Below are 101,733 nucleotides of genomic sequence, written 5' to 3' on the forward strand. Positions count from 1 at the left end.
GCAACGTGGATTTGCTCATTTTGTCCATTCATTGCACATAAATCAAGTGGTACTTGATGTTCCCAACACATTAATCCACCAAGGTTACCAATTTCAGTTTCATGAACTTCCATCATGCTACCGTCACCATCACCCCATACAAGTCTTTCAGCACTAGTAACTCTCATTTTTCTATGTTTACCGATTATATCTCCATCAGAATTGAACCATAATTGAGTTAAGTATAATGATCCACCATCTAATTCACTCATTGAAGCACAAACGAATATTTTATTTCTTCTTGCAGCTTCACTAATTCTTTGTACTGAAAAACTTGGGATTTTAACAGCATTTTTATATAATTGTACATAGAATTGTTTTGCATATTCAGGACCTTGTAAAAATGCGAAGAATGGGTATCCTGGAATAAATCCTTCAGGGAATGCTATAAGTTTAGCTCCATTTTTACCTGCTTCATCTATAAAATTAACAACTTTATCTACTGTTTTTTCTAAATCTAAATAAACTGGTGCTGCTTGCACAGCTGCTACTTTAACTTTTGAATATTCTCTTTCCATAATAATTCCTCCTATGCTTTCCTATTTTCTAATTTATCTCTATCAATCTCTTTTTTTGTACTTAAGTCAATCTATAAATTATTCTTGAAATTTATTTATTTCTTCGTAAGGTATAACTGAATCTACTTTTTCACCTATTGCCTTAAGAACTTTTTTAGGTCTTCTATCGAAATTCATAGATAAGCATGGATTTGAATAATGTCCAGCTGGATCAATATAATATTTGTATTCTATGATTTTGTCTAAATCAACTTCAGCGTAAGCTATACCTTCTTTTCCTTCTGGAACTAATTCACTTATTGGTTCACCATCTGGAGCATAGATACAAGTATGACCAGGAGTAAATGTGTCAAATATTTTATGAGCTTCTTTATTTAGACATATTTTCTTTCTCATTTCATCAGTGATTAATGATGCACACATTAATACATAAGTTTGAGTTGATACTGCATAGTATCTACTTGATAATTCATCAGGGAAGAATCCTGGCCATGAAGCAACGTGAATTTGTTCATTTTGGAAGTTCATTGCACATAAATCAAGTGGTACTTGATGTTCCCAACACATTAATCCACCAAGATTACCAATTTCAGTTTCATGAACTCCCATCATGCTAGCGTCACCATCACCCCAAACAAGTCTTTCTCCGCTAGTAACTCTCATTTTTCTGTGTTTACCAATTATGTCACCCTTAGAATTGAACCATAATTGAGTTAAGTATAATGATCCACCATCTAATTCACTCATTGAAACACAAACATATATTTTATTTCTTCTTGCAGCCTCACTAATTCTTTGAACTGAGAAGCTTGGAATTTTAACAGCATTTTTATATAATTGTACATAAAATTGTTTAGCATATTCAGGTCCACCAACAAATGCGAAAAATGGATATCCAGGAATAAATCCTTCAGGGAATGCTACAAGTTTAGCTCCATTTTTACCTGCTTCATCTATGAAGTCACAAACTTTATTAACAGTTCCTTCTAAATCTAAATACACTGGTGCTGCTTGTACAGCTGCTACTTTAAATTTTGTTAATCTCTTCATAACTAATTCCTCCTAAATATATATTAAATATTTAAGATATGCATAATAAAAATTAAAGTCATTGTTATTTCATTAATTTTAATTTATATGTTTAATAATCTTTATTGAACATATCTTATGCTTTTATCATAGACCTATGGATTATAAATTTAAAATTGAAATAAATATAAATATTTAAGTGAATTAATAGGTAATTTAAAAAATAAATAAAAGAGAATACTACAGAACTTTAAATATTTGTTTAACTTATAATACAGGACTTTATAATTATTAAAAAATTTAGAAAATTTAATAAATTTTATTAGAAAATAAAAGGAACTGTCTCTACCACTAAATTGTAGTATTGAGAGACAGCTCTTTTTTGAAATATTTTTAGGTTGAAAAATTTATATTAAACTTTTTTATTTATAACTTCTATTACGTCTTTCTTTATCAGCACCATGAACTTTTCCAGTAGGAGCTTTTTCTTTATCAACTATGTCAGAAATATCTCCATTGTGAGATAAAGAAGATGGAGTATATGAAGCTGTTGAGCTTGCTATAGTGTTTCCTACAAAAGGATCTACAGCAAAATTATTTGTTATTTCTGAAGGTATATCTTGATTTGGATATGTTTTATAACTTCTGTTACGCCTTGCGTTATCAGCGCCAGAAACCATACCAGTTGGTGATTTTTCTCGACTTACTAAATTTGAAGGTGCAGTAACATTACTAGTGATATTTTCATTACGTTCTTTATTATTTTCTGTTTTGTAGCTTCTATTACGTCTTTCTCTATCAGCGCCAGAAATTCTTTTAGATCTAGTCATGTAGCACTTCCTCCTTTGTATAATCGAATTCTTGTGTTGCTATATTATTTTTTAACATAGGATCACTAGTAAAACTTTGTTTTACATCAGTTTCTATATCATATCCTTCTTTTCTTCTATCAGCATCAGCTCTCATAGCATTTGGAGCATAATCAACATCATACTTTTTTGTCATATTAGTAGTGCCATTAGTAGAATAATTAAAGCTACTATCCATGTTGCCTGTCATAGGTGTTCCTGTCATAGGTTCATATCCATCCCAGTCTTTATCTTTTTTTCTGTCATTTTTCATTTTAATCACTCCTTAAAGCAATAAAAGAATTAGTATAGATTATCATCTGAGCTATAAACCCATTTGTTAGTTTTTTTATCAGTTTGTTTTTGTGTAGAATTGTTTATAGAGTCTCTTAAAACACTATCCATAGGAACATTGTTAGAAGAATTTGTTAAGTTATTAGTGTAAGAGTTAGTAGTTCTTCCAGTGTTAGAGAATCTTCTATTTTCATAATTAGTTGCATTATCTATATCATTTCTACTAGGAACATAATCGCTAGAAGAACTACTTACATCATGAACATAAGTACTAGTAGCTCTATCAGCATTAGTGAATCCTCTATTTTCATTTCTAAGTGTATTATCTATATCACTTTTGTTATATGTATGATTTTTAGTATTTGTTAAGTTGTCAGTGTAAGAACCAGAAGTTATATCAGTATCAGAATATCCTCTAGTCATAGTATCTACATCATTTCTGCCATAAGTATTATAGTCTTTAAAAGAGTTTGAAAAGTCAGTAGAAGAAGAAATAGCACTTCTATCAGCTCTACCTATATCTTTACTACCTTGTGTATAATCTTTAGAAGAACTTGAGAAATCAGTAGAATAAGCACCAGTATTAGAAGTTCTTCTGTTAATATTATCTACATCATTTCTGCCATATGTATTGTAGTCTTTAGAAGAGCTTGATAAATTATTAGAGTAAGAATCAGTAGTTCTGTCAGTGTTAGAATATCCTTTATTTTTGTTTTTATTTTTAGTTACATCACTCATATTATTTTTCCCCTTTCACATATTTATTAAAAGAATCTGATGAAGAATCAATACTTATATTAGTATTAGAAGATTCTTTTTTTCCATATTTATTTGTATTATCTAAATCACCTGTTCTACGTGTATAGTCTTTAGAAGAATTTGAGAATTCAGTAGAATAAGAACCTGTAGTTCTACCAGTATTAGAATATCCTCTATTTTCAATAGGGCTATTATTTACATCAGTTTTGTTGGGAACATATTCTTTAGAATAAAGATTTGAATTGTTACCATAGATTTTTTTATTTTCTTCGTTTATTATGTTATTTCCCATATCGTAGTTATTATCAGTACTTCCATGTAGGTTGTTTAAATTTTTGTAGCTATTGATATTGTCATTTGTACTTTTCTTTGTAGTTGTATTTTTATCTTTCATAATCAAAACCTCCTTTACAAAAATATATTGTGTAAATAATCAAAAATATATAACATGTAAAAAAAGTCATTTGAGTGATTAATTTAAATCATTATTATAGTATAATTTAAGGATTAAAATACTATTATGTCGTAATAATATGAAAGAGTAATTAAGTTTAATATTAAGGAAATATGTAGTAAAATAAAGAAAAGATTAATTAAGGAAAAATTTTCATTAGAAAATAAATTTTAATGAATAAGCTGAAGAAATATATGAAAGGGGTATTTTAAATGAAATATAAATTGATTTGTATAGATATGGATGGAACACTTCTTAATTCAAAGCATGAAATTTCTGAATTTAATAAAGAGATGATAAAAAAGGCTATGGAAAAGGGTATAGTTGTGGCAATAACAACAGGAAGATTATATATGTCAGCATTAGTTCATTCAGAGCTTTTAGGAATAGAAACATATGTTATTTCATCAAATGGATGCTATATAAAAAATATTAAGTCAGATGAAGTGATTTATGAATCAACTTTAACCAAGGAACAGTACTATAGAATAAAAGAAATAGGGGAAAAACATAAACTAAATAGATTATATTACAACACTTTTGATACTGTTATATCAGGGGTAAAATTTCCAGAAGACTATGCTTATAAAGTATCTAATGAAATATTACCAGAAGAGAAAAGAATAAAATTCCTTGAAGAAGTAAATTTAGATGAAATATATGATGAATATGATGGAAAAATATTAAAATCAATATTTATAGAAGAAGAATATATTGATAGATTATCTAAAGCAAAGGAAGAATTAAGAACTTTTGAAGATTTAGAAGTAGTTAGTTCTTGGCCAAATAACGTAGAAATAATGCCAGCGGGAACATCTAAAGGAGAGGCAGTAAAAAGATTAGCGGAAATATTAAAAATAAAACCTGAGGAAGTAATATGCATGGGAGATAGTGAAAATGACCTATCTATGATAAAGTATGCAGGACTTGGAATAGCAATGGGAAATGCTATTGATTTAATAAAAGAAAATGCTAATTATATTACAGATACTAATGAAAATTCAGGGGTTGGAAAGGCTATAGAAAAGTTTATTTTTTCAAATTCTTAGTGGAAGAGTAGAGAATATAGAAAGAAAATAAAAAGGCTATGTCAAATTAAATTTAGAATTAACTTGATATAGCCTTAATAATTAAAATAAACTATGAAACTTCACTATAATTTAAAGTCTTCATTATTTTAGTAAAATCTCTACGTAAGGTATTAAAAGCTGGTAAAAGCATTCCAGCAAATTCATCACCTACAAAATTATCATTGGTAGTTAAATAAGTAGTTCTAGCTACAATAGCTTCTTTATCCTTATGAGAATCTAAATAATAATTAAAGAAATAAGAGTATTTATTAAGGTCATTTAATAAATTTAAAATAATATCCTTTAAATCTTCATGGGATTTGTCATCATTGCCTTTCAACTCACAAAGAACAAAGTGAATAGTATTAAAAAAACTTTCATCTAATCTAACAGTGACTACACAAGCTGAATCTTTTTCTAAGGGTTGAACAGATTGTAATATTAATTCTTTATCTGTATCTTTTAATGTCTTAAATGTATGAAGTAAGTTTAACTTTTTTAAAGCATCTAAAAAACTTTGTTTTTTCATTTCATAATTCATAAAAAGTCTCCTTAAAATATAATATAAGAACATTATACAATAATTAAAACATAAAATATACATAAATGTAAATAAATACATAATTATAGTGTACAGATACATCCTCTCTGCCTTTTATCTAGCTATATAGGTTCATCATTTGTGACCACTCACTTACGTAAAGAAGCTCTAATATTTTTTCTACAATAGTTTCTAAAATTTCCAAACTCACTTTGTTCAAACAATAGAAATTTTTTTACGAAACTATTGTTCAAAAATAAAGAGCTTCTAGTACTAGTTCAATGGTCACAGCATTTTGTACCTATATAGCTATCTCGGCAGATGAAGAAATATATTTATAAACGTAGATTTAATTCAGGTGGAATTTTGACTCCATCTGAATGCTTAGTTGTCGTTATCTAGAAGCGTGAGGCCGTTTATCTCCTACTTAAGTGACTATCTAAATCTTGATTTAGTTATAGGAACTTACTCAGCGAGCAATGCGAGTCGAGTTTTCTATAGAAGGTAGGAGTATTACAGCCTCTAGCTATCTGATAAAAGTAATATAAAATAGGGGACTGATTTGATTCAGCCCCCTATTTTATATTAGTCATCTGATTTTCCTACACCTGAAAGTACTAGGTCTTTGTTATGTTCAAGAGCCCAGCTTATTCCCCAGTCATTTTGGAAAATAAGTAAGTTTCTATCTTTAAAGTCTTTTACTTTCTTAGTATCTGATGTTAAGTTTAATGTTTCAGGATCTACATCATCATTTTCTATCCATCTGATATATCTGTAAGCTAATCTGTCCATTTTTATATCAACATTATATTCATTTTTAAGTCTGTATTCTAATACTTCAAATTGAAGAACACCAACAACTCCAACAATGATTTCTTCCATACCTATATGAAGTTCTTTGAAAGCTTGAATAGCTCCTTCTTGTGCTATTTGGCTTATTCCTTTTATGAATTGTTTTCTCTTCATTGTATCAGCAGGTCTTATTCTAGCAAAGTGTTCTGGAGCAAATGAAGGAATTCCTTCGAATTTAAATTTTTCTCCTCCAGCACAAAGAGTATCACCTATAGAGAATATGCCTGGATCGAAAACACCAATAATATCTCCAGCATAAGCTGTTTCAACAACTTCTCTATCTTGAGCTAGGAATTGTTGAGGCTGAGAAAGTTTGATTTTTTTTCCACCTTGCATATGATAAACTTCCATACCTTTTTTAAATTCACCTGAACAGATTCTCATAAAGGCAAGTCTATCTCTATGAGCTTTATTCATATTAGCTTGTATTTTAAATACAAATGCTGAAAATGGTTCAGTCATAGGGTCTATTTTACCTTTACTTGAGTTTCTTGAAAGTGGTGAAGTAGTAAGCTTTAAGAAATCTGCTAAGAATGGTTCAACACCAAAGTTTGTTAAAGCAGAACCGAAGAATACTGGTGAAAGTTCTCCTCTTTGAACTGCATCTAAATCAAATTCATCTCCAGCAATATCAAGAAGTTCAATATCTTCCATAAGTTTATTATGAAGTGGTTCTCCTAAAAGTTCCTTGATTTTATCATCATTAACATCACCAGTAATTGTTTCAACTTCACTTTGTCCGTGATTTCCACCACTAAATATAATAACTTTTGAAGAGTTTCTATCATAAACACCTTTAAAATCTTTACCTGAACCTATAGGCCAGTTCATTGGGTAAGTTTTTAAAGAAAGTTCACCTTCAATATCATCTAAAAGTTCAAATGGGTCTCTAGCTTCTCTATCCATTTTGTTTACAAAAGTAAATATAGGGATTTCTCTTAAAGAAGCAACTTGGAATAACTTTCTAGTTTGATCTTCCACCCCTTTAGCACCATCAACAACCATAACAGCTGAATCAGCAGCCATTAAAGTTCTATATGTATCTTCAGAGAAGTCTTGGTGTCCTGGAGTATCAAGTATGTTTATACAATAACCATCATAATTAAATTGCATAACAGATGAAGTAACGGAAATACCTCTTTGCTTTTCTATTTCCATCCAGTCTGATACTGCATGAGTAGAAGCTTTTCTAGCCTTAACAGAACCAGCCATTCTAATAGCTCCTCCATATAAAAGGAATTTCTCAGTTAATGTAGTTTTACCAGCATCAGGGTGAGAAATAATAGCAAAGGTTCTTCTTTTCTTTATTTCATTAATTAAATTAGACAAAATCTTATCCTCCTAAAGTTTATAAGCTCTAAATTATAAGAAATCTTAAATTTATTCTATAATTATTCCCAATGGGAGAGTAGTTAAAACAAGAATAGTAATAAAGGTAAGATTAAAATTAATAATTAGAACTTATTTATATTTAAATTAAATAATTTACTTAATTGTATATTCTCAATTTAACATTATATCATAAAGTTAAAGAGTAAATCTATGATTATAAAGGAAGTAACAAATATAGAAGAAAGTTAATTTAGATGAATTTTCAACTTTAAATTTACATTTAATAATTAAGGAAAATACTAAAAGTAAAAAGAGAAAAGGTAAATAAGTAATTATTGATTATTAAAAAAGAAGAAAAATAGAAAATTTGCAAGTTAGAAAATTATATTATTCATATTAGGGAAAAAGAGAATGTAAATACATAGAATTTCGAATTTATAAAAAAAATAATTTTTATACATAATATTTAATAAAATGGAATTAATTTAAAGAAAAATACATATTTAAAAATTGGATTTTACTATTAAATGTATCTAATATGTATAAAATATTAACTGAAATATGAATTAGTTTACAAATCATAAGATTAATGAATTAAGTGTAAATGAAAGATAATATTCTTTACACAACATTAACCCACAAATAATTAATTTGATGATATACTAAGATTGTAGCAAGGAACAAAAGCTAAAAATAATAAATTAATAAAAATTAGCTTTAAAAATTAAAATTTAATTATTGTAAAAAACGTAGTTTAAATAGAGTAACTTATAAGATAAATTAAAAAAAGGAAACAGGAGGAAGAAAGTATGATAGGAAGAAGAAGTTTAACAGGTGAAAGATGTCCAGTATCAGGAATATGGAGATCAGAAGGACATGGAAAAACAGCAGTGGTAAGAAAGCAAGGAGAAATAATGCCATCACATAGAAGTAAAGAAGTAAGTTGGAGAATGATTCAACACTTACCTAAAAAGTTAAAATAGTAGAATATTAGTATGGGGAAAAAATTTTAATAGTGATAGTAAACGTTTAAAAATAGATAAACAGGAGGAAGAAAGAATGATAGGAAAGAATATATTAACAGGAAATATTTGTCCAGTATCAGGAATATGGAGAACAGAAGAGTATGGAAAGACAGCTGTTGCAGTAATAGCTGGAGAAACTATGCCAAGCTATAGAAATAAGGAAGTAACTTGGAAGATGATTCAATACTTACCTAAAAAGTTAGGTGAAAAAAAGGCAGAAGAAAGACCAATGATAGGAAAGAAAAGTGTAACAGGAGAAAAATGTCCAGTGTCAGGAATTTGGAGATCAGAATCCTTTGGTAAAACAGCAGTTGCATTAAAACAAGGAGAGATAATGCCTACATACAGAAATAGAGATGTTTCATGGACTATGATACAACATCTCCCGAAACAATTTTAATCTAAAGGAACTATTTCGCAATACTATAATTTAGTATTGTGGGATAGTTTCTTTTATTTTATTTTTTGATAAATTAAGGTAGTTTGATATCTTTTAAATTTCTATATAATTATAGTTATTTTTATTTGAACTAGGTAAGCTAATCTAGCTGCTTAAAGGCAAAAAAAAGAGAGTCTCGAAATAAAATATAATTCTAATTCGAGATAATCTCTTAAAATTTTACAAACTAAAAGAAAAAAGTAGCTTGTCTATTTTTTTTCTTTAGTTGAACATACAGCTTCTTTTTCTTTAAGTCCAATAATAGACATGATTTGTTTAGATCTTTCCTTAGTTTCTCCAGTAAGTACAGTGTATTTAACATGTTCTGAATCTAAGAATAATTTAATAGCATCATCTATAGCTAATGCTATTTTTTCATCTTGCCATCTAACACCATCTTTTTCATAACCAAATTCTCTTGGTACGAAGAAAATGTGATCGTATTTTGGTAGATCACGTAAAGCAAGACTATAAAGGTCGTTAAGAATTTCTATTTCTTTAACAGTTCTCTTTTTATCTCCTAACATAAATCTTCCATATATATAAGGAACAAAAGTTGCATAATCAGTTAAAGCATAATCAAATGATTCTAAATCTTGTTCTAATTTAAGCTGACCTAAATATATTCCATATTGTTCGGCAATAGTTTCAATCATTCCTTTTTCTTTTAGGTAGTCAGTACTATATTCAGTTGCAGCACCGACATTAAGGCCTTTTACTTTTAAATCAACATAAAGTTGCTGTATTAAAGTTGTTTTTCCACATCTTGGACCACCAAGAATAGCAATTCTAATTGGCATGTAAGAAAACCCCCATATGTGTTTAAAATAATATTTTCGTACTTCTCAAATTTAGTACATTTAATTATATCAATTAAAATATACTTTGTCACTTGAAAGAAATGAGAGTTATTAAAATAAAAAACTTCCTTTCTCATTTTATTAGATAGTATTTTAATTCTGATAAAGTCTTTAATTTATTATAAGTTAAATTATGGAATTTGTGGTGAAGAAAAAATATAAATTCATAATTAATTCATTATTTTTCCATAGAAATATATTTAAATAGTGGTAAAATATAACTGTTCAGAAAATGAACAATAAAATTAAAAAGGTGTTTTAGGGAGAATGTTATGGATTATAAATTAAATTTATTTAAGTTAATAAATTCTAAAGATAATCTTAGTCAAAGAGAGATAGCTAACAATCTAAATGTTTCATTAGGTAAGGTAAATGCAACTATAAAACAATTAGAAGAAGAACAATATATAAAAATAGAAAAAATAAATAATAAACAATTTTATAAATTAACGGAAAAGAGTTTTAAAGAGCTAAAGGATAGTGTAAAAAATGCTAGAGAAATTCGTATTAATATTCATAGTGATGATAAATATGAAAATCCTAAAATAGCTGTAATTTTAGCTGCTGGTAAAAAAACTCAATTTGATAAACCTGTAAGTTTTTTAAGTTTAGAAGAAAATACTGTATTAGATAGAGCTATAGAAATATTAAAAAATAATGGTATTGAAAAAATAATAATTGTAGCTGGATATAAAAAGGAATTTTACGAAGAGTATGAAAAAAATCATCCAGAAATAAATTTAGTTTTTAATGAAGAGTATAAGTGGACTGGAAGTATGGCATCTTTAGCAAAGGCTAAAAAATTAATTGATGGAGATTTTATATTATTAGAAAATGATTTAGTTTTTGAAGAATATGCTATAAAGACAGTGGTGGAAAGTTCACATAGAGATTGTATTTTAATAACTAATGAAAGTGGTTCAGGGGATGAGGCATTTGTAGAAATAAGAAATAATTATTTATTTAAAATGTCAAAGGACATACATCAATTTAATAAAATAGATGGAGAAATGATAGGGATAAGTAAATTATCCTTTGAACTTTATAAGATGATGTTAGAGGAATTTCAACAAAATGTAAATCCATATATAAATTATGAATACACTATGCTTGATGTATCTAGAGAGTATAAGGTTGGTTATGAAAAGATTGTGGATTTAGTTTGGGGAGAAATAGATAATAAAAAACATTATGAAAAAATCAAAAAAGTGATTTTACCTAGAATAAAGAAGAAAGAGATAGATTATAAGTTAGATTATGTTAAAGAGGTAGTAAGTAAGTCAATTGATGTAGATATAAAAAATATAAAAGATATTAGACCTATAGGAGGAATGACTAATAAGAACTTTAAGGTAGTGGTAGATAATAATACTTATATTTCTAGAATTCCTGGAAATGGAACAGAAGGTATGATAAATAGGCATAATGAAATGGTGAATTCTGTACTAGCATCAGAAATAGGAATAGATGCTGAAATAGTTTTTTTTGATGAGTTAAGTGGAATAAAAATAGCAAAATATATAGAAGGTGCTGAAACAATAAATAGTGCAATGGCTAGAAGTAAAGATAATGCATTAAAAATAGCAAAATTACTTAAGGAGTTGCATCAATCAAATATAAATATGAAAAATGAATTTAATGTATTCAAAGAAATTTATCATTATGAAGAGCTGTTAGAAAAGGCTAATGGAGATTATTATGAAAATTATAATGAAGTAAAAAAGGATGTATTAGAAATAGAAAATATATTGAAGGATTGTGATGCTATTTTAGCACCATGTCATATTGATACAGTACCTGAAAATTTTATAAAAGATAAATGGGGAAAAATTTATCTTATAGACTGGGAATATTCAGGACTTAATGATCCTATGTGGGATATTGCAGCACATTTTATTGAATGTGAATTCACAGAGGATGAAGAAGAAATGTTTCTTAAAGCATATTTTAATAGCAAAGTTACAGAAAAGGATAAAATAAAAATATTATGCCACAAAATATGTCAGGATTTCCTATGGAGTTTGTGGACATGTGTAAAGGAAGCACAGGGAGATAATTTTGGGGACTACGGAAAAATGAGATATGAGAGAGCAATAAAAAATTTAACAAAGCTAAAGGAATGTAGGATTCTAGCTTATAACTAAAAATTTAATAAGTAAAAAATAAATAAGGGGGGTGAAATTTATGAAGTTTAAAGTGAACGGTTTTGGTCAAGGGATGTTTTCAGCTATTACTTGGGGCTTAGATACAGTATTAGGTGGAGTTTTATTAAGTTTAGTACCTTTTATAGGAACTAAGGAAGCTATTTTTTTAGCACCTTTTGTAAGTGTATTTTTACATGATTTATTTTCAAGTCTTTGGATTATGATTTATTTAACCTTTAAAGGGGAAATAGGAAGATTTTTTAAAAAGGCTATAAAAACTAAAAGTGCTAGATACGCTATGTTAGGTGGAGTTTTAGGTGGACCTGTTGGAATGACAGGATATTATTTAGCTGTTAAGTATATTGGAGCTGGACATGCTGCCACAATATCTTCATTATATCCAGCAATAGGAGCAGTTTTAGCATTTATATTTTTAAAAGAAAAAATAGGAAAAAGGGGTTGGATTGGATTAGCTTTAGCCATATTTGGTATAGGACTCTCAAGTTTTTCTGTTTCAGGAGAGGGTGTGAATTTTCTAGGGGTTGCCTTTGCTTTATTAACTGTAGTTGGATGGGGCTCAGAATGTGTAATATGTGCTTATGGTATGAAGGATGAAGAAATAACTCCAACAGAAGCTTTACAATTAAGGCAAATAAGTTCAGCCTTAGTATATTCAATATTTATTATTCCCATGATAAAGGGTTATGGATTAGTAAAATTAACTTTTACAACAAAAGAAGCTATTACTTTAATAATCTTAACAGCTCTAGCGGGAACAGTATCTTACTTATGTTATTATGGGGCAATTCATAAGCTAGGAGCAACAAAGGCTATGGGACTTAATATAACTTATGTAGTTTGGGCAATGGTATTAGACAAAATATTATTTGGAAGAGAGCTTTCACTTAAAATGCTATTATGTGGAGCTATAGTAATGATTGGTTCATTTATGGTGGCATATCAACCTGAGGATAACATTACAGAGGTTGAAATTGCTCATTAGATATAAGAAGGAGTGTTTTAGATGCGTGCAATTTTACTAGCTGCTGGAATGGGGACAAGATTAAGACCCTTAACGGAGCATACACCAAAATCTTTAATTGAGGTTAATGGGAAACCATTATTAGAAAGGCAAATTGAAGCCTTATTAGAAATAGGGATAAATGAAATAATAGTAGTAACAGGGTATTTAAAAGAGAAATTTGATTATTTAGTCGATAAATACAATGTAAAGTTAGTTCATAATGATAAATACAATTTATACAATAATATTTATACTATGTATTTAGTTAAAGATTATTTAAGAGATAGTTATGTAATAGATGCAGATGTATATATAAATAAAAATTTCTTAAAAAATGAAATGAAATATTCAACTTATTTTTCAGAATATAAAGTAGGTTTTAAGGATGAGTGGAAAATAATTTATGGTGAAGATAATGGTATAAAGGATATAGATGTAACATCAGGGGATGGTCATATACTTTGTGGAGTATCTTATTGGAATGAAGAAGATGGAGACTTTATAGTCAATAAATTAAGTGAAAAGATTAAAGATAGTAATTTTACAGACCTTTATTGGGATAATATAGTTAAAGAAAATATTAAAAACTTAAATGTAAAAATAGAAAAATTGGAACAAGATAGTATATTTGAAATAGATAATTTAGTAGAATTAGAGGATGTTAAAAAAAGGTTAGATTTAGTTAATTATCAGAAATAAAGAAAGTTAAATAAGTACATTGCTTTTGGTAATAGTTAAAAAGTTAAGATAGAAAGGTTATCTCATTAGTTAGAATAAAATTTAACTGTGAGATAACCTTTTATTTTATAAAGTAAAAAATGTAGAATAGAACTACAATATTTTCCAAAAAAATACAAAAATTATTAAGATTTATTTAAAAAAGCTATGTTTTATTTGAAATCTAATAACAAAGAATAAAATATAATTAAATAAAAATCAAATTATACGTAACTCCTATTGAAAGTATTTAGAAATATAAATATAATCAATTATAGATACAAATGCAATATTTTCAAAAAACTGAAAGAAACTCCTTCAATTATTATCGATTTATAAATTCATTATAATTAGGTTTTATTGATTTTAATATATTGCTTTAATGTATTATAATTTTACTGTTAAGCTTATTATTAAACTTAACAGTAAATAAATTAGTAATGAAAATATCACTTTGATTGAGGAGGAGATTATAAGATGTACAAGCTTATAGCTTTAGATATGGATGGAACTCTATTAAAAGAGGATAAAACCATATCTAATAGAACAAAAGAAACATTAGACAAGGCAAGAGAAAAAGGTGTTAAGGTAGTTCTTGCATCTGGGAGACCTATAGAGGGGTTAGCTAAATATTTAGAAGAATTGGATTTAGTAAGTGAAGATGATTACGTATTAAGCTATAATGGAGCTTTAGTTCAAAATGTAGGGAACAAAGAAATTGTTGCAACTAATGGATTAACGGGAAAAGATTTAGAATTACTTTATAATATAAGTAAGGAAGTTGGAGTTAATATTCATGCTTTCTCAAAGTCAGAAGGGCTTATAACTCCAAAGAATAATAAATACACAGAGCTAGAGGCAACTATAAATGGAATAAAGATAAAAGAAAAGGATTTCGACTTAGTGGGGGCTGATGAAGAAATCGTAAAAATAATGATGATAGATGAACCTGAAGTTCTAGAAGGAGCTATAGAAAAGCTTCCAAAGGACCTATATGAAAAATATACTGTTGTGAGAAGTGCACCGTACTTCTTAGAGTTCTTAAATGTTGATGGTAACAAAGGTGAGGGACTTAAAGCTTTATCAGAACATTTAGGAATAAGTGAAAAAGAGGTTATAGCTATGGGGGATGCTGGTAATGATAGACATATGATAGAATATGCAGGACTTGGAGTGGCAATGGGTAATGCCTTTCCAGAAATAAAGGAAATAGCAAATTATGTAACTATGACAAATGAAGAAGATGGGGTTGCTCATGTTATAGAAAAATTTGTGTTAAGTTAATTGAAAAATAAAATTAGTGTTTAGCTACTTATTTTAGGGGGAAGAAAATGCAAATATTAGAGAATGAAAAAAATAGGAATTTGCAAAAGGCGAGAGGAAGCAGTTTATATCTATTTATGAAGAGGTTATTTGATATAATCTGTGCTACCATAGGGTTAATAGTTTTTTCACCATTCTATATAATAATAACTATTTGGGTGAAATTAGATTCTAAAGGACCAGCTTTTTTTGGACATAAAAGAATAGGACAAGATAGAAAAGAAATTAGTGTTTATAAATTTAGGTCTATGGTTATAAATGCACAAGAAGTATTAGAAAATTTCACACCTGAACAAAAAGCAGAATTCGAAAAGAATTTTAAATTAGAAAATGACCCTAGAATCACAAAAGCTGGGGATTTCTTACGAAAGACAAGTCTAGATGAATTACCACAATTAATTAATATAATAAAAGGCGATATGAGTATTGTTGGTCCAAGACCAATAGTACAAAAGGAAATAGATAAATATGGAGAATATGCAGATAAACTTTTTTCAGTAAAACCAGGTTTAACAGGATACTGGCAAGCTAATGGAAGAAGTGACACAACTTATGAAGAAAGAGTACAAATGGATATGTACTATATAGATAATAGATCATTTTGGTTAGATATTAAAATAATATTTCAAACAGCAATATCAGTTATAAAAAAAGAAGGGGCTATGTAAATGAAAATATCTATAATATGTCCTTTGTATAATGCAAAGAGCTATTTACAGCCGTTGCATGAAAAACTCTTATCACAAGAAAAGATTAAGGATTATGAAGTTGAAATAAGGTATGTGCTTACAGAATGTAAGGATAATACAGAAGGTATATTAAAGGACTTAAAAGCTAATTACAAAAAAATAAAAAAAGAAGAATTTTCTCATAGTAAAACTAGAGAAGAAATGGCTTTTGCTAGTGATGGAGATATTATAGTATTTATATCTCAAGATGTAAAAATGAAAAATAATCAATGGTTAAAAAATTTAGTATTACCAATAATTAATGGGGAAGCAGAAGCATCATTTAGCAGACAGCTTCCGGAAAACAATACTATTGAGAAGTATGTTAGAGAAAAGAATTATCCAAAGGAAAGTAGAATTGTTTCAAAGGCTGATATAGATAGATTAGGAGTATTAACATTTTTCTATTCAGATGCATCTTCAGCTATAAAAGCTAGTGTTTATAAAAAATTAAATGGCTATGATGGAAAAAGGTTAATAATAAATGAAGATATGTATCTAGCAGAAAAATTAATAAATGCAGGATATAAAATAAAGTATTGTAGTGATTCAGAAATATATCACTCACATGTATTTACTTTAAAGGAATTATATAAAAGATATTTTGATACTGGAGTGTTTTTTAAACAAAATTCTCAGTTTTTAAATTATAAAAGTAATGAAAGTGGAGTGGCTTTAGCTAAATATGTTTTTAAAGCTGCTCTAAAAGAAAAGAATATAGGGGTATTAGTAAATATATTACCAAACTTTGGAGCAAGGTTTATAGGCAATGAATTAGGGAAGAGATATGATAAATTATCAAAGTCTTTTGTAAATAAATCTTCTCTTAGTGGAAAGGTTTATGAATAAGAATTATAGAAAAATGTTACTTAAGTTTTTAGAAAAGCTTTGTTAGTAGTTATTTAGGCAAAGAGGAGCTTAAAGAAAATAATACATAGGGGAGAATGGTGGCTATGAAAGGAATTATTTTAGCAGGGGGATCAGGAACAAGATTATATCCAGTAACAAAGGCAATGTCAAAGCAAATGACAGCTATTTATGATAAGCCAATGATTTACTATCCAATGTCAGTATTGATGTTAGCAGGGATAAAGGACATACTTATTATTTCAACAGAAAGGGATTTACCTGGTTTTAAAGAATTATTTGGGACAGGAAAAGAGCTTGGATTAAATATAAGTTATGAAGTACAATTAGCACCAAATGGGTTAGCTGAAGCTTTTATCATAGGAGAAGAATTTATTGGTGATGATAATGTAGCTATGATATTAGGGGACAATATATTTTATGGTCAAAATTTTAGTTCACATTTAAAGGAAGCTGCTAAGTTAGAAAAGGGTGCTATGGTATTTGGATATTATGTACAAGATCCTACATCTTTTGGTGTAGTTGAATTTGATAGCGAAGGTAAAGTAATTTCTCTAGAGGAAAAACCAGCAAAGCCTAAATCAAAGTATGCAGTACCAGGTTTATATTTCTATGATAATTCAGTGGTAAAAAAGGCAAAGAGTCTTAAACCATCATCTAGAGGGGAACTTGAAATAACAGATTTAAATAGAGTGTACATGGAAGAGGGGACTTTAAGGGTTGATTTATTTGGAAGAGGTATGGCATGGCTTGATACAGGAACACATTCATCAATGTTACAAGCATCAAACTTCGTAGAAGCTGTTCAAAATACTCAAGGAACATATATAGCATGTTTAGAAGAAATAGCATATAGACAAGGGTGGATAAGCGCAGATGAAGTTTTAGAGCTTGCAAAGCCATTAATGAAAACGGGCTATGGAAAATACTTAGTAGATATTGTGGAAGAAGTAGATGTAGAAGCAAAAACAATAGTTAAGTAGCAAAAGAGGTGTAGTATGGGGAATTTTAATTTTATAGAAACTAAGATAAAGGATTTATATATTATAGAACCAAAGGTTTTTGGGGACCATAGAGGTTATTTTATGGAAAGTTATAATGCTGAGCATTTTAGGGAAGCTGGGCTTACCATGACTTTTGTTCAAGATAATGAATCTAAATCATCTAAGGGTGTTTTAAGAGGGTTACATTTTCAAACTAGGTATACTCAAGGAAAACTTGTAAGGGTAACTAAAGGTGAGGTTTTTGATGTTGCAGTAGATTTAAGAAAAGGATCTCCAACCTATGGGCAATGGGAAGGTGTTATATTAAATGAAGAAAATAAAAGACAATTTTATGTTCCAGAAGGATTTGCTCATGGATTTTTAGTTTTATCAGATGAAGCTGTATTTAATTATAAATGCACAGATTTTTATCATCCAGAATATGATAGTGGTTTATTTTGGAATGATGAAGATGTAAATATACAATGGCCATTAGATAGAGTGGAAAATTTATTATTATCAGAAAAAGATAAAAATCAAAAAAGATTAAAAGAATTAGATTTACCTTTCTTATATGAATAATATCCATGATATATATTTGGGCATATCAGTTCTATGATATAGCCCTTTTTAAAAATGTAATAAAGATAAAGGAGAATTTTCTATGAAAATATTAATTACAGGGGTTAAAGGGCAACTTGGTAATGAACTTGTAGATATAATTAATTCTGGAAGTGCTGAAATAGGAAGTATTTCGGAGAAAGTAAAAAATTCAGAGTTAATAGGATTAGATATTGATGAGTTAGATATAACAAAATTAGATGACGTTAGAAATATTATAGGAAATCATAACCCTGATGTAGTAATAAATTGTGCAGCTGCAACTAATGTTGATGGATGCGAAAGTAATGAGGATTTAGCTTTTAAAATAAATGCTTTAGGTCCTAGAAATCTAGCAATGGTATCTGAGGAGGTAGGAGCAAAATTTGTTCAGGTATCTACAGATTATGTATTTTCAGGAGAAGGAAATACTCCCTTAAAAGAATATGAATTAACAGCTCCAACAAGTGTTTATGGTAAAACAAAGCTTTTAGGAGAGAAGTATGTAAGAGAATTTTCATCAAAGTATTTTATAGTAAGAACGGCTTGGCTTTATGGATATAAGGGAAAAAATTTCGTTTATACAATGATGAGACTTGGAAAAGAAAAAGAATCAATAAATGTAGTGAATGACCAAAGGGGTAATCCAACCAATGCTAATGATTTAGCTTATCACATAATTAAGTTAATAGAAACTGAGGAGTATGGAATATATCATTGTACAGGACAAGGGGAATGTACATGGTATGAATTTGCAAAGGAAATAATGAACCTGGGAGGCTTAAATTGCAAAGTTAATCCATGTACTTCTGAAGAATATAAAACTCCAGCAAAAAGACCTGCATATTCATCTTTAGATAATATGATGTTAAGAAATACTGTTGGTGATGAAATGAGACATTGGAGAGAGGCTTTAAAAAGTTTTGTGAAATAAAATACTAGTTGTCAGTTAAAAAGTTATAGGAATATTTATGAGTGTTTGGTTAATTAAAGGAGATAGATTTAGGAGGAGTAAGAGATGAAAACTTATTTAGTTACTGGAGGAGCAGGATTTATAGGCTCAAATTTTGTTTTGTATATGTTAAAAAAGTATGATGATATAAAAATAATAAATTTAGATAAATTAACTTATGCAGGAAATTTAGAAAACTTAAAATCTGTAGAAAATGATGAAAGACATATATTTATTCAAGGTGATATTTGTGACAAGGAACTTGTTTCGAAGTTATTTAAAGACTATGATATAAATTATGTTGCTCATTTTGCTGCTGAATCACATGTAGACAGAAGTATAAAAGAGCCAGAGGTTTTTGTTAAAACTAATGTTTTAGGAACTGTTAATTTATTGAACTGTGCTAAGGAAGCTTGGGAAATAGATGGACAATGGAAAGAGGGAGTAAAATTCCTTCATGTATCTACTGATGAGGTTTATGGTTCTTTAGGAGAAACAGGATATTTTATGGAAACAACACCACTTGATCCTCATAGTCCATATTCATCAAGTAAGGCTAGTTCAGATTTAATGGTTAAAGCATACCATGATACATATAAAATGCCAATGAATATAACAAGATGTTCAAATAATTATGGACCATTTCAATTCCCAGAAAAATTAATACCACTTTTAATAAATAATTGTTTAAACCATAAAGATTTACCTGTTTATGGTGATGGAATGAATATAAGAGATTGGCTATTTGTTGAAGACCATGCAAAGGCTATAGATATGGTAATTAATAATGGAAGAATTGGAGAAGTTTATAATGTTGGTGGACATAATGAAAGAACTAATATTCAAATAGTTAAAACAGTTATAAACTACTTAAATGAAAATATAGATGAAGAAATAACAGAAGAACTAATTAAATATGTAGAAGATAGAAAAGGACATGATAGAAGATATGGAATAGATCCTAGCAAAATAAAAGATGAATTAGGGTGGTATCCAGAAACAACCTTTGAAGTTGGAATAAAGAAAACAATACAGTGGTATTTGGATAATAAGGAATGGATGGAAAGAGTAACATCAGGAGAGTATCAAAGATATTATGACAATATGTATAAACAATAGAGGGGACTTCAATGAAATTAGTAGATGATTTTAAAATAAGTAATAATAAGTTAGTAAATATCCTAACATATTTACTAATTGCTTCAGTAATATTAATTCCATTTGATAATTTACCTTATTTAGGTAGGATACTTGGAGAATTGAGCTATAAGGGTGCTGTATATCCATTTATATTTATAATTATAATTCTATTTGCAATAACCATTAAGAGTAAAAAAATATATTTTAAAAAATCAAAAGAAATATATTTTCTACTTGTTTATATAGGTTGGATTATAATCAGTTTAATATTTAATATTTCTTCTATATTAAATAATACTTTAAAAGAAAGATCGGGTATATCAAAATTAATTCTTCAATTAATGGTTTTAGGGTTTATGTTATTAATATTTTACTCTACAGATATTATTATAAAATTAAAGACAATTACATTATTTGATTTAAGAAAGTATATTTTATTGTCTTTAATTCCAGTGCTTATTTATGGAACTATAGAACTATTAAATTTATCTGGAATTATAAATTTTTCAAAATTCATAGAAAAAGTTTCCTATCTTATACAGAGTTATCATAGAGGGACTGTTTATACAAAGGGAATAAGAACAGTAACTGGTGAAGTTTCATATTTTGCAATGTATGTATCATTTATATTGCCATGGATCGCAAGTTATATATTCACAGAAAAAAAGAAAAAAAATAAAATATTTTATTCAGCACTAACAGGTTACATTATTCTCTTATTAGTGTTTTCAAAGTCAAGAACAGCCTATGGAATAATGTTTATACAATTAGCTTTATTTAGTATATTTATGTTAGTTTCTAGGATCAATTTAATGAATAAGTTAATCATAATAAGAGCTATTGGAATTTCTATAGTTATGTTTTTAATATTAAATGTAACTTTATTACCTAAAATAGGTGGTGATTCTAATAGTATGACTAAATTAAGTGTAAAAAGTTTAGTAAGTTCTTTAACAGATCCTAACAATATGTCTAATGTAGCTAGATTGGGATTACAAGAATCAGCTATGAAAATAGGAAAAAGTAATCCTATTGTAGGTGTTGGAATAGGACAATATGGTTTTTATGCTCCAAAGTATCTTAGTGAAAAAGCACTAACATCACATGAGGTACAATATTGGATTGATCCTAAAATAAAAGATTCATGGCCACCTGCATTTTCGTTATATCCAAGGATATTAGCAGAACAAGGATTTATGGGAATAATGCTTTGGGTTGTATTCCTAGGATATACCCTAATTAAGGCTATAAGAGTTTTAAGAAGAAAATATAATGATGTCATTGGCATTGCATTAATAGTTAGTTTTATAGGTATACTTATATCTTGGTTTAATGCAGATAGTTTTGGACAAGTTCAATTTTGGATTTTGCTTCCTTTTATAATTAATTATAATAATGAATTAATAGGAAAGAGCTACAATTACGAATAGAGGGTAGGGGGTTATATGAAAAAGAAATTTTCACTAATAGTTGCTACCTATGGCAGGAAAAAAGAAGTAGAGTATTTCTTAAAATCAATTGAAAAATCTAAGTATGACTTAAAAAAGGTTGAAGTTATAATAGTAGATCAAAATGAGGAAATAGATTTAAAACCAATAGTAGAAAAGTTTTCTAAAAAAATATCTATAAAATATATTAAGTCAGAGAAAAAAGGTTTGTCTCTAAGTAGAAATATAGGTCTTAAAGTAGCCGTTGGAGATATTATAGCTTTTCCTGATGATGATTGTGAGTATCTAGAAGATACATTACATATTGTTAATGAAATTTTTAACTTTGATGAAGAGGTTAAGCTATTAATGGGACGAATAGTAGAAAGGGATGGAAGAGATTCACTAAGAAGTTGGTCAAAAGAGAAATCTGATGTGAATAAGAATAACTTTTATAAAAAATGTTCATCTATAACTATGTTCTTTCATAAGAATTCAGATGAATTAAAATTTAATGAAAAACTAGGTGCAGGTCAATATTTTGGTGCTTGTGAAGATAGTGATATTATTTATAAAACATTAAAAAATAAAGAAAAGGCAATATATAGACCAGATATTAGAATATATCATCCACACTATAATCCTAAAACAAATATGGATATTAATAAAATAGGTAGTTATGCTTTAGGTTTTGGTGGGTTTATAAAATCAAATTTAGATATTTATTTATTACTATTGTTTATAAAAGCAGAAGTATTCCATCTATTAAAGACACTATTTTATTTTGTAACTTTCAAATTTGAGGATTCTAAAAAAAGTAAAGAAGCATTTACTAAAAGAATAAGTGGATTTATTCAATATAAAAATTAGTGGGGGGTGTTAAAATGAATATCAAAAGGAAATTTAAGAATTCTATAAGAAATATAATGTTAAATGATTTATTCAAAGATACCGCCTTTGTTAGAAGTCTTATGAGAAAAAGACAAAATAGGATAGAAGATAACAGAAGAATAATATTTCAAAAATATTCTTTAGAAGCTATGGAAGAAATAAATAAAATATTGTCTAAGGGAAATATAGAATTTTGGTTGGATTATGGAACGTTGCTTGGAGCTATAAGAGATAATGATTTTATAGCTCATGATTTAGATTTAGATTTTGGAATGTTTTATAATGAAGATGAAGTTAAAAAAATAGAACACATATTTGAAGAAAGTAATATCAAAAAACATAGAGAATTTTTGTTAGAAGGAAAAATAGTAGAACAAACTTACAGTTATAAGGGATTATGTTTTGATATATTTTATTACTTTACAGATGAGAAGGAAATGTGGACATATGGGTTTACTTATAGAAAAAATAAATTAAAAAAAGTATCTCAAGGAAATAAAGATATATCAGAAGGTTTTGATGGAATGAGATACTTTACTAGAAAAAGAGGATTAGAAACATATAAATTTAAGGGGATGAACTGTTTAGTTCCTGAAAATCCACATGAGTATTTACGATGTAATTATGGAGAAAATTATATGACTCCAATAAAAGAATGGGATTATGTAGAAGCTCCAAGTAATAAGGAACAATTAAATAATAATGACATAAAAATGATTGAATATTTTTAAAAATATTTACAATGACTCTAAAATTAAGTTAATTAAAAGTTAACTTTAAATTTTAGAGTTTTTTATTTGCTTAATTAACTAAAGTCAAGAATAGAGAAGACGATAATTATTAACGTGGAAAAGTAATAAGAAGAGTGTGAATTGATATAAAAAAATATTTTTTATAGATTTTAATAAGGCGAAGGCTTAGGGGGAAAATATAAAATGAGAAAAAAAATGTTAGTGTTATTGATAGTAGGAGCAGTAGTTATTAATAGCTGTTCAGGCATTTCAGTTTTTGCTACAGAAATAAAAGAAGAAAATCAACAAAGTATAGAGTTAATAGAAGAAAAAGAAGGTACTTCTTTTAAAGAAGAAGTAGAAGAAAAAAAAGAGAAAAAAGTAGAGGAAGAAAAAGTAGATGAGAATAAATTAAAATTAAATACTTATGATTCTGATGAAGTAAAAACAAAGTTAGAAGGCAATTATAGAAGTTTTAAAACTCAAAATTATAATATAATGTCACAATCATTGGTGACCGTAGAAGATGCTAAAACTTGGGCAAGAAAAAGAAATGCAACAGAAGAGTTTATAGGATTAGCTGATTTATATTGGAAATATTATAAAAGTCATGGAAATGTTAATCCAGCTATAGCTTTTGCACAAGCAGCTAAAGAAACTGGTTATGGAAATTTTGGAGGAGTACTTGATGCGACTTATAAAAATCCTTGTGGTTTGAAAAAAACATCAGGGGGAAGTGACACAGATCCAGAGGCACATCAAAGATTTGAAAGTTGGGATCAAGGTGTACAAGCACATTTAGATCACTTAGCTTTATATGCTGGAGCAGAAGGTTATCCTAGAGCAGTTACTCATGATCCAAGACATTTCCCATCTATTGCAGGAGTAGCTCCTACAGTAGAAGATTTAAATGGAAGATGGGCACCAAGCCAAACTTATGGAACAGCAATAGTTGGAATGTACAATATTATGATAAGTGAAGCATACAGTGATATTAATAAATTTCAATGGAAAAAAATTGATGGAACATGGTATTACATGAATGGTAAGGGTGAGAAGAAAAAAGATTGGTTAAACTTAGATAATGAATGGTATTATCTTGATGATTCAGGAAGAATGCTTACAGGATGGCAAAGTATAAAGGGAAGCTGGTACTTCTTGAAATCCAATGGTGTTATGGCAAAGGGAATAATAAATGATGGCTATGATGATTACTTCCTTGATATTGACAAAGGAAATATGAAAACAGGATGGCAGTTATTAAATGGGAAATATTACAGCATGCAAAATAACGGAGTTATGAGAAAAGGTTGGTATCATGATGGATATGATTGGTACTTCTTAGATAGAACAACAGGAGTTATGAAAACTGGTTGGGCAGAAATAGATGGATCAATTTATTATTTTAAAGAAAATGGTGTAATGTTAACAGATTGGCAAGTTATAGATGGAAATTGGCATTATTTCTACTCATCAGGAGCTATGGCTAAAAATACTTATATAGGAAGTTATTATGTAAATGGAGATGGAATATGGAGAACAAAAAAGCTTATAGTAGTAGATCCAGGTCATAGTGCAACAGGAGATTTAGGTTCAACTTCAACAATTAAAGGGAAAAAATATATTGAGGGTGAACTAAATATGCAAGTCTCATTAAAGGTAAAAGAAGAATTAGAAAGTAGAGGATACGAAGTTAGATTAACAAGAACAGAATCAAATAAAAACAATATAAGCTTGTCAGAAAGAACGCAATTTGCAAATAATTTAAAGGCAGATGGATTTGTTAGTATACACCATGATTCAGCAGGTTCAACGGCAAAAGGGGTAACGAGTTTTTATAGTTCATATAAGCCATTGTTAAAGGATGAATATATTTTAGCACCAGGTTGGGGAGGAGAAATAAAAAAGGATATAAATCCAACGGAGGAAGCTAAGCTAGGAAAGAAAAAATCAGACCTATCAGTAGTAAATATAGCGAAAGATGGTGGATTTAATAATAGAAATTCACATGATAGAAATCTTTATGTTACTAAAAATACAACAATGCCAGCAGTATTAATAGAGTGTGGATTTTTAACTAATGAGGAAGAAGCAGTGAGGATATCAAATCCTTCAGTTCAAAGACAAACAGCTAAATCTATAGCTGATTCAGTGGAAAAAGTTATAAAGTAAATGTTTTAGTAACTTAACATAATAATTAAAGGAAAAGATGAGGGGATATTTGTGAAGGGAAAAGAAATAAAGTTAATTTTATCAGCATTATTAGTAGTAGGAATAATGGGACATAGTGAAACAGTTAAAGGATTAGAGAGAGTAGAAGTACAAGATAAAAATAATGTTATTCAGTTAGATGTAGAAAATGAGAATAGTGAATATATTTCAGAAGTAATAGAAGAATCAATAAAAGATGAAGATGTTGTAAAAAAAGAATTTAATGATATACAAAAGGAAGAAAAGAGTAAAGAGACAGAACTAAAGAGTGGTTGGAAATTAGAAAATGGAAAGTATTATTTTTATAATAAGGATGGGAGTAAGAAGACAGGTTTTTATACAGATCCTTCAGGTGATACTTACTATTTAGATGAGAATACAGGAGCAATGAAAACTGGTTGGGTTAAAATAAAAGGACTTTTTTATTCTTTCAAAAATAATGGGGTTATGCGTAAAGGTTGGTATAATGATGGCTATGACTGGTACATGCTAGATAAAGCAACTGGAATCATGAAAACTGGATGGTATAAGGATGGACATAATTGGTATATGTTAGATAAATCAACTGGAGTGATGAAGACTGGTTGGTACAATGATGGTTATGATTGGTATATGTTAAATAATAATGGCACTATGAAAACTGGATTTTATAATGATAAGTATGGAGACACTTATTACTTAAATCCTACAACTGGAGTAATGGAAAAAGGATGGGCATTAGATCAAAATAATAATTATCATTATTATAAGGATAATGGAGTAATGGTAAAAGGTTGGTTTACAGAAGATGGTGTTAAGTATTACTTGAAAGAAAATAATAATGGAATAATGGCTACTGGCATAGTTGAAATAGATTGTAAAAATTATAGATTTCAAGATAATGGTGCTTTAATAGTTGATAGGTGGTATGAAGGTGGAACTACTTATTCAGATTTAAATGGAGAGTTTAAAGTTATAGATCCAAGTGATGCAGGATCAGGTATACAATATAATATGGTTTGGTATATGGGAAGTTTAGCTAATAGAGAATCTGTTCATAATAAAGCTATAGCTCTTCATAATGGAATGTTAGAGAATAATTGTGTTTACTTTACAGCCGAATTATTGAGAAGGGTAGGTATATCTATTCCAAATTATATAGCAAATACAGTTCAATTAGAGAAACAATTGTTGAATAGAGGGTGGAAGAAACATACTAATTTAAATAATTTAAAACCTGGAGATATAGTTTTTGCAGGATATACTCATTCTTTTACATTCATGGGATGGGCTGGAGATGGTTATGCTTATGTAGTAGATAATCAAAAATCAACATTTGGTTCAGTTCTTCATAAAAGAAAAATCTTTGAAAAAGATTCTAAGTACGATACTAATAAATCTACTCACTTCTTTAGGCTATAGATAAAGAAATAAATTTAAAAAAGGGATATGTACCAATTTGGTATATATCCTCTTATTATATAAATTTATTAGATGATTAGTTATAATATTATTCAATTCTTTATGAGTTAAAGACAAACAAATATACATTCTTAGATAAGGAAAGATTAAATTTATGTATAGTAAAGCTCTACCTAAATTAAGTTTTTATTTAGATTTAACAAAGTTTTTAAAGATTAGTTAGATAGACTGTATTTTTTTTATGATATAGTAGAATATGGTTTAAATAATTAAAAATTGAAGGGAGTTAAGGAGACTAATATTATAATTCTGTCTGAATTAAGTTTTGGTTTATGTTATTTATTAAAAATAAGAGAAAGTGTATTTTAAATGATAGAGGTACAATAAATACTTGATAAGTTTAGTTATCACAATAGGGGGAAAAATGAAAAAATCAATATTTAGAAATGCAATTTTTAAGTTCATATTAAATTTATTTAATCTAGTAGTGCCTATATTAATAGGTCCGTACATACTTAGGGTTGTAGGTGTTGAGATAAATGGAACAATAAAATATTCTCAAACTATATTTGCATATTTTTTTATATTTGCTGGTTTTGGCGTTTATCAATATGGTCTTAGAGAAATAAGTAAAGTTAGAGATGATGAGAAGAAGTTGTCATCAGTTTTTACAAGTTTATTCGTATTTACTATAGCAACTAATGTTATAACAACTGGAATATATTTAATATATATAATGGCTAATTTTATGAATGATAGTAAGTTGTATGGTGCACTTGTTATTCTTACATTTAATTTACTATCTAATATATTTTATACAGAATGGGTTAATGAGGCTATGGAGAATTATGGTTTTATAACTATAAAAACTATAGTCATAAAAATTGCTTATATAATAGGTCTATTAACCTTGGTTAAATCAAGTGATAACTTAAAAGAATATATGATTCTTTTAGTACTTTCTACATTTTTAAATAATATAGTTAGCTTTATATATGTAAAGAAAAAGGTAAAGTTTGATTTTAGTTCAATAAATATAGTGAGACATATAAAGCCTATGTTTCTAGTTGTAATATTATCCAATGCTAATATATTATATACTCAATTAGATAGAACTATGATAGGTAGTGCTATAGATATAAGTAATGTTAGTTATTATGCAACAGCTCAAGATATTAGCAATATGATAAATTCATTATTGCTAACTTTAATATATGTAACAATTCCAAGGCTTACAAACTATTCAGCGAGTAGTGAAAAGAAAGATGAGTATTTAAAACTTTTAAATAAAATAAGTAAGATGTATCTTATGGTACTATTCCCAGCAGCTATAGGAATGTTCATGTTATCAGGAGAAATAATATTGCTTTATGGAGGAGCAGAATATATAGCAGCAGCACCAATATTACAGGTATTTTCAATTTATATAATAACTTTAGGTTATGAGTCAATATTAAGTAATCAAGTTATGTATGTACAGGGAAAAGAAAGAATACAAGTTGGTGTAGTATTTATAGGTGGAGCAATAAATTTAATATTAAACATACTGTTAATTTTAACAGGGAACTTTACAGAGACAACATCAATAGTTACAACAATGATAGCTAATATATTAGTAATAACAATAGAGTACATATACATAAGAAAAAAATTGCAAATACCAATAAAAATATTCAGTATGGATAAAACAAAATATTTAATATATTCATTAACATTTATACCTACTATAATGTTATTAAAGACATTAAACTTAGGAACAATTTTATTATGTTTAGCATCTATGATAAGTTGTGCCTTATTGTATTTAATAATATTGATAGTTACAAAGGATGAATTTTATTTAGATTTTTTAAAGAAAGTAAATGGAATAATAAAAAAGAAAATAACAAATTAGCTTTAGAGGATGTATCAAAATAGTTAGGTACATCCTTTATTTTTAGTTTTAGACATATAGTTGAATTTATTTTGAATAGAAAAATAACTAATCCAGTAATTTTTAATTATTTTGATAGGTTTAACATATTCTACGAAACCTATGCTTATGCTGCATTTTATTTCAGTTTAGGAATAATTTTAGTTCATAATACAAAATGAATCAATAAAAAACAAAAAATAAGTGTACTAATAATATTATTATTTATCTTAATAGGAAATAATACTTTAGGAATATATTTAATTCATATGCTATTATTATTTAAATATAAGCCAATATTTGCAGCAACAAATATAGGAAGTACTATTGGAGGGAATATAATACTTACAATAATTATATTAATTGTTTCTCTTTTAATAGCATTAATAATAAAAAGAACACCAATATTAAAGAAACTTTTAGAACTTTAAAAAATAAAGAATATAAGATTTTATTTTAATCATTAAAAATATAGTAAAATATTTCATTTAATTGTTAAAATATGTTAAAATATACAATAGAAGTAAAAATATATTGGGGGATTAAAATGAAGAAAAAATTAGTTACGTTAATATTAGGAATAGTCATGGTGGGAAGTTTTTCATCTGTAGATGCTTTGGCTAAAAATGGGGGACAAGAACCAAAAAATGCAGTAAAAGTTACAATGGAAGAAAAAGAAATCATTTCAAAAGAGACAGGAACTTTTAATAAATTAAGAGAAAGGACTACAGAATATATTAATAATGAACAAGGTACTGGTGGAGAAGAAAAAAGTGAAAGAGCACAATTAAATAGAAATTTAAATGGATGGGTTCAATCAGGTTCAGATTGGTATTATTATAATAACGGGAGAAAATATCAAAATCAATGGTTACAAAGTCACGGAGATTGGTATTATCTAGATAATAATGGGGTTATGGTAACTGGTGAAAGGTATATAAGGGGGAATTATTATTATTTTGCTACAAATGGAGTTATGAAAACAGGGTGGCAAAAAAGAAATAATAAGTGGTATTACTATTCATCTTCAGGAGCAGCACATACTGGATGGATTAAAAGCGGAAATGATTGGTACTGTACTAATTATAACGGTGAAGCTATTGTAGGAAAATGGAACGTTAATGGGAAGATATATTATTTCGATAATAATGCGATTATGAAGACAGGATGGGTTAAAATAAATGGAATATGGCATTATTATAAAAGTTCAGGAGAAGCAAGCGAAGGTTGGGTAAAATCAGGGAAAGATTGGTACTATATTAACTATGATGGAAGTGCTTCTACAAATGGACTTTATTTAATAAATTCAAGTAAATATTATTTTGATGAAAATGGAATTATGGGTACTGGATGGTACTATGATTCAAATGGAAATATATATTATTTCAATGAAGGAAGTAATAATACAGGAGCTATGGCAACAGGAACAGTATATATTGATGGAGTAAAATACACATTTAACTCTAATGGGGTATTAATAAGATAAAATTTAATAAGATAAAGTTTAATAAGATAGAGCTTTTTAGTAGAAAGTTAAATTATCAATTTGATATTTAACAGAGGAAAAGCTCTATCTTTATTAATAATTAATTTAAATATATTGTAGAATAAGAATATTATTTATGATATATTATAAAATATATGAGTAATTAGTGTAAAATAAGGTTAAAAAAGTAAGATGAAAATAAAGTTTCTCAAAAAGTTTTATGTAAGTTTAAAGAAATTCAAAAAAATTAGATTAAAGTATTAAGTAGATATAAATCATTAAAGTTGAGAAATCTTTATATTAGTAGTTTTAAGGGAAAAGTAATGAATAGGGGATAAAATATATGATAAAAAGTTCATTGATAGTTTTAAATTACAATGATTCTGCTACTACAGCAAATTTGGTTAAATCAGTAAAATCATATAATACAATTGATAAAATAATAATAGTAGATAATAATTCCTCTGATGATTCAAAAGAAAAACTAAGTACATTAGTGGATGAAAAAATAGATTTTATTCAAAGTAAAGAAAATAGAGGCTACGCTTATGGGAATAATTATGGGATAAAATATGCTGTAGAAAAATATAAGCCTACAAATATAATTATTGCAAATCCAGATGTATATATAGAGGAAGTTGTATTAGAGAAACTTATTACCTTCTTAGAGGAAAATAATGATGTTGCTATAGCTACAGCAACAATGAAAAATTTAACTAAGGAAGGTTATACTATATCACCATTGAAGGCTTGGAAAAGACCAAGTTACATATATTCTTTGTTCACAGCTTTATTTATATGCTCTAAATTTTCGGGACGATTAATAAAGTATAATGATAAATATTTTAATGGGGAGTATTCAGAGGTTTTTGCAGTGCAAGGAAGTTTTTTTGTTGTAAAGGCAGATGTCTTAAAAGAAATAAATTATCTAGATGAAGAAACATTTCTTTATTGTGAAGAAATGATTTTAGGAAGCAAAATAAGTGATAAGGGTTATAAGGAGGTTGTTTTTAATAACTTATATTATAATCACGATCATGGAGTTACAATAAATAAAAATATAAATAAGAAAATTAATAAGTACAAAATATTAAATGAAAGTTTATCTATATATATGAAGAAATATTTAAAAGTAGGTAGAATTAAATTATCTTTATTTAAAATGTGCTGTCATATTGGAATAACAGAACGAAGATTAGTCTATTTTTTTATGGACAAAATGAATTCATAGAAAATAGAATTTAAGATGACAGATTAAAGAAAAGATAGAGGGGGAACTTAAATGAAGTCTATAAATATTATAGGTGCCTTTGATAGATATAATTATGGTGATTTATTATTTCCTATAATTATAGAAGAATACATAAAAAAATATAATTATGAGCTTATAAAAAAGTATAAATTAGAGTATTATGCTTTAGTTCAGAGTGATTTAAGCAAAGTTGGTGGAAAGAAGACCAAGGCTTTAAGTGATTTATATAACAGTAAAGTTGATAAGGGGAGCTATTTAATAGTTTCTGGAGGGGATGTTCTTGCAGCTAGAATTGGAAATATGGATATAGATTTATGCAAGAGTTTCAAGGAAATGATTTATAAGAAGGTGTCAAGAAAACTAAAGGGAATAGAGAATTTTGAAAAAAAATCAAAAAGCTTATTTAATATAGATAGTTCTTTTCCTTGGGTTGTTGATGAAAAAAGCTTCAATGGAAATCTTAAAGTAATTTATAATGCTGTTGGTGGCTCAACTATTGATAAACTACCTCCAAAAGATCAAACTTTTATTATAGATGCCATGAAGAATAGCTCTTATATTTCAGTAAGAGATAATAAAAGTAAAGAAAATATAGTAAATAATCAATTTTTAAAAGGAGAAAAAGTTAATAGGGTTGATGTAGCACCAGATAGTGCAACTATAATGTCTGAAATATTTACTTTAGAATACCTAGAAGGAAAGATAAGTGATTCTACAAAAGAATTTATAAAAGAAAACAAAGAATATATAGTTATTCAAAGTAATAATGCATCACTTAAAAGTGGAAAAGATAAAGAATTAGTAGAAGCTTTAAATAGTATAGGGGCCAGACTAAAGTGTAAAATATTATTATTACCTATAGGGTTTGCTGCAAATCATGATGATAATATAGCTTTAGAAAAGGTAGGAAAACAATTAAAGATTGATTATACTCATATTAAAGAAAATAATATATATGACATAATGTATTTAATAGGAAAGGGAAAGTTTTTTGCCGGGACGAGCCTCCATGGAAATATAACAGCAATGTCCTATGGAGTGCCTCATATAGGATTAAATAAAGAAATAAAAAAATTAGACATGTATTTAAGCACATGGGATTTAAAAGAACAAAATGGATGTATAAGTTTTAATGAATTAAATGATAAAATAGATGATTTATTAAAGATAGATAAAGATACCTTATTAAGGAAAAGAGAAGAACTTATAGAAAAAGTTAAAGAAAATTTTAAAAGAATATTAGCATTAATAGAGGAAAATAATGAGTAAAGAAAAAGAACTTATAAAGAATACTTTAATTTATGCAGTAGGAAATATAGGTTCAAAACTATTAACATTCATTTTGATACCAATCTATACAAAATATCTTAAAGAGGCTGATGTTGGTTATTTTGACATAATTGTAAACACAGCGCTTCTATTATTACCAATGATAACATTTCAAATATCCGATGGAATATACAGATTCATAATAAAAACAGATGATGAAAAAGAAAGAAAAATAATAATATCTAATGGTTATATTATAATAATTCAAAATATAGCTTTATTTACTATAGGATATATTTTGATTTCAATAGGATTTAATGTAAAAAATTCAATATTAATATATTTATATATAATAACTAACCTTGTATATACAGTTAAAGGACAAGTTGTTAGAGCATTAAAGAAAACAAAAGAATTTGCTATGGCTGGATTTGTAGTAACACTGGTAAGTTTATTATTAAATATAGTTTTTATAACAAAATTTAAAATGAAAACAGAAGGATTATTAATAGCATATATAATAGCATTTTTTATAGGAAGTATATACTTAGAATGGAAAGGGAAAATTTTAAAATATTTTTCTTTTGAGGAAGCTAATATAAATGAAAAAAGAAAATTGAAAAAATTCTCTGTGCCATTAATACCTAATGTAATAAGTTGGTGGGTAATGAACTTATCAGATAGATATATGATAGCTAACTTTATAAGTAATGCAGCTAATGGAGTTTATTCTATAGCAAATAAATTTTCTTCAATAATAGTAATTGTAAATAGTTTTTTTTCTCTAGCTTGGCAAGAATCAGCAATAGTTGAGTATGATTCAAAAGATAGAGATGAGTATTATACAAGAATGTTTAATACTTATATGAAAATACAATTAGGTGGAGCTATAGTTTTAATAGCCTTTACTAAAATTGTTTTTAAGTTTTTAGTAAAGGAAAATTTTTATGTTGGATATAAGGCTATACCTATATTATATGTAGCATCAGTTTTCTCAGCATTTTCAGTATTCTACGGAACAGGCTATCAAAGTGCAAATGATACTAAAGGTTCTTTTCAAACAACTATATTAGGAGCAGTACTTAATATAACAATTAATATATTTGCTATACCTATGTGGGGAATTGAAGGAGCTGCTATATCAACACTAGTATCATATTTAGTTGTTTGGATAGTAAGAATAATTCAAACTAAAAAATATTTTTCTATAAAAATAAGTAAATTAGAGTTAATTTCTTTAATTATAATATTGTTAATATTCACAGTAATATACTATGTAAATAACATAGTAGTTGAAATAATCATGTTTATATTATCAATATTAATATTTGTGTTTTTTAATAAAGAGATATTTATCAAAGTATTAAATAAAATAATTAAAAAATAAAAAATATAACTTATGATAAGTAAAGAAAGTTTAAAGGGGGAAGAAAAATGTTGTGTGCATTGATAATGGCTGGAGGAAAAGGTGAAAGATTTTGGCCTATGTCAACTGACAAAAAACCAAAGCAATTTTTAAATTTAATAGGCGAGAATTCTATGATACAGCTAACTGTAAAAAGATTATTACCTATAATTGATATAGAAAAAATATTTATAGTTACATCAAGTGAATATAAAGATCTTATAAAAGAACATATACCTAATATTCCAAATAGGAATATCATAATAGAACCAGAAGGGAAAAATACAGCTGCATGCATAGCTCTTTCTTCTTTTGTAATTAGAGAAATTTATGGGAATGTGAATACTGTTGTGTTACCATCAGACCATTTAATTTTAGATGAAGAAAATTTCAGAAGAGATTTAGAATTAGGAAATGAATTTTTAAATAACAATAAAGATGCAGTGGTGACTATAGGTATAGAAGCAACTAGACCAGATACTGGATATGGGTATATAAAAATAGAGAATAAGAGTAAAAGTATAAACAAAGTTATTAGTTTTACAGAAAAACCAGATTATAAAAAAGCTGTATCTTATATAGAAAGTGGAAATTATCTTTGGAATTCAGGAATATTCATTTGGTCCATAGATAATATTCTTTCATTAACAAAACAATTTTTACCTAAAACTTATAATATATTAAGAGAAGTTCCTGTAAATGAAAATGGTTTTGATTATGAAATACTTAAAAATATTTATAAAAATGTAGAGAGTATATCTGTAGATTATGGAATAATGGAAAAAACAAAAAAAATATATGTAATTAAAAGTACTTTTGGTTGGGATGATTTAGGTAGTTGGAATAGCTTAGCTAGGTATAAACAAAAAGATAGTAACAATAATATTATAGATGGAAGTGTAATTGTCTTAAATAGTAAGGAAAATATAATTCAAACTAATAAAAAAACTTATGTAATGGGAGTGAAAAATCTTATTGTAATAGAAACTGATAATGAAATAATGATAGTAAATCAAAATGATGTTTCTAGAATAAAGGAGCTAAAAAAACATGGGTAAAAAAATAATTGTAAATGGTAGTATAATTCACGAAAAACCTACTGGTCTAGGGATTTATGCCATAAATATTATAAAAGAATTATCTAAAGATAAAAATATAGAAGTTTATTCTCCAGTAGATATAGATGGCGTAGATATTAAGAAAATAAGCAAATATGTAAAACCATCTTATAAAAAAATAGGTGGACTTATGAGGTTTTTATGGACTCAATTTGTTTTACCCTTTAAAGGTGAAAAGGATGACATAATATATCATCCTTTTCAGTACTTATCATTTTTTAGTAGAAAAAAACAAATAATAACTATTCACGATTTTATACCAATTTATTATCCAAATGTGGCCAAACATCAAAATATATATTACAAATATATAATGCCAGTATTAATAAAAAGAGCATATAAAATAATTTGCATATCTGAAAATACAAAAAAAGATTTAATAAGTTTATATAATATGGATGTAGATAAAGTAAAAGTTATATATAATGGCTATGATGAAAATTTATTTAATAATAAGGGAATTAATGAAGAAGTAATACAAAAATATAAATTAAATAAGCCCTATATGGTAATGGTAGGAGCAGGATATAGCCATAAAAATTTAGAAGTAGTAATTGAAGCTTTTAAAAGTTTAAAAGAAGAAAAGTTAGAGTTAGTTATAGTTGGAGGAAATTCAGATTATATAGTTAAGCTAAAAGAATTAGTGAAAAAATATCAATTAGAGAACATAATATTTACTGGATATGTTCCAGATGAAGATCTTAAGGATCTTTATGGGAATTCAGAAGCTTTTCTTTATCCAACACTATATGAAGGATTTGGACTTCCTATATTAGAAGCTCAAGCTTGCGGGACAGCAGTAATATGCTCTAATAATTCATCTCTTCCAGAGGTATATGGAAATTCAGCAATAAGCTTTAATCCTGAAGATGTTAACTCAGTTAAAGATGCAATAAAAATTTTAATAAAGGATAATGAATTAAGAGGAAAGCTTATTAAAGAGGGATACAAAAATATAAAAAGATTTTCATGGGGAAAAACAGCAAGTGAAATCAAAAAAATAATTGAATAATTGGGGGATAAAATGATATATAGAGTATTAGCTATTTTACAAATAATAATAGTGGGTTATATTTTATATAAGTCAATTAAAAAACAAGGTATAGCAATGTTTGGTGATATATTAAAGATAATGTTATTCCTTTGGCTAGGTAACATAGGTCTTTACAATTTACAATTAAGTAAGTACTATTCACCAACCATATTAATAAATTTTACTGTTCTAGCACTTTGCTTATTTATTTATATAGCAGCAAGAAAATTCGAGTTAGTGGAAGTTGATATATTAAATGTAATGAAATTTGAAGATGGATATAAATCTTATAAAATATATTCTATAATAACAACAGCAATATTTCTTGTAGCTTTAGCTTTGTTTTTAATGAACATAAATAAATATGGCTTAGCTATATTAAAGGAAGATAAAATAAATAAACAAAGAATAGATCATTATGCGGGGTATGTAATATATATGTTAGCCTTTGTGGCACAGGTGAAATATATATTATTTAGAAACAGGAAAAAAATATTTGATGGAGTATTATTTTTAGGTAGTTTAGGAATATTAGTTTTAACTTTAAATAGAGGACCTATAGCCTATGTTGTAATAACTATTTATATATATGAGCTTTTTAAATTTGTAAAAGTAAAAAAGGAAATGAGTAAAAAGAAAATTTGGGCAGTTTATGGAGGCTTTCTACTAGCAATTGTGGCATTTATAGTTTTCTTTGGATATATAGGAGATTTAAGAATGGAGCATGTGTTAGCTAGAAAAGGTATAACTATACAAGAACATTATGGTATATCTAATATGATACCAAGTAGTTTAGTTTGGATATATGTTTATTTAACAAGTCCATTGGAAAATGCCGCTTTTGCTATTGCACATCAAGGTGTTGGTATGACATTTTTTAATAACTTATTTTATCCTTTTATAAAATTGTTTGCTAATTTAATTGGTCAAGGAGATGCTTATAAGCAATGGTTATTAAGTAAGGGACAGTATACCCCTTACCTTTGGGATAAAATAGGGTTAAATGCTCCTTCATTTATACCAGATGCTATGCAGGACTTGGGGATATTTGGAGTTATTATATACTTAGGAATATATGTAGCAATAGGATGGTTAGCAATTTATGCAATTAAAAAAAGAAAACACTTTAGTTCTATTGGAGCTTTAATACTTTATGCTAATATTGTTAGTATAGTTCTTTGGAGTGTTTTTCAAAACTCTTTGAGTATACCTATATTAATATTAAATATATTAGTAGTTATAGTATTAGAATTGTTAATTAAATTTTTGCTCAATAAAGTTAAAATGATAAATTAGTTATTAAGTGATTTTTATTTTAGTGTATTGAAAATTAAATTTTATTAGGTTACATTTTTCAAGTGAGAAATGTAGCCTTTTATTATTTAATCAATTTTTAATTTTGTTTTATCTAATTTTTCCAACAAATAAAGATATATTTTTTTAAGTTACTTTAATAATTATGTAAAATAATACTATTATTACTCACTAAATGTATATTTAACTACTTTTGAATAAATAGATTTAATTTATTATATTAGATAGTAGGGAAAAAAGAAAAATATTATAGTCATAAATTTGTTTAAAATTTAATAAGATTTTAGAGAATGATATTAAATAAAAATCTATTTGATTAGGGAATAAAGGATAAAATGTATAATAGAAACTAATTATCCTATTTACGACCTAAATGTTAAAAAATAGTTAAAATGTATTTTAATGATTGAAATGATGTGGACAAGGTGGAAATATGATGGTAGAATAAGTTATGAAATCAAGAAAAAAGAAAATAAACCTAATAATTGTATCTGATTAGATATAATATATCTTGAAAATTAGGTTATAATAACATATTTTAGGGGGAAGTTTTAATGAATAAAAAGGTTATTACAGCGGCTTTAACTGGGGTTTTAACAACAGGTATGGTAGCACCAGCTATGGCAAATACAACTAAGGATGCAGCAACGATATATAGAAATGCATATGATGCAACAATGAAAGCAAAGGACTTTAAAAGTGAAGACGTTAATGAAGTTCAAACTGTTATATTAGAAGCAAGATCAGCAATAAAAGAATTAAAGGTTTTAGCTACAGAAAAAGATAATAAAGAATGGTTAGGAAATGTAAATGACTGGTCAACAATAGTTGATGGAGTACAACAACCAATATTATCAAAAATAATTAAAGTTGTTGAGCCAATGAATAAAAAATTAGAAGCTGGAGAAGCTGTTTCTCAAGAAGAAATAAACGCTGCAGTAGCTTTAATTCCAACTGATTTACCATTAGTTTGGAAAAATGATTATACTTCAATTACAGATAAAGCACAAACTAAATTAGTTGATGAAGCTTTTGCTGCTTTAAAGAAAGCTGAAACAGAAAAAACTGCTGCATTAGTTAAAGAAGCTCAAGCTAAGATTGATGTTATAAAGAAGTCAACTAAGACTGCTGTAATTAAGCAAGCAGAAGTTTTCCAAGGAAGATTAGATGCTATCAAATTATATGATTTAAATATAACAAAAGTTATTAATATAACTACAACAAGTGTAGAAGTTGAGTTCGAAGCTTTAACTGAAGAGTTAAAAGATGTAACTGTAGAAGTTAAAGATGAAAAAGGTAATTCGCATGTTGTAAAAGCTATAAAAGTAATGGATAAGGGTGATAAAACTGCTACATTCAAATTAGAAGAAGCTTTAAAAGAACTTCCAACTGGTGAGTGGACTGTTAATGAAGTTAAATATGATGCTCAAGAGCCAAGAACTGTAGAAGCAGTTAAAAAAGCAGTTTCAGAAGAAAACCAAATAAACTTAATGAAGGCTTTAAATACTAAATACTTCAAAAATGTAATAGAAGATAATGCTCCATTATATATGACTAAATTAAAGGAAGCCGATTCAAAAGATACAATAGCTGAAATTCAAAAAATAATTGAAGATGCTAATCAAAATATAGATAAAGATACATTAATAAAACCAGTTGTAGAGGCTGCTAAAAATCAAAATCAAAGTGGCGTTTTAAAAGGTTTAAAAGCTGCTGGTGTTGAGTTAGTTAATGATGCATGGATAAAAGACTATACTTCAGCTATTAAAACAATAGCAGAAGCACCTAATGCAAAAGTAACATTTAATAATGTACAAGATACAATAAATGCTAAAAATATATCAAAATTAAGTGATTTAAGTTCATACAAAAAGGGAGCAAAAGTAAATAAAGTTGAGGAAGGAATAACTACAGTTAATAATTTCTATCCAGAAAACTCAGAAGCTAACAAAAAAGCTAAAGCAGATAAAGTGAAAGAGTTGAATAAATATTCTGCAATAGTAGCAGTTGTTAGATCTGAAAGTAAAGGTGAGCTAGGTAAAAATTTAAAAGCTCTTGATGCTGTTACAACTGATAAGGAATTTAAATATAGTTCAGTAAATGAAAATATTATGAGTTCTTATGTAGAAGTTTGCGAAGTTGAAGCTAAAGAAATAACAGAAACAACTATATTAACACTTGAAGAAATTACAGGAACTAATGGTATTTTAGCAACTGGACAAGAAAAAGCAAATATTAATGTAACATTAAAGGTAAGTAAAGCTGCAAATGCAATTAATACAGCAGAAGCTACAAGTGCTAATTCAGCAACAGATAGCCAAAAGGAAGAATTTAAAAAAGCATTGATAGAATTAGCTAATACATTAAATGATAAAGATACATTAGATGCAGAGAAAGATATAGTTAGCGATAGATTAGTTAAATATGCTAATAGATTATCACAAAAAGAGGCAACTGACAATTCTGTGAAATTAGATGGATTTACAGATGCTAATGTTAATAATATAAGCTCTGCAGATGCTAGCCTTATAGCTGGAGAAGTAAAAAATTACAATAATACTTTTGCAACAGCAGAAATAACAGAAATTAAAAATGCAGCTGATGCTCCAACGATGTTAGCTAAAATGAAATCAGATGTATTAGGAATTGAAAATATAGAGGATGCAAATGCTAGTGCTTATTTTGCAGAAATAGGTTTGATTAGAGCTGATTCAAACAGTAATTATTCAACTAAAGAACTTCAAAGAGTTGTAGATTTGATAAATGCTAGAGTGAGATTAGCAAGTGCTGGAACTTTAGATAAATTTGAAGAAGAAATAATCAAAATGATGAATCTTAAAGGGATTTCAGTAAAAGGATTAAGTAAAGCACAAACTTCAGATGCAGTTTATGAAATGTTCAAGGCTAAAACAGAATCAACAGATTTATCAACTGTTAAGAAGGTAGATGATTTATTTAAAACAGCTAATACTGAAAGAAGTACTACAATTACAAGTTTAAATGAGGCTATAAGAAATAAAACAGCTTCAACAGTTGTAGGAGAATTAGAAAAAATTTCTGAAGAGTATAAAAATCATGATAATCAAGTTTTAAAATCAGATGTTGCAGCTAGAATAATAGAAAATGCTCCAATAAATTCTGATGGAACTTACAAAGGATATAATTTTGTGAATTATGCTCAAGTAAGAACACTTTTAGCAGAATATAATATAAAATAAAAAATAAACTTAAATATTTAGAGATTGAAGTAATAAGTAAAGGATAGGATTAATTAATCCTATCCTTTGTTAATATGGGGGATTAAATGAAAAAGAGTGTAATTATTACAAGTAGCATTGGTAGAAAAGTTAATGAATTTTCATTGAATTTAAATAATGTTGATGATTTTGAAGAATTACATCTGTCTATGGACCATATTATGGCCAATGGGGCAAAGGCTATAGAAAATAGAGATTATAAAAGGGCTAAGGATTATATGTTACTGGCTGATAAAATTAATGGAGATAAGCTAGATGATAGAATAATTAATTTTAAATTAAGGGTACTTCTTTTAGAAGCAATAAGTGAAATTGAAGTTTCAGAGGATATAATTGAAAAAATAAAAGTATACATAAAGTTAAAAAATATAGATAGTAGAGTTAGATTAAGTTATGATTTAAATTATGATGTTAAAGTTGAAGAAGCTTTGAGTCTAAGCTCTAGTAATTTGAAAAGGGTAGTTGAGGAAGTAAAAAATTACATAAGGAATAATGAAAGATTCAATATAGAATTTTTAGAAGCTCTTGGAGAAACAAAAATAATAAACAATGATAATGAATTGATAAAAAAGTTAGAGAATTCAAGAAAAGAGATAGAGATAAAAATTTTCAAATTAAGCAATGATAGTTTTATAGAGAGATTAGCATTTGAATTAGGAAATAAATTTGAAGATAAATTTTATAAAAGTGATGAATTTAAGGGAATATTAGATTTTAAAGATAAATTAGAAAATTATGAAGCTTTAGCACAGATGACTAATAAGCTTTATTTATTATATAAATTGAACAATAAGGAAGATATAAATCTAGATAATGATTTACATGGGCTTTTAGGATATGACTATTCCATGTTACCAGAAGTTCATAGGGCTACAGTGAAAAGAAATGTAAGAGAAAATAATTACAGAAACATAGATGAATTTAACAATGCTATAAATTCTTTAATTGAAGAAATAAGGTCTATGGAAAAAAGAAATAGTTTATTTATTTAAGACATAGGTGGTAATTATATGAATAATGGGAATTTGATTAATATAAGTTTACAGGAAAAAAGTGATAGAAGTTCTTATCTTAATAATTTATTGTTTGAGGAATTAAAAGAGATAATTTTGACGGAAGAATTATATGAGGGAGCTTTAAGCTTAGTTACAAAATATATATATGTAAATAATTATTTTATAGAGTTTGGTATTTTTATTATTAATAACTCGGAGAAAGAAATATACATTGAAAAAATACCTTTATCTATAATGGAAGATGCAAGAAAGTTAGTAGATTACAATTTAGTAATAAAGGAGAATTTTAAACCTAAAAAAGCTCATTTTCATGAATTAAAAATTCCTTTAGAAATACTAAATAAAGTAGTGGAAGAAAAATCATTAAAGCTAACTTTAGGAAATCTTAGGAACTTAAAGTATGAGGAAGTATATAATTTAGAAATAGTTGATTTAGATAAGGTAGAAAGTAAGTCTATAGCTAGAAAGCTTAAGAAATTTGTAAAAAGTACAACGGGAATAGAAAGAAATTATCTTACAATAAATAAACATTCTATAAGTAAAGATAAAGCAGGAAATGTAAATGTTGTATTATTATTTAGGAATTCATCAGATAAGGATTTAAAGTTAAAAACACTGCCTATAAATATATATACTGAAAATAATTTATTATGTTATAGACAAGTATGCTCATTAGGAGATGATTTTTTAATTCCTAAAAATAAAGGAAGTTTTTATATAATGGAAATATCTAAGGAAGAATTTCCAGTTGAAGCTGTAAGTAATTTAGAGAATTGTAGAATTGATTTTATAAGATAAAATGATAGGAGCTGTAAAAGATTAATTAGATTTTAGAGTGCTTTTGATACTTTAAAGGAAAAGAATTTTTTAAGCTCCTATTTATTATGTAGAATAAATGAAGCAATGTTAATAATAAATAAAATAAAAATGAAAATTATTGTAAATTAAGATAGTAAAATATATACTTTAAGTATAAATTATAGAAAAATACTGAATAGGATGTGTTTAATTGTGATTAAGGGGTTATTAAATCTTTTTGGAGATTATAGCAAAAATGAAATAAAAGTTATTACTTCAAAAATAGAACAGGTAGAAGCGTTAGATAGTGAATTTAGTAAGTTAACAGATGAGCAATTAAAAAATAAAACAGAAGAATTTCGAAAAAGGCTTAAAGCTGGAGAAACTTTAGATGACATACTAATTGAAGCTTTTGCAACGGTTAGAGAAGCTGCTTATAGGGTTTTAGGGATGAAACATTATAGAGTTCAAATGATAGGTGGACTTATAATACATCAAGGGAGAGTTGCTGAAATGAAAACAGGGGAAGGAAAAACATTGGTAGCAACATTACCTGCTTATTTAAATGGATTAGATGGTAAGGGAGTACATATTTTAACTTCTAATGAGTATTTAGCAAAAAGAGATTCTGATGAAATGGGAGCAGTTCATAGGTTTTTAGGATTAACAGTAAGTTGTATACTTCACGAAATGGAAATTGATGAAAGAAGAGCAGCGTATAATTGTGATATTACCTATGGAACAACAAGTGAAGTTGGTTTTGATTATTTAAAAGATAATATGGTTACTGAAAAAGAAGAGAGAGTTCAAAGAGGGCTTAACTATGTCATAATAGATGAAATAGATTCTATATTAATAGATGAAGCAAGAACCCCTCTTATAATATCTGGAGGAGAAACAGAAAGTTCAGATTATTACATAGAAATAGATGAATTTGCAAAAAAGTTAAAAAAAGATATTGATTTTGAGGTTGATGAGAAGAAAAAAGCAGTAACATTAACGCCAGAAGGAATAAAAAAAATAGAGAAATATTTTAAGATAGAAAATTATGGGGATTTAGAAAATGTAAAGTTACAACATCATTTAACTCAAGCAATGAAAGCTAATTATACTATGTCTAAAGATATTGATTATATTATAAACGACAAGGATGAAGTTTTAATAGTAGATTTATCTACGGGTAGAGTTATGGATGGAAGGAGGTTTTCTGATGGTTTACATCAAGCTATTGAAGCAAAAGAAGAAGTTGAGGTTCAAGCAGAATCAAAAACATTAGCAACAATAACACTTCAAAATCTTTTCAGAATGTATAATAAATTAAGTGGTATGAGCGGAACTGTTTTAAGTGAAGAAAAGGAATTTAGAGAAGTTTATGATGTTGATGTTATAACTATACCTACAAATAAGCCAATTCAAAGAATAGATAATGGTACGGTTGTATATAAAACACTAAGTGCTAAGTATGACGCAATAGTTAAAGATATTGAAGAAACTTATAGAAAGGGACAACCAGTCCTTGTAGGAACATCTAGTATACAAAAATCAGAAGATATATCAGCTATTTTAAAAAGAAAAGGAATACCACATAATGTGCTGAATGCGAAAAGTCATAAATTAGAGGCTGAAATAATAAAGGAAGCTGGTAAAGTTGGAAAGGTTACTATAGCAACCAATATGGCAGGAAGAGGAACTGATATAAAGTTACCTAAGGAGAGCTTAGATTTAGGTGGTCTTAAAATAATAGGAACTGAAAGGCATGATTCTGTAAGAGTAGATAATCAATTAAGAGGACGTGCTGGAAGACAAGGAGAAATAGGCGAATCATTAATTTATGTATCCTTAGAGGATGATGTAATGAAAAATTATATTTCAGAGAAGTATAAAAAGATTTTAGATAAATTAGAATTAGATGAAAAAAAAGCCATAGAGTTCTCTAAAATAAATACAGTAGTAGATAATGCTCAAAAGGCAGTAGAAGGGGATAGCTTTGCGGCAAGAAAGGATGTTATTGGATATGATGATGTTTTAGATAAACAAAGACATGTTATCTACGAGCAAAGAAATATAATCTTAGAAAAAGATTCAATAGAGGATGAAGTTTTAAAAATGATAGAATTTACAGTTAATTATTTAACAACAGAATACTATAATGGTAATCAAGATATTAAAAAGGAAACTGAGAGAAAAATAAGAGAAATATTTTTAATAGATAATAATGAGAGACTTTCATTTGCAAATAAAGAAACTTTAGCAGAAAATTTATATAAAAAAGCAAAAAGTTTTTATGATGGGCAGAAAATAAACTTAGGTTTAGAGGAATTTGATAAAAGGCAAAGAAAGGGTATTTTAGATTCTGTTGATAAATATTGGATAGAATATTTAAGTGAAGTTGATTATTTAAAATTAGGGATAGGTTTAAGGAGTATGAAACAACAAGATCCTGTTCAAGCATTTCAAATAGAAGCAAGTGATATGTTTATAAAGGCAACTGAAGTAATAAGAATTGAAAGTACCAGAGAAATATTTAAAAATTTAAAAAAGGTTACTGAAACAACAGTTAATTTAGTTTAGGAGGAAATATGGAAGTAACTAAAAAAAGGTTATTAAAAGAAAGTACTATATGGGTAGTTTTAATAATAATAACATTTATAGGAACTAATATATATAATAAAAATAAGCCAGAAAATATAATAAGTGATGCTTATCAAAAAATATATAATTATACTATAGAAGTTCAAAAATTAGAAAAAAGTGATATAACTGCAGTTCAGGAATGTTTAGATAATGGTAGGAAAGAGTTAAGCAAATTAAGGAAAAAAATAGAACTTAACGATGAAATGAATAGTCAATTTAATAGTTTATCAAGTCAATTTGATAAAACACAGGAAAGTATAATAACAGTAGCAAAAGAAAAAATTAAATTATTACAAGTAGATATTAAAGAGGGAAAAGATACTAAAGATCTTAGAGAAGAAATAAATAATATAATAAAATCATTAGAAAATGGTAATTCTAAAAGAGCAAAATCAGCAGCAGAAAACTTAAATAAAATAATGGATAATTTATAAAAAAGGAGTGTGAAATAGCATGTGGGGGGATAACTTAAAGAAAGTAATAGATGAGAAAAAAATGTACGATGAAGAAGTAAATTGAGGTGCATCTAAAGAAGAAATTGCTAGACTGATAGAAGAAGCAAACAAAAAATTAAATGTAGAAATACCTAAAGAATATTTGGACATTATATCAAAGATAAATGGAATTGAATTTAATGGATTTATTCTATATGGTGTAGATGAGTATTTATTAGAACATCAAATTAATTAAAGTATATATGGATCAGTTGATTCAAATCAAATATGGTATGAGAATGAAGAACAAAAAAAGTATTTATTCCTGGGGGAAAGCAATATTAGTTGGTATGTTTACGAATATAAAAACAAGTGTTTTAATGAACTTGATAATCCATCAGGAAGGGAAAGCAATAAATTTAATAGTTTCTATGAGATGTTTAATAAGATATTAATAGATGCAGTAATGTAATAGTTCATTGTATAATAAATAGATGATTAACTGTATAAAAAATAATAAACGTAGAATCTAGTTAAATCAATAAGAGTAGATGAATTATTGCAAAACTATTTAGGAGCAAAGGTTTTTGGAGCAGCTAATATAGCAGACGATGTAGGGAAAATCAAAGTATCGAAAAACGTGAAAGTAGCAGGAAAACTAAAAAATTCAGGTTTTATTAATAAAATAAAAAATATGAATTTACCAGTAGGTTTTAAGTATAAAGAAGCTTATGGAGTACAATATGCAGGAATTTCAGGAAGTAATATGGAATAAAAGTACCAGCGGGATTAGAAGTCAAAAAGTTAGATGATATAATAAGTTATATTAAATCTAATAAAGTTGGTGGAGTTAAAAATGGTACTAAAACTGAAAAAACTATATCAAAAATAGATGAAATAGAAGTAAAGTTTAATTATAAGACTAAGTATGATGAAGCTGAATTTACTAGGTAATTAGCAGATCAAGAAGCTGGTATAAACAAATTAACAGTTGATAAGGATTTAAAGAATAGAGAAAGATACATTGCTGAAGGTAGAGAAATAGAAGGAAATGCAGCATAGCAAGCAGTAAGAAAAGAAATTAATATACTTCAATGTAAAATTAAAATACTAGGAGGGTAATAGATGAGGGATAATTTATTTAAAGAATATAAAATAAATAGTAAAGTTGATAGCATTTTAATTGACAAATATATAAAAATAATACCAGAAGAATTAATATCTGTATGGGAGATATACGGATTTGGATCTATATTAAAAGGGACTGTCTCGTAGTGGAATTATATTCTAGATTTGAAGACAATCCTCTTTTTGTGTTTAAATAACTTTTATAGATTTTGTTTAAAATATAATTATGCAAAAAACAAACAAAACCTATGATGTAAATTTAACGAAAAAAATTAATACTGCATTAGTTCTAGAATGGAAAATTCTATATATGATTTCTTTGAATTAGATGATGAAAAAATATTATTAAATTTTGGAAACAATAAAATATAAATTAAATAATACTGAAAAGAAGAAAGGAAGACCTTATTAATATTTTGATGAACAAATACTAGCCTGTGTAATATATGGGGGACGTAATAACATAATTACTCTAAAAGAATTTGAATATAAAATTAATAGAGCTACATTATTTAAATATACTATAGGAATTAATAAGGCTCATGATTACTCAACATTATCTTTAAGATTAAATAAAATAGAAAGATTCATCAACCTATGTGTAATAAAAAAATAACATAGTAGAAAGAACAAATAGAATGAAAATTATTTTATTATTAATAAAGGTTAAAAAAGGATGAAGTAAGTTGATATATGTTATATTCAAGGATATAATTTAAATGGAAAATAATATAAAAAAACTATTTTTTAAATAGTATAGAAAAAGATAGAAGAGAAGCTTACAGCTAATTAAGTAAAAGATTTAATCACTTTTTATTATTAATGGGGGGACAAAGATGGAAAGTAGAGTAAATAGGAATAAAAGGAAAAAAAGAAGAAAGCAAAAAAAACTATGGCCTATAGTTTTAATTAGTATGATAGGGCTTTTTATCGCTACTGTTGGAGGGGGATATTTCTATGTTACTAATATGCTTAATAAAATGGAAAAAGTAGATATTAACGAAGGGAATTTAGGAATAGATGATGAAATTGGTGGTAGATATAAAAATGTTCAGAATATTGCCTTATTTGGTATAGATGCTATTGGAAATGAATATGGGAGATCAGATTCAACAATGGTTCTGACTATAGATAGAGATAATAAAAAAATTAAGCTTACATCATTAATGAGAGATAGTTACGTTGATATAGATGGACATGGAAAGGATAAGCTTAATCATGCCTATGCTTTTGGGGGACCAGAGTTAGCTATTAAGACAATAAATGAAACTTTTGGATTAAATATAAAAGATTTTGCAACTGTTAATTTTTCTTCATTACCAAAAATAATAGATATATTAGGTGGAATAGATATTGATATTGATTCTGAAGAAATAAATTACATAAATGATTATATCTATGATATGAATAAGATAAATAAAACTAATGTTCAGAACATAACAAAAACAGGTTTACAACATTTAAATGGAACACAAGCTATGGCTTATTGTAGAATAAGATATACATCTGGTGGAGATTATAAGAGAACAGAGCGTCATAGAGAAGTTTTAGAAAAAATATTTGAAGAGGTTCAAACATTGTCCCCTTCAAAATATCCAACAATATTAAATGAAATATTACCTATGGTAAAAACAGACTTAAACGCAAATGATATTTTGAGCTTAGGTACTGAAATGCTTAAAATGAGTAAAAGTATTGAGCAAGAAAGATTTCCAAAAGACAGTGAAAGTTCAGAAACAATGATTAATGGTGTATATTACTTAAAATTTAATGAAGATAATACTAAAAAGCAAATCCAAGATTGGATATTTAGAGATTTAAAATAGTTAAAAAACTAAATTGTTTTGAAGTAAAAATAATGTTACTTCTTACAATTTAGTTTTATTTTTTTAGAACTATCAAAATAGTAATAAACTTCATTTTTATTTCTTCAATAAATTTTTCTTTAGTATTTAAAAATATGTATAAAATATTAAATTTTCTAAAAATGTATTTTTTTTGTAACTATTTTGAATTAATTGTGTTATACTTGAAGAGTAATAATTTTGAATAATTTATATTTAAAGTAAAATGGAGGGGTTTGATGAAAAAAATTACTATATGTACTTTAATAATTTTAACATTAGGAATTAGTAATGTAGAAGTGGTATTGGCTAAAAATAGTGAAAACGATTTGAAATATAAAATTGATAATATAGAGGAAATATCTGAAGACAAGGAGAAAAATAAAGAAGATTTACAAGAAGAGAGTACGGTTAAAAAGCAAATTGAAGAAGTTAAAGAAAACAATAAATTAAGAAATAAAGAAGAATCAGTACAACCTTCTGGGTGGACTCTTATAAATAATAGATATTTTTATATAGAGAAAAATGGTAGTTTCAAAAAGGGTTGGTATAATGATGGGTATGATTGGTATCATTTAGATAATAATACTGGCGAAATGACTACTGGATGGTATTTTGATGGATATGATTATTATTATCTAAATGATAACGGAGTAATGGCAACAGATTGGTATTTTGATGGATATGATTATTATTATTTAAATAATAATGGAACAATGGCAACAGGTTGGAAAGAAATTAATGGAGACTGGTATTACTTAGAATCAAATGGGACAATGGTAACAGGATATAAAACAATCAATGGAACAAGATACTATTTTGATAATTCAGGAAAAATGGATATTGGTTTAGGTATTGTAGTAGAAGCAAGAAAACATATTGGGAAAAGATATGTTTCAGGTGGGAATGGACCAAATGCCTTTGATTGTTCTGGATTAACTAAATATGTATATAATGAAATGGGCATTAATTTAAATAGGACAACTTATGACCAAGTGAAACAAGGTAGATACGTTTCAAGAGATGAATTAAAACCAGGTGACTTAGTATTTAGTCATGGACCAGCTAATTCACCGGGACATGTAGGGATATATTCAGGGAATGGTAAATATGTACATGCTGCTAATAGTAGAGAAGGTGTAATAGAAAGCCCAATATATGGTTATACAACAGCGAGGCGAATAATAGAATAATAGAATTTTTATTAAGTGTATTTCCTTTATAGTATACAGTTGAAGTAATATAAAACTGTTACTATGAAGGGGATATTTTTTTATTTTTGCATGTATTTCCTATTATTATCATAATAGTACTATTTACCTGATGTTTTAACCCATTGATTTTTAATATACTTGCCATTAAAACCACAATAGTAGTCTCCAACCCATTTATTAATATATTTTTTACTAGAATTTCCCCAGGGGATACAGAAAAACCAGAAACTCCGAATAAACCAAATAACTCAGGGGACATAGAGAAACCAGAAACTTCAGATAAACCAAGTAATCCAGAAGAGTCAGATGAATTGAATAAACCTAATGAACAAGATAATAATATTCAAAATGGAGCAAATATTAATCAAATATTAGGTGGTGAAAGATTACCTAAAACTGGAGATGTAGGGGGAATACATTATTCTATATTTTCCATGTTAGCTATATCAGCTTTATTTGGTATAAATAAAAAGAGAGAAAATAAAAGATAAATAAAATAGGCTAGGCTATCTCAATATTGAATACCATTCTGTTTTCTTGATATTCATGTTGAGGTAGCCATTATCTATTTTACAATTCTTCTTGTGGAATTAATTTTCCATGAATTATAGTTCTAGCATCTTTTTTTTCATAACTACAGGTAACTAATGTTAATAGCTTGTCCTCTTTAGTTATAGTAATATCTTTTTTTAATAAGGAATTTTCCATTATATTTTGTGTATAGTTGAAAATTGATGATTTATCTTTGGACTTATTTATAGAATAGTGGTGACTAGCATCAGAGTTACCATCAACTATAGAAATTGAAAAAACTTCATAGGTATATTTATTTTTTTCATCTGATATATGTATTTGATTATTTTCATTAAAAAAGTTCTTATCTTTAAATTTTTCAAGGTTATTAAATAATTTTTGATTTTTCATATTATGCCCATAGATTATAGTATTAAAGTCATTTTTATAGTTACTTCTATAATCTAAAAATATTGTTCCAGAATCAGAATTCTTTTTTAAAAAGTTTTTTTGTAAGTAGTAAAAATTATCTGTACTTTGAACAACTGGGTAGTTTATGTTAGTATTTTCAATTTCTATCCATAGTTTATAATCATTGTTTAGATCTTTTAATTTCTTATAGCTTTCATTTTCATTTTTATTCGTAGATTTAATTTCTTCTACTTCTTTATAAAGTGTTTCTGATTTTTTATAATCTATAAGCTTAGTGCTAATTTGGTAGGTACAATAAATTAATATAGTTCCTAGTAAAATATTTAACATTAATTTTAGTGATTTATTCAATAGAACCTCCTTAATAAAAATTTATATTACTTATATTTACAATTATATACTAAATATCCATATTATTAAATAAATTAAGTATCAATTCAAGTAGAGTTTTAAATCTAGCTGAATTTTAGTGTAAGTTATCGAGAGAATAGTATATGTTTATTTCTGACTTATAGAAGATTGAGTATTATAGATACTAGTCCTTAGGTAAAAGTAATATAGAATGGAGGTATATTTTGTTTCTATAAAAAATATAAATGCTTAAGAGGTGAGTTACATGAGAAAACACAAAAAAATTATAATTATAATTTCATTTTTTATATTAGGCATTATTTCTTTTTTGTAGGAATGGGGATTTCTGTTTTTAAGTCTATGATTAACAAAGTTGAAAGAACAAATATTGACAATTCTAATTTGGGTATAAATGGTGATTTAGATAATCAATATAATGATATAAAAAATATTGCTTTATTTGGAGTTGATAGTACGGAAAATTCAGGACGTTCAGACTCTATAATGATTCTTACAATTAATAATAAGGATAATAAATTAAAGATAACATCTTTAATGAGAGATTCTTACGTTAGTATAGATGGACATGGAAAAGATAAATTAAATCATGCCTATGCCTTTGGAGGACCTGAACTTGCAGTAAGGACTATTAATGAAAATTTTGATTTAAATATAAGTGACTTTATAACAGTAAATTTTTCCTTTTTGCCAAAGGTTATTGATGCTGTTGGAGGAGTTGAAATTGATGTGGATGGAGAAGAACTTAAATTTATTAATGACTATATAAATGATTTAAATTTTAAAAATAAGACAAATTATGCAACTATTAATAAAACTGGATTACAGCATTTAAATGGTACACAAGCTATGGCTTATTGTAGAATAAGGTATACATCAGGTGGAGACTACAAAAGAAGTGATAGACATAGAGAGGTATTAGAAAATTTAATTAAAAAATCTACTTCAATATCAGCATTAAAATATCCTGAGTTATTAAGTGAGCTATTACCTATGCTTAAGACTAGTCTTTCATCAGGAGAGATAATGAATTATGGATTACAAAGTGTAAAGTTAGTTAATTCATTAGAACAAGATAGATATCCAAAGGATGAAAATTCTGAGGAAGCTATGATTAATAATGTTTACTATTTAAAATTTGATGAAAGAGCAACTATAGAAGCACTTCATAACTGGATTTTTAATTAAAAAACAAGAATAAAGTATTAAGTAAATTTTTAGGACTATCTGCAAAGGAGTAGCACATTTTTAAGTAAACAGTAAAAACAAAATTTAAGCAATTATGCTTTGATATTTATAGTGCTATGTGCATTTATTTTGAGATAGTCCTGTTTATAGTAAATATAATTTTTAAATAGTAAATTTAACTCTTTCTTCTTGGCTTAATTTAGAAAGTTCCTCAACTTTTTCTACATCTAAGGAAAGTTGTAGAGCAAGTTTCTTACCAAGATCTTCATTCATTTTATAAAATAAAGATACTTGACGGTATGCTATATTTTTCTTAATTTCTTTCATATGATCTACTAAGTTATTTAAAAAAGCTTCTTTTTCATCTTCTGATAGCACTCTTTCATAGAGAGCTCTTGGTTGTTCAAAATCAACATCTGCAATTTCCCTTCTATGTCTTTTAAGCTCACCATCACTAACAATTATAGGAAAATCAAAAGAAATATCAGTTTTTAATCCATCTATACTATTAGGATAGTAATTTACATCAGGATTTTCTCTATTATCAAATAATTTTCCATCTCTTTGTTTTGTTTTTGCTTTTGCATTTTTGGGTTGATTTATCTTTAAGTTAGTCACGTTAGCTCCAATTCTGTATCTATGAGCATCACTATAGGCTAATAATCTTCCTTGAAGAAGTTTATCTGGAGAAGGAGCAATTCCAGGAACTATATGGCTAGGTGAAAAAGCAACTTGTTCAACTTCTGCAAAATAATTTTCAGGATTTTTATTTAAAGTAAGTTTTCCAACCGGTATAAGTGGGTAATCAGCATGATACCAAACTTTAGTTACATCAAAAGGATCAAATTTATATTCTTTTGCTTCTTCCTTTGTCATTATTTGAATGTACATTTTCCAACTAGGGTAGTTTCCGTCTGTAATGGCTTTTTCTAAATCTTCTATAGCGTAATCAGGATTTGTACCTTCTAGTTCTTTTGCTTTAGCAGCAGGTAAATCTTCACGACCTTGCTCAGAAATAAAGTGATATTTAACCCATACATAATCTTTTTCATCGTTATACCACATATAAGTGTGACTTGAGAAGCCATTCATATGCCTAAAACCTTTAGGTGTGCCATAGTCTGTAAATAATATGGTCATTTGATGTAGAGTTTCTGGGTTAAGGGAAGCAAAGTCCCAAAATGCATTATGGTCTTTTAAGTGAGTTTTAGGATTTCTTTTTTGTGTATGTATGAAATCAGGAAATTTTATAGCATCTCTAATGAAAAATACAGGAGTATTATTTCCTACCATATCATAATTTCCATCTTCAGTATAAAATTTTAAGGCAAAGCCTCTAGGGTCTCTAGCAGTATCAGCTGAGCCTAACTCTCCACCAACAGTCGAAAATCTTGCAAAAACCTCAGTTTTTTTTCCTACTTTTGATAAAAAATTAGCTTTAGTATATTTACTTACATCATGTGTTACTTCAAAGTATCCATGTGCACCGCCACCTTTAGCGTGTACAACTCTTTCTGGGATTCGTTCTCTATTAAAGTGAGCAAGTTTTTCAGTAAGAAAAACATCTTGAATGAGTGTGTAGCCTTCTTTAGTGGAAAGGCTAGTATTATCATCAGGAACAGGAATTCCTTCAGCATTTGTTAGAAAATCATTTTTCATATTATGCCTCCAAGTTAAATAAATTTTAATCTTTGCAATTCATATATTGCCTTTAATTTAGTGTTAGCATAATAGACTAGTAACATACTATCAACAATAGAAATTTTCTTAGATTATGATTATAAAATGAACTTAAATATAAGTAGAATTAAGATTATATATGAATTTTAGTGGGAGTTTTGGAAGTTTGTTTATCTATGGCTTATAGAAGAGGGGGACAGACTATGGTTATAAGGTCAATAATTTTAAAGGCAATTAAATATATTGTGATGGAAGAGAAGGTGATAATTAACATTAGATTTTTTTCTTTTTCTAAGGCAAAATAAAATAAAGAAACTTAATTGAAAAGGAATATAGAAAAACTATATTTGGGAGAGGAGTAGATTTTTTTGAAAATGCTAGAACTTTGGGAGAAAACTAAGGAGATTTTAGAAGGAGAATTATCTAAGAATACTTTTGAAAAGTGGATAAGCCCCTTAGAATTTCATAGTGCATCAAAAGGAGATGAACTTATTTTAATAGCACCAAGTACTTTGAATAAGAGGGAAATAAAGAAATACATAAGTTTTATTGACAATACTATTTTCTATAATTTTGATTTATATAAATTAATAACAGTAAGATTTCAAGAAGAGTAAGGTTGAGTTAAGTGACTATCTAAATCTTAATTTATTTATAGGAACTTACTCAGTGAGCAAAGCGAGTCAAGTTTCCTTTTAAAAGAAGCTCAGTGCTAAAGGAACTGAGTAACTTCAAGTTACAAAATTATAGATTTGACTATCAGTCAAACAAAGTGAGTTTAGAAATTTTAGTAACTGTTGTAGAAAAATATTAGAGTTTCTTTACGTAGGTGAGTGGTCACAAATGGTGAACCTATATAGCTAGATAAAAGCAAAGAGGATGTATCTATAATTCGATACATCCTCTTATGTTTATTATCAATTGAAAATTGATTTAAGGGTAATATTTAGAAACTACGTTCTTTCTTATTATAAATTTTCATTAAGAAGTATAATGGTATTGCTATAATAAGACCTCCAAGTCCCCAAATAATTTGTTGAGATGATGATTGGCATAATATCCAAAGACTTACTAGTACAGCTATTATAGGTATTACTGGTCCTAGTGGTATTTTAAAGGAACGTTCCATTTCAGGTTTTTTCCATCTTAATACTGGTACTGCTAAACATGTTGGCAGATATTGTGCAAATCTTGAAATTGCACTTATTAAGGCTAAGTGTGTAAATGAACCAGATAGCGCTATTGGAATTGTTAAAACTACTGTAAGTGTTATAGCTAAATATGGAGTTTGGAATCTACCATATTTAGTTAATGATTTAGGTAATAAGCCATCTTCTGCAAGTGCAACTGCCATTCTTGGAGATGAAAATGAAGATGCTACATTTATTCCTATAATTGAGATTAATACACCAAGACTAACTAATATTCCACCCCAAGAGCCTAAGAATAATGAAGAGGCTGTTGTTACAGGTGTTACATCTTTAGCAAGGTTAGGTCCTAAGATACCAATAGAAACTGCTTGTATAAGTATGTATACAATTGAAACGATTATCATTACTATAACAATGGCAATAGGTATATTTTTTGATGGATTATCCATATCTTCTGCTGCAAGTGCAATACTTTCAAAGCCAGTGAAAGCAAAGAAGATTAAAAGAGCAGCAGCACCAAATGAACCATGTGTATATACTCCATGTGGAAATAGAGGAGTAAAGTTATGTAGTTTCATAAAGAAAACACCAGCACCTATGAATATTATAAGAGGAATTATTTTTCCTATAGTAGCAATATTCATTATTATTTTTGTGAAGTTAACTCCAACAATATTAAGTACACCTAAAGCTATTAAGAACAGAACAACGATTACGTCTTTTGTCATACCGTGATCGGCTGCTGGCCAAAATACTGATAGAGCAGTAGTGAATCCAACTGCCATTGTAGCCCATGCTATTACACAAATGGCATAAGTCATAATACCAACTTCAAAGGCTGCAAAGTTACCAAAGGCTTCTCGTGTATAGACATAAGGACCACCATTTCTTTTGAACATTCCACCCATTTCAGCGAAACAAAGTGCTATGGTTATTGTTAAGAATGCATCAAATAAGATTACATATAAGCTGGCAGGTCCTATAAGTTCCATTGCTTTGTTTGGAAGCAGGAAAATCCCACTTCCAACAATGGCATTAAACCCTAAAAGAATGATACTAAGAAAACCTATTTTAGATTTATTTTTTCCCATCGGTTTACCTCTTTCTTTTTTCATTTGTTTTAAAAAGTATATTTAATAGTATTTTTACTTAAATATTTAGTTTTATTTATCAATTGAATTTAAAAAGTATTTAAATAGATTTAGCATTGACTCATTGTTATGAGATAAAGCTTCAGGATGCCATTGAATTCCCATTACAAAGGAGCCATCAATTTTTTCTATAGCTTCAATAATACCATCTTTAGATGTTGCTACAGCTTTAAAACCAGGAGCTAGATCCTTTATTGCTAAGTGGTGTAATGAATTTACTAGGGCTGTTTCACCTAATATGCTATATAACATTGAAGTTTTATCAATATCTATTGTATGGCTTACTTCAGTTCCATGATTGCCTTGAACATGATTTATATAAGTTCCTTCCTTTAAAGAAATATCTTGATAAAGACTTCCACCATTAACAACATTAATAATTTGATGTCCTCTACAAATTCCTAAAAGTGGAATTGATTTTTCTATAGCTTTTTTTGCTAAATAAAATTCAAATTCATCTCTTTCGAAGCAAGTGGCTTGAAGTAATTTATGTGGCTCTTCATTGTATCTTAAGGGGTCGATATCATAACCACCAGAAATTATTAGAACATCTATAAGTTCAAGATGTTTATCAAGAATTTCTTTATCTGTAGTAACTGGTAAAATAATAGGAATTCCGCCAGCTGCAATTACAGAAGAAATATAATCATCAAAAATTTTAATTCTCTTACATCCAGCAAAAGGAGGAAGATCAGTTGCTACTTCTATATTTGCTGATATACCTATAATTTTATTTTTCATATTGTACCTCCATTATTTTTTTAAATTGTATAAAAAAAAAGAACTATAATCAAAAAATAGAGACGAAGACAAACTTCGTGGTTCCACTCTACTTCAGACAAAAGTCCCTCATTAAAAACATCATTATAAATGCCTTAAGCTATAACGGGCTTTACCGTATATCCTTACTAAAAAATTGGGGATATAAACTCCGTAGTGCACTTTCACATAAAATACATGTTAGAAGCTTCTCAGCTACTGCTTCCTCTCTGTAAACTGCAGGCTTTATGTTACTTTTCTACTTCATAGTTTTTCCGACTATCTTGATAGGATTTTAAGTTTTCATAAATTAATTATATTAATTAAATTTAAAACTGTCAACAAAATCAATTGAGAATAAGAAAAAAAGTTAATATAAAGTTAATTAATTGTTTGTTATATATTATGAAATAGGGACTTTTATAGTTACAAAAATATAAAAAAGATTAAAGACAAGTAAAAAAAGTGACTGAATCTCAAAAGAAATTTTCTTTTAAACAGTCACTTTAAATTTAAAATTATTTAATTATCCATTAGGGTATCTACATTATCAGTTGGCTTTGTATCATGCTTTAAAAAATAATTAGATATTATAAAAGCAATTATAAATGGTAGAACCCATGAAAAGCCTATATCACTAAGTGGTAAATAAGAAAGTAAATTTTTTATAGAAGGTACTTTTGTACTTATAAATGTTAAAATACTAAAAAGTAAAGTTGTATATGTGCTATATTTAATTGTTAAGTTACTTTTTAGTTTTGAATCAAATAAGTTAAGTAAAATTATTACTATAGAAACTGGATAAATTATGCTAAGTAAGGATGCAGAGAAGGATATTATCTTATCTAATCCAAAGTTAGCTAAAAATATACTTACTACTGACATTATTATTACATTAACTTTATATTTTAGCTTACCATTAGAAACTCTTTCAAAAAATTCTCCCCCTGCTGATAAGAGCCCTATAGAGGTTGTTAAGCAAGCTAATCCGAAGGCTATGCCAATAGCTAAAGCTCCAAAGTTACCCAAAATAGATTTTGATAGGAATATTAACAATTGAGAATTTGTTAATCCATTAGCTAAATTACCAGTCTTTGCACCTAGGAAAATTAATCCTCCATATATAATAGCTAGTCCAACAATTGCTATAACTGATGCTCTAAGAGTAACACCAATTACCTCTTTATTTTTATATCCCTTTGATTTAACAGAGCCAATTATAAGTGTAGCAAAAACAATAGAAGCTATGGCATCCATAGTTTGGTATCCTTCAATTAATGAATGAGATAATGGTTTTGTGATTGTACTTTGAGAAAAATTACTTATAGGGCTTATAAATCCTTTTGCTAATAATAGAACAAGTATTAGTAATAAAATTGGTGTTAAATACTTTCCAATAGCCTCAATAATTTTTGTAGGTTTTAAAACAAAAATTAAATTTATAGCAAAGTAAACTATAATAAAAATAAACTGATTTACATTTTGAAAGTTTGGTAAAATTGATATTTCAAAAGTTGATGCTGCTGTTCTTGGTATAGCAAGTAATGGTCCAATTAATAAAAATAGTGTTATAGAGTAGACTTTAGAGAAGGTTGGACCAACTTTAGCAGACATATTTTCAAAATTTCCATTATTTTTGGTACAAGCAATTAATCCTAATAGAGGAAGACCGACTCCCATTATGGTGAAACCAATAATTCCGAGCCAATAATTATTTCCCAGGCTTTGTCCAAGTGTTGGTGGAAATATTAGATTACCAGCACCAAAAAACATTGAAAACAAAGCAAAACCTATGATTATGTAGTCTTTAGTTTTACTATTCATAATATGATTCTCCTTTTCGTAAAATAAGGTTTAATAAGGTAAAAATTTAATGAGGTAAAAAGTTTATTAAGTTATTAATATTAAATTAATAATATCAAAATAAATTTACCAATTCAATAAAGAAAAAGTTAAAAAAATAATAAAATTACAATAAAACAATTGTTGAAAAAGTATAATAATTTTTTGAAAGAATATTATCTATATGATAGGATAAGTGTATAAACGTAGACTTAATTCAGATGGAGTTTTGATTCCATTTGAATGTTTAGTGGTCGTTAGCTAGAAACGTGAGGCTGTTTATCTCCTACTTAAGTGACTATCTAAATCTTGATTTAGTTATAGGAACTTACTCAGCGAGCAATACGAGTCGAGTTTCCTATAGAAGATGGGAGTATTGCAGCCTCTAGCTATCAGATAAAATGAGAATTGAAGACGGAGAAGAAAAAATAAGTTAGGTTCCGTTATTATTGAATTTTTAATTTGCTTTATATTAAAGATTAATATAAACTGAAATTTAGCTAGGATAGAGTTAAAACTCCATCTAGATTTTAGTTGGAGTTATTTAGGGACTTATGTCTGTTTATGTTTAGTTTATAAAGTACTAGAATAGACAAGCGTTAGTCAGGGGATGAAGACTTTAATATTATGTATGACAAATTGGAGGAGTATTAAATGAAAGTACGTAAAGCAATTATTCCAGCTGCAGGATTAGGAACAAGATTTTTGCCAGCAACAAAGGCACAACCTAAGGAAATGTTACCTATAGTTGATAAGCCAACAATTCAATATATTATAGAAGAGGCTATAGCATCAGGAATTGAAGAGATTTTAATTATTACAGGTAGAAATAAAAAATGTATAGAAGATCATTTTGACCGTAGTATAGAACTTGAATTAGAACTTGAAAAATCAGGGAAAAATGAGCTTTTAGAAATCGTTAGAGATATTTCAGACATGGTTGATATACATTATATTAGACAAAAAGAACCAAGAGGATTGGGACATGCTATAAATTGTGCTAAGGCTTTTGTTGGAGATGAGCCTTTTGCAGTTCTTTTAGGTGATGATGTTGTATATAGTGAAAAGCCTTGTTTAAAACAACTTATGGACTGTTATGATGAATATAAAACATCTGTATTAGGAGTTCAAGCTGTTCCAGAGAAGGACGTAAATAAGTACGGAATAGTAGATGGTATACACATTGAAGATAAAGTTTATAAAGTTAAGGATTTAGTTGAAAAACCAAAAGTGGAAGAGGCACCAACAAATATAGCTATATTAGGAAGATATATAATAACTCCAGCTATATTTGAAATCCTAGATAAAACTGCACCAGGAAAAGGTGGAGAAATTCAATTAACAGACGCTCTTAAAACTTTAATTGACCAAGAAGCTATGTATGCTTATATATTTGATGGAAGAAGATATGATGTAGGATCAAAGCAAGGGTTCTTAGAAGCTACTATTGAATATGCTTTAAGAAAACCTGAAATAAAAGATGAGTTTATGGAATATTTAACAGAGAGAAAATGGGAAAATAAATAATTAATTAAAAGTGGGGGATGTAGCAAATCAGGATCTACATCCTCTGCTTTTTTATTTTATTACAGGAAATTTAGTATTTAATTAAGATATTATGGCAAACTATAAAGAAAATATGATATTATTTTTATTGAGAACTGAAATTGTGTTAAAGTAAAAAACTTATTATTAATAGTTTAATTAAATTTTCAATTAATTATTTTAGCTTTAATAACGATTATTATAAAAATGGAAGGAGAATATCTATGGAAGATAAGAAGAAGGTTATATTCAGTGGAATACAACCATCAGGAGATTTAACTTTAGGGAACTATTTAGGAGCCTTAAAAAGCTGGGTTAAACTTCAAGATGAGTATGAATGTTATTTCTGTGTTGTTGATTTACATGCAATAACAGTTAAACAAGTTCCTGCTGATTTAAGAAAAAGAACTTTAGAGATGTTAGCTATTTATATAGCTTCAGGTATAGATACAACAAAAAATACTTTATTTATTCAATCACACGTTCCAGCTCATTCAGAGTTATCATGGCTTTTAACATGTAATTCTTATGTTGGAGAATTAAGCAGAATGACTCAATATAAAGATAAAAGTCAAAAGTCAGTTAATTCAGGAGACCCAATAATAGCGGGTTTATTTAATTATCCTGTTTTAATGGCAGCAGATATTCTTTTATATCAAACAGACTTAGTTCCAGTTGGAATAGACCAAAGACAACATTTAGAACTTGCTAGAGATATAGCAGGAAGATTTAATAATGCCTATAGTGAAACATTTAAGATTCCAGAAGCATACATTCCAAAAGCTGGAGCTAAAATAATGGATTTACAAGAGCCAACTAAGAAGATGTCTAAGTCAGGGGAAAATCCTAATGGAGCTATACTTTTAATGGATAGTCCAGATGTAATTAGAAAGAAAATATCAAGAGCTGTAACAGACAGTGTTGGGGTTGTAAATTATACAGATGACCAACCTGGAGTTAAAAACCTAATAAATATACTTGCAACTATAGAAGGAATAACACCAGAAGAAGTAGTTGCCAGATTTGAAGGTAAAGGATATGCAGAATTCAAAAAAGAAGTTGGAGAAGCTATAGTAAGAGAGCTTGAGCCAGTTCAACAAAGAGTAAAAGACTTATTATCAAATAAAAAGGAACTTGAAGAAATCTACAAAGCTGGTGCTGAAAAAGCTAACTACGTAGCAATGAAAACTTTAAGAAAAACTCAAAAGAAAATAGGCCTTATTCCAAGATAATATTTAATTAAGTGTTGGTTATTAACACTTAACTTAGAAAATATTTTAATGTGTTATATTCATATGAATATATAAAAAATAAACTATCTCGAAGTAGAATAATACTACTTTAGAGGTAGTTTTATTTATTTTAATTAGTATACTTTTCCTTAGGTTAAGTTTTTATTAAGTTTATTAATATAATAAGGAATTTATCATTTATTTTTGATATATTATAATCATAGTATTTTATAATTTGCTATTATTTAAACTATTAGGTTTAATTTAAGATTTATAACATTATTTTAATGGGGAATTGTTAATTAACAATATTTTAATTTGTAGTGATAGTTACGAGGGGGAATAGTAATATTATGCAAGATAAAAAAATTCTTATAGTTGATGATGAGGAGCATATTAGGGAACTTATAAAATTTAATTTAGAGAAGAATGGCTATAAAACTATAACAGCCTCAACAGGAAAGGAAGGTCTTGAAATAGCAAAGGAAAGACAAGTAGACCTTATAATTTTAGATTTAATGCTTCCAGAGATGGATGGTTTTGAGGTGTGTAAGGAAATAAGAAGGGAACATACAATAAGTTCTATACCTATAATAATGTTAACAGCTAAAGGAGAAGAAATAGATAAAATACTAGGATTAGAGCTAGGTGCTGATGATTATATGACAAAGCCTTTTTCAGTTAGAGAATTAGTTGCTAGGGTAAAAGCGCAGTTAAGGCGGAATAATAAAACGATAGATGAAAATTTAATAAGATTTGGAGATATATCAATAAATCTTCAAACTAGAGAAGTTAAAAAATTAGATAAAAAAATAGAATTAACTCTTAAAGAATTTGAAATATTAAAATTACTTATTAAAAATAAGGGGAAAATTTTAACTAGAGAAATGTTATTAGATAGAATATGGGGTTATGAATATATAGGTGAAACAAGAACTGTAGATGTTCATATAAGACATCTAAGACAAAAAATAGAGAATGATGATAAGAATCCTATGTATGTACAAACTATTAGAGGGGTAGGATATAAATTTTTAATTGAAGATTAGAGTAATACAGACATTAGTGATTAGGTAAAATATTATAATTACTTTTAAGGGGATAAAAAAGTGAAAACTTTTTATTCCCTATTTATATTTTTAAGGATACAGTGTAGGTGATTAAAGAGTATTTATAATATTTTATATAGTTAATGAAAGAAGTTTAAGAGGAGTGGTATTTATGAAAAAGTTTAGTTCAGGATGTACTCTAGATTGTGCAGATTGTTGTGCTATTGATGTTTATGTGGAGAATAATAAAATTATTAAAATAGAAGGAAGCAAAAATCATCCTTATACAAAGGGATTTATTTGTAAAAAGGGCTTTAAGCATTTAGATTTTTTAAACCATGAAAAAAGAGTTTTTAATCCAAAGCTTAAAGTTAATGGAATTTGGGAGGATATTACTTTTAAAGAAGCTTTGAATATAGTAGCTGAAAAACTTAATTTTTATAAAAATAATTTTGGGAGCAATTCTGTTCTTTATTATGAGCAATATGGTAGTGGATCTCTTTTGAAATCAATTGGTGAAATTTTTTGTAATTTTTATGGAGGAGTTGTTAAAACTTCAGGGGGACCATGTTGGAGTGCTGGAATGAAAGCACAAAAATATGATTTTGGAGATGCTAAAAGCAACAGCTTAGAAGATATGCTTAATAGTAAATCTATAATCCTATGGGGAAAGAATCCAGCTTATACTGCTATTCATACAGCTAGTTTTATTAAGAAAGCAAAGGATAAAGGTATAGAAGTTATTGTAATTGATCCTTTGTATACTGAAACAGCAAAAAAACTAGCAACTAAGTATATTAGAATTAATCCAGGAAGTGATGATGCTTTAGCCTTAGCGATGAATAAGCTTATTATAGAAAGAAATTTATATGATAAAAATTATATAGATAAGTATGTTTTAGGATTTGAAGAGTTTAAAACCTATTTAGAAAGTTTAAATCTAAAAGAGTTAATAGAAATATCAGGAGTATCCTTTGAAGAATTAAAATTTTTAGTTCATAAATATACTGAAAAATATTCTTCTATACATATAGGTTATGGGGTTCAGAAATATAAAAATGGAGGAAATACAGTAAGAGCTATTAACGCTTTAGGAGCGATTACTGGTCAAATTGGATTCAAAGGTGGAGGAATTAATTATGCTAATAAGGTATACCCTAAAATTTTAAATACAGATCCTTATAATAGTGAAAGTTATGCTAAGAACAAAGTAATACCTGTGACTAGATTAGTTAATTATATTAATTCACAAGAGGAACAACCAATAAAAATGGCTTTAATTTATAAAAGTAATATGCTAAATCAATTAGCTAATATAAACAGATTAAAAAATGCCATGGAATCCATTGAATTTAAGGTATGTTGTGATTTATTTTTCACTGAAACTGCAAAGGAATGTGATTTATTTATACCAGCAACTAATGTTTTTGAAAGTGAAGACTTATTGTATAGTTCAATGAATAATCCTTATTTAATATATAAAGAAAAAATATTAGAGCCTAAAAATAAGCTAATGGATGAATATTATTTCTTTAGAGAGTTAGCTAAATTAATGGACATAAAGGAATACCCTATAGTTTCTAAAAAAGAATATTTAGAAGAGGTTATAAAACCTTTAAAGAGATTTGAAAGTGAAATATCCCTTGAATATATAAAAAATACTCCGTTTACTATACACAAAGATATTGCATGGGAAAATAAAATTTTTGATACTGATTCAGGAAAAATTGAAATATATTCAGAAAAGGCAATAAATGATGGATTAACACCAATAGCTATATTGAGCAAAGAAAGACAGAGAAGAAGTGAAAAGTACCCAATAAAATTAATAACAGTTCATCACAGGGACTCATTATCAAGTCAACATTTTATTGATGAAAAAAGAATATGTCAGGGATATATAAATGAGGAGACAGGAAGTTTATATAAAATAAAGGATAAAGACATAGTAAAAGTGAAATCAAAAAATGGAGAAATAGAATTGCAAATAAATATAGATAATAGTTGTGATAATAATGTAATGAAAATTTATGCAGGTTGGTGGGGAAAACAAGGTAATCCTAATTATTTAACTGATGATGGTGAATCAGATATGGGAGGACAAATAACTTATAACGAAAGTTGGGTTTTAATAAGAAGTAATGTTAAGAAATCTTAATTGATTCATAATGTAAATTAACTTAATTATAATTTTCACTTAAATCACTGTTGATATTATAAATTTGTAAGTTTTAGTTATGAATATTATTTTGTGGGGGTACAAATTTATGAAAAAAACAGTAGTTAAGATTTTAACTTCAGCACTTTTAGTTACATCAGCTTTAGGAGCATTAACAGGATGTGGATCAAGTAGTGGAAAAGTTGATGATGCAAAGGGAGCAGCAGGGGAAAATAAAGTTTTAGCAGGAGAAATCAAAGTAGATGGTTCTTCAACAGTTGCACCAATTACAGAAGCAGTGGCAGAAGAATTCAACAAGGAATATAAGGATGTAAAAATACCAGTTGGAGTTTCAGGAACAGGTGGAGGCTTTAAAAGGTTTATTGTAGGTGAAACAGATATTCAAGATGCATCAAGACCTATTAAAGATAGTGAAAAGGAAAAAGCAGATGCTAATGGAGTTTCCTATACTGATTTTACAGTTGCTTATGATGGAATAACATTAGTTGTAAGTAAGGATAATGATTTTGTTGATTCATTGACTAAGGAAGAACTTAAAAAGTTATGGGAGCCAGATAGTAAAATTAAAACATGGAAAGACTTAAGACCAGAGTGGCCAGCTGAAAATATAAAATTTTATAGTCCAGGTCCAGATTCAGGAACTTTTGAATTCTTTACAGAAGCTATAGTTGAGAAAGCAAAAGCAATGAGAAGTGATGTTAATCCAAGTGAAGATGATAATGTTCTAGTACAAGGGGTAGCTGGTGATAAAAATGCAATAGGATTCTTTGGATATTCATATTATGAATCAAATAAAGATAAATTAAAAGCTGTTAAAGTTGATGCAGGAAAAGGAGCTGTAGAACCAACATTTGAAATTATAAAAGATGGGACTTATGCACCTTTAGCAAGACCAGTATTTATATATGTAAATAATAAAAGTTTAGAGAAAGCAGAAGTAAAAGAGTTTGTTAAATTCTATTTAGAAAATGCAGAAACACTTGTAAAAGAAATAGGAGAAATTCCATTAACAGCAGATAAATATAAAGAAGAATTAGCAAAAATAAAATAAAAAAGCTCAATAATAAAGCCTGAATAATAGATGTTAAAATTAGAGATTAGTCAAAGAATGGTGAGTAAAAAATGAGGAATGATGAATAAGAAATAAGAAGTGATGAAGAATAACCAGTGGTAAAAATGCGTAAGGAATAAAAAGTAAAGATGGAAAAGTAAAATATATAAGTATAACAAGAATAAATATTAAAGAATTACTCTGAGGCATTAATATAAAAAATAAAAAAAATCCGTTGCTGTTATGTTATTACAGTGGCGGATTTAATTTTTAATTATAACTTTAAGAAAATAAAATAGAAAATTGAAGAATAATAAATGAGTATTCTTAAGAAATAAGTTGAATGATGTAAATAAAAAGAGAAAAATAAAAAGTAAAATAAATTTTATATAGTGCTGTATATACATCATAAATCGATTTTCTCTATACCTTTCAAGTATACTTAGGACTATTTCCTTATGATTATAGATAAACTATATAGAATATTAATTATTTAAAAGAATCATTGTAGCGTTGTAGTAGAAGGAGTTGATATGGTTTATTTACGTTTTTATTATGGTTTTGGTGGTAAAGCAAATTTTTAATTATCTTTGATTATACTTCTATGTTGTTATGTCATAACAGCATAGAAGATTTTTTTTATTATTTTTATAGTGAATTTTGGAAGGGGAATTTTAGTGAATTATGTAGATTTATTAAAGTAATTGTTGGAATTTCAAAAATGATTTAATATTTTTGATTCTATAAAATGTAAATTTGTTGTTTTTGTGCTGTTATGTCATAACAGAGTAGGAATTTTCTATAAGAGATTTATATGAGAAGGATGAATGGGAAGAGTTCACGAGGGCTTCAAAGCTTAGTGGTGGTAGGATTTTTTATTTATCTACTAAAGAAGGGAGATTTGAGCTATCTTCTAAGGTGGAATATTTAAAGAAAGATTCTAAGAATAGAGCTACCTATAGAAAAATTTAAAGTTAAAAAAATATAGCATAATCTTAACTTAATCTTAAAGTAACTGAAGTGGCTTTTAACAAAAAGAATATATTATATGTATAAAGAGTTATTCTTTGTGGAGAGATTTCAGTTGTTTTGGGAGGACAATTATGAAAAGAAGAAGAGAAAGATTTATGGAGTATACCCTTAAGGGGTTAGGGTTTTTTACTATAGCTATTACAGCTATAATAATTATTATTTTATTTGTTGAAGGGATAGGCTTATTTAAGGAAGTGAGTGTAAAAGAATTTTTTACTGGTGAAAATTGGTCACCACTTATGGAACCTAAGAGCTTTGGGGTGTTACCTCTTGTAAATGGAACTTTGATGATTGCTATTGGTTCTAGCCTTGTGGCTGTTCCTATAGGAATAGGTGCTGCTATTTATTTAAGTGAATATGCTTCAAAGAAGGCAAGAAAAATATTAAAACCAATTTTAGAAATTTTAGCAGGTATACCTTCTATTGTTTATGGATATTTTGCCTTAAATATTATTACACCTTTTTTAAAAAATTTTATTAGTGATATTCAAGTTTTTAATGTTCTTAGTGCAAGTATAGCTGTTGGAATTATGGTTATTCCCCTTATCTCATCCTTAAGTGAAGATGCTATGAGTGCTGTACCAGAACTTGTTAAGAGTGGTGCTTATGCCATGGGAGCAACTAAATTTGAGGTGGTTCGAAAGATAGTTATTCCAGCATCAATATCTGGAATAATTTCATCAATTATATTAGCTATTTCAAGGGCTATAGGAGAGACTATGATAGTAGCTATAGCAGCAGGTGCAAAACCTCAAATGACTTTAAATCCTTTAGATTCTGTTCAGACTATGACTGGATATATGGTATCAGTAGCAATGGGAGATGTAGCAGTTGGAAGTATAGAATATAAAACTATATTTATTGTTGGTGCTTTATTATTCTTAGTTACATTTGTTTTAAATATTATTGCAAGAAGTGTAGTTAAAAGAGGAAAAATTTATTATTAATAAAAATTATAAAATGAGAATTAACTTAACTAAGGTAAATTATATCTAAGGATAGTTGTAAGGTGAATTTTAATGAAGAATATTTTATAGTGAAAATTTTACTTGAATATGATATCTAATATGAGAAGAGTAAGGAGTAAGTTATTATGGGGAAGGATAGTTTGGTTATTGCAGAAGAAAAATTTAAGAATGTTGAAATAAAAAAAGAAGAAAATTTATTTAAGAAATATTGTGAAAATAATATAAAAAAGAGGAAGAGAATTAATTTAATAGTTAAGACTTTACTTTTTGTTTGTACTGCATTTGGTGTATTAATGTTAATTATATTGATAGGATCTGTGCTTAAGGATGGTGTTAAGTTTTTAAGTATTGATTTTTTAACTAATTCAGCATCTAGAATAGCATCTAGAGCAGGGGTTCTACCTGCTATAGTAGGAAGTTTAAGTGTTATAGTACTTACAGCTCTCATAGTTTTTCCTGTTGGCATTGGAGCAGCAATTTATATAGAAGAGTATATGAAACCTGGAAAGTTAAAGGAAATTGTAGAGCTTAATATAGCTAATCTTGCAGGAGTACCAGCAATAGTTTATGGAATTGTTAGTTTAGCTGTATTTGTACAATTCATGCATCTTGGAAGAGGAGTTTTAACAGGAGCTTTAACTTTGGCAATTCTTATATTACCAACAATAGTTATTACATCTAAGGAAGCTTTAAAAAATGTACCTAATTCTTTAAGAGAAGGTTCTTATGCGCTTGGAGTTACTAAGTGGCAAAGTATAACAGGGGTTGTATTGCCCTTTGCTATGCCCGGAATATTAACAGGTACTATACTTTCTATATCAAGGGCTTTAGGAGAATCATCACCACTAATAATGGTTGGTGCAGCTAGTTATGTTACTTTTTTACCAGAAGGTTTATTTTCATCTTACACAACATTACCACTTCAAATTTATAATTGGACATCAAGACCACAACCTGATTTTCAAAATTTAGCGGCTTCAGGAATAATAGTTTTACTTGTTGTATTACTTGGAATGAATGCCATAGCTATTATATTAAGAAATAAATATGAAAAGAAGATTTAATAATTTTAAGGTGGGGAGATTTAGCTATGGAAAGTGTTATTAAGATAGAAAATTTGAATTTTTATTATGGAAGTAAGAAGGCTTTAGATAATATTTCTATGGATATTCCAAAGGGAAAAGTAGTTGCACTTATTGGTCCATCAGGGTGTGGAAAATCTACATTTTTAAGATGTTTAAATAGAATGAATGATTTAATTGATGATATTAAATATGAAGGTAAGGTTATAGTTGAGGGAGAAAACATAATAGAAAGTCATAATCTTATTGAGCTTAGAAGGAAAGTTGGAATGGTGTTTCAAAAGCCAAATCCATTTCCTAAATCAATTTATGAAAATATAATTTACGGACCGAAAAGACATGGAATTAAAGATAAGAGAATTTTAGATGAAATGGTTAATAGTAGTTTAAAGTCTGTTGGACTTTATGATGAGGTATGCAATCGACTGAAAAAGTCAGCTTTTGATTTATCAGGAGGGCAACAACAAAGGTTATGTATTGCTAGGACTATTGTTGGAAAACCAAAGGTAATATTAATGGATGAACCAACTTCGGCTTTAGATCCAGTATCTACTATAAAAATAGAAGAGCTTATAATGGAACTTAAAAAAGATTATACTGTTGTTATTGTAACTCATAATATGGAGCAAGCTGCTAGAATATCTGATTATACAGGATTCTTTTTAAATGGAAAGTTAATTGAATTTGATGAAACTTATAGTATATTTACTAAGCCTAAAAAAAAGGAAACTGATGACTATATACAAGGAAGATTTGGATGATTGGAGTTGTTAAAAATGAAAATAGATAATTTAGAATTGTTTTATGGGAATGTGCAAGCTTTAAAAGGTATTTCTATGAATATTGAAAAAAACAAGGTTACAGCTCTTATAGGACCTTCAGGATGTGGAAAATCTACATTTTTAAGATGTTTAAATAGGATGAATGATTTAATTGATTCAGTAAAAATAAAGGGGAGTATTACTTATAGAGATAGGGATATTTATAGTTATGATGTGTTAGAACTTAGAAAGTATATTGGAATGGTATTTCAAAGACCTAATCCATTTCCAATGAGTATTTATGATAATATAGCATTTGGACTTAAAATACATGGTATTACTAATAAGAAAATAATTGACGAAATTGTGAGAGAATCTTTGATTAAGGTTGGTTTATATGAAGAGGTTAGATGCAGACTTAATAGTAGTGCATTAAAATTATCAGGAGGGCAACAGCAAAGGCTTTGTATAGCTAGAGCAATATCAATAAGTCCTGATATATTGCTAATGGATGAACCTACATCAGCTTTAGACCCAATTGCTACAAAAAAAATAGAAGAGCTTATAGTAGAACTTAAAAAAGATTACACTGTAGTTATTGTAACTCATAATATGCAACAAGCAAAAAGGATATCTGATTATACAGCTTATTTTTATGAAGGGGAAGTTGTTGAATTTGATGAGAGTTCAGTAATATTTAGTAGTCCTAAATCTGAAAAAACTATAAAATATATTTTTGGAGATAGGAAGTTAGGGAGAAAAGTTAGTTAAAAAGTTTTAAATAGCTAATAAGTTTTTATATAGATTAAGGAATACTTTAGGTGTTTCTCCACAAAAATAAAATCCTAGTTTTAGGAATTAAATAAAGTATTCTGGAGTAGCACATTCCCGGTGCTACGGAAAACAAAAGGAGGAGAGGATGTATCAAATTATAGATACATCCTTTCTGACCTTTATCTGGTTTTATTATGGAGCTACTGATTCTTTTTGATCCTCAATTTTAGAATTTTCATCAGCTGCAACCTCTGAATCATAAGGAGATACATATTTAGGATTTATTCTTTTTCTTTCTCCTTCAATTTCTCTTTTTAAACCTTCTACTAAGTAATCAAATTTTTTGTTTACTCTACCTTTGAAAAGCAGCTTTTGTATTATGGTATTAATTGATGTAAATACACCAGGAGTCCCTTGATCTTGAATAAGGGTAAGGTGTGTTCCACCATTTTCTAAGTCTTTAAGTTCATATCTAGATTTAAATGTTGTATTTGTTTTACTTGTTATAACTGTTACTTCGTAAACTTCATTTGGAATATAGTCACTTATTTCAAGGTAAGCCTGAGCTGTTCTTGTAGAATAAGCACCTATTTTCTTTCTAGTAGAAGTACCAATAGCTTCTTTTTCATTAAATCTAGGAAAATCCTGTTTAGCTTGTTTTCTAAATATTTTAAATACCTCATCTCTAGGGTAATCTAAGTCAACTTCATTTATAAAATTTGTTAAGTTAATAGCCATGGAAAAGCACCTCCAAGTAGATTATTATATTAATTATATCATAGAAATTATATAAATTTTAGTAAAATATATGTAATTATACAATATATAATGATATTGCTAAATAAAGTTAAAAAGATTTTATAAAATAAAAAAAGATGATAGGGGAGAACCCACTATCACCTTTTTATTTAAAATTATTTCATGCTTTCAGCAGCAACTTCATCCTCATCACCGATTCTGTTAGCGGCAATAATAAATGGAGCGTACATAACTATTGATAATAAGAATGTACCTAATGCAAGAACAGCAGCTTTCCAATCACCATTAGTAGCTAAGAATGCACCTAGTACTGGAGGTGTTGTCCATGCTGTTTCAGCAGCGATCTTATCAGCAAACGGTATTATTGCGGTAAATATATAAGCTATAGTAACACAGATAGCTGGAGTAAATACAAATGGTATGAACATTAATGGGTTTAATACCATTGGTAAACCGAATATTACAGGCTCGTTGATTTGGAATAAACCAGGAGCAGTAGCAAGTTTAGCAAGCTCTTTGTATTCTTGTTTCTTAGAGAATAAGTAAATAGCTATAACTAAACCTAAAGTAGCACCAGATCCACCATGCATAGCATAAACATCTAAGAAGTTTCTTGTTAATACATTAGGAACAGCAGCAGCTCCACCTTTGTTGAAGGCATCTATATTTTGATATAGTGGTGGTTTATACATTGTGTTCATAGCTGGATCTGTCATGTTTGAACCATGTAAACCGAAGAACCATAATAATTGAGCTAATAATACCATAAATATATAAGTAAATGGAGATTGTCCAAGTTTTATTAATGGATTTTGAATCATTTGCTCTATAAAATCCTTAAATGGAGTACCTATGAAATCAGTAAAGATTACACTTATTATAGCGAAAACCATTATAGATAATCCAGCAGGGAATACAGCAGAAAATGCTCTTGATACAGCAGGAGGTACTTGTTCTGGCATTTTAATAACCCAACCAGCTTTGGTAACCTTTACAAAGATTTCAGTAGCAATAAGAGCAACTATAATACCAGTGAACATAGCTGTTGAACCTAAATCACTAAATGGAATTAATGCACCATCAGTTTTAATTTTTAACATTATGGCTTTTCCAGCAGCATCTACAGCTCCAGTAGCATCTGCACCTTCAGTTATTCTAGAAATTGCTAAAATAACAAAATATGAAGCAGTAGAAGATAATGCAGCTCCTAGTCCATCAACTTCGTATGATTTAGCTAAATTATATGAAATACTAACAACTAAAAATACTGTTATAATTGCTAGGGTACCAAAATTGATTCTTAATAATACAGGTTCAATATACTTACTTAAAGTAGGTTGTATTGATTCTTTATAGAAGGCAATTTTGTTTAATTGTTCCCCGATAAGAGACCAGTCTCTTATTAAAACGTTGTTGATTAAGGATGCCATTGCACCAATCATGTTAATAGCAAGAGTAGCTATAAAACCATCTCTTAAGGCAGCTAAATGTCTTTGACCACCAATAACTGTAGCGAGAGGCATAACGTGTTTTTCAAGCCAGTCGCCAAGTTTGTTTACGAAATTCATGAATAATTCCCCCTTAAATAAATATTAAATTATAAAAAAACATAAAACTTAAAAAATATATAAATAAATATTTTTTAACAAATTTAATTTAGTTAACTATAATAAATATTTATGTTAACTATAAAATATAAAAATAAGACCTGAAAATTTAATTACATTAATTTTATTGCTTGCTCTACTACAGCAGCACCATCAACTTTTCCATAAGCTCTCATATCGATAACTTCGATTGGTTTTCCTGGAATAGCAGTTGAAACTTCTTTTAACATAAATCTAACTTGTGGTCCTAAAAGGATGACATCAGCTTTTGCAGCTTCAGCTTTGTAAGTACCTGAACCAGTAGCAGAAATATCTAAACTTAGCCCTTTTTCGGCAGCAGCTTTTTGCATTTTAGTAACTAGTAATGATGTTGACATACCAGCTGAACAAATTAATAATATTTTTTTCATTTTTTTATCCCCCTCATAAATAAAAAATATCTAAAATAAATTATGACATATATTAGAGCAACTTCTATGCCAAAAAAAGTGGAATGGCTTAATCATTACGTTTTCATAAATAAAAAAAAATAGTGTATAGAGCTTAATGGATAAAAATCCATACACTCTATACACATTGTTATTAAAATAATACACATATTTGTAAGTAATATACTATTAGTTTAAAGCTAAATTTTTCTTATTAAAATTCTTTAATAGTTCTTAAGATAAAGCAAATTTCATCGTCATTAAATTCTAGTTTTGAACAATTATTACTACTATTAAAAAAAGATTTTAGTAGTTGGAATTCTTTTTCATAGGATGATATTATTTGCTCTTTAAAATTGCATTTAAGTTTTTTATTTTCTAAATTGTAGATTCTTTCTAAGGCACAGGTTAAATGAAGGATTAATCCAAGAACTTTTTCTTCTTTTAAATTTTTTTCTATATTTTTATCAATAAAACTTAGAAGGCTAAATATAAAGTTCTTATAATCATTTTCATTTAAAAAGCTTTTGACCCTATCTTTATGTCTCTCTATAACTTCTATGTATAGAGGATTAATTTTAGAAGTATTTTTTGAAATTAATTTTTTAAGTTTTTTCAAGGAGTCATCTAAAAATAAGTCAGCAATAGATATAAAAGGAACTCCATAAATTTCCGGATTGAAGCTTCCAACTATAGCTATAATGTTTTTATCTTCTCCTAAATTATTCACAGAAGAGTAGAATTCATTAATATTATCAATATTAAGAGGAATTATTTGAATATTATTTTTAGTTGTATCTATCTTTTTTTGGATAATATCTTTTATTATTAAGGCACTTCCTTGACCTGTGGAACATACAGTTATGATTATATTATCACTTTTAGCTGTAAAATTTTCCTTAAGATTAGTTATATTAGAGTTAAGATAATTAAGATGACTTTCTTGTACTGAGTAACATATATTATCAATATCTTTATCAATCATTGCTTTTCTAGCACATTCCAGAACAGTAAGGGTAGAAGCCATTTCAATTACTTTAATTTTTATTCCAGTTTCTTCTGATATTAATGGAGCAAACATTTTTAAAGATCCCATATCTATAAGAAGTAGTACACCACCACCACTATGATTAGATAGAATAAGTTCTTTTAATTCTTTGTAAGCCATAGAATCATTTTTATCTAAACTCATATTATAAGGATAAATGTTATGGGCATTAATAAGTTTTCTTGCCACATCAACCATTGAAGTTGCTGTAGAATTACCATGCATAGCAACAATAACAATAGGATAATTGGCTTCATCTAAGTGTGGATTTTTTCCTAAGGTTAAAAACATGGTAATAAATCCAACTTCGTCATTAGGAATTTTAATATTAAATCTTTTTTCTATTTTACTAACAAAACTAAGGGAAAGAGCATATTCTTCTCTATGTTCATCAATAATGGCTTTTAAACTAGGATTATTTATTAGTTTACCTGATTTTAATCTTTTTATAGTGGAGTCTATATGAAGACATAAACCGTAAAATGTTTTAGAAGGAAGAACTCTATCTAATTCTTTTACAGAATTATTAAGGAAATCTTCTACCATTTCTATAATTTCAGGAGAAACTAATTTTGAAATTTCTTCTTTATTTATATTTTCACTAACATCTGAAACTAATTTTTTAAAATATCTATTTATTTCATTAGAAAGAACTACATTAATATCTTGATCATCTATGCCACGCTTTTGGAATTCTTCGATTTTTCCTTCCATAGATTCATAAAAGTTATCTGGCAATTTTCCTTTAACAATTTCAACTACTTCTTCAAAACCATTAGATTTAAAGGAAATTTGCTTATTTTCTTTAACTATAGCATCAATTTCATTCATATGTCTTTTATAAAGTATAAGACCTTGTTTTACATGTGGAGCAAAATCACTATTATCAAGATAGATAGTTTTTTCGCCTTTAGAGATGCACTTTAAAAAGGAGTTTGCACATCCAAGTTGTATATCACTTTTTAATTGTCCTATATTAGCAGAACAATTATAAAGTAAAAGACATCTAAGGCTATTTGGGGTAACTAGAATTTCTTTTCCTATTCTAGATGCTTCTATTTTTAAGAATTCACAAATTAAATCAAAGCGTTCTTCAAAAGTCCTATGACGGAGAGAAGGTAAGGTTATATTCATAGGCATTCTACGTCTAAAAGTTTGAAGGAGAGTAGTATTAGTATTTTCAGTGGTAGCACAGATGATTAATACTTCACTTTTTTTTACAAGTTCAGTTTCACCAAGTGGTGTGAACTCACCCTTATCCATTAAGTAGAATAGCATTTCCTGTCCCTCAGGAGGTAATCTATGAACCTCATCTAGAAATAAAATACCATTATTAGCTCTTTCAACATAACCTATAGTATCCTTATCAGCTCCAGTATAGGCACCTTTTTTGCAACCAAATAATCTAGTTAATAGAAGTTGAGGATTATTGGCATAATCAGCACAGTTAAAAGATATAAATGGCGCTTCAGGAGAAAAAATACTACTTTCTATAGCAAATCTATGCATAAGCTCAGCAAACATAGTTTTCCCAACACCAGTTTCACCAAGGAGCAATGTATTAAGGCCATGGGGAGGATAAAGCATAGCTGCTTTAGCTTGTTGAATACAATTTTTTAAGCTTTTATTTCCTCCAATTATGTTATCTATATTTACTGTGAAGGAATTTTTTTTATTAAGGATATTTGAATTTATTTTATAGAGTACAGGTTTTCCTTTAATTTTTAGTACTTTTCCTTCAGCATATAACTCATTAAGAATTTTACTAACATTAGCCCTTTTTATATTTAATTTTTCAGCTATTTCATTGGTTTCACAACCGAAGTTTGAATCATTATTACCTTGATTTTTAGATTTAATATACTCCAAAATCAAGTCTTTATTTGTGGATTTTTTCATTTATACACCTCTCAAAATATACCATTTTACATTTCAAAAATTTTGACCAAAGCAATAAAAAACTATACTACTAAATTTTTACAATAAAAATGTGTTTAAAGTTTAAAATATTTGTGTATAAAAATTAAATTTTAAAATAAACACATTAATTTTTTATAAAGATAAAAAATGAAAAAATATGTAGGATATTAAGATTTTTTTAAGGAATCTATTAATATAGATAAGCAAAATTTACAAAGAGGTGAAGTGAATATACAAAAAGGTATACACATGTATATACAGAGAGGTTTTAAAGATAATAATATGTTATCTTAAGATAGATTATTAGAAGAATTACGAAAATTGGCATGGTGTTTGCTATATTTATTAAGTATATTAGCAATTATTAAATTATGTAGCTATGAAATAAAAATATTATTAAGAATAAATTTGTTACTATGATTAATATAATTACAACAAAGCATTAAAACAAATATTTATGGGGAAGGATGATTAAAGAAATGAATAAGTTTTTAGTAGTTAGTAAAGGATTACCGCAATCAAGAGCTTTTGAAAAAGCAGCAAAGGAATATGTAGAAAAGAATAATCTACCAATAGAATGGATATTTGAAACAGCTGATAGATATTTAGATGTAGTTAAAGAAGAAGATATAAGAGCCGTATTAATATCACCAGAAGTTATTATAGTTGAAAATAAAATAAAAGCAGATTTAGATACTATTAATGTTGATTATGTAACACTTAAACCAGCAGATTTTGGTCTAAAGAGATTAGATAAAATAATACCTGTTATTGAAAAGTTTTTAAAGTAATTTAAAAGAAAATGGAGCGTCTCAAGAAAAGATTTATTCTATCTTAGAGAAAGCTCCATTTTTACTTTTTATTATTTTAATTTAAAAGAACTCTTTAATGGAACTATTCTGTTAAATACTAATTTTTCAGCAGTTGTGTATTTAGAGTCAACTGTAAAGTAACCATTTCTTATGAATTGGAATTTATCTAAAATTTTAGCATCTTTTATTCTTGGTTCCATGAAACCTTGTTTGATTATTAATGAATTTGGATTTATGTCATCAAGGAAGTTTGCACTATTTCCAGCTTCAGCATCATTTATTAGTGGTTCATATAATCTAAATTCAGCAGGAACATTATCCTTTGCATCTATCCAATGGATAGTTGATTTTACTTTTCTTCCTGTGAACCCAGTACCACTCTTAGTTTCTGGGTCATAAGTACAATGAATTTCTGTTACTTTTCCATTTTCATCTTTTATTACATCAGTACATTTTACGAAATATGCACCTCTAAGTCTTACTTCATTTCCTGGGAATAGTCTGTAGTATTTAGGTACAGGTTCTTCCATGAAATCTTCTTGTTCTATATATATTTCTCTTGAGAATGTAGTTTTTATAGTTCCTTTGCTTTCATCCTTTGGATCAGCAGGGATTTCAAGAATTTCACTTTCATTTTCAGGGTAGTTTGTTATAACTACTTTTAAAGGATCTATAACAGCAGTTGCCTTTTCAGCCTTAGTTGATAAATCATCTCTTATGAAATATTCAAGCATTTGTGAATCTACTGTTGAGTAAGCTTTTGAAACACCTATTTCTCTACAGAAGTTTCTTATTGATTCAGGAGTATATCCTCTTCTTCTAAGACCTGCTATAGTAGGCATTCTTGGGTCATCCCATCCATCAGCAACTCCTGTATCTACAAGAAGTTTAAGCTTTCTTTTACTCATAACTGTATTTGTTATGTTAAGTCTTGCAAATTCTATTTGTCTTGGAACTGATTCCATTTCACATTCTCTTACAACCCAATCATAAAATGGTCTATGATCTTCAAATTCAAGAGTACAAATAGAATGAGTTATTCCTTCTATGGCATCTTCAATTGGATGAGCAAAGTCATACATTGGGTATATGCACCACTTGTTACCAGTATTATGGTGCTCTGAATGAGCAATTCTATATATAACAGGATCTCTCATGTTTATATTTGGAGAGCTCATGTCTATTTTTGCTCTTAATACTTTTTCACCATTTGCAAATTCTCCATTTTTCATTCTTTCAAATAAAGCAAGGTTTTCTTCAATTGATCTATCTCTATAAGGACTGTTTTTACCTGGTTCAGTAAGAGTACCTCTATATTCTTTCATTTCTTCTGATGATAAGTCACAAACAAAAGCTAATCCTTTCTTTATTAAAAGAACTGCTTTTTCATACATTGTGTCAAAGTAATTTGAAGCAAAGAATAAGTTATCCCAATCAAATCCAAGCCACTTGACATCAGCTTTAATTGATTCTACATACTCAGTATCTTCTTTAACTGGGTTTGTATCATCAAATCTAAGATTTGTTTTTCCTTTAAATTCGTCAGCTAATTCAAAGTTTAAAACTATTGATTTTGCATGACCTATATGAAGGTATCCATTTGGTTCTGGTGGAAAACGAGTGATTATTTCTTGATGCTTTCCACTTTCAATATCATCAATTACGATATTTCTTATAAAATTAGATGAATTTGGGGTATTTGACATAATTATCCTTCCTTTTCTTGTAATTTTAATTTCCAACACTCTATTATAAGATTAAAGTTAATAAAAATGCTAGTGTTTAATTTCTGAAACTCATTTAATAAATAAAAATTTTAGTTCATTTCAACATACAAAATTTAAATTTGTATACTCATTCAACTATTTATGAACTGTTGTTTCAAGGGAGAAACTTTAAGTTCAACAAGTTTCTTATTATATAAATTTAAATATATCATAAAAAATATAAACTATCTATAAATATATGTTAATTTTTTGTTATTTAGTGCTTTTTCTGTTCTTTATAGATGATAATGAATGTATAATTATAATGAAAAGTATATAATAATTTAAAATATGATAAATAATTACTTAAAGTCATACTTTGAAATATTTAAAGTAATAATCTGAAATATTTAGAAATTTGAAGATAGAAGCTTTAGGTGATTTCATTTTTAAATTAGGAATCTTGGGGGATTTATGGATTATAAAGAGCTTTATGAGGGACTAAATGAAGAGTTTAAAAGCTATCGTAAATTTGTAGAGTCTAAGCTTCTTGAGTTAAAGGAATCAAACTATCAGTTAGAAAGAAATTTAAGTATATTTGCAAATATTGTCGAAATGGGACGATATATAAGCTTATATATATTTGATGATAAATTATTAGAAAAAATAAATGATAGCATAATAGGGGTGCTTGGAGTTAATTATTCTACAATACATATATTTAATGGATTTTCCTTAGAAGCAAAGGTTAGTAACTGCAAGAGAATAGAAGATGTTAAAATACATTATGAACTTAAACTTTTGAAGGACAGAAAAACTTTTATAATAAATGAGCAAGAAAAGATATTTAAAAGTGATAAAAATAGAGATGAAGTACATTCTTTAATAGCAGTTCCTATAATAGCTAATGAGAGTTTTATAGGATATATAGTTGTAGAACATAAATATTATGGTTTTTTCCAAACAAAGGATATTAAATTTTTAGAGCATATTTCAAATCAAGTGACTATGGCTTTGACTAATAGAAATTTATACAAAAAAGTACAAGAAGCAGCAAAGAAGGATGTGCTTTTAGATATATATAATAGAAAATACTTTTATGAAGTTTTTACTGAAATAGCAAGGACAAAATCAAAGAAGTGTTTTGCTTTAGTTATGGGAGATATAGATAATTTCAAAAAGATAAATGATAATTATGGTCATTTAGTAGGAGACTATGCTTTAAAGCATGTTATAGGAATAATGAATTTTAATCTTAATGATAAGGATGTTATTGCTAGGTATGGTGGAGAAGAAATAATAATGCTTGTGGAAAATAAACAAGATAAAGTTGAAATTATGAAAAAAATAGAGCATATAAGAAATGATATTGAACGATTTCCTTTACGATTAGTTGATGGGAGAGTTGTGAAAATAACAATGAGTTTTGGGGTAGCATTTGTGGAAGAAATAACTGATAATATGGATATAGATCATATAATAAAAATAGCTGATGAAAATTTATATAGAGCAAAAGCTAATGGTAAGAATAGAGTAGAGTTCTAAAATTTTTTATTATTATTTGTATTAGGATGTTTTTATATTTTATCTATACTAATAAGTTTTACAAATTAAGACATAAATAAGAATGAAATTAGGTTTTTCTTTGGGAGAATCTAATTTTTTATTTTATATATGGTATTTGTAGTATGAATATTATGTATTTAGAACTTTAATAGGGAGTTTTATTAGAAGAGAATAAAAAATTATTATAAGAAATTGTGTGAAGTAGTGATTTTTTTACTGTATATATTAATATAATAAAATATAAGAGAATCAAAAATATAAATAGAGGTGATTTTTAAAGTTAGTGAGCTAGTATTAAGTTCTTTAAATATTAAAAATATTTTATAAAGGGGTGTCTGCGATGATAAGATTATTTTGTGGTAAAAGAGGATCTGGAAAAAGTAAGACATTAATTAAATTAGCTAATGACGAAGTAGAAAACTTAAAAGGAAATTCTGTTTATATAGATGACGATAAAAAAAGAATGTTTATGCTTGATAATAAAATAAGATTCATTGCAATGGATGATTATTCAGTTAGTGGATATTGCGAATTTAAAGGATTTTTGTATGGTTTACTTTCTAGTGATTATGATATAGAAAATATATATATTGATGGTTTTGGAGAAATTATCAATAGTAATAATTATGACGGGTTAAAAATGTATTTAAATTCTTTAGAGGAATTAAGTTCAAAATATAATGTAAACGTATTTATAAATATCCATAAGGAATTAGAGGAAATTCCAAGTTTCATAAAAAAGTATGTGGCATGAGTTTAATAAAATTTAGTTAAGATAAAATCCTTAAATAAATATATGTTTTTTAGAGAGTCTTAATTAAATCTTATTAGTAGGTTTAAAAGTATCTAAGGTGATTATTATGAAGATAGTTGAAGCTATTAAAGAGTTTTAGAGCTTCAGCTATTTTAGAAATTTAAATAGCACTTTATTAAAGAGATATAGCTTATTTTTTATTACATAACCATAATGAGAGTTATAAATGTAGACTTAATTCAGGTGGAGTTTTGACTTCATCCACCAGAGAAAAAATAGGAAAATATGTTGACTTATTTAATTTAGAGAAATATAATTAAACCATAGATTTAGGCTTTTTTAGGAGTAACTTAAATTTAGAATTAAATTTTTAATAGTGCATATTTAATATTAATAGTACTTGCATTTGACTTTAATAATGTACTATAATTAAGAACAAGATAAGCTTAAGCTATAAATTTATTATAGCTTTATAATTAAAGACTGTGAAGAGAACTAGTAGAAGTATCTAAACTTAACAGAAAATTGCTGGTTGATGAGAAGCTTTTAAGATATTTACTTTGAATACATCTCGGAGTTATGGGCTGAACTTTACCTAAAAAGGTAAAATAGGTTACATCGGTTAGACTTCGTTATTAGTCTAGTTAAGGTTATGAATATAACTTTTATTCATAACGAATTAAGGTGGTACCACGATAATCTCGTCCTTTGTTGTAGGATGGGAATTTTTTTTTTGCAAATAATTTAAGTTTAATCTAATAAAGAATAAGAAAGTGAGGAATTTAATATGGAAAAAGAAAAAAATGTTTTAGATACCCTTATTGAACGTGGTTATATTAAACAATTTACACATATGGAAGAAACAAGAGAATTATTAGAAAAGGAAAAGATTACTTTCTATATAGGATTTGACCCAACTGCTGATAGTTTACATGTAGGTCACTTTATAGCAATGATGTTCATGGCGCATATGCAAAAAGCAGGACATAGACCAATAGCTTTAATTGGTGGTGGAACAGCTATGATCGGTGACCCAAGTGGAAAAACTGATATGAGAACTATGATGACTAAGGAAACTATAGCTCATAATGTTGAAGCTATTAAAAAGCAAATGGAGAAGTTTATAGACTTTTCAGATGACAAAGCTTTACTAGTTAACAATGCAGATTGGTTATTAAATCAAAATTATGTTGACTTCATAAGAGATATAGGAGTTCACTTCTCAGTAAATAAAATGTTAGCTGCAGAATGTTTCAAACAAAGAATGGAAAAAGGTCTTTCATTCTTAGAATTTAACTACATGTTAATGCAAGCTTTTGACTTCTATGAGTTAAATAGAAAATACGATTGTAAAATGCAATTAGGTGGAGATGACCAATGGTCAAACATGATAGCTGGTGTTGATTTAGTTAGAAAGAAATCACAAAAAAGTGTTTATGCAATGACTTGTGCATTATTAACAAATTCAGAAGGTCAAAAAATGGGTAAAACAGTAGGCGGAGCATTATGGCTTGACCCTGAAAAAACATCACCATATGATTTCTACCAATACTGGAGAAATGTTGGAGACAAAGATGTTGAACAATGCTTAAGATTAATAACATTTGTTCCAATGGATGAAGTAAAAAGATTATCAAGCTTAGAAGGTTCAGCTATAAACGAAGCTAAGAAAGTTCTTGCTTTTGAAGTAACTAAACTTATTCACGGAGAAGAAGAAGCTAAAAAAGCTCAAGAAGCAGCAGAAGCTTTATTCGGTGGTGGAGCAAACTTAGATAATGTTCCAACAATAACTGTAGAAAAAGAAGACTTAGGAAAAGAATTACTAGAAATTTTAGTAGCTAATAAAGTTTTCCCATCAAAAGGTGAAGGAAAGAGAATGGTTCAACAAGGTGGATTATCAATAAATGATAATAAAGTTGAAGATTTCAAAAAAGTACTAGAAGAATCAGACTTTGTAGATGATATGGTACTTGTTAAAAAAGGTAAAAAGAAATACTATAAAATAGTAATTTCATAAATTGAAAATTAGTTTAGATTGATTCTTGATAGATTTTATAACAATTAATAAGAAGCAAAAATAAAAACTTAAAGTTCATAAAATAGACTCTATATAGACTTGTGTAATACATTTCTATATAGAGTTTTTAATTTTTAGTAATATTTAAAATTCTTAATTCTTAATTTTATTTATCGATAATCTTTTTAGTTGGAAGAATAGTTTATTTTGGGGGATTTATAATATGCAAGTTTCAAATATAGAAAATATAAAGCCTATTAAGACTGTAGATAACGTTTTAAGAAAGGGAATTAAATTTAAAGGTGAGGTTAAGGAAATTAATTTAGCTAAGGGGGAAGCTACTTTAGTTCTAAGGGGAGGGAAAGAACTAAAGGCAAAGATTGAAGTTGATATTAGTAAACTTATTAGGGGAAGATCCTATAGTTTTGAAGTTTTGAACTATGAAGGTGGAGAACTTAAATTAACTATAGGAAATCTTAATACGCCTATTAATAAAATAAGTAATAGTTTAGAGTTATTTATGAAGGAGAATAAGATTCCTTTGAAATTTAAGAATATTTTAAAGTTTATGTTAAAGTATGAAGTTCCTTTAACTAAGGAAAATATTAATAAGTTCAGTAATTTTCTTAATTTAGCTGAAAAGCCTGTTGAGGATTTTGAGAAGTCTTTGGAAACCTTAGATAATTATATAAAAAATAAAGTTTCAGATGATTTATATAAAAATATAGATTTTAAAAATGAGTTAAAGGAATGCTTTAAGGAATTATCAAAGTTTAGCAAAGATAACATGGCAAGTCTTTTAGAAAATAATATAGTGGTAGATAAAGAAAATATAAAAAGCTTTAATAATCTGTTCAAAGGAGAAGGAAGTATTTTTGATATAGTAAAAAATATTGAAAAAGCAGGATTTAATGAAGAAATTTTTGGTGCTGTTTTCCATGGTGAAGATGAAGGGGTAAATTATAGTTATACTATAAATTCAGATAATAAAGTGGAAACTTCTGAGTATATTTTTGAGGAAAAAGAGCTATTAAATCATTTAAGTAGTAAAGAGGATTTAGAAAGTAAGGTTCAATTTACTAATAATGAAAATACCAATAAAAAAGAAGTAACTGGGAGTGGATTTGTTAATAATAAACTTAATGAAGAAGTAGTTAAAGAAAATTATATAAGTAAAGATATGAACTATAGAGAGGTTATTGAAGGAATATTAAATTATAAAGAGGGAGAAAATAAAAGTAGTAGTGTGGATTTTAGTAAACTATTATTAAAAGATGAATCTTTCAATATATTAGAAAGTCTAGGATATAATAAAGAAGATATATTCTTGGGGAAAATAAGTAAAGAAAATATAGAAGAAAAATTAAGTGAATTTTTAGATAAAAAGATTGATATAAGTAATAAAGAGTTTGAAGATATTAAAGAAAGAATAAAGCAATTAAAAAACATCCCTAAAGGAAATATTCCTAATGAAAATAAGCTTTTGGAGAATATTCTTAAGAAAGGTATTTATGAGGAAAATAAACTTTTAGAAAATAAATTTTTATTTACAAATGCAAAAGATATAGTGGGTGAAATAAAAAATAAAGAAGAAGAGATGAAAAATATAATTAAGAATCTCATAAAAGAAGCATCATCATCATCTAATAAGTCAGAAGCAATAAGTAATTTAATAAAAAATAATATTAATGATTTTAAGCTTTTTAATGATTTTAGTAATGAGTATTATTATTTAGATGTACCAGTAAATATTAATAAAGAGGAGTATGGAGTTAGACTAGTTATAAAAGATGAAAGAGCAGAGGGAAAAAAAGTAAATAAAAATAATGTGAAACTTGCTTTAACAGTGAAAACTATAAATATTGGTGAGGTTGATGCTTTATTAAGTTTTGTAGATAAAAAACTTAATGTAGAAATAAAAATACAAAAGGAAAATATAGAATATATTAGAGAAAATCTAGGTAAGCTAGAAAAATCACTTGAACTATTAGGATTTATGCCTTATATTTTTGTTAGTGAGAAAGTCCATGAAAAAAGTGATATAAGCACCTATAGAGATTTCTTTAATAATTCTAAAAATAGTATTTTAGATAGATTAATATAGGGGGAAAACATATGGACTACAGAAAAAAAGCAGCAGCATTAACCTATAAGGATAATTTTGATGCGCCAGTAGTTTCTGCTGTTGGAATGGGAATAATAGCTGACAATATAATTGAAAGAGCAAAAGAAAATGAAGTACCTATTGTTTATAATAAGGAGCTAACTGATTTGCTTTGTAATGTAGATGCTGGAGATTCTATTCCATATGAATTGTATGATGCTGTAGCTAATGTTATAGCTTATATAACAGAATTAGATGGAAAAAATAATTAGGAGGAAGATTTATGGCTTTATATGCTATTTCAGATTTACACCTTGCTTTGACAACAGATAAGCCGATGGGGATTTTTGGAGAACATTGGATTGACCATCATGAAAAAATAAAGGAAGCTTGGCTTAAAAAAGTAAAAAATGAAGATACTGTTCTCATTGCAGGTGACATCTCTTGGTCTATGGACATTAAAGCTGGTAAAGCAGATTTAGAGTGGGTTCATAACCTTCCAGGAAAAAAAATATTAGTAAAAGGAAATCATGATTATTGGTGGAGTAGCATAAGCAAGCTTAATGCCTTATATGATGATATGAAATTTATACAAAATAACTTCTTTAATTATGAAGATATTGCCATATGTGGAACAAGAGGATGGATCTGTGAAGGAACAGAGAAAAAATTTACTGAACATGATAAGAAAATCTTTGAAAGAGAAAAAGGAAGATTGAAATTATCGTTAGAAGCTGCAAAAAAAGCAGGATATGAAAAAATAATAGTAATGATGCATTATCCCCCTTGTACAGAAAGCTTAAAGGATACAGACTTTATGGACATATTTAAAGAGTATAATGTTAAAAAGGTAATATACGGGCATTTACATAATGCAGATAGAAAATGGGTACTTAATGGAGAAAGAAATAACATTGAATATTTATTAACTAGCTGTGACTTTATAGACTTTAGTCCTATTTTAATAGAAGAGTAAAAATTCCTTATAAATTTAATAGAAAAGAGACTAAATCGAAAGTAGATTTTTAAGTTTTACTACTTTAGAGTATAGTCTCTTTTGTTTAATTTTGGGATTTTATAATATCTTTCATATCACGGGCCATTTCTTTTATTTTTTGAGAGGCATTTCTTTCAACTAGTAATTCACCAAAATATCTTAAAGCTTCTTGATTTTCTCCTGTTCTTCTTTTTAGTTCCCCTATTAAGTATAAAATATTAAACTGATCAAGACCGTATATAGGTAGACTTTCATTGTAGTAAGTTGAATTTAGTCCTTCTATGGCTCTTTTTAAATAATCCATTTCTTCTTCCTTTTTTTCAAGAAGTCTGTACATCCAAGCTATTTTTAATGAAAGCATTGCTTTGGTACTTTCTTTTGAACCTATAACAATTGCAGTTAATAAAGCTAATTTAAATCTATCTATAGCTGTATTTTCATCATATAAATCTGGGTATTTTCTTGGAGTCCATTTAGAGCTTATTTGTGATTTTATTTTTTCTTTTTGTACATCTTTGATTAGTAAAAATTCGCTTTTCATAGCTGCATAGCCACAATAAGGACAAAGCCATATTTCATAGAAGTATGGATTTATAACTTTATATCTTATAAAAAAATCAGAATCTTTACCTGCTATTATAGCTTTTTTTGCTTTGTTAACCTTTGCATCAAAAACATTATCACAAACGGGGCAGGTTACTTTTTTATTATATAAATTTTCTTTTAAAGAATTATTAGATAACTTTTGCTTTTGATGATTTAAGTTATTTGTTAAATTCATAATATATGTCTCCTTATTTTAGCAATGTATATAGTTTGATTTTTCTAGTCAATCATTTAAATTATCGTATGGAAATCATTTAATTTTACTCCTTTTTTTGATATAATGAATAAGGAATTTTTATCTTTATGTGAATTGAGTATTAGGCTATTTCTAGTGAAAGAGAATTCTAGAGCTTTATGTTAACTTAATAAAAAAGGTAATATATAATTCAGTATGTAATGAGAATAAAAGGGTAGGTGATATACTTTGGCTATAAATGATTGGAAACAGTTTTTGACACCTTATGAACAGGCTGTTGATGAACTAAAAGTAAAGCTAAGAAGTATAAGAAAAGAATATAGAAGGAAAAATGAGTATTCCCCTATAGAGTTTGTAACAGGAAGAGTAAAAGAGGTTTCTAGTATTTTAGAAAAAGCTAATAAGTATAATATCCCAATTAGCAGAGTTGAGTACGAACTTGAAGACATTGCTGGTATAAGGATAATGTGCCAGTTTGTTGATGATATATATAAGGTAATAGAAATATTACGTTCTAGGAAGGACATGCAAATATTATATGAAAAGGACTATATAAGCAATGTAAAGGTTAGTGGATATAGAAGTTATCACATTGTAATAAGATATCCAGTTAATATGGCAGAGGGAGAAAAAATGATATTAGCAGAATTTCAAATAAGAACTTTAGCTATGAATTTCTGGGCAACTATAGAGCATTCTTTAAATTATAAATATAAAAAGAATGTACCTCCAGAAATACAAAAGAAGTTAAAAAATGCTGCTGATGCTGCCTTTAATCTAGATGAGGAAATGTTAACTATAAAAGATGAAATTATGGATGCTCAAAAATTATTTGAAATCAAATCAGACATTATCACAAATATAATGAATAATATTTTGACTCTTATATCTATAGGTAAAATTGCAGAGGCTTCAAGATATCAAATGACCTTAAACAAATTAATAGAAGAAAGTGAAATTTGGGAACTTAATAATCTTTTAAATAGTATAAGAAAAGATATAGAAAAGTTTAAAGAATTTTAAATATAAAATGAAATTTAATATAGGTGAAGTTTGGAGCAATATAGACTATATCAAAACTGATAGAAGAAGAGTATTCTATTAGTTTTGTGTATGGTCTATTTTCATAGAAATTTTTAAAAATAACTAATGAAATTGGGGGCACTAAATGAGAGACAAGGATAAAAATAAATTTTTTCTAATTAGTTCTATAGTTCTAGTTATAGGATTAGGAGTAAGTACAGCTGCTATGTCTATAAATAATGAAATGTTTAATTCGAAGTTTAAGGATGTAAATGAAGCAATTAAAAATGATGAGATTTTAGAAGAATTCAATAATTTTGAAGTTGACGAAAATATAGTGAAGGGTATATATGGGAAAAGTGGACTAGGAAGAAATTTATATTTTTATAAAATCGGAACAGGACATAAGAGTTTAATAATTAATTTTGGTATACATGGATTTGAAGATGCATGGCCTAAGGATGGTTATGAATTATCAAAGATTTCTGAATATATAATACATAGACTTTCTAAAGAATATGATGGGTTAGATGTAAAGGAATGGAGTATTTATATAATACCATCATCTAATCCTGATGGACTCTTAGATGGCTATACTAATAATGGGCCAGGACGATGTCAAGTAACTAATAAAATTGACTTAAATAGAAATTTTCCAATAGAATTTGAAACAAATAAAAATTATAGAAACTATAATGGAGAGGAACCATTATCTGTGCCAGAGTCAAAGGAGTTAGCAAATTTAGTTTTTAATATTAATAAAGAGTCCGATAGATTAGTTTTATTAGATGTTCATGGATGGCTAAATGAAACTATAGGAGATAGTGATGTTGGAAAATATTTTGATATTGAATTTGGATTTAAAAATAGAGAATTAAATAATAATTTTAAAGGATATTTAATTGCTTATGCAAAAGCTTTGGGGGCAGGGGTCTCTTTAGTTGAATTGCCTAAGCCTAATAATAAAGAGGATATAGAACGTGAAAATTACAAAGAAAAGTTATATAATGGAATTGTAGCTTTGTTAAAAAATTATGATAGATAATAAGAGGATAATTATTATTTAATAATAATTATTTTTATGCTATAATGTTGAGTGTAATAGTAGGGTATTACACCCAATATTATAGCTTTTTTCTTAAGCAAAGGGGGACTCTTTGTTAAGGATAATGAAATATGTAATGTTTGAGTAGGAAGCTCAATATTAGTTTGTAAAAAAAAATGAGGTGTATACTATGGAAAATAAGGATTTATTAGTTGAAATTAGGAAAAATCCTTTAATGATAAAAGATATAAAAAATCCATCAGAGGAAATTCAATTAGAGGCTATTAAGAATAATGCCTTTTTAATTCAATATTTAGAAAATCCATCAAGAGAGATTCAAATAGAAGCAATTAAAAGAAGTCCATCAGCTATTGAACATATAAAAAATGCTGATGATGAAATAAAAAAAATAGCTGTAAGAGCAACATGGAATGTATTAAATTTAATAGAAAATCCAAGTGAAGAGGTTATAAAGGAAGCCTTAGATGCAAAAGGTTGGGCAATCCAATATGTTAAGGATGCTAGTGAAGACCTTCAAGTTATGGCTGTTCAAAAGGATTATGATTCAATAAAATATATAGAAAATCCTTCAGAGAGAGTTCAAATGGCAGCAGTGGAAAATCAATGGGGTGCTATTAAATTTATAAAAGGACCTAGTCTTGAAGTAATGAGAGCAGCAGTAAAGAAAAGTGCTGAGGCTATAAACTACATAGATTATTATGATTATGATGATATTGAAAAATTTGTTGAGGATAATATAGAAGTAGTTAAGTTTTTATATGAAAGTATAGATTTAGATATGGTGGAAACTGTATTACAAGAAAAGTTAAGTAGTGAAAATATAGATAGAGATTATGTTATAAACTTTTTAGAACTTAAGGTCTTAGAAATGGATAAGTTAGGACTTATTAAAGAGTATGGAAGTAAAAAGTGCAAACAAATAGTTGTAGATTATAAATTAAGCTTTTAAGAAATAGAGAGTTGGTGAATTTAAATGAATTACAGAGAAGCCTCAAAGGCAGTTCAATTAGTTTTAGAAATGGGAGAGGTTCCATTAATAATAGGAGATGCTGGTATAGGAAAAACAGCTCTTGTTAAAGATTTGAGTGTGAAAAATAATTATGCATTAATAACTATAGACGGTAACCTTTTAAAAGAAGGAGAAATTGGGGGACTACCTGTTGTAGAAAATAAAAGTTTTAATGGTATAGAAAGAAAAGTTACAATTTATGCTACTCATACTAAGCTAAATGAAGTAGATAAAGCTATTGAAAGTGGAAGAGATGTTCTTTTATTTATAGATGAACTTAATAGATGTGAACATGCAGTTCAACAAGAACTTATGAACCTTATTTTAAATAGAGAAATTAACGGATATAAATTAAGTGATTCAGTAAGAGTAGTAGCAGCTATGAATCCATCTAATAAATATGATGATTATGAAAATTCTAATTATGATGTTGTAGATATGGATGAAGCTCAAGAAGATAGATTTGTATGGATTAACATGGAATCAGATATAAAAGCTTGGATGAAGTGGGCAATGGGAGAAGGAGAAGTAAATCCTATAGTAATAGAATTTTTATCAGCCTTCCCAGAATATTTAAATAGACCAGACACAAGAGAAACTGTAATAGCAACCCCTAGAAGTTGGGAAAGAGTATCAAAGGCTTATAAGGTTTATTCAAAATCAGAGGGATATTCAGAGGATATTTTTTATAATGTGGTAAAAGGAAATGTTGGAGCTACAGTAGCACAGGATTTCATATCATACATAAACAATATAGATAATCCATTAATAAAACCAGAAGAAATATTTATTAGTAATGTACTTAGTTTTGATGTGAAAGAAATAATAGAAAAAGAAAATCATTCAAGACTATATATATTAGCTAAATCATCATTAAACTATATAGAGAGAAATGAAAATAAGGATACTAATATAGATATATTTGCAGAGATGTTAAAGAGTTTCCCAAAAGATTTAGCACTTGCAGTAATGAAAGAAATTAAAAATGAATATAAAGATAGTCTTTATAATAGTTTCTTAGAAAATGATAGATTCCTTGAAGTCTTTTTTGAAATATATAGCTAGAAGTTAAAAATCAAAAAGTTAGATTAAATTTTAGTTAATGTATAATTTGAAATTTTAAACTTAAATGAAAGGAGGGGTTTGATGTCTTTTGAAGAAAGTAGAAGGGTGCTTTGTAGCGAAGCTTTTGAAATTGCAGAGGGAACTAAACCCCTTTCTGATAAATTCAGAAAGGACTTTTTTAAGCTTGTAGAGTCTTTAACTATTAAGCTTTATGAAAGAGAAAGTGGATTCTTTGGGCAATTTCTTGTTCAGGTTAGAAGAGATATTGATTTTACTATAAGTTGGCCTATTTCTACTGTGCCAGGAAAAGGAGAATTTATTATGTCCTTTAATCCTAGTACTTTTCTTGATAATTCAGAAGTAGAAATGGAGGCTTTATTAAAACATGAAATTTATCATATTATGATGAATCATTATGAGAGAGCTAATGTTCTAAAAAATAAATATTCTAAACTTGCTGTTAGTATTGCTATGGACATTTCTATAAATCAGTATATAAAGGATTTACCTCCTTATTGTAGAAGACTTTATGATGTCAATGCGGAGTTTGGTTTAGAACTTGATGAAAATATGACTATGGAAGCTTATGCACATAAAATAGAGGAAGTTATAAGAATTAGAGCTAAGAAGCATGAACCTATTATTAGTAATGATGCCTCTGTTATAAAGGATGGTATTGAGCAAGAAAGTGCCCATGATGGTTGGGAAAGTGCTGGATTTAACTTAGATAGTACAAAGGCACTTACTAGAAAGGTTGCTATTAATGCTTTTAAAGGTGGAGCTCCAAAGGATATTGCTAAGGCTATGGACTTAATGAAAGAAAAGGGAGAAATAAGCTGGCAAGAGATTTTAAGAAGTTTAATAAGCAACACTAAAAGAGGTTATAGAAAAACTATAACTAGAAAAGATAGAAGAATGCCAAATAGGCTAGATTTAAGAGGTAGACTTGCTAATCATATTCCTAAAATTTTAGTAGCTATTGATATATCAGCCTCTATGACTGATGCTGAAGTTGAAAAAATAATAATTGAGATATTATCTATGGCTAGAGCAAAGGATGCAGAAATAACTGTTTTAGAATGTGATGATGAAATTAGAAGAGTCTATGATTTAAAGACACCAAAGGATATGAAACCAAGAAGTAAAAAAAATGGATCAACTAAGTTTTCTCCTGTATTTAGATATATAAAGGATAATAACTTAAGAGATTATATATTAGTTTACTTTACAGATGGTGTTGGTGAAAAGGAATTAGAAACTAGGCCAATAAATATAAAAACTATTTGGGTGTTAACAGATAAAGAAGAGGAATTAAGTCTTGAAAGACCTTTTGGAATTATAAAAAGATTAGAAAGAGAAGAAGTAGAAAAGGTTGAATCTTCTCTTGATATACTTAGAGAAAATATAAACTATTGGGGAAGATGCTAGTTTTATAAATATATATACTAAAAGCATAGGAGATATATGAAGGAGTTTCATATATCTCTTTTTTATATGAAATTTTATATTTTATAGTTCTAATATGTTATTTAATATTAGTGTTATGTGAATAAAGAGAGCTTATTATAATGAAAATGTAAATTTTATAAATATAAAATGGTACTGTAAGATTATGAATTTAGGATTCGTTTTATAATATGAGAAGAGTTAATATTGAGAGTTTTAACAAGAGGAGGGGGAATAATATTTTTTATAGGAGCGAGGAATTTAGCTTTTTATGAAAATATTATAAAAAAGACTTATGGAAGTTAATGATAATAATTTTATAATGAAACTTAAGATGAAGAATCCAAGAGCTTTAGAGTATGTAATTAACGAATATGGTGCAGTTGTTAATGGTGTTGTTAGGAATATAATTGGAATGTTTCAAAGGGAAGAAGAAATTGAAGAATGTATTGCCGATATTTTTATAGGTATTTGGGAGAATAGTGAAAAGTTTAAAGGAAATAAGGAGAATTTTAAAAATTGGGTTGCTGGTGTTAGTAAATTTAAGGCTATTGATTATTATAGAAAAATTAAAAAAAGCATTAATTATGATGAAGTTACAGGAGATGAGGTAGATAATAGTATAAATATTGAAGATGAAGTTATTTTATCAATGAGCTCTAAGGAAAGTTTATTACTTATAAACTCACTTAAGGAACCGGATAAAAGTATTTTTATAATGAAATTTATTTATGGTTATAGTTCAAAAAAAATATCATCTATTTTAGGGTTAACAGTTAGTTCTATAGATACAAAAGTGAGTAGAGCAAGGGTGAAGATTAAAAGAGAATATTGTGAGAGGAAAGGGGAGAAAATTTATGAATAATAACAGAGATAAGGATATTTATGAATTAGCTAATGATATAAATTTTGATTTAGATGATGTTATTGAAATAGAGTTAGATGAAGTATCAAAGAAAAGAGTTAATAAAAAAGTTAAGAAAAGAATTAAGAGGAGTTTTAGTAAGAGAAATAAAGTAATTGCTTCAACTATAGCAACAGCATCTTTGTTTTTCATAGTTATATCACCTTTAGGACAAGAAGTCATAGCAGAAATAAAGGAAAAATTATTTTTTGTTCCAGGAATAGGAGTTACTAATGATGCTAATGCTAAGGTGCTTATAGTTCCCGTGAATTTTAAAAGTGAAAAGGGAAATTTTTTGATTAAAGGTGCAATTAGTAATAATAAAAAGTTAGATTTAGAGCTATGGATTTTAGAAGGTTTTAGTGAATATAATCTTGAACGTGATATAAAAATAAAATTACCCAATAATGAAGTAAGAGTCATAGATAATTATGGTATTGGAAGTGATGGAGGAAAAAAGTGCTTAAGAGCTTCATTTAATAATATTGATAGTAATATAGATTTTTTTGAATTATTAGTAGGCGATGAAACTATTGGAAAAGTTAATTTAGGTAATATTAAAGAAAATAAGTCCATAGGTGATAATAAAGTATTAATTGATGATAAAACAATAATTTCTGCTGTAACTTATGAATTTGAGAATCAGACTTATATAGATTTTATAGGGGGAGAGGATTTTAATTTAAATAATGTAGGATATACAGAATTTAATAAGCAACATATGAAGATAACAGATTCTAAAGGTAAAAATATAAATTTTGATTATTCAAATATATCTGGAAATGGAAAGGAGTTTCTAATAAAGGATAGTTATGATGGGAATTTGTTAGTTGAAATTGATGAATTAGATATAAATTATATTTTAAAAAATAATAAAAAAATTAAAATAAATATTCCTAAAGACGGTGAGAGCGTAGAAATTAATGAAGTTATTAATATAGAGGAGTTAGATGAAAAAATTTTATTAAAAAGTGTTAATAGGGAAGGGAATAATCTAAATTTAAAATTTGATGTTGATAAGTATGGCAAAGAAGATAATATGATAGCAATTATGAGAGGAACAGGAACAATACCTCATGGTACTATAGGAGCTAGTGAAGAGGATAAGTCAATAATTATAAATATTGATATTAATGATGTTAATTTAATAGATAAATTAGCTGGTACTTTTAATTTTGAAATTAATAGTATCCAGCTAAGAAAGTATGGAAAATGGAAGTTAAAATTATAGTCCATTAAATAAATTACTATAATCATAAGTTGAGGTAAAAGCCCTATAGGAATGTCCATTTTGTAGGATAACTATGTTATAGATATTAGTTCCTAGTTTTTTGGAATTGCTTAATAAGTGAACAGTTTTATAAGGGATTTTTTCCTCTATATTTTCTTTATTTATATAAGAAAAGTTTTTTTCATCATTATAGGTTATTTCAAGAGCAATTTGCTTTGATTTTATACTTTTTAAGGAAGAATTATCGAAACAAGCTAGAATAGGTTCATCTATATTAGCAATAGTTTTGGTAATTGTTTCTTCTATAAGCTTTCTTTTTTCTGCTTCATCAATAGATTTAGAGGAATTAATATTTTGAAAGATATAGGTATCCTTAATTTCTTTTATTTCTGAGTTTTCAGTGTTATTAGCATCCTGGTTATTGCTAGAATAACTTTGTGATAAGGTTGATTTTTCAGAAGTATTTTTATTTAATGAATTATTGTTTTTAGAGCAACTAGAGAGAGATAGAGTAAGAAGTAGTGCTGGTATCAATAAGATAAATTTTTTCATATATAACTCCTAATATAAAATAAGTTTTGGTTTTAAGTCTTATTATATAGTCGGTTATTTAAATTTATTTTTTAGTAATGAATAGAAAAAATTAATTAAATAAAAATACAGCTCTTTAAAATTATTAAAATAGAGCTGTATTTTCATATAGTAATTAGTTATAGCTAATATAAATGTAGACTTAATTCGAGTAGAGTTTTAACCCTATCTAAACTAAATTTCAATTTATTTATGGCTATGAGTTTTATGTTCTTCACAACCGCAATCACATAATCCTTCATGAGTATGAGCATGTTCCTCACATCCACAGTGACAAGTATCTGCATGGTTATGGCTATGTTCTTCGCAACCACAGTTACATACTTCTTCTTGAATTTTTTCAGCACATCCGCAATCTTTACACATTATAATATCCCCCTTATTTAATTAATTAACATTAATTATTATAACATAAATAAAATTCTAAAAATATAAATAAATGTAATTTAACATAAAGTATACAAAGTGAAATAGAGAAAGTAAATTCAATTGAATATAATTTATCTAATGATAATAAATTTTCAATTAATTCATAAAGTTACCATTAATTTAATAGAAAAAATATGGGAAAAAGTAATAAAATGTATTAATATAACTAGTGTGAAAGTAATTTGAAGGAAGGAGGTTATGGATATAATAAAAAAGTCAAACAATAAAGGTTTTATTTTTTGGACAATAACTTTATTAATATTACTTGGAGTATCTCTTATTGTTGCTATTGCTATAGGAAGTACTTATATCGAACCAGATATTGTTTATAAGTTTCTGGGGAATAAGTTAACAGGTAAAGAAATTTTTCCAGTGGTATGGGATAAAAGTGTTGAGCAAATCATATGGCAAATAAGGGTTCCTAGAGTGGTATTAGGAATTATAACAGGGGCAGGTCTTGCTATTTGTGGTGTATTAATGCAATGTGTAACTAGAAATTCAATTGCTGATCCGTACATATTAGGAATATCATCAGGTGCATCTGCTGGAGCAGTTTTTATTATTGTTTTTGGTTCATCTTTAGCAGCTGGAGGATTAACTGTTGCATTAGGTGCTTTTATTGGGTCAATTTTATGTGGAGCGTTAGTTTTCATTATAGGAACACAATGGGGAAAAAGTACATCTACAACTAGACTAGTTTTATCAGGTTTAGCTATTTCGACTATATTTTCAGCCATAACTAATATATTAATTTATTCTGCAGAGAATTCAAATCAAGCAAAATCAGCTATGTTTTGGATAATGGGAAGTTTAGGGGGAGGAAGATATGAAGTACTTTTATTACCTAGTGTAATTTTAGTTGGAATACTAATTTTATCTATTATGCTTTCTAAATCTATGGATTTATTATTATTTGGTGATGATAGTGCTGTAGTTTTAGGAATGAATGTAAGACTTATAAAATCTTTGATAATTCTTGGAGCAACACTTTTAACATCAGCTTTAGTTTCCATAACGGGAGCTATTGGATTTATAGGACTTATAATTCCTCATATTTGTAGGCATATATCAGGAAGTAATCATAGAAAGTTAATAATACTTTCAAGCTTAACTGGAGCTGTATTTTTAGTTTGGGCTGATGTCATTGCAAGAGCAGCATTTTCTCCAAGGGAAATTCCAATAGGAATAATAACATCAATAATTGGGGGTCCATTCTTCTTATGGTTAATATCTAGAAATGAGTATTCATTTGGAGGTAAAAATTAATGAAGCTTACAGTTAAAAATTTAGAATTCATCATAGATAAGAAAAAAATTCTTAATGATGTAGCAATAGAAGTTCCAAAGGGAAGCTTTGTTGGAATCATAGGTCCAAATGGTTCAGGGAAGTCAACTTTACTTAAAAATATTTATAGAGTATACAAGCCTAAAAGTGGGGAAATTCTTCTTGATGGAAAGTCTATATTCAAAATGAGTTCAAAGGAATGTGCAAGGGAAGTTTCAGTTTTAGCACAAGAAAGTTCAACTCAATTTGATTTTACAGTAGAAGATATTGTGAAAATGGGAAGATATCCCTATAAATCAGTATTTGAAGATTATTCAAAGAACGATATGGAAATAGTTCATAAAATGATAAAGAGGGTTGGACTAACAGAACATACACATAGAATTTTTAATACTTTATCGGGTGGAGAAAAACAAAGAACTTTAATAGCAAGATCCTTGGTTCAAGATGCTGATTTTTTAATACTAGATGAACCAACAAATCATTTAGATATTGGATATCAAATTCAAATAATGGATATAGTCAAAGCTCTTAATATAACAACACTAGCAGCTATTCACGATATGAACATTGCTTCCATGTATTGTGATTATTTAATAGTAATGAAAAAAGGGAAAGTAATAACAAGTGGAAAAACAGAAGATGTATTAACAGAAGAGCTTTTAAGTACACTTTTTGATGTTAATTGTCATATAGGAGTAAATCCTATAACAAAGAAAAGGTGTATATTTTATATGGGAGCCCATGAACATATTCATGGATTAGGGAAAGACCATGTACATGATGATGGATTTACAGGGATTCATAATCATTAATTGAGAAAGTTATATCATTTAAGGTATAAAATAAAAAAATTAAATTAGGGGAGAATTAAATTATGAGTAAAAAAGCAAGATTAATAGCTATGGGATTATCAATTGCAATGATTGGTGGAGTATTTACTGGATGTTCAAGTAATGAGAAGAAAGAGAGTAATGAGAAACCAGCAGTTGAACAAAAAGAGGGAGAAGAAAGTAAAGCCTTTAAAGAAGTTCAGTATGTTTATGATAATGGGAAAGAGAAGGTAGATGTTAAGGTAGAAAAAGCACCACAAAAAGCAGTTACACTTTCACAATTTATGACGGAGATGTTATTAGCATTAGATTTAGGAGATAGAATGGTTGGGACAGCTCTTTTAGATAATGACATATTACCAGAATTTAAAGAGGCTTATGATAAAATACCTGTAATGGAGGTTGGAGAAGGACATTCAATTTCAAAAGAAGCTTTTGTAGCTACAGGAGCAGATTTCGTTAGTGGTTGGGATTCTTCAATATCAGATGAAACAACAGGAAGTGCAAAGGAGCTTGTAGAAAGAGGGATTGCACCATATTTAGCTAAGTCATATACAGGAGATTCAACAATAGAAGATGTTTATGAAGACTTTTTAATGCTTGGTAAAATATTTGGTGTTGAAGAGAAAGCTAAGGAAGTTGTAGAAGCTATGAAAAAGGATGTATCTGATGTAAAGGCTTCTATTGGAGATAAGAAAGATGAAGAAAAAGTAAAGGTTATGGTTTATGACTCAGGTGAAAAAGATGCAATGGTAGTTGGTGGAGGATTAGGAAATAATCTAATTGAATTAGCTGGTGGAAAAAATATTTATGGAGATCTGAAAAAACCTTATGAAAATGTATCTTTCGAAAGTATAGTAAAAGCAAATCCTGATGTAATATTAATTACAGACTTTTTAGCAGGACAACCAGCACAAGAAAAAATAGATTTCTTAAAAAATCATCCAGCTTTAAAAGAAGTAAATGCAGTTAAAAATAATAATTTCCATGTAATAGGTCTTGCTGATTTATCACCAGGAGTTAGGAATACAAAACTTATTAAAAAAATGAATGAAATTTTTTATAAATAAACTGAGACTTGCATTAGGTAGAGTTTTAATTTTATTTCAATTTTAGTTAAGATAAAAAAAGAGTATCTCTAAAGAGGAAAAAATTCCTCTTTGAGATACTTTTTTAATAAAGGTTATAGTGTCTGGTAAATTGGGTTGAGTTGGAATGACCCTTTAGAAATTAGTGACATCCACCACCGCAACTTCCGCATCCTGAGTTAGCTGGAGCTATAATAGGTTTCACTGAAAGTCCTCTTCCGTCATTCTCTTCTGTTGATAAGAATTGGAATCCTCCAAATTCTTCAGTTAATTTCTTTTCAAATATGAATGTCATGTCTTTTACTTTAACAACATCATCTTCTTCTGTTGGGTCTTCTACACTTATGTTAAATGCAGGACCACTACATCCGTATCCAGCTAAGTTTATTCTTATGCTGAAGTTATCTATGTTATTTTCTTCTAAAAATGCTTTAAATTCATTGTAAGCTTCATCGCTTATTAATATTTTTTCCATATATATTCACCTGCTTAATTATATTTATTGTTTAAATAATATTCAATTTAAAATTCACAATTAAGAATTAAGGAATTAATTCTTAATATAATTATATACTAAATGAAAATAAAATCAAGTAAAACTTGATAAGAATACTCAACAATTATTATTTTGTCAATTTATTCTTACATATATAATTATACTCCTTTTTCAAAATATTATTTATTTAAATAATTTCCTTAGTTAAGTTTTAAATATATAAAAGTGTTAATATAAAATTTATCTCATAGCTAGAGGGTGTAACATTCTTATGTTTTATAAGTAGGAGATAAACAGGCTCATGTTTTTAGATAACGTCCATTAAGCATTCGGATAGAATCAAAACTCTACCTCAATTAAGGCGTTAAAACTCTATGTATATTCAATATATTTTTCGAAATTTGTCTTAAATATGCATAATGTTAGTGAAAAATAGGGAATAAAAAATCTTTTATAAATTACCATAAAATGGTAAAATTGATTTAGATTATATATTATGTTAAGTAATTTTATTTACTTCAATTATTTTTCTACATGTTATTGTAGCATTGAAAAAGAAAATGTGAAGAGTTAAAATAAAATGAATTTTAAATTCAACTTAAATTTTAAATTGGAAGTTTTAAACTATCAACTATTTTTTATTGATGAGTTTATTGGGAATAAAGGGGGACTAAAGGTGACTGGACGGGTTAATCACTTAAAAAAATTAACTAAAAAGCAATATGATATAATTAAGGAATTAAGTTTAATAGGAGCTGTTGTTATGATAGAATCTTTTGGAATTGATGAAGAAAAACAAGATGCTCTTGAAAGTTTAATTTCTATGTGTGGTGGTGCTGAAATTGATGATAATGGAGAATGTATCTTTGAATATGATTTTAATGAGAAGTATTTAAATGCGTATAATGAAGTGATTTTTTGGAGAGGATTAGCTGAAAGATTATCTATAAGAGATACCTTGCTAGATTTGGGTTATAATATTACTGAGGATAATATTGAAAAATATGAAAAAATTAAGAAAATATATTATGATAAGTATTTGAAAGAATTTAGAAATGAGGATTATAGCAACAAATTATTACCATATTAAGTTAAGTATTATTTTTTATTGAAAAAAGTTTAATTTATTATAGAGTTAAAGTTACATTTAAATTATCTAAGAATTTATAATTAGTTTATTTTCATTTTATAAAGGAAATGAGCATATTAGTTATTAGATAAAATAATACAATAGAAAATTTAAAGGAATTATACTATAATTATCTTAATTAAAGAAATACAAGATTTTACAAATTTTAAGTTAGGATTGGAGCAATTTACAATGACACCTTATGTATTAGAGTATTGTGAAGATAAAATAAGAGAATACAAGAAATATATAAATAAAAGAGAAGTAGGGGAGTATAAAATTACCTATGGTAGAAAAAGCAAATATCAAAAGGGATATATGTACGAAAATGAAGATGGAACTAGGGAAGGTTCTATCATATTAAAACATAAAAATAAACTTGTGATGGAAATATCTCCAAAAGAAATACAGGGAACATATGAAGCAATTAAAAATGCTAATGGTAAAGTAGGAGTTTTAGGGTTAGGACTTGGATATTATGTTCAAGAAATATCAAAAAAAGATACTGTTAATGAAATTATAGTTTATGAGCAAAGTAAAGAGCTTAT

At 27.4% G+C, this 101,733-nt stretch carries 93 protein-coding genes, 2 pseudogenes and 2 other annotated features (1 of these 97 running past the window's edge); of the genes and pseudogenes, 72 read left to right on the top strand and 23 right to left on the bottom strand.

Annotated elements, in window-relative coordinates; genetic code table 11:
* The 6 genes from ARA19_RS03515 to ARA19_RS03540 form a co-directional block, all read right to left on the bottom strand.
* Positions 1-557, bottom strand: partial view of a carbon-nitrogen hydrolase family protein gene (locus ARA19_RS03515; RefSeq protein ID WP_055069557.1) — the 5' portion only. 418 nt of this gene lie to the left of the window's left edge; the window shows 557 of its 975 coding nt (coding positions 1-557); its start codon is at positions 555-557; its stop codon lies beyond the left edge, outside the window.
* A 78-nt stretch (positions 558-635) separates the two neighbouring features.
* Positions 636-1,607: a carbon-nitrogen hydrolase family protein gene (locus ARA19_RS03520; RefSeq protein WP_055069558.1), complete on the bottom strand. Its 972-nt coding sequence runs from the start codon at positions 1,605-1,607 to the stop codon at positions 636-638.
* A 401-nt stretch (positions 1,608-2,008) separates the two neighbouring features.
* Positions 2,009-2,416, bottom strand: coding sequence for a hypothetical protein (locus tag ARA19_RS03525; protein ID WP_055069559.1), 408 nt, complete (start codon positions 2,414-2,416; stop codon positions 2,009-2,011).
* Positions 2,409-2,708 (bottom strand): hypothetical protein, encoded by a 300-nt coding sequence (locus ARA19_RS03530; RefSeq protein WP_055069560.1) that lies wholly within the window; start codon positions 2,706-2,708, stop codon positions 2,409-2,411. Before ARA19_RS03530 ends, ARA19_RS03525 begins: the two co-directional genes overlap by 8 nt.
* Before the next feature lie 29 nt (positions 2,709-2,737).
* Entirely contained in the window at positions 2,738-3,466 is a 729-nt protein-coding gene (locus ARA19_RS03535) for a hypothetical protein (RefSeq protein ID WP_055069561.1), read from the bottom strand.
* A 1-nt stretch (position 3,467) separates the two neighbouring features.
* Positions 3,468-3,881, bottom strand: a complete 414-nt coding sequence (locus ARA19_RS03540; RefSeq protein ID WP_055069562.1) for a hypothetical protein — start codon at positions 3,879-3,881, stop codon at positions 3,468-3,470.
* Positions 3,882-4,153: 272 nt separating this feature from the next.
* Between ARA19_RS03540 and ARA19_RS03545 the strand changes: the two genes are divergently transcribed.
* Positions 4,154-4,990, top strand: coding sequence for a Cof-type HAD-IIB family hydrolase (locus ARA19_RS03545; RefSeq protein WP_055069563.1), 837 nt, complete (start codon positions 4,154-4,156; stop codon positions 4,988-4,990).
* A 91-nt stretch (positions 4,991-5,081) separates the two neighbouring features.
* Here the strand turns inward: ARA19_RS03545 and ARA19_RS03550 are convergent, their stop codons facing one another.
* Both ARA19_RS03550 and ARA19_RS03555 read right to left on the bottom strand, forming a co-directional pair.
* Positions 5,082-5,552 (bottom strand): hypothetical protein, encoded by a 471-nt coding sequence (locus ARA19_RS03550; protein ID WP_055069564.1) that lies wholly within the window; start codon positions 5,550-5,552, stop codon positions 5,082-5,084.
* Between the two features lie 585 nt (positions 5,553-6,137).
* Positions 6,138-7,733, bottom strand: a complete 1,596-nt coding sequence (locus ARA19_RS03555; protein ID WP_055069565.1) for a peptide chain release factor 3 — start codon at positions 7,731-7,733, stop codon at positions 6,138-6,140.
* Positions 7,734-8,545: 812 nt separating this feature from the next.
* Between ARA19_RS03555 and ARA19_RS17405 the strand changes: the two genes are divergently transcribed.
* Entirely contained in the window at positions 8,546-8,719 is a 174-nt protein-coding gene (locus ARA19_RS17405; RefSeq protein ID WP_157452217.1) for a hypothetical protein, read from the top strand.
* A gap of 76 nt (positions 8,720-8,795) precedes the next feature.
* Positions 8,796-9,161: a hypothetical protein gene (locus ARA19_RS03560; RefSeq protein ID WP_055069566.1), complete on the top strand. Its 366-nt coding sequence runs from the start codon at positions 8,796-8,798 to the stop codon at positions 9,159-9,161.
* Between the two features lie 248 nt (positions 9,162-9,409).
* On the opposite strand, the gene ARA19_RS03565 is transcribed toward ARA19_RS03560, so the two are convergent.
* The gene (locus ARA19_RS03565; protein ID WP_055069567.1) at positions 9,410-10,000 is read right to left on the bottom strand and encodes an ATP/GTP-binding protein; all 591 of its coding nucleotides are present in this window, start codon (positions 9,998-10,000) and stop codon (positions 9,410-9,412) included.
* A 332-nt stretch (positions 10,001-10,332) separates the two neighbouring features.
* On the opposite strand from ARA19_RS03565, the gene ARA19_RS03570 reads away from it, so the two are divergent.
* The 37 genes and pseudogenes from ARA19_RS03570 (at position 10,333) to ARA19_RS18350 (ending at position 50,804) form a co-directional block, all read left to right on the top strand.
* Positions 10,333-12,204, top strand: coding sequence for a phosphotransferase (locus ARA19_RS03570; protein WP_055069568.1), 1,872 nt, complete (start codon positions 10,333-10,335; stop codon positions 12,202-12,204).
* Between the two features lie 40 nt (positions 12,205-12,244).
* Entirely contained in the window at positions 12,245-13,207 is a 963-nt protein-coding gene (locus ARA19_RS03575) for a DMT family transporter (RefSeq protein WP_055069569.1), read from the top strand.
* Between the two features lie 21 nt (positions 13,208-13,228).
* The gene (locus ARA19_RS03580; RefSeq protein WP_055069570.1) at positions 13,229-13,927 is read left to right on the top strand and encodes a sugar phosphate nucleotidyltransferase; all 699 of its coding nucleotides are present in this window, start codon (positions 13,229-13,231) and stop codon (positions 13,925-13,927) included.
* A gap of 495 nt (positions 13,928-14,422) precedes the next feature.
* Positions 14,423-15,229, top strand: coding sequence for a sugar-phosphatase (gene yidA, locus ARA19_RS03585; protein ID WP_055069571.1), 807 nt, complete (start codon positions 14,423-14,425; stop codon positions 15,227-15,229).
* Between the two features lie 47 nt (positions 15,230-15,276).
* Positions 15,277-15,936 carry a sugar transferase gene (locus ARA19_RS03590; protein ID WP_055069572.1) on the top strand — a complete coding sequence of 220 codons (660 nt, stop codon included), beginning with the start codon at positions 15,277-15,279 and terminating at the stop codon, positions 15,934-15,936.
* Positions 15,937-16,845, top strand: coding sequence for a glycosyltransferase family 2 protein (locus ARA19_RS03595; RefSeq protein ID WP_055069573.1), 909 nt, complete (start codon positions 15,937-15,939; stop codon positions 16,843-16,845). It abuts the gene before it with no gap.
* 104 nt (positions 16,846-16,949) lie between these two features.
* On the top strand, positions 16,950-17,846 hold the full coding sequence (gene rfbA, locus ARA19_RS03600; protein WP_055069665.1) for a glucose-1-phosphate thymidylyltransferase RfbA: 897 nt from the start codon (positions 16,950-16,952) through the stop codon (positions 17,844-17,846).
* Between the two features lie 15 nt (positions 17,847-17,861).
* On the top strand, positions 17,862-18,428 hold the full coding sequence (rfbC, locus tag ARA19_RS03605; RefSeq protein ID WP_055069574.1) for a dTDP-4-dehydrorhamnose 3,5-epimerase: 567 nt from the start codon (positions 17,862-17,864) through the stop codon (positions 18,426-18,428).
* An 82-nt stretch (positions 18,429-18,510) separates the two neighbouring features.
* A complete protein-coding gene (rfbD, locus tag ARA19_RS03610) occupies positions 18,511-19,380 on the top strand; it encodes a dTDP-4-dehydrorhamnose reductase (protein ID WP_055069575.1) in 870 nt (289 codons plus the stop codon).
* An 84-nt stretch (positions 19,381-19,464) separates the two neighbouring features.
* Positions 19,465-20,517: a dTDP-glucose 4,6-dehydratase gene (rfbB, locus tag ARA19_RS03615; protein ID WP_055069576.1), complete on the top strand. Its 1,053-nt coding sequence runs from the start codon at positions 19,465-19,467 to the stop codon at positions 20,515-20,517.
* A gap of 11 nt (positions 20,518-20,528) precedes the next feature.
* The gene (locus tag ARA19_RS03620) at positions 20,529-21,968 is read left to right on the top strand and encodes an O-antigen ligase family protein (protein ID WP_055069577.1); all 1,440 of its coding nucleotides are present in this window, start codon (positions 20,529-20,531) and stop codon (positions 21,966-21,968) included.
* A 15-nt stretch (positions 21,969-21,983) separates the two neighbouring features.
* The gene (locus tag ARA19_RS03625; RefSeq protein ID WP_055069578.1) at positions 21,984-22,835 is read left to right on the top strand and encodes a glycosyltransferase family A protein; all 852 of its coding nucleotides are present in this window, start codon (positions 21,984-21,986) and stop codon (positions 22,833-22,835) included.
* A 14-nt stretch (positions 22,836-22,849) separates the two neighbouring features.
* Complete coding sequence (locus ARA19_RS03630; RefSeq protein WP_055069579.1) at positions 22,850-23,587, top strand: LicD family protein; 738 nt, start codon at positions 22,850-22,852, stop codon at positions 23,585-23,587.
* Positions 23,588-23,791: 204 nt separating this feature from the next.
* Positions 23,792-25,759, top strand: a complete 1,968-nt coding sequence (locus ARA19_RS03635) for an N-acetylmuramoyl-L-alanine amidase (RefSeq protein WP_055069580.1) — start codon at positions 23,792-23,794, stop codon at positions 25,757-25,759.
* A 51-nt stretch (positions 25,760-25,810) separates the two neighbouring features.
* Complete coding sequence (locus ARA19_RS03640; RefSeq protein ID WP_055069581.1) at positions 25,811-27,199, top strand: PspC-like choline-binding domain-containing protein; 1,389 nt, start codon at positions 25,811-25,813, stop codon at positions 27,197-27,199.
* A gap of 424 nt (positions 27,200-27,623) precedes the next feature.
* Entirely contained in the window at positions 27,624-29,093 is a 1,470-nt protein-coding gene (locus tag ARA19_RS03645) for an oligosaccharide flippase family protein (protein ID WP_055069582.1), read from the top strand.
* 287 nt (positions 29,094-29,380) lie between these two features.
* Positions 29,381-29,542: a hypothetical protein gene (locus tag ARA19_RS17410; protein ID WP_157452218.1), complete on the top strand. Its 162-nt coding sequence runs from the start codon at positions 29,381-29,383 to the stop codon at positions 29,540-29,542.
* 116 nt (positions 29,543-29,658) lie between these two features.
* The gene (locus ARA19_RS03650) at positions 29,659-30,597 is read left to right on the top strand and encodes a PspC-like choline-binding domain-containing protein (RefSeq protein WP_055069583.1); all 939 of its coding nucleotides are present in this window, start codon (positions 29,659-29,661) and stop codon (positions 30,595-30,597) included.
* 343 nt (positions 30,598-30,940) lie between these two features.
* Positions 30,941-31,828 carry a glycosyltransferase gene (locus tag ARA19_RS03655; RefSeq protein WP_055069584.1) on the top strand — a complete coding sequence of 296 codons (888 nt, stop codon included), beginning with the start codon at positions 30,941-30,943 and terminating at the stop codon, positions 31,826-31,828.
* A gap of 51 nt (positions 31,829-31,879) precedes the next feature.
* Positions 31,880-33,118: a polysaccharide pyruvyl transferase family protein gene (locus ARA19_RS03660; RefSeq protein WP_055069585.1), complete on the top strand. Its 1,239-nt coding sequence runs from the start codon at positions 31,880-31,882 to the stop codon at positions 33,116-33,118.
* A complete protein-coding gene (locus ARA19_RS03665) occupies positions 33,111-34,505 on the top strand; it encodes a lipopolysaccharide biosynthesis protein (RefSeq protein WP_055069586.1) in 1,395 nt (464 codons plus the stop codon). The genes ARA19_RS03660 and ARA19_RS03665 overlap by 8 nt, the downstream gene beginning before the upstream one ends.
* Positions 34,506-34,552: 47 nt before the next feature.
* Positions 34,553-35,581: a mannose-1-phosphate guanylyltransferase gene (locus tag ARA19_RS03670; protein ID WP_055069587.1), complete on the top strand. Its 1,029-nt coding sequence runs from the start codon at positions 34,553-34,555 to the stop codon at positions 35,579-35,581.
* Entirely contained in the window at positions 35,574-36,653 is a 1,080-nt protein-coding gene (locus tag ARA19_RS03675) for a glycosyltransferase family 4 protein (RefSeq protein ID WP_055069588.1), read from the top strand. Before ARA19_RS03670 ends, ARA19_RS03675 begins: the two co-directional genes overlap by 8 nt.
* Positions 36,654-36,665: 12 nt before the next feature.
* Entirely contained in the window at positions 36,666-37,970 is a 1,305-nt protein-coding gene (locus ARA19_RS03680) for an O-antigen polymerase (RefSeq protein WP_055069589.1), read from the top strand.
* 572 nt (positions 37,971-38,542) lie between these two features.
* Positions 38,543-41,206 carry a hypothetical protein gene (locus tag ARA19_RS03685; protein WP_055069590.1) on the top strand — a complete coding sequence of 888 codons (2,664 nt, stop codon included), beginning with the start codon at positions 38,543-38,545 and terminating at the stop codon, positions 41,204-41,206.
* Positions 41,207-41,292: 86 nt separating this feature from the next.
* The gene (locus ARA19_RS03690; protein ID WP_055069591.1) at positions 41,293-42,237 is read left to right on the top strand and encodes a hypothetical protein; all 945 of its coding nucleotides are present in this window, start codon (positions 41,293-41,295) and stop codon (positions 42,235-42,237) included.
* 18 nt (positions 42,238-42,255) lie between these two features.
* Positions 42,256-43,059 carry an SLAP domain-containing protein gene (locus ARA19_RS03695; RefSeq protein ID WP_055069592.1) on the top strand — a complete coding sequence of 268 codons (804 nt, stop codon included), beginning with the start codon at positions 42,256-42,258 and terminating at the stop codon, positions 43,057-43,059.
* A gap of 213 nt (positions 43,060-43,272) precedes the next feature.
* Complete coding sequence (gene secA, locus ARA19_RS03700; RefSeq protein WP_055069593.1) at positions 43,273-45,630, top strand: preprotein translocase subunit SecA; 2,358 nt, start codon at positions 43,273-43,275, stop codon at positions 45,628-45,630.
* 8 nt (positions 45,631-45,638) lie between these two features.
* Positions 45,639-46,127, top strand: coding sequence for a coiled-coil domain-containing protein (locus ARA19_RS03705; RefSeq protein ID WP_055069594.1), 489 nt, complete (start codon positions 45,639-45,641; stop codon positions 46,125-46,127).
* A gap of 115 nt (positions 46,128-46,242) precedes the next feature.
* On the top strand, positions 46,243-46,383 hold the full coding sequence (locus ARA19_RS17945; protein ID WP_278321669.1) for an SMI1/KNR4 family protein: 141 nt from the start codon (positions 46,243-46,245) through the stop codon (positions 46,381-46,383).
* A gap of 3 nt (positions 46,384-46,386) precedes the next feature.
* Positions 46,387-46,599 (top strand): YrhA family protein, encoded by a 213-nt coding sequence (locus ARA19_RS18270; RefSeq protein WP_278321670.1) that lies wholly within the window; start codon positions 46,387-46,389, stop codon positions 46,597-46,599.
* 87 nt (positions 46,600-46,686) lie between these two features.
* A complete protein-coding gene (locus ARA19_RS03710; protein ID WP_055069595.1) occupies positions 46,687-46,902 on the top strand; it encodes a hypothetical protein in 216 nt (71 codons plus the stop codon).
* A gap of 191 nt (positions 46,903-47,093) precedes the next feature.
* Positions 47,094-47,189: pseudogene (locus tag ARA19_RS17955) on the top strand (polymorphic toxin type 15 domain-containing protein); the annotation flags it as partial.
* Between the two features lie 63 nt (positions 47,190-47,252).
* Complete coding sequence (locus ARA19_RS17420) at positions 47,253-47,402, top strand: hypothetical protein (RefSeq protein ID WP_157452219.1); 150 nt, start codon at positions 47,253-47,255, stop codon at positions 47,400-47,402.
* Positions 47,403-48,091: 689 nt separating this feature from the next.
* The gene (locus ARA19_RS03715) at positions 48,092-49,081 is read left to right on the top strand and encodes an LCP family protein (protein ID WP_055069596.1); all 990 of its coding nucleotides are present in this window, start codon (positions 48,092-48,094) and stop codon (positions 49,079-49,081) included.
* Between the two features lie 257 nt (positions 49,082-49,338).
* Positions 49,339-50,292: an NlpC/P60 family protein gene (locus tag ARA19_RS03720; protein WP_055069597.1), complete on the top strand. Its 954-nt coding sequence runs from the start codon at positions 49,339-49,341 to the stop codon at positions 50,290-50,292.
* A 143-nt stretch (positions 50,293-50,435) separates the two neighbouring features.
* Positions 50,436-50,804: an LPXTG cell wall anchor domain-containing protein gene (locus ARA19_RS18350; protein ID WP_055069598.1), complete on the top strand. Its 369-nt coding sequence runs from the start codon at positions 50,436-50,438 to the stop codon at positions 50,802-50,804.
* A gap of 79 nt (positions 50,805-50,883) precedes the next feature.
* Here the strand turns inward: ARA19_RS18350 and srtB are convergent, their stop codons facing one another.
* Positions 50,884-51,609 (bottom strand): class B sortase, encoded by a 726-nt coding sequence (gene srtB, locus ARA19_RS03730; RefSeq protein ID WP_055069599.1) that lies wholly within the window; start codon positions 51,607-51,609, stop codon positions 50,884-50,886.
* 360 nt (positions 51,610-51,969) lie between these two features.
* Here srtB and ARA19_RS03735 point away from each other — a divergent pair, with 360 nt between their 5' ends.
* The gene (locus ARA19_RS03735) at positions 51,970-52,815 is read left to right on the top strand and encodes an LCP family protein (RefSeq protein WP_242862383.1); all 846 of its coding nucleotides are present in this window, start codon (positions 51,970-51,972) and stop codon (positions 52,813-52,815) included.
* Positions 52,816-52,977: 162 nt separating this feature from the next.
* On the opposite strand, the gene ARA19_RS03740 is transcribed toward ARA19_RS03735, so the two are convergent.
* Positions 52,978-54,474 (bottom strand): catalase, encoded by a 1,497-nt coding sequence (locus ARA19_RS03740; RefSeq protein ID WP_055069600.1) that lies wholly within the window; start codon positions 54,472-54,474, stop codon positions 52,978-52,980.
* A 197-nt stretch (positions 54,475-54,671) separates the two neighbouring features.
* Between ARA19_RS03740 and ARA19_RS18095 the strand changes: the two genes are divergently transcribed.
* Both ARA19_RS18095 and ARA19_RS03745 read left to right on the top strand, forming a co-directional pair.
* Positions 54,672-54,800, top strand: a complete 129-nt coding sequence (locus tag ARA19_RS18095) for a hypothetical protein (protein WP_278321662.1) — start codon at positions 54,672-54,674, stop codon at positions 54,798-54,800.
* Between the two features lie 69 nt (positions 54,801-54,869).
* Complete coding sequence (locus ARA19_RS03745; RefSeq protein WP_242862389.1) at positions 54,870-55,112, top strand: DnaA N-terminal domain-containing protein; 243 nt, start codon at positions 54,870-54,872, stop codon at positions 55,110-55,112.
* A gap of 329 nt (positions 55,113-55,441) precedes the next feature.
* On the opposite strand, the gene ARA19_RS03750 is transcribed toward ARA19_RS03745, so the two are convergent.
* The 3 genes from ARA19_RS03750 to brnQ form a co-directional block, all read right to left on the bottom strand.
* Positions 55,442-56,737, bottom strand: coding sequence for an APC family permease (locus ARA19_RS03750; protein ID WP_055069602.1), 1,296 nt, complete (start codon positions 56,735-56,737; stop codon positions 55,442-55,444).
* Between the two features lie 72 nt (positions 56,738-56,809).
* Positions 56,810-57,538: a gamma-glutamyl-gamma-aminobutyrate hydrolase family protein gene (locus ARA19_RS03755; RefSeq protein WP_055069603.1), complete on the bottom strand. Its 729-nt coding sequence runs from the start codon at positions 57,536-57,538 to the stop codon at positions 56,810-56,812.
* Positions 57,539-57,593: 55 nt separating this feature from the next.
* Positions 57,594-57,833 (bottom strand) — a binding site (T-box leader).
* A gap of 245 nt (positions 57,834-58,078) precedes the next feature.
* Positions 58,079-59,380: a branched-chain amino acid transport system II carrier protein gene (gene brnQ, locus ARA19_RS03760; RefSeq protein WP_055069604.1), complete on the bottom strand. Its 1,302-nt coding sequence runs from the start codon at positions 59,378-59,380 to the stop codon at positions 58,079-58,081.
* A gap of 672 nt (positions 59,381-60,052) precedes the next feature.
* On the opposite strand from brnQ, the gene galU reads away from it, so the two are divergent.
* From galU to pstB (ARA19_RS03805), 10 genes are all read left to right on the top strand, one after another.
* A complete protein-coding gene (gene galU / locus ARA19_RS03765; protein ID WP_055069605.1) occupies positions 60,053-60,925 on the top strand; it encodes a UTP--glucose-1-phosphate uridylyltransferase GalU in 873 nt (290 codons plus the stop codon).
* Between the two features lie 242 nt (positions 60,926-61,167).
* Positions 61,168-62,175 carry a tryptophan--tRNA ligase gene (gene trpS / locus ARA19_RS03770; protein ID WP_055069606.1) on the top strand — a complete coding sequence of 336 codons (1,008 nt, stop codon included), beginning with the start codon at positions 61,168-61,170 and terminating at the stop codon, positions 62,173-62,175.
* Between the two features lie 353 nt (positions 62,176-62,528).
* Positions 62,529-63,224: a response regulator transcription factor gene (locus ARA19_RS03775; RefSeq protein ID WP_055069607.1), complete on the top strand. Its 696-nt coding sequence runs from the start codon at positions 62,529-62,531 to the stop codon at positions 63,222-63,224.
* A 172-nt stretch (positions 63,225-63,396) separates the two neighbouring features.
* On the top strand, positions 63,397-65,382 hold the full coding sequence (locus tag ARA19_RS03780; RefSeq protein ID WP_055069608.1) for a molybdopterin-dependent oxidoreductase: 1,986 nt from the start codon (positions 63,397-63,399) through the stop codon (positions 65,380-65,382).
* 109 nt (positions 65,383-65,491) lie between these two features.
* Entirely contained in the window at positions 65,492-66,454 is a 963-nt protein-coding gene (locus tag ARA19_RS03785) for a PstS family phosphate ABC transporter substrate-binding protein (protein ID WP_055069609.1), read from the top strand.
* Between the two features lie 801 nt (positions 66,455-67,255).
* The gene (locus ARA19_RS18285; protein WP_084764228.1) at positions 67,256-67,426 is read left to right on the top strand and encodes a DUF1413 domain-containing protein; all 171 of its coding nucleotides are present in this window, start codon (positions 67,256-67,258) and stop codon (positions 67,424-67,426) included.
* A 131-nt stretch (positions 67,427-67,557) separates the two neighbouring features.
* Positions 67,558-68,433, top strand: coding sequence for a phosphate ABC transporter permease subunit PstC (pstC, locus tag ARA19_RS03790; protein WP_055069610.1), 876 nt, complete (start codon positions 67,558-67,560; stop codon positions 68,431-68,433).
* A gap of 146 nt (positions 68,434-68,579) precedes the next feature.
* Positions 68,580-69,518 carry a phosphate ABC transporter permease PstA gene (pstA, locus tag ARA19_RS03795; protein WP_084764214.1) on the top strand — a complete coding sequence of 313 codons (939 nt, stop codon included), beginning with the start codon at positions 68,580-68,582 and terminating at the stop codon, positions 69,516-69,518.
* 26 nt (positions 69,519-69,544) lie between these two features.
* Positions 69,545-70,297, top strand: a complete 753-nt coding sequence (gene pstB, locus ARA19_RS03800) for a phosphate ABC transporter ATP-binding protein PstB (protein ID WP_055069611.1) — start codon at positions 69,545-69,547, stop codon at positions 70,295-70,297.
* A 6-nt stretch (positions 70,298-70,303) separates the two neighbouring features.
* On the top strand, positions 70,304-71,068 hold the full coding sequence (gene pstB / locus ARA19_RS03805; RefSeq protein ID WP_278321663.1) for a phosphate ABC transporter ATP-binding protein PstB: 765 nt from the start codon (positions 70,304-70,306) through the stop codon (positions 71,066-71,068).
* Between the two features lie 195 nt (positions 71,069-71,263).
* Here the strand turns inward: pstB (ARA19_RS03805) and ARA19_RS03810 are convergent, their stop codons facing one another.
* The 4 genes from ARA19_RS03810 to ARA19_RS03825 all read right to left on the bottom strand — a co-directional run bounded on the left by ARA19_RS03810 (position 71,264) and on the right by ARA19_RS03825 (position 76,812).
* The gene (locus ARA19_RS03810) at positions 71,264-71,809 is read right to left on the bottom strand and encodes a DUF3284 domain-containing protein (RefSeq protein ID WP_055069613.1); all 546 of its coding nucleotides are present in this window, start codon (positions 71,807-71,809) and stop codon (positions 71,264-71,266) included.
* Between the two features lie 176 nt (positions 71,810-71,985).
* Entirely contained in the window at positions 71,986-73,398 is a 1,413-nt protein-coding gene (locus ARA19_RS03815; protein WP_055069614.1) for a PTS sugar transporter subunit IIC, read from the bottom strand.
* Between the two features lie 152 nt (positions 73,399-73,550).
* Positions 73,551-73,847 (bottom strand): PTS sugar transporter subunit IIB, encoded by a 297-nt coding sequence (locus tag ARA19_RS03820; protein WP_055069615.1) that lies wholly within the window; start codon positions 73,845-73,847, stop codon positions 73,551-73,553.
* A 232-nt stretch (positions 73,848-74,079) separates the two neighbouring features.
* Complete coding sequence (locus ARA19_RS03825) at positions 74,080-76,812, bottom strand: sigma-54-dependent transcriptional regulator (RefSeq protein ID WP_055069616.1); 2,733 nt, start codon at positions 76,810-76,812, stop codon at positions 74,080-74,082.
* 500 nt (positions 76,813-77,312) lie between these two features.
* Here ARA19_RS03825 and ARA19_RS03830 point away from each other — a divergent pair, with 500 nt between their 5' ends.
* The gene (locus ARA19_RS03830; protein ID WP_147574353.1) at positions 77,313-77,624 is read left to right on the top strand and encodes a hypothetical protein; all 312 of its coding nucleotides are present in this window, start codon (positions 77,313-77,315) and stop codon (positions 77,622-77,624) included.
* 71 nt (positions 77,625-77,695) lie between these two features.
* Here the strand turns inward: ARA19_RS03830 and ARA19_RS03835 are convergent, their stop codons facing one another.
* On the bottom strand, positions 77,696-79,351 hold the full coding sequence (locus tag ARA19_RS03835) for a glutamine--tRNA ligase/YqeY domain fusion protein (RefSeq protein WP_055069618.1): 1,656 nt from the start codon (positions 79,349-79,351) through the stop codon (positions 77,696-77,698).
* 474 nt (positions 79,352-79,825) lie between these two features.
* Between ARA19_RS03835 and ARA19_RS03840 the strand changes: the two genes are divergently transcribed.
* The 6 genes from ARA19_RS03840 (at position 79,826) to ARA19_RS03865 (ending at position 86,768) form a co-directional block, all read left to right on the top strand.
* Positions 79,826-80,896, top strand: a complete 1,071-nt coding sequence (locus tag ARA19_RS03840) for a sensor domain-containing diguanylate cyclase (protein WP_055069619.1) — start codon at positions 79,826-79,828, stop codon at positions 80,894-80,896.
* 361 nt (positions 80,897-81,257) lie between these two features.
* Positions 81,258-81,671: a hypothetical protein gene (locus ARA19_RS03845; protein ID WP_055069620.1), complete on the top strand. Its 414-nt coding sequence runs from the start codon at positions 81,258-81,260 to the stop codon at positions 81,669-81,671.
* Between the two features lie 476 nt (positions 81,672-82,147).
* Positions 82,148-82,383 (top strand) — a binding site (T-box leader).
* 75 nt (positions 82,384-82,458) lie between these two features.
* Positions 82,459-83,688, top strand: a complete 1,230-nt coding sequence (gene tyrS / locus ARA19_RS03850; RefSeq protein WP_055069621.1) for a tyrosine--tRNA ligase — start codon at positions 82,459-82,461, stop codon at positions 83,686-83,688.
* Positions 83,689-83,911: 223 nt separating this feature from the next.
* Positions 83,912-85,792 (top strand): hypothetical protein, encoded by a 1,881-nt coding sequence (locus tag ARA19_RS03855; RefSeq protein ID WP_055069622.1) that lies wholly within the window; start codon positions 83,912-83,914, stop codon positions 85,790-85,792.
* A gap of 11 nt (positions 85,793-85,803) precedes the next feature.
* Positions 85,804-86,064: an EscU/YscU/HrcU family type III secretion system export apparatus switch protein gene (locus tag ARA19_RS03860; protein WP_055069623.1), complete on the top strand. Its 261-nt coding sequence runs from the start codon at positions 85,804-85,806 to the stop codon at positions 86,062-86,064.
* A gap of 11 nt (positions 86,065-86,075) precedes the next feature.
* Complete coding sequence (locus tag ARA19_RS03865; protein ID WP_055069624.1) at positions 86,076-86,768, top strand: metallophosphoesterase; 693 nt, start codon at positions 86,076-86,078, stop codon at positions 86,766-86,768.
* An 85-nt stretch (positions 86,769-86,853) separates the two neighbouring features.
* Here ARA19_RS03865 and ARA19_RS03870 read toward each other — a convergent pair whose 3' ends face one another.
* Positions 86,854-87,570, bottom strand: a complete 717-nt coding sequence (locus ARA19_RS03870; RefSeq protein WP_055069625.1) for a DUF2225 domain-containing protein — start codon at positions 87,568-87,570, stop codon at positions 86,854-86,856.
* 249 nt (positions 87,571-87,819) lie between these two features.
* Between ARA19_RS03870 and yjbM the strand changes: the two genes are divergently transcribed.
* The 7 genes from yjbM to ARA19_RS03905 all read left to right on the top strand — a co-directional run bounded on the left by yjbM (position 87,820) and on the right by ARA19_RS03905 (position 95,335).
* Complete coding sequence (gene yjbM, locus ARA19_RS03875; RefSeq protein ID WP_055069626.1) at positions 87,820-88,614, top strand: GTP diphosphokinase; 795 nt, start codon at positions 87,820-87,822, stop codon at positions 88,612-88,614.
* A gap of 145 nt (positions 88,615-88,759) precedes the next feature.
* Entirely contained in the window at positions 88,760-89,659 is a 900-nt protein-coding gene (locus ARA19_RS03880) for a M14 family zinc carboxypeptidase (RefSeq protein ID WP_055069627.1), read from the top strand.
* Between the two features lie 190 nt (positions 89,660-89,849).
* On the top strand, positions 89,850-90,629 hold the full coding sequence (locus ARA19_RS03885) for a DUF4116 domain-containing protein (RefSeq protein ID WP_055069628.1): 780 nt from the start codon (positions 89,850-89,852) through the stop codon (positions 90,627-90,629).
* Between the two features lie 24 nt (positions 90,630-90,653).
* Positions 90,654-91,754 carry an ATP-binding protein gene (locus ARA19_RS03890; protein ID WP_055069629.1) on the top strand — a complete coding sequence of 367 codons (1,101 nt, stop codon included), beginning with the start codon at positions 90,654-90,656 and terminating at the stop codon, positions 91,752-91,754.
* An 81-nt stretch (positions 91,755-91,835) separates the two neighbouring features.
* Positions 91,836-93,182, top strand: a complete 1,347-nt coding sequence (locus ARA19_RS03895; RefSeq protein WP_055069630.1) for a vWA domain-containing protein — start codon at positions 91,836-91,838, stop codon at positions 93,180-93,182.
* Between the two features lie 313 nt (positions 93,183-93,495).
* Positions 93,496-94,065: a sigma-70 family RNA polymerase sigma factor gene (locus tag ARA19_RS03900; RefSeq protein ID WP_055069631.1), complete on the top strand. Its 570-nt coding sequence runs from the start codon at positions 93,496-93,498 to the stop codon at positions 94,063-94,065.
* A complete protein-coding gene (locus ARA19_RS03905) occupies positions 94,058-95,335 on the top strand; it encodes a hypothetical protein (RefSeq protein ID WP_055069632.1) in 1,278 nt (425 codons plus the stop codon). Before ARA19_RS03900 ends, ARA19_RS03905 begins: the two co-directional genes overlap by 8 nt.
* Here ARA19_RS03905 and ARA19_RS03910 read toward each other — a convergent pair.
* Both ARA19_RS03910 and ARA19_RS03915 read right to left on the bottom strand, forming a co-directional pair.
* A complete protein-coding gene (locus ARA19_RS03910) occupies positions 95,330-95,887 on the bottom strand; it encodes a hypothetical protein (protein ID WP_055069633.1) in 558 nt (185 codons plus the stop codon). The genes ARA19_RS03905 and ARA19_RS03910 overlap by 6 nt on opposite strands.
* Positions 95,888-96,112: 225 nt before the next feature.
* Positions 96,113-96,292: a hypothetical protein gene (locus ARA19_RS03915; protein ID WP_055069634.1), complete on the bottom strand. Its 180-nt coding sequence runs from the start codon at positions 96,290-96,292 to the stop codon at positions 96,113-96,115.
* A 261-nt stretch (positions 96,293-96,553) separates the two neighbouring features.
* Here ARA19_RS03915 and ARA19_RS03920 point away from each other — a divergent pair, with 261 nt between their 5' ends.
* The 3 genes from ARA19_RS03920 (at position 96,554) to ARA19_RS03930 (ending at position 99,542) form a co-directional block, all read left to right on the top strand.
* Positions 96,554-97,621 carry a FecCD family ABC transporter permease gene (locus ARA19_RS03920; protein ID WP_055069635.1) on the top strand — a complete coding sequence of 356 codons (1,068 nt, stop codon included), beginning with the start codon at positions 96,554-96,556 and terminating at the stop codon, positions 97,619-97,621.
* Positions 97,621-98,454: an ABC transporter ATP-binding protein gene (locus ARA19_RS03925; protein ID WP_055069636.1), complete on the top strand. Its 834-nt coding sequence runs from the start codon at positions 97,621-97,623 to the stop codon at positions 98,452-98,454. The genes ARA19_RS03920 and ARA19_RS03925 overlap by 1 nt, the downstream gene beginning before the upstream one ends.
* A 62-nt stretch (positions 98,455-98,516) precedes the next feature.
* Positions 98,517-99,542, top strand: a complete 1,026-nt coding sequence (locus tag ARA19_RS03930; protein ID WP_055069637.1) for an ABC transporter substrate-binding protein — start codon at positions 98,517-98,519, stop codon at positions 99,540-99,542.
* Positions 99,543-99,702: 160 nt separating this feature from the next.
* Here the strand turns inward: ARA19_RS03930 and ARA19_RS03935 are convergent, their stop codons facing one another.
* A complete protein-coding gene (locus ARA19_RS03935; RefSeq protein ID WP_055069638.1) occupies positions 99,703-100,035 on the bottom strand; it encodes a HesB-like protein in 333 nt (110 codons plus the stop codon).
* Positions 100,036-100,732: 697 nt separating this feature from the next.
* Here ARA19_RS03935 and ARA19_RS03940 point away from each other — a divergent pair.
* Together ARA19_RS03940 and ARA19_RS03945 are read left to right on the top strand one after the other, a co-directional pair.
* Complete coding sequence (locus ARA19_RS03940) at positions 100,733-101,146, top strand: hypothetical protein (protein WP_055069639.1); 414 nt, start codon at positions 100,733-100,735, stop codon at positions 101,144-101,146.
* 231 nt (positions 101,147-101,377) lie between these two features.
* Positions 101,378-101,733, top strand: a pseudogene (locus tag ARA19_RS03945) (hypothetical protein); the annotation flags it as partial.

Origin of the sequence: Clostridium massiliamazoniense (assembly GCF_001403635.1) — a bacterium.
Classification (GTDB): domain Bacteria; phylum Bacillota; class Clostridia; order Clostridiales; family Clostridiaceae; genus Sarcina; species Sarcina massiliamazoniense.

Excerpts from the sequence above, each read along its gene's own strand:
- ARA19_RS03530 (WP_055069560.1), bottom strand. The coding sequence starts at position 2,708 with ATGAAAAATGACAGAAAAAAAGATAAAGACTGGGATGGATATGAACCT.
- ARA19_RS03885 (WP_055069628.1), top strand. The coding sequence starts at position 89,850 with ATGGAAAATAAGGATTTATTAGTTGAAATTAGGAAAAATCCTTTAATG.
- ARA19_RS03650 (WP_055069583.1), top strand. The coding sequence starts at position 29,659 with ATGAAGAAAAAATTAGTTACGTTAATATTAGGAATAGTCATGGTGGGA.
- pstB (WP_055069611.1), top strand. The coding sequence starts at position 69,545 with ATGGAAAGTGTTATTAAGATAGAAAATTTGAATTTTTATTATGGAAGT.
- ARA19_RS03825 (WP_055069616.1), bottom strand. The coding sequence starts at position 76,812 with ATGAAAAAATCCACAAATAAAGACTTGATTTTGGAGTATATTAAATCT.
- ARA19_RS03575 (WP_055069569.1), top strand. The coding sequence starts at position 12,245 with ATGAAGTTTAAAGTGAACGGTTTTGGTCAAGGGATGTTTTCAGCTATT.
- ARA19_RS17405 (WP_157452217.1), top strand. The coding sequence starts at position 8,546 with ATGATAGGAAGAAGAAGTTTAACAGGTGAAAGATGTCCAGTATCAGGA.
- ARA19_RS03860 (WP_055069623.1), top strand. The coding sequence starts at position 85,804 with ATGGACTACAGAAAAAAAGCAGCAGCATTAACCTATAAGGATAATTTT.
- trpS (WP_055069606.1), top strand. The coding sequence starts at position 61,168 with ATGGAAGATAAGAAGAAGGTTATATTCAGTGGAATACAACCATCAGGA.
- ARA19_RS03890 (WP_055069629.1), top strand. The coding sequence starts at position 90,654 with ATGAATTACAGAGAAGCCTCAAAGGCAGTTCAATTAGTTTTAGAAATG.
- ARA19_RS03695 (WP_055069592.1), top strand. The coding sequence starts at position 42,256 with ATGAATAATGGGAATTTGATTAATATAAGTTTACAGGAAAAAAGTGAT.
- ARA19_RS03620 (WP_055069577.1), top strand. The coding sequence starts at position 20,529 with ATGAAATTAGTAGATGATTTTAAAATAAGTAATAATAAGTTAGTAAAT.
- pstA (WP_084764214.1), top strand. The coding sequence starts at position 68,580 with ATGGGGAAGGATAGTTTGGTTATTGCAGAAGAAAAATTTAAGAATGTT.
- ARA19_RS03550 (WP_055069564.1), bottom strand. The coding sequence starts at position 5,552 with ATGAATTATGAAATGAAAAAACAAAGTTTTTTAGATGCTTTAAAAAAG.
- ARA19_RS03855 (WP_055069622.1), top strand. The coding sequence starts at position 83,912 with ATGCAAGTTTCAAATATAGAAAATATAAAGCCTATTAAGACTGTAGAT.
- ARA19_RS03895 (WP_055069630.1), top strand. The coding sequence starts at position 91,836 with ATGTCTTTTGAAGAAAGTAGAAGGGTGCTTTGTAGCGAAGCTTTTGAA.
- ARA19_RS03735 (WP_242862383.1), top strand. The coding sequence starts at position 51,970 with ATGATTAACAAAGTTGAAAGAACAAATATTGACAATTCTAATTTGGGT.
- ARA19_RS03645 (WP_055069582.1), top strand. The coding sequence starts at position 27,624 with ATGAAAAAATCAATATTTAGAAATGCAATTTTTAAGTTCATATTAAAT.
- ARA19_RS03915 (WP_055069634.1), bottom strand. The coding sequence starts at position 96,292 with ATGTGTAAAGATTGCGGATGTGCTGAAAAAATTCAAGAAGAAGTATGT.
- ARA19_RS03675 (WP_055069588.1), top strand. The coding sequence starts at position 35,574 with ATGGGTAAAAAAATAATTGTAAATGGTAGTATAATTCACGAAAAACCT.
- ARA19_RS03775 (WP_055069607.1), top strand. The coding sequence starts at position 62,529 with ATGCAAGATAAAAAAATTCTTATAGTTGATGATGAGGAGCATATTAGG.
- ARA19_RS03820 (WP_055069615.1), bottom strand. The coding sequence starts at position 73,847 with ATGAAAAAAATATTATTAATTTGTTCAGCTGGTATGTCAACATCATTA.
- ARA19_RS03880 (WP_055069627.1), top strand. The coding sequence starts at position 88,760 with ATGAGAGACAAGGATAAAAATAAATTTTTTCTAATTAGTTCTATAGTT.
- ARA19_RS03840 (WP_055069619.1), top strand. The coding sequence starts at position 79,826 with ATGGATTATAAAGAGCTTTATGAGGGACTAAATGAAGAGTTTAAAAGC.
- ARA19_RS03535 (WP_055069561.1), bottom strand. The coding sequence starts at position 3,466 with ATGAGTGATGTAACTAAAAATAAAAACAAAAATAAAGGATATTCTAAC.
- ARA19_RS03785 (WP_055069609.1), top strand. The coding sequence starts at position 65,492 with ATGAAAAAAACAGTAGTTAAGATTTTAACTTCAGCACTTTTAGTTACA.
- ARA19_RS03835 (WP_055069618.1), bottom strand. The coding sequence starts at position 79,351 with ATGTCAAATACCCCAAATTCATCTAATTTTATAAGAAATATCGTAATT.
- ARA19_RS03910 (WP_055069633.1), bottom strand. The coding sequence starts at position 95,887 with ATGAAAAAATTTATCTTATTGATACCAGCACTACTTCTTACTCTATCT.
- ARA19_RS03670 (WP_055069587.1), top strand. The coding sequence starts at position 34,553 with ATGTTGTGTGCATTGATAATGGCTGGAGGAAAAGGTGAAAGATTTTGG.
- ARA19_RS03685 (WP_055069590.1), top strand. The coding sequence starts at position 38,543 with ATGAATAAAAAGGTTATTACAGCGGCTTTAACTGGGGTTTTAACAACA.
- ARA19_RS03715 (WP_055069596.1), top strand. The coding sequence starts at position 48,092 with ATGGAAAGTAGAGTAAATAGGAATAAAAGGAAAAAAAGAAGAAAGCAA.
- ARA19_RS03750 (WP_055069602.1), bottom strand. The coding sequence starts at position 56,737 with ATGGGAAAAAATAAATCTAAAATAGGTTTTCTTAGTATCATTCTTTTA.
- ARA19_RS03720 (WP_055069597.1), top strand. The coding sequence starts at position 49,339 with ATGAAAAAAATTACTATATGTACTTTAATAATTTTAACATTAGGAATT.
- ARA19_RS03545 (WP_055069563.1), top strand. The coding sequence starts at position 4,154 with ATGAAATATAAATTGATTTGTATAGATATGGATGGAACACTTCTTAAT.
- ARA19_RS03900 (WP_055069631.1), top strand. The coding sequence starts at position 93,496 with ATGGAAGTTAATGATAATAATTTTATAATGAAACTTAAGATGAAGAAT.
- ARA19_RS03660 (WP_055069585.1), top strand. The coding sequence starts at position 31,880 with ATGAAGTCTATAAATATTATAGGTGCCTTTGATAGATATAATTATGGT.
- ARA19_RS03625 (WP_055069578.1), top strand. The coding sequence starts at position 21,984 with ATGAAAAAGAAATTTTCACTAATAGTTGCTACCTATGGCAGGAAAAAA.
- ARA19_RS03590 (WP_055069572.1), top strand. The coding sequence starts at position 15,277 with ATGCAAATATTAGAGAATGAAAAAAATAGGAATTTGCAAAAGGCGAGA.
- ARA19_RS03560 (WP_055069566.1), top strand. The coding sequence starts at position 8,796 with ATGATAGGAAAGAATATATTAACAGGAAATATTTGTCCAGTATCAGGA.
- ARA19_RS03780 (WP_055069608.1), top strand. The coding sequence starts at position 63,397 with ATGAAAAAGTTTAGTTCAGGATGTACTCTAGATTGTGCAGATTGTTGT.
- ARA19_RS03565 (WP_055069567.1), bottom strand. The coding sequence starts at position 10,000 with ATGCCAATTAGAATTGCTATTCTTGGTGGTCCAAGATGTGGAAAAACA.
- ARA19_RS03655 (WP_055069584.1), top strand. The coding sequence starts at position 30,941 with ATGATAAAAAGTTCATTGATAGTTTTAAATTACAATGATTCTGCTACT.
- ARA19_RS03930 (WP_055069637.1), top strand. The coding sequence starts at position 98,517 with ATGAGTAAAAAAGCAAGATTAATAGCTATGGGATTATCAATTGCAATG.
- tyrS (WP_055069621.1), top strand. The coding sequence starts at position 82,459 with ATGGAAAAAGAAAAAAATGTTTTAGATACCCTTATTGAACGTGGTTAT.
- ARA19_RS03570 (WP_055069568.1), top strand. The coding sequence starts at position 10,333 with ATGGATTATAAATTAAATTTATTTAAGTTAATAAATTCTAAAGATAAT.
- rfbD (WP_055069575.1), top strand. The coding sequence starts at position 18,511 with ATGAAAATATTAATTACAGGGGTTAAAGGGCAACTTGGTAATGAACTT.
- ARA19_RS03540 (WP_055069562.1), bottom strand. The coding sequence starts at position 3,881 with ATGAAAGATAAAAATACAACTACAAAGAAAAGTACAAATGACAATATC.
- ARA19_RS03755 (WP_055069603.1), bottom strand. The coding sequence starts at position 57,538 with ATGAAAAATAAAATTATAGGTATATCAGCAAATATAGAAGTAGCAACT.
- ARA19_RS03525 (WP_055069559.1), bottom strand. The coding sequence starts at position 2,416 with ATGACTAGATCTAAAAGAATTTCTGGCGCTGATAGAGAAAGACGTAAT.
- ARA19_RS03920 (WP_055069635.1), top strand. The coding sequence starts at position 96,554 with ATGGATATAATAAAAAAGTCAAACAATAAAGGTTTTATTTTTTGGACA.
- ARA19_RS03665 (WP_055069586.1), top strand. The coding sequence starts at position 33,111 with ATGAGTAAAGAAAAAGAACTTATAAAGAATACTTTAATTTATGCAGTA.
- ARA19_RS03595 (WP_055069573.1), top strand. The coding sequence starts at position 15,937 with ATGAAAATATCTATAATATGTCCTTTGTATAATGCAAAGAGCTATTTA.
- ARA19_RS03690 (WP_055069591.1), top strand. The coding sequence starts at position 41,293 with ATGAAAAAGAGTGTAATTATTACAAGTAGCATTGGTAGAAAAGTTAAT.
- rfbC (WP_055069574.1), top strand. The coding sequence starts at position 17,862 with ATGGGGAATTTTAATTTTATAGAAACTAAGATAAAGGATTTATATATT.
- ARA19_RS03680 (WP_055069589.1), top strand. The coding sequence starts at position 36,666 with ATGATATATAGAGTATTAGCTATTTTACAAATAATAATAGTGGGTTAT.
- ARA19_RS03580 (WP_055069570.1), top strand. The coding sequence starts at position 13,229 with ATGCGTGCAATTTTACTAGCTGCTGGAATGGGGACAAGATTAAGACCC.
- ARA19_RS03810 (WP_055069613.1), bottom strand. The coding sequence starts at position 71,809 with ATGGCTATTAACTTAACAAATTTTATAAATGAAGTTGACTTAGATTAC.
- ARA19_RS03925 (WP_055069636.1), top strand. The coding sequence starts at position 97,621 with ATGAAGCTTACAGTTAAAAATTTAGAATTCATCATAGATAAGAAAAAA.
- ARA19_RS03845 (WP_055069620.1), top strand. The coding sequence starts at position 81,258 with ATGATAAGATTATTTTGTGGTAAAAGAGGATCTGGAAAAAGTAAGACA.
- ARA19_RS17410 (WP_157452218.1), top strand. The coding sequence starts at position 29,381 with ATGCTATTATTATTTAAATATAAGCCAATATTTGCAGCAACAAATATA.
- ARA19_RS03520 (WP_055069558.1), bottom strand. The coding sequence starts at position 1,607 with ATGAAGAGATTAACAAAATTTAAAGTAGCAGCTGTACAAGCAGCACCA.
- yidA (WP_055069571.1), top strand. The coding sequence starts at position 14,423 with ATGTACAAGCTTATAGCTTTAGATATGGATGGAACTCTATTAAAAGAG.
- ARA19_RS18095 (WP_278321662.1), top strand. The coding sequence starts at position 54,672 with ATGGCTTATAGAAGAGGGGGACAGACTATGGTTATAAGGTCAATAATT.
- ARA19_RS03745 (WP_242862389.1), top strand. The coding sequence starts at position 54,870 with ATGCTAGAACTTTGGGAGAAAACTAAGGAGATTTTAGAAGGAGAATTA.
- rfbB (WP_055069576.1), top strand. The coding sequence starts at position 19,465 with ATGAAAACTTATTTAGTTACTGGAGGAGCAGGATTTATAGGCTCAAAT.
- pstC (WP_055069610.1), top strand. The coding sequence starts at position 67,558 with ATGAAAAGAAGAAGAGAAAGATTTATGGAGTATACCCTTAAGGGGTTA.
- ARA19_RS03630 (WP_055069579.1), top strand. The coding sequence starts at position 22,850 with ATGAATATCAAAAGGAAATTTAAGAATTCTATAAGAAATATAATGTTA.
- rfbA (WP_055069665.1), top strand. The coding sequence starts at position 16,950 with ATGAAAGGAATTATTTTAGCAGGGGGATCAGGAACAAGATTATATCCA.
- ARA19_RS03905 (WP_055069632.1), top strand. The coding sequence starts at position 94,058 with ATGAATAATAACAGAGATAAGGATATTTATGAATTAGCTAATGATATA.
- ARA19_RS03870 (WP_055069625.1), bottom strand. The coding sequence starts at position 87,570 with ATGAATTTAACAAATAACTTAAATCATCAAAAGCAAAAGTTATCTAAT.
- ARA19_RS03935 (WP_055069638.1), bottom strand. The coding sequence starts at position 100,035 with ATGGAAAAAATATTAATAAGCGATGAAGCTTACAATGAATTTAAAGCA.
- ARA19_RS03635 (WP_055069580.1), top strand. The coding sequence starts at position 23,792 with ATGAGAAAAAAAATGTTAGTGTTATTGATAGTAGGAGCAGTAGTTATT.
- ARA19_RS03740 (WP_055069600.1), bottom strand. The coding sequence starts at position 54,474 with ATGAAAAATGATTTTCTAACAAATGCTGAAGGAATTCCTGTTCCTGAT.
- brnQ (WP_055069604.1), bottom strand. The coding sequence starts at position 59,380 with ATGAATAGTAAAACTAAAGACTACATAATCATAGGTTTTGCTTTGTTT.
- ARA19_RS17420 (WP_157452219.1), top strand. The coding sequence starts at position 47,253 with ATGAGGGATAATTTATTTAAAGAATATAAAATAAATAGTAAAGTTGAT.
- ARA19_RS03815 (WP_055069614.1), bottom strand. The coding sequence starts at position 73,398 with ATGAATTTCGTAAACAAACTTGGCGACTGGCTTGAAAAACACGTTATG.
- galU (WP_055069605.1), top strand. The coding sequence starts at position 60,053 with ATGAAAGTACGTAAAGCAATTATTCCAGCTGCAGGATTAGGAACAAGA.
- ARA19_RS03705 (WP_055069594.1), top strand. The coding sequence starts at position 45,639 with ATGGAAGTAACTAAAAAAAGGTTATTAAAAGAAAGTACTATATGGGTA.
- ARA19_RS03830 (WP_147574353.1), top strand. The coding sequence starts at position 77,313 with ATGAATAAGTTTTTAGTAGTTAGTAAAGGATTACCGCAATCAAGAGCT.
- ARA19_RS03865 (WP_055069624.1), top strand. The coding sequence starts at position 86,076 with ATGGCTTTATATGCTATTTCAGATTTACACCTTGCTTTGACAACAGAT.